At 41.3% G+C, this 115,343-nt stretch carries 116 protein-coding genes, 4 rRNA genes, 1 riboswitch and 1 other annotated feature (2 of these 122 running past the window's edge); of the genes, 1 reads left to right on the plus strand and 119 read right to left on the minus strand.

Annotated features, from left to right (window positions below):
* The 8 genes from glgP to ACZ47N_RS03570 all read right to left on the minus strand — a co-directional run.
* Positions 1-555, minus strand: the 5' end (the start) of a protein-coding gene (gene glgP, locus ACZ47N_RS03535; RefSeq protein ID WP_464887758.1) for an alpha-glucan family phosphorylase. The gene continues 1,086 nt to the left of window position 1, outside the view; only the first 555 of its 1,641 coding nucleotides appear in the window; its start codon is at positions 553-555; its stop codon lies beyond the left edge, outside the window.
* Between the two features lie 23 nt (positions 556-578).
* On the minus strand, positions 579-1,790 hold the full coding sequence (locus tag ACZ47N_RS03540; RefSeq protein WP_464887759.1) for a DUF401 family protein: 1,212 nt from the start codon (positions 1,788-1,790) through the stop codon (positions 579-581).
* Positions 1,791-2,284: 494 nt separating this feature from the next.
* Positions 2,285-3,214, minus strand: coding sequence for a dihydroorotate dehydrogenase (locus ACZ47N_RS03545; protein ID WP_464887760.1), 930 nt, complete (start codon positions 3,212-3,214; stop codon positions 2,285-2,287).
* Positions 3,207-3,980 carry a dihydroorotate dehydrogenase electron transfer subunit gene (locus ACZ47N_RS03550; protein WP_464887761.1) on the minus strand — a complete coding sequence of 258 codons (774 nt, stop codon included), beginning with the start codon at positions 3,978-3,980 and terminating at the stop codon, positions 3,207-3,209. The genes ACZ47N_RS03545 and ACZ47N_RS03550 overlap by 8 nt, the downstream gene beginning before the upstream one ends.
* Complete coding sequence (gene carB, locus ACZ47N_RS03555; RefSeq protein WP_464887762.1) at positions 3,977-7,189, minus strand: carbamoyl-phosphate synthase large subunit; 3,213 nt, start codon at positions 7,187-7,189, stop codon at positions 3,977-3,979. The genes ACZ47N_RS03550 and carB overlap by 4 nt, the downstream gene beginning before the upstream one ends.
* Positions 7,182-8,249, minus strand: coding sequence for a glutamine-hydrolyzing carbamoyl-phosphate synthase small subunit (gene carA, locus ACZ47N_RS03560; protein WP_464887763.1), 1,068 nt, complete (start codon positions 8,247-8,249; stop codon positions 7,182-7,184). The genes carB and carA overlap by 8 nt, the downstream gene beginning before the upstream one ends.
* A 256-nt stretch (positions 8,250-8,505) precedes the next feature.
* Entirely contained in the window at positions 8,506-9,342 is an 837-nt protein-coding gene (uppP, locus tag ACZ47N_RS03565; protein WP_464887764.1) for an undecaprenyl-diphosphatase UppP, read from the minus strand.
* 152 nt (positions 9,343-9,494) lie between these two features.
* Positions 9,495-10,136: a class I SAM-dependent methyltransferase gene (locus tag ACZ47N_RS03570; protein ID WP_464887765.1), complete on the minus strand. Its 642-nt coding sequence runs from the start codon at positions 10,134-10,136 to the stop codon at positions 9,495-9,497.
* Positions 10,137-10,255: 119 nt separating this feature from the next.
* On the opposite strand from ACZ47N_RS03570, the gene cobO reads away from it, so the two are divergent.
* Positions 10,256-10,774, plus strand: coding sequence for a cob(I)yrinic acid a,c-diamide adenosyltransferase (gene cobO, locus ACZ47N_RS03575; RefSeq protein WP_464887766.1), 519 nt, complete (start codon positions 10,256-10,258; stop codon positions 10,772-10,774).
* Positions 10,775-10,862: 88 nt separating this feature from the next.
* Here cobO and rpsI read toward each other — a convergent pair whose 3' ends face one another.
* The 111 genes from rpsI to ACZ47N_RS04130 form a co-directional block, all read right to left on the minus strand.
* A complete protein-coding gene (gene rpsI, locus ACZ47N_RS03580) occupies positions 10,863-11,255 on the minus strand; it encodes a 30S ribosomal protein S9 (RefSeq protein WP_464887767.1) in 393 nt (130 codons plus the stop codon).
* Positions 11,256-11,284: 29 nt separating this feature from the next.
* Complete coding sequence (gene rplM, locus ACZ47N_RS03585) at positions 11,285-11,713, minus strand: 50S ribosomal protein L13 (RefSeq protein ID WP_464887768.1); 429 nt, start codon at positions 11,711-11,713, stop codon at positions 11,285-11,287.
* 116 nt (positions 11,714-11,829) lie between these two features.
* A complete protein-coding gene (gene truA / locus ACZ47N_RS03590; protein WP_464887769.1) occupies positions 11,830-12,615 on the minus strand; it encodes a tRNA pseudouridine(38-40) synthase TruA in 786 nt (261 codons plus the stop codon).
* Positions 12,616-12,627: 12 nt separating this feature from the next.
* Positions 12,628-13,428, minus strand: coding sequence for an energy-coupling factor transporter transmembrane component T family protein (locus ACZ47N_RS03595; RefSeq protein ID WP_464887770.1), 801 nt, complete (start codon positions 13,426-13,428; stop codon positions 12,628-12,630).
* Positions 13,421-14,284 carry an energy-coupling factor transporter ATPase gene (locus ACZ47N_RS03600; RefSeq protein ID WP_464887771.1) on the minus strand — a complete coding sequence of 288 codons (864 nt, stop codon included), beginning with the start codon at positions 14,282-14,284 and terminating at the stop codon, positions 13,421-13,423. The genes ACZ47N_RS03595 and ACZ47N_RS03600 overlap by 8 nt, the downstream gene beginning before the upstream one ends.
* Positions 14,260-15,096, minus strand: coding sequence for an energy-coupling factor transporter ATPase (locus tag ACZ47N_RS03605; RefSeq protein ID WP_464887772.1), 837 nt, complete (start codon positions 15,094-15,096; stop codon positions 14,260-14,262). Before ACZ47N_RS03605 ends, ACZ47N_RS03600 begins: the two co-directional genes overlap by 25 nt.
* A 102-nt stretch (positions 15,097-15,198) precedes the next feature.
* Entirely contained in the window at positions 15,199-15,540 is a 342-nt protein-coding gene (gene rplQ / locus ACZ47N_RS03610) for a 50S ribosomal protein L17 (RefSeq protein ID WP_464887773.1), read from the minus strand.
* Between the two features lie 45 nt (positions 15,541-15,585).
* Positions 15,586-16,536 carry a DNA-directed RNA polymerase subunit alpha gene (locus ACZ47N_RS03615; protein WP_464887774.1) on the minus strand — a complete coding sequence of 317 codons (951 nt, stop codon included), beginning with the start codon at positions 16,534-16,536 and terminating at the stop codon, positions 15,586-15,588.
* A gap of 73 nt (positions 16,537-16,609) precedes the next feature.
* Positions 16,610-17,233, minus strand: coding sequence for a 30S ribosomal protein S4 (gene rpsD, locus ACZ47N_RS03620; protein WP_464887775.1), 624 nt, complete (start codon positions 17,231-17,233; stop codon positions 16,610-16,612).
* Positions 17,234-17,262: 29 nt separating this feature from the next.
* Positions 17,263-17,661 (minus strand): 30S ribosomal protein S11, encoded by a 399-nt coding sequence (gene rpsK, locus ACZ47N_RS03625; RefSeq protein ID WP_464887776.1) that lies wholly within the window; start codon positions 17,659-17,661, stop codon positions 17,263-17,265.
* Between the two features lie 21 nt (positions 17,662-17,682).
* Positions 17,683-18,054: a 30S ribosomal protein S13 gene (gene rpsM, locus ACZ47N_RS03630; protein WP_464887777.1), complete on the minus strand. Its 372-nt coding sequence runs from the start codon at positions 18,052-18,054 to the stop codon at positions 17,683-17,685.
* 125 nt (positions 18,055-18,179) lie between these two features.
* Positions 18,180-18,293, minus strand: coding sequence for a 50S ribosomal protein L36 (rpmJ, locus tag ACZ47N_RS03635; RefSeq protein ID WP_464887778.1), 114 nt, complete (start codon positions 18,291-18,293; stop codon positions 18,180-18,182).
* Positions 18,294-18,337: 44 nt separating this feature from the next.
* Positions 18,338-18,556, minus strand: a complete 219-nt coding sequence (gene infA / locus ACZ47N_RS03640; protein WP_093315284.1) for a translation initiation factor IF-1 — start codon at positions 18,554-18,556, stop codon at positions 18,338-18,340.
* A 21-nt stretch (positions 18,557-18,577) separates the two neighbouring features.
* Complete coding sequence (locus tag ACZ47N_RS03645) at positions 18,578-18,862, minus strand: RNA-binding protein (RefSeq protein ID WP_464887779.1); 285 nt, start codon at positions 18,860-18,862, stop codon at positions 18,578-18,580.
* Positions 18,863-18,885: 23 nt separating this feature from the next.
* Positions 18,886-19,632 carry a type I methionyl aminopeptidase gene (gene map / locus ACZ47N_RS03650; RefSeq protein ID WP_464887780.1) on the minus strand — a complete coding sequence of 249 codons (747 nt, stop codon included), beginning with the start codon at positions 19,630-19,632 and terminating at the stop codon, positions 18,886-18,888.
* Positions 19,629-20,282, minus strand: a complete 654-nt coding sequence (locus ACZ47N_RS03655) for an adenylate kinase (RefSeq protein ID WP_464887781.1) — start codon at positions 20,280-20,282, stop codon at positions 19,629-19,631. The genes map and ACZ47N_RS03655 overlap by 4 nt, the downstream gene beginning before the upstream one ends.
* Positions 20,283-20,345: 63 nt before the next feature.
* Positions 20,346-21,620, minus strand: a complete 1,275-nt coding sequence (gene secY, locus ACZ47N_RS03660; protein WP_464887782.1) for a preprotein translocase subunit SecY — start codon at positions 21,618-21,620, stop codon at positions 20,346-20,348.
* Entirely contained in the window at positions 21,621-22,064 is a 444-nt protein-coding gene (rplO, locus tag ACZ47N_RS03665) for a 50S ribosomal protein L15 (RefSeq protein ID WP_464887783.1), read from the minus strand. It lies immediately after the preceding gene.
* 17 nt (positions 22,065-22,081) lie between these two features.
* Complete coding sequence (gene rpmD / locus ACZ47N_RS03670; protein WP_464887784.1) at positions 22,082-22,261, minus strand: 50S ribosomal protein L30; 180 nt, start codon at positions 22,259-22,261, stop codon at positions 22,082-22,084.
* A gap of 12 nt (positions 22,262-22,273) precedes the next feature.
* Complete coding sequence (rpsE, locus tag ACZ47N_RS03675; RefSeq protein ID WP_464887785.1) at positions 22,274-22,780, minus strand: 30S ribosomal protein S5; 507 nt, start codon at positions 22,778-22,780, stop codon at positions 22,274-22,276.
* Between the two features lie 36 nt (positions 22,781-22,816).
* Positions 22,817-23,185: a 50S ribosomal protein L18 gene (rplR, locus tag ACZ47N_RS03680; protein ID WP_464887786.1), complete on the minus strand. Its 369-nt coding sequence runs from the start codon at positions 23,183-23,185 to the stop codon at positions 22,817-22,819.
* A 22-nt stretch (positions 23,186-23,207) separates the two neighbouring features.
* On the minus strand, positions 23,208-23,747 hold the full coding sequence (gene rplF, locus ACZ47N_RS03685; protein WP_464887787.1) for a 50S ribosomal protein L6: 540 nt from the start codon (positions 23,745-23,747) through the stop codon (positions 23,208-23,210).
* 29 nt (positions 23,748-23,776) lie between these two features.
* A complete protein-coding gene (gene rpsH, locus ACZ47N_RS03690) occupies positions 23,777-24,175 on the minus strand; it encodes a 30S ribosomal protein S8 (protein ID WP_464887788.1) in 399 nt (132 codons plus the stop codon).
* Positions 24,176-24,196: 21 nt separating this feature from the next.
* Positions 24,197-24,382 carry a type Z 30S ribosomal protein S14 gene (locus tag ACZ47N_RS03695; RefSeq protein WP_464887789.1) on the minus strand — a complete coding sequence of 62 codons (186 nt, stop codon included), beginning with the start codon at positions 24,380-24,382 and terminating at the stop codon, positions 24,197-24,199.
* Between the two features lie 22 nt (positions 24,383-24,404).
* Entirely contained in the window at positions 24,405-24,944 is a 540-nt protein-coding gene (rplE, locus tag ACZ47N_RS03700; protein WP_464887790.1) for a 50S ribosomal protein L5, read from the minus strand.
* A gap of 29 nt (positions 24,945-24,973) precedes the next feature.
* Entirely contained in the window at positions 24,974-25,285 is a 312-nt protein-coding gene (gene rplX / locus ACZ47N_RS03705; RefSeq protein ID WP_464887791.1) for a 50S ribosomal protein L24, read from the minus strand.
* Between the two features lie 16 nt (positions 25,286-25,301).
* Positions 25,302-25,670 carry a 50S ribosomal protein L14 gene (gene rplN, locus ACZ47N_RS03710; protein ID WP_464887792.1) on the minus strand — a complete coding sequence of 123 codons (369 nt, stop codon included), beginning with the start codon at positions 25,668-25,670 and terminating at the stop codon, positions 25,302-25,304.
* A gap of 27 nt (positions 25,671-25,697) precedes the next feature.
* The gene (gene rpsQ, locus ACZ47N_RS03715; protein ID WP_464887793.1) at positions 25,698-25,952 is read right to left on the minus strand and encodes a 30S ribosomal protein S17; all 255 of its coding nucleotides are present in this window, start codon (positions 25,950-25,952) and stop codon (positions 25,698-25,700) included.
* Between the two features lie 49 nt (positions 25,953-26,001).
* Positions 26,002-26,199 carry a 50S ribosomal protein L29 gene (gene rpmC, locus ACZ47N_RS03720; RefSeq protein ID WP_464887794.1) on the minus strand — a complete coding sequence of 66 codons (198 nt, stop codon included), beginning with the start codon at positions 26,197-26,199 and terminating at the stop codon, positions 26,002-26,004.
* On the minus strand, positions 26,189-26,632 hold the full coding sequence (gene rplP / locus ACZ47N_RS03725; protein WP_464887795.1) for a 50S ribosomal protein L16: 444 nt from the start codon (positions 26,630-26,632) through the stop codon (positions 26,189-26,191). Before rplP ends, rpmC begins: the two co-directional genes overlap by 11 nt.
* Before the next feature lie 59 nt (positions 26,633-26,691).
* Positions 26,692-27,378, minus strand: coding sequence for a 30S ribosomal protein S3 (gene rpsC, locus ACZ47N_RS03730; protein WP_464887796.1), 687 nt, complete (start codon positions 27,376-27,378; stop codon positions 26,692-26,694).
* 1 nt (position 27,379) lies between these two features.
* Positions 27,380-27,727, minus strand: a complete 348-nt coding sequence (gene rplV, locus ACZ47N_RS03735; RefSeq protein WP_464887797.1) for a 50S ribosomal protein L22 — start codon at positions 27,725-27,727, stop codon at positions 27,380-27,382.
* A 34-nt stretch (positions 27,728-27,761) separates the two neighbouring features.
* Positions 27,762-28,043 carry a 30S ribosomal protein S19 gene (gene rpsS, locus ACZ47N_RS03740; RefSeq protein ID WP_464887798.1) on the minus strand — a complete coding sequence of 94 codons (282 nt, stop codon included), beginning with the start codon at positions 28,041-28,043 and terminating at the stop codon, positions 27,762-27,764.
* A 41-nt stretch (positions 28,044-28,084) separates the two neighbouring features.
* A complete protein-coding gene (rplB, locus tag ACZ47N_RS03745) occupies positions 28,085-28,918 on the minus strand; it encodes a 50S ribosomal protein L2 (protein ID WP_464887799.1) in 834 nt (277 codons plus the stop codon).
* 27 nt (positions 28,919-28,945) lie between these two features.
* A complete protein-coding gene (rplW, locus tag ACZ47N_RS03750) occupies positions 28,946-29,236 on the minus strand; it encodes a 50S ribosomal protein L23 (protein ID WP_464887800.1) in 291 nt (96 codons plus the stop codon).
* A complete protein-coding gene (gene rplD / locus ACZ47N_RS03755) occupies positions 29,236-29,859 on the minus strand; it encodes a 50S ribosomal protein L4 (protein ID WP_464887801.1) in 624 nt (207 codons plus the stop codon). The genes rplW and rplD overlap by 1 nt, the downstream gene beginning before the upstream one ends.
* A 20-nt stretch (positions 29,860-29,879) precedes the next feature.
* Positions 29,880-30,515, minus strand: coding sequence for a 50S ribosomal protein L3 (gene rplC / locus ACZ47N_RS03760; protein ID WP_464887802.1), 636 nt, complete (start codon positions 30,513-30,515; stop codon positions 29,880-29,882).
* A 93-nt stretch (positions 30,516-30,608) separates the two neighbouring features.
* Positions 30,609-30,923 carry a 30S ribosomal protein S10 gene (rpsJ, locus tag ACZ47N_RS03765; RefSeq protein ID WP_464887803.1) on the minus strand — a complete coding sequence of 105 codons (315 nt, stop codon included), beginning with the start codon at positions 30,921-30,923 and terminating at the stop codon, positions 30,609-30,611.
* A 340-nt stretch (positions 30,924-31,263) separates the two neighbouring features.
* Positions 31,264-32,457, minus strand: a complete 1,194-nt coding sequence (gene tuf / locus ACZ47N_RS03770; protein ID WP_464887804.1) for an elongation factor Tu — start codon at positions 32,455-32,457, stop codon at positions 31,264-31,266.
* A 53-nt stretch (positions 32,458-32,510) separates the two neighbouring features.
* Positions 32,511-34,580 carry an elongation factor G gene (gene fusA / locus ACZ47N_RS03775; RefSeq protein WP_464887805.1) on the minus strand — a complete coding sequence of 690 codons (2,070 nt, stop codon included), beginning with the start codon at positions 34,578-34,580 and terminating at the stop codon, positions 32,511-32,513.
* Between the two features lie 39 nt (positions 34,581-34,619).
* Positions 34,620-35,090, minus strand: a complete 471-nt coding sequence (gene rpsG, locus ACZ47N_RS03780) for a 30S ribosomal protein S7 (protein WP_464887806.1) — start codon at positions 35,088-35,090, stop codon at positions 34,620-34,622.
* A 117-nt stretch (positions 35,091-35,207) separates the two neighbouring features.
* On the minus strand, positions 35,208-35,624 hold the full coding sequence (rpsL, locus tag ACZ47N_RS03785) for a 30S ribosomal protein S12 (protein WP_464887807.1): 417 nt from the start codon (positions 35,622-35,624) through the stop codon (positions 35,208-35,210).
* A 29-nt stretch (positions 35,625-35,653) separates the two neighbouring features.
* Positions 35,654-35,899: a ribosomal L7Ae/L30e/S12e/Gadd45 family protein gene (locus tag ACZ47N_RS03790; protein WP_464887808.1), complete on the minus strand. Its 246-nt coding sequence runs from the start codon at positions 35,897-35,899 to the stop codon at positions 35,654-35,656.
* 136 nt (positions 35,900-36,035) lie between these two features.
* Positions 36,036-39,599 carry a DNA-directed RNA polymerase subunit beta' gene (gene rpoC / locus ACZ47N_RS03795; RefSeq protein WP_464887809.1) on the minus strand — a complete coding sequence of 1,188 codons (3,564 nt, stop codon included), beginning with the start codon at positions 39,597-39,599 and terminating at the stop codon, positions 36,036-36,038.
* A 55-nt stretch (positions 39,600-39,654) separates the two neighbouring features.
* The gene (gene rpoB, locus ACZ47N_RS03800; protein ID WP_464887810.1) at positions 39,655-43,401 is read right to left on the minus strand and encodes a DNA-directed RNA polymerase subunit beta; all 3,747 of its coding nucleotides are present in this window, start codon (positions 43,399-43,401) and stop codon (positions 39,655-39,657) included.
* A 280-nt stretch (positions 43,402-43,681) separates the two neighbouring features.
* Positions 43,682-44,047 (minus strand): 50S ribosomal protein L7/L12, encoded by a 366-nt coding sequence (gene rplL, locus ACZ47N_RS03805; protein ID WP_464887811.1) that lies wholly within the window; start codon positions 44,045-44,047, stop codon positions 43,682-43,684.
* Positions 44,048-44,114: 67 nt separating this feature from the next.
* Positions 44,115-44,612: a 50S ribosomal protein L10 gene (gene rplJ / locus ACZ47N_RS03810; protein WP_464887812.1), complete on the minus strand. Its 498-nt coding sequence runs from the start codon at positions 44,610-44,612 to the stop codon at positions 44,115-44,117.
* A 32-nt stretch (positions 44,613-44,644) separates the two neighbouring features.
* Positions 44,645-44,771, minus strand: a sequence feature (ribosomal protein L10 leader region).
* A gap of 9 nt (positions 44,772-44,780) precedes the next feature.
* A complete protein-coding gene (gene rplA / locus ACZ47N_RS03815; RefSeq protein WP_464887813.1) occupies positions 44,781-45,476 on the minus strand; it encodes a 50S ribosomal protein L1 in 696 nt (231 codons plus the stop codon).
* Between the two features lie 52 nt (positions 45,477-45,528).
* Positions 45,529-45,954, minus strand: coding sequence for a 50S ribosomal protein L11 (gene rplK / locus ACZ47N_RS03820; RefSeq protein ID WP_464887814.1), 426 nt, complete (start codon positions 45,952-45,954; stop codon positions 45,529-45,531).
* A 47-nt stretch (positions 45,955-46,001) separates the two neighbouring features.
* Positions 46,002-46,520, minus strand: a complete 519-nt coding sequence (gene nusG / locus ACZ47N_RS03825) for a transcription termination/antitermination protein NusG (RefSeq protein WP_464887815.1) — start codon at positions 46,518-46,520, stop codon at positions 46,002-46,004.
* A 76-nt stretch (positions 46,521-46,596) separates the two neighbouring features.
* Entirely contained in the window at positions 46,597-46,809 is a 213-nt protein-coding gene (gene secE / locus ACZ47N_RS03830) for a preprotein translocase subunit SecE (protein ID WP_464887816.1), read from the minus strand.
* 41 nt (positions 46,810-46,850) lie between these two features.
* Positions 46,851-47,000 (minus strand): 50S ribosomal protein L33, encoded by a 150-nt coding sequence (gene rpmG, locus ACZ47N_RS03835; RefSeq protein WP_093315629.1) that lies wholly within the window; start codon positions 46,998-47,000, stop codon positions 46,851-46,853.
* A 213-nt stretch (positions 47,001-47,213) separates the two neighbouring features.
* A complete protein-coding gene (tuf, locus tag ACZ47N_RS03840) occupies positions 47,214-48,407 on the minus strand; it encodes an elongation factor Tu (protein WP_464887804.1) in 1,194 nt (397 codons plus the stop codon).
* 43 nt (positions 48,408-48,450) lie between these two features.
* Positions 48,451-49,122: an RNA polymerase sporulation sigma factor SigH gene (gene sigH, locus ACZ47N_RS03845; RefSeq protein ID WP_464887817.1), complete on the minus strand. Its 672-nt coding sequence runs from the start codon at positions 49,120-49,122 to the stop codon at positions 48,451-48,453.
* Positions 49,123-49,182: 60 nt separating this feature from the next.
* On the minus strand, positions 49,183-49,701 hold the full coding sequence (locus tag ACZ47N_RS03850) for an NYN domain-containing protein (protein WP_464887818.1): 519 nt from the start codon (positions 49,699-49,701) through the stop codon (positions 49,183-49,185).
* Positions 49,698-50,450: a 23S rRNA (guanosine(2251)-2'-O)-methyltransferase RlmB gene (rlmB, locus tag ACZ47N_RS03855; RefSeq protein WP_464887819.1), complete on the minus strand. Its 753-nt coding sequence runs from the start codon at positions 50,448-50,450 to the stop codon at positions 49,698-49,700. Before rlmB ends, ACZ47N_RS03850 begins: the two co-directional genes overlap by 4 nt.
* A 17-nt stretch (positions 50,451-50,467) precedes the next feature.
* Positions 50,468-51,238 carry an FAD-dependent thymidylate synthase gene (thyX, locus tag ACZ47N_RS03860; RefSeq protein ID WP_464887820.1) on the minus strand — a complete coding sequence of 257 codons (771 nt, stop codon included), beginning with the start codon at positions 51,236-51,238 and terminating at the stop codon, positions 50,468-50,470.
* Positions 51,216-51,608, minus strand: a complete 393-nt coding sequence (locus ACZ47N_RS03865) for a hypothetical protein (RefSeq protein WP_464887821.1) — start codon at positions 51,606-51,608, stop codon at positions 51,216-51,218. Before ACZ47N_RS03865 ends, thyX begins: the two co-directional genes overlap by 23 nt.
* The gene (locus tag ACZ47N_RS03870) at positions 51,595-52,050 is read right to left on the minus strand and encodes a Mini-ribonuclease 3 (RefSeq protein WP_464887822.1); all 456 of its coding nucleotides are present in this window, start codon (positions 52,048-52,050) and stop codon (positions 51,595-51,597) included. Before ACZ47N_RS03870 ends, ACZ47N_RS03865 begins: the two co-directional genes overlap by 14 nt.
* A 76-nt stretch (positions 52,051-52,126) precedes the next feature.
* Positions 52,127-53,524: a cysteine--tRNA ligase gene (gene cysS / locus ACZ47N_RS03875; RefSeq protein WP_464887823.1), complete on the minus strand. Its 1,398-nt coding sequence runs from the start codon at positions 53,522-53,524 to the stop codon at positions 52,127-52,129.
* Positions 53,525-53,789: 265 nt separating this feature from the next.
* Positions 53,790-55,259 carry a glutamate--tRNA ligase gene (gene gltX, locus ACZ47N_RS03880; RefSeq protein WP_464887824.1) on the minus strand — a complete coding sequence of 490 codons (1,470 nt, stop codon included), beginning with the start codon at positions 55,257-55,259 and terminating at the stop codon, positions 53,790-53,792.
* Positions 55,260-55,298: 39 nt separating this feature from the next.
* Positions 55,299-56,741, minus strand: coding sequence for a proline--tRNA ligase (gene proS / locus ACZ47N_RS03885; RefSeq protein ID WP_464887825.1), 1,443 nt, complete (start codon positions 56,739-56,741; stop codon positions 55,299-55,301).
* A 269-nt stretch (positions 56,742-57,010) separates the two neighbouring features.
* On the minus strand, positions 57,011-57,484 hold the full coding sequence (ispF, locus tag ACZ47N_RS03890; protein WP_464887826.1) for a 2-C-methyl-D-erythritol 2,4-cyclodiphosphate synthase: 474 nt from the start codon (positions 57,482-57,484) through the stop codon (positions 57,011-57,013).
* On the minus strand, positions 57,462-58,187 hold the full coding sequence (ispD, locus tag ACZ47N_RS03895) for a 2-C-methyl-D-erythritol 4-phosphate cytidylyltransferase (protein ID WP_464887827.1): 726 nt from the start codon (positions 58,185-58,187) through the stop codon (positions 57,462-57,464). The genes ispF and ispD overlap by 23 nt, the downstream gene beginning before the upstream one ends.
* 21 nt (positions 58,188-58,208) lie before the next feature.
* The gene (locus tag ACZ47N_RS03900; RefSeq protein ID WP_464887828.1) at positions 58,209-59,306 is read right to left on the minus strand and encodes a PIN/TRAM domain-containing protein; all 1,098 of its coding nucleotides are present in this window, start codon (positions 59,304-59,306) and stop codon (positions 58,209-58,211) included.
* A gap of 152 nt (positions 59,307-59,458) precedes the next feature.
* Entirely contained in the window at positions 59,459-59,935 is a 477-nt protein-coding gene (locus tag ACZ47N_RS03905; protein WP_464887829.1) for a CarD family transcriptional regulator, read from the minus strand.
* Between the two features lie 139 nt (positions 59,936-60,074).
* Complete coding sequence (gene radA / locus ACZ47N_RS03910; RefSeq protein WP_464887830.1) at positions 60,075-61,463, minus strand: DNA repair protein RadA; 1,389 nt, start codon at positions 61,461-61,463, stop codon at positions 60,075-60,077.
* Between the two features lie 12 nt (positions 61,464-61,475).
* The gene (locus ACZ47N_RS03915; RefSeq protein ID WP_464887831.1) at positions 61,476-63,929 is read right to left on the minus strand and encodes an ATP-dependent Clp protease ATP-binding subunit; all 2,454 of its coding nucleotides are present in this window, start codon (positions 63,927-63,929) and stop codon (positions 61,476-61,478) included.
* Positions 63,916-64,968, minus strand: a complete 1,053-nt coding sequence (locus ACZ47N_RS03920; RefSeq protein WP_464887832.1) for a protein arginine kinase — start codon at positions 64,966-64,968, stop codon at positions 63,916-63,918. Before ACZ47N_RS03920 ends, ACZ47N_RS03915 begins: the two co-directional genes overlap by 14 nt.
* Complete coding sequence (locus tag ACZ47N_RS03925) at positions 64,965-65,489, minus strand: UvrB/UvrC motif-containing protein (protein WP_464887833.1); 525 nt, start codon at positions 65,487-65,489, stop codon at positions 64,965-64,967. Before ACZ47N_RS03925 ends, ACZ47N_RS03920 begins: the two co-directional genes overlap by 4 nt.
* Before the next feature lie 18 nt (positions 65,490-65,507).
* Positions 65,508-65,969, minus strand: coding sequence for a CtsR family transcriptional regulator (locus ACZ47N_RS03930; RefSeq protein WP_464887834.1), 462 nt, complete (start codon positions 65,967-65,969; stop codon positions 65,508-65,510).
* A gap of 188 nt (positions 65,970-66,157) precedes the next feature.
* Positions 66,158-68,239, minus strand: a complete 2,082-nt coding sequence (gene fusA / locus ACZ47N_RS03935; RefSeq protein WP_464887835.1) for an elongation factor G — start codon at positions 68,237-68,239, stop codon at positions 66,158-66,160.
* Between the two features lie 182 nt (positions 68,240-68,421).
* Complete coding sequence (gene nrdJ / locus ACZ47N_RS03940) at positions 68,422-70,773, minus strand: ribonucleoside-triphosphate reductase, adenosylcobalamin-dependent (protein WP_464887836.1); 2,352 nt, start codon at positions 70,771-70,773, stop codon at positions 68,422-68,424.
* A gap of 108 nt (positions 70,774-70,881) precedes the next feature.
* Positions 70,882-72,138: a putative glycoside hydrolase gene (locus tag ACZ47N_RS03945; protein WP_464887837.1), complete on the minus strand. Its 1,257-nt coding sequence runs from the start codon at positions 72,136-72,138 to the stop codon at positions 70,882-70,884.
* 156 nt (positions 72,139-72,294) lie between these two features.
* Positions 72,295-72,411: ribosomal RNA gene (rrf, locus tag ACZ47N_RS03950) — 5S ribosomal RNA — on the minus strand.
* A 71-nt stretch (positions 72,412-72,482) separates the two neighbouring features.
* Positions 72,483-72,599: ribosomal RNA gene (rrf, locus tag ACZ47N_RS03955) — 5S ribosomal RNA — on the minus strand.
* A 42-nt stretch (positions 72,600-72,641) separates the two neighbouring features.
* Positions 72,642-75,581 (minus strand): 23S ribosomal RNA (locus tag ACZ47N_RS03960).
* A gap of 132 nt (positions 75,582-75,713) precedes the next feature.
* Positions 75,714-77,243, minus strand: a 16S ribosomal RNA gene (locus ACZ47N_RS03965).
* Together the 16S, 23S and 5S rRNA genes form the textbook arrangement of a ribosomal RNA operon.
* A 662-nt stretch (positions 77,244-77,905) precedes the next feature.
* Positions 77,906-79,402, minus strand: a complete 1,497-nt coding sequence (gene lysS / locus ACZ47N_RS03970) for a lysine--tRNA ligase (protein WP_464887838.1) — start codon at positions 79,400-79,402, stop codon at positions 77,906-77,908.
* 38 nt (positions 79,403-79,440) lie between these two features.
* On the minus strand, positions 79,441-79,929 hold the full coding sequence (greA, locus tag ACZ47N_RS03975) for a transcription elongation factor GreA (RefSeq protein ID WP_464887839.1): 489 nt from the start codon (positions 79,927-79,929) through the stop codon (positions 79,441-79,443).
* Between the two features lie 187 nt (positions 79,930-80,116).
* Positions 80,117-81,025: a tRNA dihydrouridine synthase DusB gene (gene dusB, locus ACZ47N_RS03980; RefSeq protein WP_464888408.1), complete on the minus strand. Its 909-nt coding sequence runs from the start codon at positions 81,023-81,025 to the stop codon at positions 80,117-80,119.
* Between the two features lie 91 nt (positions 81,026-81,116).
* Positions 81,117-81,959 (minus strand): methyl-accepting chemotaxis protein, encoded by an 843-nt coding sequence (locus tag ACZ47N_RS03985; protein WP_464887840.1) that lies wholly within the window; start codon positions 81,957-81,959, stop codon positions 81,117-81,119.
* A 164-nt stretch (positions 81,960-82,123) separates the two neighbouring features.
* Entirely contained in the window at positions 82,124-82,864 is a 741-nt protein-coding gene (gene fabG, locus ACZ47N_RS03990) for a 3-oxoacyl-[acyl-carrier-protein] reductase (protein ID WP_464887841.1), read from the minus strand.
* A 68-nt stretch (positions 82,865-82,932) separates the two neighbouring features.
* Positions 82,933-83,784 carry a 3-hydroxybutyryl-CoA dehydrogenase gene (locus ACZ47N_RS03995; RefSeq protein WP_464887842.1) on the minus strand — a complete coding sequence of 284 codons (852 nt, stop codon included), beginning with the start codon at positions 83,782-83,784 and terminating at the stop codon, positions 82,933-82,935.
* A gap of 54 nt (positions 83,785-83,838) precedes the next feature.
* On the minus strand, positions 83,839-85,140 hold the full coding sequence (locus ACZ47N_RS04000) for a GntP family permease (RefSeq protein WP_464887843.1): 1,302 nt from the start codon (positions 85,138-85,140) through the stop codon (positions 83,839-83,841).
* 47 nt (positions 85,141-85,187) lie between these two features.
* Positions 85,188-86,750: an acyl CoA:acetate/3-ketoacid CoA transferase gene (locus tag ACZ47N_RS04005; protein ID WP_464887844.1), complete on the minus strand. Its 1,563-nt coding sequence runs from the start codon at positions 86,748-86,750 to the stop codon at positions 85,188-85,190.
* 406 nt (positions 86,751-87,156) lie between these two features.
* Positions 87,157-88,563: a sigma-54 interaction domain-containing protein gene (locus ACZ47N_RS04010; protein WP_464887845.1), complete on the minus strand. Its 1,407-nt coding sequence runs from the start codon at positions 88,561-88,563 to the stop codon at positions 87,157-87,159.
* A 117-nt stretch (positions 88,564-88,680) separates the two neighbouring features.
* Positions 88,681-89,859, minus strand: a complete 1,179-nt coding sequence (locus ACZ47N_RS04015) for an acetyl-CoA C-acetyltransferase (protein ID WP_464887846.1) — start codon at positions 89,857-89,859, stop codon at positions 88,681-88,683.
* Positions 89,860-89,924: 65 nt separating this feature from the next.
* Complete coding sequence (locus ACZ47N_RS04020) at positions 89,925-90,767, minus strand: type III pantothenate kinase (RefSeq protein ID WP_464887847.1); 843 nt, start codon at positions 90,765-90,767, stop codon at positions 89,925-89,927.
* 111 nt (positions 90,768-90,878) lie between these two features.
* Positions 90,879-91,853 (minus strand): biotin--[acetyl-CoA-carboxylase] ligase, encoded by a 975-nt coding sequence (locus ACZ47N_RS04025; protein WP_464887848.1) that lies wholly within the window; start codon positions 91,851-91,853, stop codon positions 90,879-90,881.
* 72 nt (positions 91,854-91,925) lie between these two features.
* Positions 91,926-93,161 (minus strand): sodium ion-translocating decarboxylase subunit beta, encoded by a 1,236-nt coding sequence (locus ACZ47N_RS04030; RefSeq protein ID WP_464887849.1) that lies wholly within the window; start codon positions 93,159-93,161, stop codon positions 91,926-91,928.
* A 41-nt stretch (positions 93,162-93,202) separates the two neighbouring features.
* Positions 93,203-93,601, minus strand: a complete 399-nt coding sequence (locus ACZ47N_RS04035) for a biotin/lipoyl-containing protein (RefSeq protein WP_464887850.1) — start codon at positions 93,599-93,601, stop codon at positions 93,203-93,205.
* 36 nt (positions 93,602-93,637) lie between these two features.
* Complete coding sequence (locus tag ACZ47N_RS04040; protein ID WP_464887851.1) at positions 93,638-94,066, minus strand: OadG family protein; 429 nt, start codon at positions 94,064-94,066, stop codon at positions 93,638-93,640.
* A gap of 44 nt (positions 94,067-94,110) precedes the next feature.
* Positions 94,111-95,658 (minus strand): acyl-CoA carboxylase subunit beta, encoded by a 1,548-nt coding sequence (locus tag ACZ47N_RS04045; protein WP_464887852.1) that lies wholly within the window; start codon positions 95,656-95,658, stop codon positions 94,111-94,113.
* Between the two features lie 48 nt (positions 95,659-95,706).
* Positions 95,707-96,117 carry a methylmalonyl-CoA epimerase gene (mce, locus tag ACZ47N_RS04050; protein WP_464887853.1) on the minus strand — a complete coding sequence of 137 codons (411 nt, stop codon included), beginning with the start codon at positions 96,115-96,117 and terminating at the stop codon, positions 95,707-95,709.
* Positions 96,114-97,070 (minus strand): methylmalonyl Co-A mutase-associated GTPase MeaB, encoded by a 957-nt coding sequence (gene meaB / locus ACZ47N_RS04055; RefSeq protein ID WP_464887854.1) that lies wholly within the window; start codon positions 97,068-97,070, stop codon positions 96,114-96,116. The genes mce and meaB overlap by 4 nt, the downstream gene beginning before the upstream one ends.
* 72 nt (positions 97,071-97,142) lie before the next feature.
* On the minus strand, positions 97,143-97,547 hold the full coding sequence (locus tag ACZ47N_RS04060) for a cobalamin B12-binding domain-containing protein (RefSeq protein WP_464887855.1): 405 nt from the start codon (positions 97,545-97,547) through the stop codon (positions 97,143-97,145).
* Positions 97,548-97,577: 30 nt separating this feature from the next.
* Positions 97,578-99,254 (minus strand): acyl-CoA mutase large subunit family protein, encoded by a 1,677-nt coding sequence (locus ACZ47N_RS04065; RefSeq protein WP_464887856.1) that lies wholly within the window; start codon positions 99,252-99,254, stop codon positions 97,578-97,580.
* Positions 99,255-99,615: 361 nt separating this feature from the next.
* A complete protein-coding gene (ftsH, locus tag ACZ47N_RS04070) occupies positions 99,616-101,670 on the minus strand; it encodes an ATP-dependent zinc metalloprotease FtsH (RefSeq protein WP_464887857.1) in 2,055 nt (684 codons plus the stop codon).
* A gap of 82 nt (positions 101,671-101,752) precedes the next feature.
* Positions 101,753-103,183, minus strand: a complete 1,431-nt coding sequence (gene tilS, locus ACZ47N_RS04075) for a tRNA lysidine(34) synthetase TilS (RefSeq protein ID WP_464887858.1) — start codon at positions 103,181-103,183, stop codon at positions 101,753-101,755.
* A 124-nt stretch (positions 103,184-103,307) separates the two neighbouring features.
* The gene (gene kamE, locus ACZ47N_RS04080) at positions 103,308-104,063 is read right to left on the minus strand and encodes a lysine 5,6-aminomutase subunit beta (RefSeq protein WP_464887859.1); all 756 of its coding nucleotides are present in this window, start codon (positions 104,061-104,063) and stop codon (positions 103,308-103,310) included.
* A complete protein-coding gene (gene kamD, locus ACZ47N_RS04085) occupies positions 104,053-105,618 on the minus strand; it encodes a lysine 5,6-aminomutase subunit alpha (protein ID WP_464887860.1) in 1,566 nt (521 codons plus the stop codon). Before kamD ends, kamE begins: the two co-directional genes overlap by 11 nt.
* 2 nt (positions 105,619-105,620) lie before the next feature.
* Complete coding sequence (gene kamC / locus ACZ47N_RS04090; protein ID WP_464887861.1) at positions 105,621-107,261, minus strand: lysine 5,6-aminomutase reactivase ATPase KamC; 1,641 nt, start codon at positions 107,259-107,261, stop codon at positions 105,621-105,623.
* Positions 107,258-108,295 (minus strand): lysine 5,6-aminomutase reactivase subunit KamB, encoded by a 1,038-nt coding sequence (gene kamB, locus ACZ47N_RS04095; protein ID WP_464887862.1) that lies wholly within the window; start codon positions 108,293-108,295, stop codon positions 107,258-107,260. Before kamB ends, kamC begins: the two co-directional genes overlap by 4 nt.
* Positions 108,295-109,545 (minus strand): lysine 2,3-aminomutase, encoded by a 1,251-nt coding sequence (gene kamA / locus ACZ47N_RS04100; protein ID WP_464887863.1) that lies wholly within the window; start codon positions 109,543-109,545, stop codon positions 108,295-108,297. Before kamA ends, kamB begins: the two co-directional genes overlap by 1 nt.
* Positions 109,546-109,632: 87 nt before the next feature.
* Positions 109,633-110,673 carry an L-erythro-3,5-diaminohexanoate dehydrogenase gene (kdd, locus tag ACZ47N_RS04105; RefSeq protein ID WP_464887864.1) on the minus strand — a complete coding sequence of 347 codons (1,041 nt, stop codon included), beginning with the start codon at positions 110,671-110,673 and terminating at the stop codon, positions 109,633-109,635.
* 255 nt (positions 110,674-110,928) lie between these two features.
* Positions 110,929-112,407: a sigma-54 interaction domain-containing protein gene (locus ACZ47N_RS04110; protein ID WP_464887865.1), complete on the minus strand. Its 1,479-nt coding sequence runs from the start codon at positions 112,405-112,407 to the stop codon at positions 110,929-110,931.
* Between the two features lie 14 nt (positions 112,408-112,421).
* A complete protein-coding gene (locus ACZ47N_RS04115; RefSeq protein ID WP_464887866.1) occupies positions 112,422-113,600 on the minus strand; it encodes a THUMP domain-containing class I SAM-dependent RNA methyltransferase in 1,179 nt (392 codons plus the stop codon).
* A 1-nt stretch (position 113,601) separates the two neighbouring features.
* On the minus strand, positions 113,602-113,949 hold the full coding sequence (locus ACZ47N_RS04120; protein WP_464887867.1) for a cupin domain-containing protein: 348 nt from the start codon (positions 113,947-113,949) through the stop codon (positions 113,602-113,604).
* 109 nt (positions 113,950-114,058) lie between these two features.
* A complete protein-coding gene (locus tag ACZ47N_RS04125) occupies positions 114,059-114,238 on the minus strand; it encodes a hypothetical protein (protein WP_464887868.1) in 180 nt (59 codons plus the stop codon).
* 100 nt (positions 114,239-114,338) lie between these two features.
* A riboswitch (cyclic di-GMP riboswitch) is annotated at positions 114,339-114,428 on the minus strand.
* A 48-nt stretch (positions 114,429-114,476) separates the two neighbouring features.
* Positions 114,477-115,343, minus strand: the 3' portion of a protein-coding gene (locus tag ACZ47N_RS04130; protein WP_464887869.1) for a dihydroorotase. Its footprint extends 414 nt past the window's final position; 867 of the gene's 1,281 nt are visible here — the last part of the coding sequence; its start codon lies beyond the right edge, outside the window; the stop codon is at positions 114,477-114,479.

Consider the following 115,343-nt stretch of genomic DNA (forward strand, 5'->3'; position numbering starts at 1 on the left):
CATTTTTTCTGAGATTAACTCTAATCCAGCTAGGGCTGCATGGCCTTCGTTAAAATGATACGTCTCCACTTCAATCCCCAATGCTTTTAGTGCTTTTACACCCCCTGAACCCAAAACAATTTCCTGCGCCACACGTTCCTCATCGTTGCCTCCATAAAGTTGTTTCGTAATGCCATGATAAGGAGACCCTGGCACATCTGTATCCAACAAATACAAAGGTGCGTTTTGATACGCTTCTGTTTTCCACACTTTGATAGGTACGGACATTTCTCGAATCCTTACTTCCACTGTGGTTCCAGTATCTTCTAGTTTAGATGTGTCAATATCCCGATAACAATCATATACATTCCCCTTATCATCCAGTCGCTGCTCTACATAGCCCTGTTTCCACTTTATACCAATGGCTACCAAGGGTATTTCCTTATCTTTACATGCCTTCAAATGATCTCCTGCTAAAATCCCTAAACCTCCTGAATAAATATTAAACTCAGATGCTAGTCCATATTCCATGCAAAAATAAGCTACTTTTTTCTGTTCTGACTTTTTCTTTGTCACTTTATCACCCTTTCTTCTTTGCCTTAGACTAAAAACAATCCAACACCTATCATAAAGAACAAAGGAGGGATCATCATTGCCATCATCTTACCCATTTTCGCACTAAAAAAATCAGCTGTTAGTACTAAACATAGATGCATTGGTGATAACATAATTCCTGCAAAACCACTGACATGAGCTAGTGCCATTAACGTTAAATCTATCTCTGTCATCATTCCTAAAAGAATTGGAAATGCAATAGCCACAAAAGCATGAGAGAGACCAGTGAAAAAACCAATGGAAAAAGGAAGCAACATACATAACAGCACCAGGGGTATTCCCCATTCCATCATCTGTTCTACCAAAATTGTCACGGCACCAGAAGCCTCCAACATTTCTTTAAAAATCATGACCCCTGCTAAAATCAAAATGATCTTTGCTGAAACGGATTCCTTGAGAAATGCGGGTATTTTTGCTAAAGGTATTCTTAAGGAAAGAAACATTGGTGTGATGACCAACAAAAGAGAGATCCATAAAGGCAAACCAGCTATAAAAAAGAGCAAAAGAATTGCCAAAATAGGTGATATTCCCTTTAACAACTCTCCAACGCGCTTTATTTTTTGAGATTCTGATGCTATTTCAACTTCCTTGGGAAGGGATCTAAAGTCTTTTTTCATATGATAAAACAAGTAGGGACATCCTAAGAGGATTGCCATCACCGTAAATGGGTATGTATTTCGAATAAATTGATTCATTGGCACTCCCATAATTTCAGATGCAATGATTAAAGATGGATACAATGGCAATACGCATTCCCAAACGTGTCGGTACCAAAAATTAATGACGCCTTTTCGTTCTGCACTCATAGAATGATCCCCACAAGCATTGGCTACCATAGATGCTGAAAACAACGCCCCTCCCGCCGATGGTAATAGCCCCATAAATACAGCTGGAACAGGCATGACCAAACGATAATCTCGAATTAGATAATTCAGTGAATCCACTATTGTTTCCAACATTTTCCGTTGTCTCATGAGGTACTCCAAGATCATGATAAAAATAAGTGCTGCTGATGTTTGTAAAGTAGATGTGTTGGTAAGGGCCACCATTATGGTTTCAATGGTTTCTAAAAACGTCATATGGTAAAAAAAAGCCATCAATACAGACCCTATTGTCATGGCAATTCCAAGGTTTATTTTGCGTTGGATCATCAACAATATGAGCACAAAGATAGCTACTAATTTAACTAACTCCAAGGATTTCACCCTCTTCCCATTTTTTATTGATGAAGATTTTTTCCTTCACGCCTTTCTGTGATTGTATCATGAATTTCTATGGGAAGAAATGATTTGCAAGCTCATCTATCTCTATTTTTTCAAAAAGGAACAGGATTCTTCGGTAATGGTGTCCATTCTCGAAAAATCCTGTCAACTGCAGAGACCTCTTAGGTTGCCTGGATATTCAGTTTTATTGTTTATCGAATATTGGATTCCGCATACCCCCTGACATTTTGCATTAGAACTTGATGAACAATTTTCATGCAAACAGCCTTTCTTTCATACAAGGTAACGGTTCTTTTCATAGGAATACAAGGATTTCACTCTGTCTCCTATTGTTATTATGCGAAGTCCACTCCGCATCTTAGGACGTCTCTGCATTTAAAGAGTTGTTTTGCCAGGCTACAAAACCTCTTTCCTTGAATATATTATACCACTTTCTGATAATTCAATCAATCTTTTTTTCTGCTTTTTTAGAAGATCATCGCTTGTTTTATTTCTTCGATAGAAGAAAATCCTTGTTCTATCATGTAGGCCTCCAATCCCTCTAAAACCTTTATGGTGGCACAAGGATCAGAAAAATTCGCTGTTCCAACTGCTACACCAGTAGCCCCAGCCAAAATGAATTCTGCTGCATCTTCTCCGTTGGTAATGCCTCCCATGCCAATCACAGGAATCTGTACCGCCTTACCAACCTGATATACCATCCTTAGGGCTACTGGCTTGATAGCTGGACCTGAGAGTCCTCCCATTATGTTTCCTAATAGCGGCTTTTTCTGATGTATATCGATGGCCATGCCCATCAATGTATTGATCAAAGAGACCGCATCGGCTCCTTCACTTTCAACGGCCTTTGCAATTTCAGTAATATCGGTTACGTTAGGACTTAGTTTTACTATCAGTGGTTGTTTAGCTACTTTCTTCACTTGTTTAACAACCAACGCAGCCATCTGTGGATCAGTTCCAAAGGCGATGCCACCTTCTTTTATATTGGGGCAGGAGATATTTAATTCCAACATATCAACCTCTGTTTCTGCCAATTTTTCAACCACACTAGAATATTCTTCCATGCTTTTGCCCGAAACATTAACAATAATCCGAGTATCGTACTGTTTCAGGAAAGGAATGTCCTTTTCGATAAAGGAATCTACCCCTGGATTTTGTAATCCTACTGCATTAAGCATTCCCCCATAGGTCTCTGCCACTCTTGGTGTTGGATTGCCTTTCCAAGGTGTCAAACTAACGCCTTTTACAACCACTGCCCCAAGCCGATTTAAGTCTACATACTCACCATATTCTCTTCCAGAGCCAAAGGTTCCAGAAGCAGACATCACAGGATTTTTTAAGGAAACTCCTGCAATTTTCACAGAAAGGTCTGGTTTTTTACCCATTGATTTAGTCATCCCATACCACCTCCTGACTCCAAAATACAGGCCCGTCTGCACACACTCTTTGGTAATCCCCTTCCTTCTGGTTTTCTTGTGCTATTTTGCAGGTGCATGTTAAACAGGCACCGATGCCACAGGCCATCCGTTCTTCAAGAGAAACTTGGGCAGGTATCTCTTTTTCTTTGGCCCAAGCCGAAAGTGCTTTTAACATAGGTCGGGGCCCACAGCTATAAATCCTATCACCACTTGCTTGTCTCTGATTCATGTTATCGATAACCGTTCCACAGTGTCCTACACACCCATTATCTGTTGATATATGAACATTCGCATCTAAGGCTTGAAATTCTTCTACCAGAAATGGGGTGGTACTATATCCCAGATAGATTTCTTTCGTTCCTTGGATACGTCTAGCCAATTCCAAAAGTGGCGGAATCCCCATCCCTCCTCCAACAAGGATGCTTTTCCTCACTGTGGCATCCACTTTAAACCCCTTTCCAAGGGGGCTCATTACAGACAAGGTCTCACCTACCTTCATGCAGGAAAGATCTTTTGTTCCATTTCCAACAACTGCATATACAAGTCGTAGAGCATTTTTTTCACGATCCGCTTCACAAATACTTAACGGACGGGGCAATAGCTTTTCTCCTTGGTTCAATTTTACATGAACAAATTGGCCTGGTTCTACTTCATCCGCAATGCCTGGAGCTTTCAACCAAAGGCTCCAAGAATTTTCTCCTATTTTTGTCTGATCTATGATGGTTGTTGTAATCATTTTTTTCATGCCTTCCCTCCTATTTCTACCACTTCTAATGCCTCTATTTCTAGACCACTTTCCATAATACGAATCATCGCTTCCAAAGTATCTAAAGATGTCACCAAGGGAACGCCAGCTTCAACTGCATTTCTCCGAATACGAAATCCATCTCTTAGGCTATCGTTTCCTTTTGTCGGTGTATTCACAATCATATCTATGGTTCCACTTCTAATAAGATCCAGTAAATTAGGGACTCCTTCTTTGATTTTTTTAACCTGTTCAACGGGTATTTCATATTGTTCCAGATGCTTAGCCGTTCCTACTGTAGCCTTCAAGTGAAATCCCAGGGCATGAAGTCGTTTTGCTAACTGAGCAAAGTTTTCATGTTCATGTAGGTTGACCGTGGCCAATATGGTACCTTGCTTAGTTGGCATCTTGATGCCCGCAGCCATCAGTCCTTTATACATGGCTTCTGTGTAACTCTTGCCTATTCCTAAAACTTCTCCAGTGGATCTCATCTCTGGTCCAAGGCTTACTTCCACCATCGGAAGCTTTTCTGTTGAAAACACAGGGACTTTAACGGTATAAAATGCTGGCTCTTTATAAAGCCCTATGCCCCAGCCCATATCCTTCAGCTTTTCTCCCAGCATAGCTCTGGTTGCAAGTTCAATCACTGGTACTCCCGTAACTTTACTAATATAGGGCACTGTTCGACTAGAACGTGGGTTGACTTCAATCAGGTACAATTTGTCTTCAAATTCAATAAACTGGATACTGACCATGCCTAAGGTTTGTAATCCTTTGGCTACTTTGTGTGTCACCTCTAAAAGTTCTGCCTTTCTTTCCTTTGACAAATGTTCAGATGGATAAAGCGATGTGCTGTCCCCAGAATGTACCCCTGCCCGATCCAAATGCTCCATGATTCCTGGAATCAAAAGATCTTCACCATCGTAAATGGCATCCACTTCAATTTCACGGCCCATCAGGTAACAATCGATCAACACAGGGTTTTTATGGTCTGCTTTAAAGGCTTCTGTCAAGTATTTCTCCAGTTCCATTGCATCTCTTGTGATCTCCATACCTCTTCCACCAAGAACATAGGATGGACGCACCAGAACTGGATATCCTAGCTCTTGGGCGACTTTTAACCCTTCTCCTAATGACCAAACTGCTTTTCCTTTCGGTCGTCTAATCTTTAGATCTTCCATTAATGCTTCAAATTTTTCCCGGTCTTCTGCTGCATCAATTTGTTCAGGCTGTGTCCCAAGAATAGGAATATCCATTTCTCGGAAAAAATCTGCCAGTTTGATGGCAGTCTGGCCTCCAAACTGGAGGATTACACCCTCGGGTCTTTCTTTCTCCACAATGTTTAAAACATCTTCTTCTGTTAGAGGTTCAAAATATAGTTCATCAGAAATATTGAAATCCGTACTCACGGTTTCCGGATTGTTGTTGACCATGATGGTTTCCATCCCTGCTTTTTTCAGTGCTAGAATGCTGTGTACAGAACAATAGTCAAACTCTATTCCCTGGCCAATACGAATTGGCCCAGACCCGATCACCATGATTTTTCGTCGATCTGTCACCTCCACTTCATCCACCTGATCGTAGGTGGAGTAATAATAAGGGGATTGGGCTTCAAATTCGCCACCACAGGTATCCACCATTTTATAAACTGGATGAATGTTCCACTTGTTACGCAGGGCATAAAGGTCCTGAGGGCTGCATCCTATCAAATCAGCCATCCCTTTGTCTGAAAACCCTTTTTGCTTATAGTTTCTAAGGATTTCCGCTGTTAATGTATCCAGAGTTTCTTCTCTAAGAGCCTCTTCCATAGCAACAATCCCTTGAATTTTATTAATAAAAAAAGGATCCATCCCAGTAATCTGAGACACTTTGTCTACTCGATAATTTCGACGAAGCATTTCTGCCAAATCAAAGATACGCTCGTCATCTGGGATTTGAATTTGTGCCTTTAGTTCTTCAAGGCTTTTTTTCTCAGAATCCCAATGACAAAGACTGTATTGACCAATTTCAAGAGATCTAATCCCTTTTAAAAATGCTGCCTCAAAATTATTTCCAAGGGCCATCACTTCCCCTGTAGCCATCATTTTAGTCCCTAATGAGCGTTTTGCGTTGCGAAATTTATCAAAGGGCCATTTTGGAATTTTAAGAACCACATAGTCCAAGGTCGGTTCAAAGCAAGCAAAAGTCTTTCCTGTCACTTCATTTTTTATTTCATCTAACCCATACCCCAGCGCTATCTTAGCACCTACCTTGGCAATGGGATAACCTGTTGCCTTGGAAGCAAGAGCAGAAGATCGACTGACCCGAGGATTTATCTCAATGACTGCATATTCAAAACTCCTAGGATGCATAGCAAACTGTACATTGCATCCGCCTTCAATCCCTACCGCATTTATAATATCAATAGCGGCTGTCCGCAGCATTTGATGCTCTTTATCGCTTAAGGTTTGAACCGGAGCAATCACTATACTATCGCCGGTATGAACACCAACTGGATCTATGTTTTCCATGTTGCATACGGTAATGCATGTGCCGTTAGCATCGCGCATCACTTCGTATTCGATCTCCTTCCACCCTAAAACAGATTTCTCTAACAATACTTGACCAACTCTGCTAAGATGAAGGCCTCTAGCCAGAATTTCTTCCAACTCCTGGTCATCGTAAGCCATGCCTCCACCAGTTCCTCCTAAGGTATAGGCTGGCCGTACTATCACTGGATAACCTACTTCCACCGCAAAAGCCAGCCCTTCTTCCAGATTCGTAACCGTAGCACTTTCAATGACGGGTTGTTCAATGCGTTCCATCATAGCTTTGAACCGTTCTCGGTCTTCTCCTTCTTTTATGGATTCGATGGATGTCCCAATAACTTGTACTCCATATTTTTCCAAAATTCCGCTATCATTTAACTCAACCGCCAAATTTAGAGCTGTTTGGCCTCCCATTCCTGCCATCAAGCTATCTGGCTTCTCTTTTTTAATGACTTTTTCAACGAATTCAACGGTTAAAGGTTCCAGATATATTTTATCTGCAAAGGCTTTATCTGTCATAATAGTCGCCGGATTGCTGTTTATTAAAACCACTTCTATACCTTCTTCTTTTAAAGCTTGGCAAGCCTGAGTTCCAGAATAATCAAATTCAGCTGCCTGTCCAATAATAATAGGACCGGAACCAATTACCAACACTTTTTTTATGCTTGTATTTTTAGGCATCTTCGTTTCCTCCCTTCATCGAGCTGATAAATTCATCAAATAAGTATTTAGTTTCTCTTGGTCCTGGACTAGCTTCTGGATGAAACTGCACACTAAAAACTGGTAAGCTTTTATGCCGAAGGCCTTCTATTGATTGATCATTTAGGTTAATATGGGTAATCTCTAAGGCTTCTGGTACTTGAGTAACCATATATCCATGATTTTGAGAGGTAATATACACTTTTCCCTGTTGTAGATCTTTCACAGGATGGTTGCATCCACGATGTCCGAACTTCATTTTTTCACTTCGCCCCCCTAAAGCTAAGTTTATTAATTGATGTCCAAGACAAATCCCAAATATTGGTTTTTTTCCTACAAGCATTTTAATATTAGCGGCTACTTCCAACATGTCTTCAGGATCACCTGGTCCATTGGACAAAAGAATTCCATCTGGATTAACGGCCAAAATCTCTTCAGCCGTCGACTTAGCAGGAAATACCGTGATCCGACAGTCTCTCCATTGAAGGGAACGAAGGATGTTTTCCTTTATACCACAATCCAACACTGCCACATGAGCTCCGGTTCCACTTATTTCATAACTTTCCGAAACAGTCACCTGCTCCACTGCATTTTGATTGTTAAAGTGGAGGAATTTATGTTTTATTTGGCTTTCTGAAACATCCTGAAGAGATATTATCCCTTTCATAGATCCTTCCTCACGTATGATTTTAGTAAGTGCTCTTGTGTCGATTCCTTCCAGCCCTATTATTTTATGATGTTTCAAATATCCATCCAGATCCATTTCACACCGCCAGTTACTAGGAAAATTAGATTTTTCTCGAAGGATAATCCCTCTAGGATGAGGTTTAGATGACTCAATGTCCTCCAAATTAATTCCATAGTTTCCAATGAGCGGATATGTGAAGGTAACTATTTGGCCGTGATAAGATGGATCTGTCAACACTTCTTGATACCCAGTCATTCCAGTGGTGAAAACAACTTCTCCTACGCTTTCTTTTTGATACCCAAAGGCTATTCCATCAAAGGTTATTCCATTTTCTAGTATTAATCTTGCACTCATCTTATAATCCTCCTGTTCAAAGTAGGTTGTCTTCCTTTGAAAAACAAAAAAAGCAATGAAAAAGCAGCGTATCCTGCTTTTTTCATTGCCCTATAATCTTTCCTACATAATAATACCATTGACAGGTCATTCGATACCTAAGGTTCACATTAACACTCCCTTTCTGACCTCACAGGATCAATTTAAAGGTGTTTTCTTTTATCTAGTTTATATCTTCAAAACAGCTTATCATGATATCCTATCTCTGTCAATAATTTTATAAAAAAGAAAGGATCAGAGATCCACTTCCCAGCGCCCATGTATAGTAAGAGAAATAATAAAGTCTTCCTTGTGCAATCATACGTATTAATGCTCTAATGGCAAAAACACCTGCTAAAAAAGAGGTTATAATCCCAACCATTAACATACTTAATGTCACATCCACCGTTCCAACTTCCAGAGCCTCCACCACTTCTAGCATTGTGGCTAAGGCGATGATCGGGAAAGATAGTAAGAAAGAATATCGAGTCGCTGTATGTTTGTTGATGCCCTGGAATAAAGCACCAGAAATAGTTGCTCCCGACCTAGACATACCAGGTGTAATAGCAAATCCTTGAAAAACACCAACAGCTACTGCATTTTTCCATGTCATTTCTGATAATTCTTTTTTATTGTTCTGGAACTGCTGAGATCGCTCTGATGTCCACAGTAGCGTTCCCGTTAGAATAAGCGCGATACCAATCACCCTTTGTGATGTATAGATATTGGCGAAAAGATCCCTAAGTAATAGGCCCATAATCCCCGTCGGAATGGTTCCCACAATGATAAGAAAAGCCAACTTTCGGTATTCATTTTCCAATCCTAAGCCTTTCCCTCTAAGGGCATCCATACACATTTTAAAAAATGCTATCAAAATATTAACCAGATCCGACCAATATACCACCAGTACCGAAAACAAGGTGCCTATATGGAGCATTACGGTCAAAAAAAACACTCGATCCTCTGGCACTCCCAACAAAAACTGAGTTAGGGCTAAATGACCAGAACTACTCACAGGCAAAAACTCCGTTATTCCCTGTACAATTCCCAGGACAATCGCTTGAAACAACGTCATATAAATATCCTCCCGTCACTGTTGTTTTCTTACTCACAATGGTTTATTATATTCGATTCTCTTGCCTACTGTCAAAGGCTATCTAGCACTTTTCTTATATCTTTCCACTTCTTATGTGATATGCTCTCACTATTCTTTTTCATTTTAAAAAATCATTTATCAGAGAACTTGTTTTTACCAACTCGATGCCTGCATACGGCCACCATAAGGTAATATTTTGTTTCCAAATTAGGTTTTTCTATCCTTACATCCACCTGATGATACATTTCCACATCAAAATGCACTTCTAATATTTCCATAAATTCCTTTTCTAAATATTGATGTACATGAAATGGCGAGGCGCATGGCTTTCCTTTTCCTTTTCCAAAAGGCGTCGAAATCAGCAAAACACCATCTTTTTTCAGCATTTTCGCTATGTTTTCCATCACTAGATGATCTTCATGCAAATGTTCAATCACTTCGTAGCACGTAATGGTATCAAAGATTCCCACTTGATCTACAATATTTTCATCTCGGATATCTCCTTGAAAAAAGGATGCTTTCTGATACCCATACATTTCACGTGCATAAGCAATGCTTTCTTGGTCCCAATCAATTCCCACTATCTGCTCGATTTCTCGTTCTTCATCTAAGTCCAGCAAGATTTCTATCCCATATCCAACACCACAGCCAAGGTCAAGTACCTTTCCTTTGCAATATGTCGAAGCAAATTCATACCGAGCTATATGCTCTTTCAGCATTCCATTTTTAGGATTCATCAATTCCGGAACCACTCGTTCACCAGTATATTCCATTATTATTCCACTCTCTCTTTCTTTTTTTGACAAGTAATGAATTTGATCATACTTTGCTTTTCTTTATTCATTCTACTATAATGATAGGAGAATAACCATTACCCAAAGGAGTGATTATCATGTCTGTTCAAGGATATGTTCATGTTTACACTGGCAACGGAAAGGGCAAAACCACTGCAGCACTTGGTCTTAGCCTAAGAGCCATTTGTAGCGGCAAAAAAGTATATATGGGACAATTTGTTAAAGGTATGGCTTATAGCGAAATGGAAGCGCCTTCCTTGCTACATGGAATTACCATAGAACAATATGGTCGTGATTGTTTTATTAAGAATAACCCCACAGAAGAAGATAAGCGAATCGCTCTGGAAGGACTCCAAAAAGCTAAAGAAATCATCCAAAGTCAAGCTTACGACCTTGTTATTCTTGATGAACTAAACATTGCTCTCTATTATCAATTAATTCCCATTGCAGATGTCCTTGACCTCATTGCTACAAAGCCTGCTCAAATGGAGTTGGTCATTACCGGAAGATATGCGCCAGAAGAAGTAATAGCTGCAGCAGATTTGGTAACGGAAATGAAAGAAATAAAACATTATTACCAACAGGGAGTCCAGGCACGTAGGGGCATCGAAAACTGATCCTTCCTCATCTAACTCACATTATTGTATATTTCTTAGCCATCAAAAAAACAGCTCACGTATGTGAGCTGTTTTTTGAAAGCAATGATTATCTTTTCGAAAACTGTGGTGCTCTACGGGCTTTTTTAAGACCGTACTTCTTACGTTCAACCATTCGAGCATCTCTCGTTAAGAATCCTGCTTTTTTCAACGTGTCTTTTAATTCTCCGTCTGCTTTCACTAATGCTCGGGAAATCCCGTGTCTTAATGCTCCAGACTGGCCTGTAAATCCTCCACCATGTACCCTTGCTAAAACATCATACTGACTCAATGTATTTGTTTTTTCAAGTGGGCTTCTTACAAGCTCTCTTAAGGTTTCATAATTAAGGTATTCATTAATGTCTTTATCATTAATAATAATTTTACCATCGCCTGGTACTAATCGAACTCTGGCAACAGATGTCTTACGACGTCCGGTTCCCCAATAGACTACATTACTCATCTTTCAAAACTCCTTCCTGAAAAAAGTCATTACACGTCCAGAACTTCTGGCTTTTGTGCCTGGTGTGCATGTTCACTGCCAGCATAAACTTTAAGTTTTTTATACATTTGACGACCTAATCGGTTTTTAGGAAGCATTCCTCTAACCGAGTGCTCAACTACTCGTTCTGGATGTGTATTCAACACATTTCTCAACGAAACTTTTCTTTGTCCGCCTGGATATCCAGTATGACGAACATGGAATGATTGATCTAGTTTTTTGCCGGTCAATTCTACCTTTTCAGCATTAACAACGATGACATAATCGCCTGTGTCAATATGACTGGTGTATTCTGGTTTATGTTTCCCCATCAGGATCATAGCAATTTGTGTTGAAAGACGACCTAAGGTTTTTCCTTCTGCGTCTACAACATACCACTTGCGGTCAATATCGCTTGGTTTAGCCATATATGATTTCATGTTTTTACCTCCTTGTTGCAAAAAAAACTTGCAATTCGTAATTCATTCTCCATTATTCTAAAAGAACTATTCTGCCTAGGACCCGGGGCGGGATCCCTTAGACACACTCCATAATATTAAACCATTGTGCCTGGTGTGTCAAGCCTTAAATAAATTTCGTCATAATAAACTTTGTTTAAAAACAATCCTTGGGCTGGTGCGGTCCATTTATGATAACATCTCTTCTGGAGATGTAGGCGTTTCTCTAATTGATTTATATCCGATTTGTTCATTCCTATTTCTACAACAGCAGCGACTATCATCCGCACCATTTTATACAAAAATCCGTTGCCTTCCACTATAATGGATATTTCTTCGGGTGTTTTCCCTTGTACTAATTCCATATGCGTGATGGTTCTGACCGTATCTTTTACATCACTGCCCTTGGCCATAAACTGACAAAAGTCATGGGTGCCCTTAAAAACTTCCAACGCCTCTTTCATCCCTTCTCTACAAAGAGACCTAGCTAAGTGCCATGCATAATGGCGATGAATAGCACTTCGATATTGTTGATTGATAATTCGATACTCATACTGCTTGCCTTTGGCGCTGTACCGTGCATGAAATTCTGGTGACACTTCTAAGGCACTGGTAACCACAATATCCTCTGGCAAGCAACTGTTCATAGCATCTGGAAACTTTTCTGTAGGGATGCTACACTGGATTTCAAAACTTGCACATTGACCATATGCGTGAACTTTAGCATCCGTTCTTCCAGCGCCATGAATGGTTATGGTCTGACCAGTCAGTCCTTCTAGTGCTTTCATCAACTCTTCCTGAATGCTTTTCCCATTTGGCTGAATTTGCCAACCACTGTAGTTACTGCCATCGTATTGAATATTAATCTTCAGATTTCTCTTCATTTTACACCTCAATCAAACAGTTATCCGCAACAAAATCATCAGTCCAAGATAACTAGAAATCACAAGAAGGGCTATTCTATCCTGAGTTTTCCACTGTAGCGCTTTTAGCCGAGTACGTTTTTCTCCGCCTCGATAGCATCTTGCTTCCATGGCCATAGCTAAATCGTCGGCCCTACGAAAGGAACTAATAAATAGAGGGACGAGTAAGGGTACCAAGCTTTTTGCTCGTTTCATAAGATTGCCACTCTCAAAATCAGCTCCTCGTGCGATCTGGGCTTTCATGATTTTATCCGTCTCTTCTAAGAGTGTTGGGATAAAACGGAGTGCTATGGTCATCATCATGGCTAATTCATGGGCTGGTACTCCAATTTTTCGAAGCGGATTCAATAATTGTTCTATTCCATCTGTCAGTGTAATGGGAGAAGTGGTCAATGTTAATAGTGAAGTTCCCACGATGAGAAAAATCAACCTCATTCCCATAAAAACACCTTGGTGAAACCCTTCTCTTGTTATGTTTAAAGGCCCAAGACTTACAAGAATTTCTCCTCTTGTCATCAATAGGTTGATAAAAAATGTCACTAGAATTAAAACTTTTAAAGGTTTTAAACCTTTAATAACATATTTTATCGGAATTCTCGACGTAAGAATAACAGATCCTAACAGGGCAATAACAGCGATATAGGCTCCAAAAGATTGGATTAGAAACAATCCCGCCATAAATGCAAAGGTTCCCACTATTTTTGTTCTGGGATCCAGTCTGTGGATCACCGAACCCGTGGGATAATGTTGTCCTATTGTGATGTCTTTAAGCATGATGATTACCCCTTAGCCATTCTAGGATAGCTTCTTTTGCATCCTGTAGTGCAAACAAGTTTTCTGGCAACTGATATCCTTCCTTGTTTAAGCGCTTTATCAAAGTTGTAATTTGAGGAACTCCAAGACCCATTTTTTCTAATGCTTCGGATTTGGAGAATACGTCTCCCGGACTACCTGTCAGTGCAATTTTTCCACCATCCATGACTATAATTCGATTCACGAGACGTCCTATATCTTCCATACTATGGGAAACCAGAATGACTGTCAGTCCAAATTCTTGATGAAATCGCTTAATTTGCTCCAATATTTCATCACGACCTCTTGGATCTAAGCTTGCGGTGGGTTCATCCAAAATTAAAATTTCTGGTTTCATAGCTAAAACCCCTGCAATTGCCACTCGCCTTCTTTGTCCTCCACTTAAATCAAAAGGAGACCTATCTTTTAATTCTTCGTATGACAAATTCACCAGATTCATGGCTTCTTTTACTCGATCAAGAATTTCCTCCTCTGACAAACCAAGATTTGAAGGCCCGAATGCAATATCGCTGCATACGGATTCTTCAAAAAGCTGATGCTCTGGATACTGAAAAACCAAACCAACTCGTTTGCGAATCTGTTTCATGTTGATGCCAGACTTGGTTAACTCCTGACCTTGAATCCATATTCTTCCCGAGGTGGGTTTTAATAATCCATTTAAATGCTGTACTAAGGTAGATTTCCCTGATCCTGTATGTCCAATGAGTCCAATAAACTCACCAGCTTTTATTTCTAGATTAATATTCTCTAATGCACTGGTTTGAAACGGGCTTCCTGGATTATATATATGATTTAATTCTTCGATTTTAATTGACATAAGGCACTCACCATCTCTTCAACTGTCAAAATATTAGAAGTAATTTCAATACCTGCCTCTTTTAACTCCTCTGACAACTCGGTCATTTGGGGTACATCTAATCCTAATTTTTTCAATTCAGAAACTCTAGAAAATATTTCTCTAGGCTTACCTTCCATCACGATTTCGCCGTCTTCCATCACGACAATACGGCCTGCCTCAACGGCTTCTTCCATAAAATGTGTAATATGAATAATGGTAATTCCTTCTTCTCTATTGAGTTTCTGCATGGTATGAATCACTTCTTTTCTCCCTGATGGATCCAACATGGCTGTAGGTTCATCAAAAATGATACAGTCTGGCTTCATGGCAATTACTCCAGCAATAGCTATTCTTTGCTTTTGTCCGCCAGATAATAAATGAGGTGCTTTTTGTGCATACTCCGTCATATCCACAGCTTTCAAAGATTGATCTACTCTATCTCTTATTTCCTTTGGGTCAATACCTAGATTTTCTGGTCCAAAAGCAACATCTTCCTCAACAATCGTTGCAACGATTTGGTTGTCTGGATTTTGAAATACCATGCCAGCTGCTTGCCTAATTTTCCAAAGGTTTTCATCATCACGAGTATCCATTCCTTTAACAAGGACTTGTCCTTTAGTCGGTAGCAAAAGAGCATTCATTTGTTTGGCCAGTGTCGATTTTCCAGAACCATTATGACCAATAATGACAACATGTTCACCTTCATGAATTTCCAGATCAACACCATCTAGAGCCTGAAAGTCAGATTCGTGGCCTTTGTATATGAAAGTTAGACCTTTTACATTCATCATCAGTAAATTCTCCTTAGAGTAGTAGCCTCATAAAATGCCTGTTTATCCATAAAAAAATAAAAAATAGGGACTAAGCATTACAACTTAATCCCGAGTTGGTCCCTAAACCAGTTCAATCATTACCATTTCTGTTCCGTCGCCTTTTCTCGTACCAAGTTTTAAGATACGGGTATAGCCACCATTTCGTTCTTGGTATTTTGGAGCAATGTCTTCAAAAAGTGTCTTAACGACAGTTTCTTCCGTAATATAGGCCAATGCTTGTCTTCGGGCATGAAGATCTCCTTTTTTCCCATGGGTGATCATCTTCTCTGCCAGACGCTTTGTTTCTTTCGCTCTAGTGACACTGGTTTGTATTTTACCATGTTTAAGCAAACTAGTCACCAAGTTTCTAAGCATTAAGTCACGGTGTGCGCTATCACGACCTAGCTTTCTATATGTTGCCATCAAATTTCCCTCCTTCGCTACTGACAGTTGTCCCAATAAAGACCATTAAACTTCTTCTTTATCTTTTAGTGAAAGGCCTAACGCTATCAGCTTCTTCTGAACTTCTTCTAGAGATTTTTTTCCTAAGTTTCTAACTTTCATCATCTCGTCATCGTTTTTCTTTGCTAATTCCTCGACGGTATTGATCCCAGCTCTTTTCAAACAATTATAGGATCGTACGGACAAATCCAGCTCTTCAATAGTCATTTCCAGCACTTTCTCTTTTTCATCATCCTCTTTTTGTACCATGATTTCAACATCGTTAACATGATCCGTTAGATTGATAAAGAGATTCAAGTGCTCGGTCATCACTTTTGCAGACAAAGATAGCGTCTCTTCAGGCGTAATGCTACCATTTGTATGCACTTCGATAACCAGTTTGTCGTAGTCTGTCATTTGACCTACACGGGTATTGCTAACCGTGTAGCTTACTTTTTTTACAGGCGTAAATATGGAATCCACCGGTATAACACCAATTGCCATGCCAGGTGTTTTATTAGCCTCTGCTGTTACGTAGCCACGACCTTGAGAAACGGACATTTCCATATTTAACCGAGCCCCTTCTGCTAAAGTTGCTATATGCATATCTGGGTTTAATATTTCCACGTCCGCATCCGCAATGATATCTCCGGCACTAACAACACCTTCACCCTCCGCTTCGATACGAAGGGTTTTTTCTTCGTTTCCATATACTTTAATAGAGAGATCTTTTATATTGAGAATAATTTCTGTCACATCTTCTTTGACGCCATCAATGTTATCAAATTCATGAAGGATTCCTTCAATATGAACCGATGTCACCGCCGCGCCGGGTAGTGATGAAAGCATAATTCGACGCATGGAATTTCCAAGGGTTGTTCCATACCCTCTTTCTAAGGGTTCAATGACAAATTTCCCACTCTTTTGATTCTCGCCTATTTCAAGTATTTCAATTCTCGGTTTTTCCATTTCGATCATTCGAATAAGACCCTCCTTTGGATTCCCCGGGCTTCCTTTTTACCGTTGAGGGCAATCAATTCCAGCAATTTAATTATTTTGAGTAAAGCTCAACAATTAGATTTTCTGAAATTGGCAGGTCAATATCTTCTCGAGTTGGCATTGAAACCACTTTTCCGCGAAGATTTTCGATATCAACGGATAGCCACTCTGGTGCATTTCCTTTTGATTCTTCTATTTGCGCCTTGAACTTAGGACGGCCTTTAGATCTTTCTGAAACGACAATTTCATCCTCTACCTTCACTAGAAAAGAAGGGATGTCTACTTTCTTACCATTCACAAGGAAATGTCCATGAACAACAAGTTGTCTTGCCTGTGCTCTGGAAGCTGCCAATCCCATTCGGTAAACTACATTATCAAGTCTTGATTCAAGAATTCTGAGTAGGTTCTCACCAGTGATTCCTTTTTGATGGTCCGCCATCTCAAAATAGTTTCTAAATTGCGTTTCCAAAACGCCATAAAATCTTTTCGCTTTTTGCTTTTCTCGCAACTGAACACCATAGTTGGATAACTTTTTCCGACTGGTCCCATGTTGTCCTGGAGCCATATTTCTTTTATTGATCGCACATTTATCTGTATAGCATCGATCGCCTTTTAAATATAACTTCATACCTTCTCTACGGCATAATCTACATACCGCTGCTGTATATCTAGCCATTTATTGAATACACCTCCTTAAGTTTAAAACTATACTCGTCTTCTTTTGGGTGGACGGCATCCATTGTGAGGAATGGGTGTCTCATCCTTAATCATACTAACTTCCAAGCCTGCAGCCTGCAATGAACGAATTGCGGCTTCTCTTCCAGATCCTGGTCCACGCACAAAGCATTCTACAACTTTCAGTCCATGTTCCATAGCCCCTTTTGCTGCTGCTTCTGCTGCCATTTGTGCGGCATAAGGAGTTGATTTTCTAGAACCTTTAAACCCAAGTTGTCCAGAACTTGCCCAAGCAATGGTGTTTCCTTTAGTATCAGTCAATGTAATAATAGAGTTGTTAAATGTGGACTGAATATGAGCTTGACCACGTTCGATATTTTTCTTTTCTTTTTTTCTTCTGGAAACTTTCTTTCTAACTGCTTTCGCCATTCAATCTTCCCTCCTTACTCGTTATTTTTTCTTTTTACGCCCGACGGTTCGCTTTGGTCCCTTGCTAGTTCGCGCATTTGTTTTGGTTTTCTGCCCATGCAGTGGAAGACCTTTAATATGACGAATTCCTCGATAACAACGAATTTCTTTTAGTCGTTTAATGTTTAAGGCTACTTCTCTTCGAAGATCTCCTTCTACATTGTAGTCTGCATCAATGGTTTTTCGTAGGGAGTTGATCTCTTCTTCTGTTAAATCTTTAATGCGTGTATCCGGGTTAATGCCGGTAGTTGCCATTATTTCATTGGATTTTGTTCTACCAATACCAAAAATATAAGTTAAAGCTATCTCAACACGCTTGTCTCTGGGTAAGTCCACACCAGCAATTCTTGCCATTAATCAATACACCTCCTGCTTTCTATACTCCTATCCATTAATCTTGTATCAAATGAGTTTATTGCCCATTTATATTACAGGGAATCAGGATATATCTGATTCAGCCGCTACCCTGGTAACCCTAATTATCCTTGCTTTTGTTTATGTTTTGTGTTTAGACAGATGACCATGACTTTTCCACGTCTTCGGATCACCTGACATTTTTCGCAAATTGGTTTTACGGAAGCTCGTACTTTCAAAATAATCCCTCCTTAACATTCTTTACATACACATGGCAGGATATTTATTTTTTTCGCCAGGTGATTCTTCCACGTTTTAAGTCGTAGGGAGACAGTTCAACCGTCACTTGATCCCCAGGCAGGATTCTGATAAAGTGCATTCTCAGTTTACCTGAAATATGAGCCAGGATTTCATGTCCATTTTCTAATTGTACCACGAACATGGCATTGGGAAGTGCTTCTTTTACCGTACCTTCGACTTCTATGACATCTTTTTTTGACATGCAGCCATTCACCCTCCATTCCTACTGCGTCTCATCTCCAGTTAGCCTTTCAATTTCTCTTCTAATAAAGGCATTATTCAGTTTACTATCAGACTCAATTCTTTTTTTAATTTCTTCTGAGATCTGGTTGCTGACTTTAAAGTGTTTAAGCTTCTTCTTTTTGGGCTTATCTAGTCTTCTAAGGCTTCCATCCACAAGCAGCGCATACTGGTCATCTAGTATATCGACGACAATAAAGTGCTTTCCTTGATCCCTGCCTTGCTGCGACTTAACGACTTGCCCAACTTTCAGTTGCTGTTGTTTCACTGTTTCACCTCTCTGCCCTTTAATCAACAGACCGTTAATATTTCCGGTATATCTTCTGTGACAGCCACTGTATGTTCATAGTGAGCTGATAAAGATCCGTCATCTGTCACGACCGTCCAACCATCACTCAGCACTTGTACATCGTAATGGCCTTCGTTGATCATTGGCTCGATTGCCAAAACCATCCCACTTTTTAACCGAGGTCCTTTCCCTGGGGTTCCAAAGTTAGGAATTTGTGGTTCTTCATGCATAGCTGTACCTATACCATGACCAACATAATTTCTTACTACTGAAAATCCATGACTTTCAGCATATGTTTGTATTGCATGGGAGATATCTGACAATCGGCAACCTTCCCGAACAAATTTCAGTCCTTCGTAAAAACTTTGTTTCGTTACATCAATGAGATTTTGCGCTTTGGAGCTGATTTTGCCAACTGGATAAGTTTTGGCTGCATCTGAGAAATACCCTTCTAACTGAGCTCCTGTATCGATGCTAATGATATCACCTTCTACCAACCGAACTTTTGCAGGGATCCCATGTACAACCTGATGATTAATAGAACTACAGATGGATGCCGGGAAGCCCCCATACCCTTTAAAGGCTGGTACGGCTCCACTTTTTCGAATATGTGCCTCTGCAATTTCATCCAGTTCCATGGTAGTAACACCAGGTTTTATATGTTCTTTCATCAGTTCGTGGACTTCGGCTACAATAACTCCGGCTCTTTTCATGCGCAATAGTTCTTTTTGTGATCTTGTAAAAATCATTGACTATTTTCCTTTACAACTTTCATAATGTCCTCTGTTACCATGTTTATCTTCTGTTCTCCATTGATAGTCGCTAGGACATTTTGGGACTGGTAATAATCAATTAAAGGCTGTGTTTCATCCATATACACCTGAATGCGTTTTTCAGCCGTTTCTTTTTTATCATCTTCTCGCTGAACAACAAGTCCGTTGCAGATATCACAGATTCCATCTTTTTTAACTGGATTAAATTCAATATGATAAGTAGCTCCACAACTCTTGCAAACTCGTCTGCCAATGGCTCTTTTAATCAGTGTTTCTCTTACAACGTGAATGTTTAGCACTAAATCTAGTTTCAGGCAGTTCTTCTCTAAATAATCGTCCAAAGCTTTTGCTTGAACTACGGTCCTTGGAAATCCATCCAAAAGAAAACCCTCGCTGCAATCTCCTTGGTCTAAACGATCATTGACGATATCCACCACTAATTCATCAGGAACCAACAATCCATCATCAAGATATTTTTTTGCTTTAACTCCTAATGGTGTTTTCTCTTTTATATTCTTGCGAAAGATATCTCCCGTGGAAATTTGAGGAATGCTAAACTCCTCAATCATTGCCTTGGCTTGTGTACCTTTCCCCGCATTGGGCGGGCCTAGCAAAATAAGTCTCATCATCTCATCTCCTGTCAAAGATCCTGTCGTGGATTTCCAGTTTCCATTCTGTCAGAGATGCTTCTACTTCAGAAATCCTTGATAATGTCTCATCATCATTTGAGATTCAATTTGTTTAACAGTTTCAAGGGCAACCCCTACTACAATCAGTAATGCTGTTCCACCAAAGGCAACTGGCATCCCAGTCAAATTCAATATTATCATTGGCATCATAGCAATAAAGGCTAGAAAAACTGCTCCTGCTAATGTGATGCGATTTAGAACTTTTCCCAGATAATCAGACGTTGGTTTTCCTGGTCGTATCCCTGGTATAAACCCACCATTCTTCTTCATATTTGAAGCTATTTCTACAGGATTAAAGGTCACAGCCGTGTAGAAATAAGTAAAGAAGATAATCAGTGTGGCCGTTAGGATCGCATAAATATATACCCCTGGGCTTCCTGCCGGCGATAACCATCTTTCAACAAAACGTGCAAATCCACTGGTCTCACCTACAAAGAATGCTATGGTTTGAGGAAATGCAAGAATTGACATAGCAAAGATGACGGGAATAACACCTGCTTGATTTACTTTTAATGGAATATGGGTACTTTGTCCACCATACATTTTTCGTCCTACTACTCTTTTTGCATACTGAACGGGAATTCTTCGCTGACCTTCTTGGATTGCAACAACGCCGGCTACAATGAAAAGAGCCACGATTGCAAATATAACTAAAGAAATTACATGAATCTCTCCTTGACTTGTTAACATAAAGGTTCTATATACACCATCTGGGATTCCAGAAACGATCCCTGCAAAAATCAGCAGAGAAATGCCATTTCCAATACCATATTCAGTGATTTGCTCGCCAAGCCACATTAAGAAAGCTGTACCAGCTGTCAACGTAAGGATTACTACGATAATGCTAAACGTATCTCTTTGAATCAGTGCTCCTCTGAACAGCCCTACACTGATACCTGTAGCCTGAATAAAAGCCAGTATAACAGTTCCATACCGTATATATTGAGCAATCTTCTTTTTGCCTTCTTCCCCTTCTTTGGATAGTTCCTCCAGGGCAGGAATCGCAATTGTGAGCAACTGCATAATAATAGATGCCGTAATGTAAGGCGTAATGCTCAGGGCAAATATTGTCATGTTCCCAAAAGCACCACCGGAGAACATGTCAAACATCGAAAGAAGTCCTGCATTTTCTACAATGTTTCTCACATAGTCAATATTAACACCCGGCACCGGAATAACGGCCCCGAGTCGGAAAATCATTAACATCAGCATTGTAAAGGTCATTTTTTTACGCAGGTCTGGGATTTTCCAAGCATTTCTCAGGGTTTCGAGCAATTAAATCACCTCTGCCTTTCCGCCGGCACCTTCAATTTTTTCAGCTGCTGTTTTCGTAAATTTGGCAGCTTTAACATTCAATTTCTTAGAAATTTCTCCTTCTCCTAAAACTTTCAGGCCATACTTCTCGATTTTTTTAACAAGACCCAATTCTTTTAGCAGCTCTACTGTTACATCTGTATTCTCATCAAATCGATTTAATTCTTCTACATTAATGAGATTGTATTGCTTTTTAAAGATATTTGTAAAGCCTCGCTTAGGAATGCGTCGAGCCAAAGGCATTTGACCGCCTTCAAATCCGACTCTCACACGGCCGCCACTTCTTGAACGCTGTCCATCTCCGCCGCGACCAGCACTTTTGCCAAGGCCTGATCCGGTGCCTCTGCCTTTACGCTTCGGCTTTGTTACAGCACCTGCAGCTGGTTTCAGTTCATGCAGTTTCATGTTCCCACCTCCTATTATTAAGCTTCTTCTACTTCCACCATGTGTTTAACGGTATCGATCATTCCCATGATAGAAGGATTATTCTCTTTTTCAACAACCTGGCCGATCTTCCTGAGTCCCAGGGCAAATGCAGTCTTGCGCTGTTTAGGAAGTCTTCCGATCAGGCTTTTGGTCAATTTAATTTTGATTGTAGCCATGACACTTCACTCCTAACCCAAAATTTCTTCCACGGATTTGCCCCGTAGTCGAGCTACTTCGTCTGCTCTTTTTAAATCTTTTAACCCAGCCATGGTTGCGTTCACCATGTTCCGAGAATTATTGGAACCCAGAGATTTAGCACGAACATCTTTAAGGCCTGCTAATTCAAGCACTGCTCGTACAGGGCCACCGGCAATGATACCAGCACCTTCTACTGCCGGCATGATTAACACTTTTCCAGCTCCAAAATGACCTCTTACTTCATGTGGGATAGTCGTTCCTTTAATCGGAACTAGAATCATATTTTTCTTCGCAGCATCGATGCCTTTACGGATTGCATCCGGAATTTCCATGGCTTTTCCAGACCCAATTCCTACGTGACCATTTTCATCGCCAACAACAACAATGGCTGCAAATCGAAAGTTACGTCCACCTTTAACAACTTTGGTGACTCGTCGAATATCTACAACTTGCTCTTTCACGTCAAGTTGAGATGCGTCGATTTGGTCCTTATGCATGAATTACCCTCCTTCTTTAGTAACGCCGGATTGTTATTAAAACTTGAGTCCAGCTTCTCTGGCACCATCTGCCAGTGATTTAACCCGACCATGGTAAAGATACCCGCCACGATCAAAAGTAACTTCTGTTATTCCCTTTTCAACGGCTCTTTCAGCAACTGCTTTCCCCACTAAAACCGCAGCATCTTTAGTGCCACAGGATTCAACAGCTTCTTTGATGCTCTTTTCAAGTGATGATGCAGCTACCAGTGTTTTGCCATTGATATCGTCAATTACTTGCGCATATATATTGCTCAAGCTTCGGTACACATTAAGTCTTGGACGTTGTGGCGTTCCAGTAACTTTATTTCGAAGCCTTTGATGTCTTTTTGTTCTTAAACTATTTTTACTGGGCTTTTTGAGCAACTTTTGACACCCCTTTCATTCACTATTTACCTGTTTTACCTTCTTTGCGGCGGATATATTCGCCGGCATAGCGAACACCCTTGCCTTTATATGGCTCAGGCTTACGATAAGCTCTGATTTTTGCAGCATAGTTCCCAACTCTTTGCTTGTCAATGCCTTTAACAATTACTTCTGTTTGCGTAGGCACTTCTAATGTAAGGCCTTCTGGGGCCGTAAGCTCAATTGGGTGTGAGTAACCTAGACTAAGGACAATCTGGTTACCTTGCTTTGCAGCACGATAACCTACCCCTACTATTTCAAGTTTTTTCTCATACCCTTTTTCAACTCCATGTACCATATTAGCAATTAATGAGCGGCTCAACCCATGAAGTGATTTATGTTTTTTAGCGTCACTCGGTCTTTTCACAGTGATTTCGCTGTTTTCTTGATCAATAATCATTTCCTTGCTTAACTGCTCGCTAAGAGTTCCCAGCGGGCCTTTAACTGTTACAAGATTGTTATCATCTACCTTCACTTCAACGCCTTGAGGTAGCTGAATAACTTTTTTTCCAATCCTGGACATGGTTCCACCTCCTCGTATCTAAGAATTTACTACCATACGTAGGCAATTACTTCTCCGCCAACGCCGGCTTTTCTTGCCTGCTTGTCTGTTACCAGTCCCTTAGACGTTGAAATAATGGCAACACCCAGGCCACCTAAGACTCTAGGCACATCATCTTTATTTGCATACACCCGTAGACCCGGCTTAGAAATACGTTTAATGCCGGTGATTACTTTCTCTTCGTTTTTACCATATTTTAACTGAATTCTAATTAGTCCTTGTTTTCCGTCCTCAATCACATCAAAGCTTTTTATAAAGCCTTCTTCCAACATCAATTTTGCGATTTCTTTTTTAACATTAGATGCTGGAACATCGACGGATTCATGCTTTACAGCACTTGCGTTTCTGATACGCGTTAGCATATCTGCCAATGGATCAGTCATTGTCATGGCGCTTCCCTCCTTCCAAATCTACCAGCTGGCTTTTTTAACCCCTGGTATTTGTCCTTTGTATGCCAGTTCTCTAAAACAAATTCGGCAGATACCAAATTTTCTTAAATATGCATGAGGTCTTCCGCAACGCTTACAACGTGAATACGCTTGTGTGGAAAACTTCGGCTTTCGCTGTTGCTTTACAATCAGTGATTTTTTTGCCACTGGCCTGCTCCTCCTTTACTACTTACTTTTCAAATGGCATTCCCATCAATCGAAGTAATTCACGACTTTCTTCATCTGTGTTGGCAGTTGTTACGAAGATAATGTCCATCCCTCTACTTCGGTCTACTTTATCGTATTCAATTTCAGGAAAAATCAAGTGTTCTTTCACACCTAGTGTATAATTTCCCCGTCCATCAAAAGCTTTCCCGCTAACTCCTCTAAAGTCTCGAACTCTCGGCAGTGCAATGTTTAAAAGTCTATCGGCGAATTCATACATTTTAGCGCCTCTAAGTGTAACTTTTGCTCCAACCGGCATCCCTTCACGAACTTTAAAGTTTGAAACGGATTTTTTCGCTTTTGTAATTACAGGTTTTTGGCCAACGATTAAAGTCAATTCACTAACGGCTGACTCCAGCGATTTAGCGTTGTCTTTCGCATCACCAACACCCATATTCACTACGATTTTTTCAATTTTCGGTACTTCCATTACGGATTTATAGCTAAATGCTTCCATCATCGCTTTTGTCACATCGTTTAAATATGCATCTTTCAATCTTGCCATTACCGGTGGCACCTCCTTTCATCGGATTATTAGTCTATAACCTCTCCGGTTCTTTTACTGACACGTACTTTTTCGTTGCTATCAAGTACTTTATATCCAATTCTAGTTCCCTTGCCAGCTTTTTTGTCATAATACATCACATTGGAAACATGAACAGGTGCTTCTTGATTAACAATTCCACCCTGCTGAACTTTCTGTGTTGGCTTCTTATGCTTTTTAACCATATTAATACCTTCCACAATTACTCTTTCTTCTTTAGGAAATACTTCCAGAATTTTCCCGGTTTTACCTTTGTCTTTTCCGGAAATCAAGATAACTGTGTCTCCTTTTTTGACTCGCATGCAGCACACCTCCTCGTTATAATACTTCCGGTGCCAGGGAAACTATTTTCATGAATTCTTTGTCTCTCAACTCTCGGGCAACAGGTCCGAAGATTCGAGTTCCTGTTGGTTGCTTATCTTCTTTTATAACAACGGCAGCATTCTCATCAAACCTGATATGCGTTCCATCGTTTCTGCGGGAGTCAGATTTTGTTCTAACAATAACCGCTCTTACAACCTGTCCTTTTTTAACAACTCCACCGGGTGTTGCACTTTTTACAGAACATACGATGATATCGCCGATTTTTGCATATCGCTTTCTTGTACCGCCAAGCACGCGGATACATTGTAATTCTTTAGCACCTGAATTGTCCGCTGCTTTCAACCTAGACTCTTGCTGAATCATTGCGGCCCCTCCTTTCAGTATTCAAACTTATTTAGCTTTTTCTATAATCTCAACCAATCTCCATCTTTTATCTTTTGATAAAGGCTTAGTTTCCATGATTCTAACTCGATCGCCAACCTGACACTGGTTCTCTTCATCATGCGCCTTATATTTTTTCACACGTTTCATGGATTTTCCATAAAGAGGGTGAAGTTCGATGTTGTTGACTGACACAACTATGCTCTTTTGCATTTTATCACTTGTTACATAGCCGATTCTTGTTTTCCGATTATTTCTTTCCAAGACAAGGGCCTCCTTTCCTTGATAGATGCACAGATATCTATCCCACTGACTAACCTTGATCTAATTCGCGTTGTCTTAATATTGTTTTTACTCTTGCGATGTCTTTTTTGACGTGGCGGATCCTTAAAGGGTTATCCAGCTGACCTGTGGCTAACTGAAAGCGCAGGTTGAACAGTTCGCTTTTTGCGTCGATCATCTTTTGGTTCAATTCTGCACTCGACATATCACGAAACACTTTAGCTTTCATCAGCTTCACCACCCATTCCTTCTAGTTCTCTTCTCGTAACAATTTTGCATTTTACCGGAAGTTTATGCATTGCAAGCCTCATGGCTTCTCTTGCTTTTTCTTCAGATACACCTGCAATTTCAAACATTATTCTTCCTGGTTTTACAACGGCTACCCAAGCTTCTGGAGAGCCTTTACCAGCACCCATTCTTGTTTCAGCTGGTTTTTTTGTAACCGGCTTGTGTGGGAATATTTTAATCCAGACTTTACCACCTCTTTTGATGGATCTAGTCATGGCAATACGTGCTGCTTCAATTTGATTCGAGGTAATCCAAGAGGCTTCTGTAGACATAAGACCGTAATCACCATATGAAATAGTATTACCTTTATTGGCACGTCCGCTCATCTTTCCTCTGAAAACGCGTCGCCGCTTTACTCTTTTTGGCATTAACATGCACGATTCCTCCTTCCTATACCATGATGCTCAGACGTTTCGTCTGTATCTTCATGTGACTAGTTGCTTCTCTTTTTATGATTATCTGCAGATTTTTCTTCAGTTACTTTAGCTGTAGAAAGTACTTCCCCTTTATAAATCCATACTTTCACGCCTAATTTTCCATAAGTAGTGCTCGCCTCGTGGAAACCATAATCAATGTCAGCTCTAAGTGTATGCAAAGGGACATTACCTTCGTTGTATCCTTCTGTTCGAGACATCTCTGCTCCACCCAGACGGCCAGCTGTCGCAACCTTTACCCCTTTAGCGCCAGCACGGAAAGCTCTTTGCATGGCTTGTTTCATTGCTCTTCTAAAGGCAACTCGACGCTCTAATGAAAAAGCAATATTCTCTGCTACCAGCTGTGCATCAAGTTCTGGTCTTTTTACTTCCACTACGTTGATTAATGCCGTTTTACTAGTCATTTTTTCAACGCTCTTCCGCAAATCATCAACACCTTGACCACCTTTTCCAATTACCATTCCAGGTTTGGCAGTATGAATGTTCAATTTTACGCGGTTGTTAGCAGCTCTTTCAATTTCTATCTTTGAAATTCCAGATGTAAACAGTTTTTTCTTCACAAACTCTCGTATTTTACAGTCTTCCATCAGGATGTCGCCGAAGTCTTTTTTGTTGGCATACCATTTTGTATCCCAATCTTTGATGACTCCGACTCTCAACCCATGGGGATTCACTTTTTGACCCATTCTATCCCTCCTTACCTGGTTTTTCGCGTAATACGATTCCAATATGACTGGTTCGTTTCAGGATTTGTGTGGCTCTACCCTGTGCTCTCGGACGAAACCGTTTCATCGTTGGTCCCTGATTCGCATATATTTCGGCAACAAAAAGTTCTTCTTTATCCATATCATGATTATTCTCAGCGTTGGCAATGGCTGAGCGAAGTAATTTTTCTATAATTGGCGAAGCGCCTCTTGGTGTGAATTTAAGGATTGCTAGTGCATCATTCACTTTTTTTCCTCTTACCAGATCCGCTACAAGCTTCGCTTTTCTTGGTGCTATACGAATATGTCTGGCTATTGCTTTAGCTTCCATAGCCGTAACCTCCTTTCGCTTGACTAACTAACAATTATTTTCTTTTAGCTGTTTTTTCCGAATCGTCATGACCCCTATAAGTTCTTGTGAGTGCGAACTCGCCTAGCTTATGCCCTACCATATCCTCCGTCACATATACTGGTACATGTTTGCGTCCGTCATGAACTGCAATAGTATGCCCAATCATTTGGGGGAAAATGGTTGATGCTCTGGACCAAGTCTTAATTACTTTCTTGCTGCCGTTATCATTCATTTCTTCAATCTTTTTTAACAGTCTTTCATGTACAAAAGGTCCTTTTTTAGCTGATCTAGCCAATGGGTTTCCTCCTTTCAACAGCGTTGCAAGCCGTCCAACAATTATTTTTTCTTTGGCTTACTGACAATCATTTTGTCAGAGTATTTGGTCTTCTTCCTGGTTTTATAACCAAGTGTAGGTTTACCCCAAGGTGTTGATGGTCCTGGGCGTCCAATAGGTGCTTTTCCTTCTCCACCACCATGAGGGTGATCAACAGGGTTCATAACGGATCCACGTACAGTGGGTCTTATTCCCATATGACGCTTTCTTCCAGCACTACCAATCGTAATGTTCTCATGGTCAAGATTTCCAACTTGCCCAATAGTAGCTCGGCATTCATTCAAAATGTATCGGATTTCACCTGAAGGGAGTCTTAAAAGTGCATACTTACCTTCTTTGGCCATTAACTGAGCGGAGTTACCAGCAGAACGAGCAATTTGTCCGCCTTTCCCTGGCTTCATCTCAATATTATGCACTACGGTTCCAACTGGAATGCTTTTAAGTGGCTTTGCATTGCCCACTTTAATATCAGCTTCTTCTCCGGATTCTACTTTATCTCCAACTTTAAGTTTGTTTGGCGCCAGAATATATCTTTTTTCTCCGTCTACATAGTGCAAAAGAGCAATATTAGCACTTCTATTCGGATCGTATTCTATTGTAGCAACCTTGGCAGGAATGCCATCTTTAGTTCGTTTGAAGTCAATGATTCTATATTTGTGCATCGCACCGCCACCGCGATGTCTAATGGTAATTTTCCCCTGGTTGTTACGACCACCAGTTTTTTTATTCTTAGCCAACAAGGACTTTTCTGGTTCTACTTTTGAAATCTCTTCAAAAGTAGAAACTGTCATATGTCGTCTGGCTGGGGAAGTCGGTTTAAACTTTTTAATCGGCATTTCTATACCTCCTCCATGAAGCCGTCATTATACGCCTTCAAAAAATTCTATTTCTTTGCTTGCTTCCGTCAGCTGAATAATCGCTTTTTTCCATGAGGGTCTTTTTCCTACAAAACGACCCATTCGCTTTGTCTTGCCTTGCATGTTCATGGTGTTTACTTTTTTTACTTTTACAGCAAAAATCTTTTCAACAGCGTTTTTAATCTCTGTTTTGTTAGCGCCTTTTTTCACAACAAACACGTATTTCTTCTCACCCATGTCACTCATGCTCTGCTCAGTCACGAGAGGTCTTATAATCACGCTATATGGATCAAACATTACGCGTACACCTCCTCCACTTTTTCAACAGCACTCTTGGTAATCACAAACTTATCATACTTGAGGATGTCATAGACATTCAGTGTGTTTACGAGGGTTGTTTCAATTCCAGGGATGTTTCTGGCTGATCTAATTACCATCTCGTCTTTTTGATCCATGACTATCAAGGTTTTTTTATCTGCTTTAAGGTTTTTAAGAATATTCGCCATTTCTTTTGTCTTTGGTTCTTGTAGCGACAAATTTTCCACTACGATTAACTCTTCTTGATTCACCTTAGAAGATAAAGCAGATTTCATTGCAATTCTTCGTAATTTCTTAGGGAGTTTATACCGATAATCTCTTGGTTTTGGAGCAAATGTTACTCCACCGCCTACCCAAATCGGAGAAGTTGACGACCCATGCCGCGCACGGCCTGTCCCCTTCTGTCTCCAAGGCTTTCGACCTCCACCTTTTACTTCTGATCTCAGTTTTGCAGATTGAGTTCCTTGTCTTTTGTTAGCAAGTTGGTTTTTCACTACCGCATACAATGCATTTTCGTTGACTTCTATTCCAAAGATTCCATCAGCCAGATCTATTTCGCTGACTTTTTCGCCTGAAAGGTTATATACTGGTACTTTAGGCATTCTGGTTCCTCCTTTCTACTCTATTTTTCTAACGTTTTTCTTGCTTCTCGAATCATAACTAGTCCTTTTTTAGGGCCTGGCACAGCACCTTTTACCATAATAGCATTTTTTTCTGTATCCACTTGAACGATTTCCAAGTTTTGTGTCGTAACGCGCTCCGCTCCCATTTGACCGGGTAACTTTTTGCCTTTAAACACGCGACTTGGCGATGAAGAAGCACCCATGGATCCGGGTAGCCTTTGAAAATGAGAACCGTGTGTCATCGGGCCAGTACTATAATTATGTCTTTTTATAACCCCTTGAAAGCCTTTCCCTTTTGACTTTCCAGTTATATCCACTTTGTCACCGGCTTTAAATACTTCTGCATTGAACTCTTGGCCAATTTCAAAACCACTCACATCTTTTGCTCGAAGCTCTTTCAAATGCTTTTTTACTGTAACGCCAGCTTTTTGATAATGGCCTTTCAAGGGCTTTATCACACGTTGCTCTTTAGCATCTTCCGTTGCAATCTGAACCGCATTGTATCCATCTTTTTCTTTTGTTTTCACTTGTGTGATCACATTTGTTTGAACTGAAATCACTGTAACCGGTATGACATTGCCCAGTTCATCAAAAATCTGAGTCATGCCTACTTTTCTTCCCATAATTCCTTTCATTACTGACACCTCCTGATAATCTTACAGCGGATTGCAAAGGCAATCATACTAAGAATGATCTATGTCCAGATCTATCAAAATCGCTGCTTCTATTTATAATTTGATTTCAATGTCGACGCCTGCCGGCAGATCCAATTTCATTAAGGAATCTACGGTCTTTGGGGTCGGACTTAAAATGTCGATCAGACGCTTATGGGTACGCATTTCAAACTGCTCTCTAGCATCTTTGTGCTTATGCACCGATCTCAGTATCGTAACCACTTGTTTTTCTGTTGGTAACGGAATTGGACCAGAAACATTAGCCCCGCTCCTCTTTGCTGTTTCAACAATTTTTTCCGCAGACTGATCTAGCACAGTATGGTCATACGCTTTCAGTCTAATTCTGATTTTTTGCTTGCCTTTTGCCATTGCTTAACCTCCTCCATTCGCACTGTTTTGTGCGACGGTACCATGGCCACTGTTCCGGGTGTGTTGTAATGCTTTAAATCCGAAAAGCCATCGCCTGTCGCCTGATTCATAGATCCGACATACTCCACAGAAATTTCCCAATCAAGGCTACCTTCTGTTTCATCGCATAATTTAGGACACTTATTTAGTTTATAATATTCTTCGCAATAATGCAAGCTTTTTTCCAGGTTTTATTAAATTAATATCAACCCAGTCTCTTTTCACATTTGACCAAAAGAAAAGGCAGAAGATCTTACACTTCTGCCTTTTTTCTCTTAGGTCCTATTGGTGCTGTTTAAATCTACTCAATAATATCTGCAACTACTCCGGCTCCTACTGTTCTTCCACCTTCTCGAATCGCAAATCGGAGGCCTTCTTCAACGGCTATTGGGGAGATTAGTTCTATGTCCATTGTTATGTTATCTCCTGGCATTACCATCTCTACTCCGTCTGGTAATTTAATGCTGCCTGTTACGTCTGTTGTTCTAAAGTAGAACTGAGGACGGTAGCCATCAAAGAATGGTGTATGGCGTCCACCTTCTTCTTTTTTCAATACGTACACTTCGGCTTTGAATTTTGTATGTGGATTGATGCTTCCTGGCTTGGCTATTACTTGTCCACGTTCTATTTCGTCTCGCTGGATTCCTCTCAGCAATAAGCCTATGTTGTCTCCTGCTTGAGCGTAATCTAGGAGTTTTCTAAACATTTCTACGCCGGTTACTACTAGTTTTCGTGGCTCTTCGGAAAGGCCTACTAATTGTACTTCTTCCTGTACTTTTACGGTTCCTCGTTCTACTCTTCCTGTAGCTACGGTTCCTCGTCCAGTAATGGAGAATACGTCTTCCACTGGCATTAGAAATGGCTTGTCTACATCTCTTTCTGGCTCTGGGATGTATTCGTCTACGGATTTGAACATCTCTACGATGTGCTCTGCCCATTCACCATCTGGATCTTCTAAGGCTTTTAATGCGCTGCCTTTGAAGATTGGGGTGTCATCACCTGGGAAGTCGTATGCGTTCAGCAGGTCTCTTATTTCTAACTCTACTAATTCTAGTAGTTCTTCGTCGTCTACCATATCGCATTTGTTCATGAATACTACAATATAAGGTACGCCTACTTGTCGAGATAACAGAATGTGTTCTCTCGTTTGTGGCATTGGACCGTCTGCTGCGGATACTACTAGGATTGCTCCGTCCATCTGCGCCGCGCCTGTAATCATGTTTTTAACATAGTCGGCATGGCCTGGGCAGTCTACGTGGGCATAGTGACGATTGTCTGTTTCATATTCTACGTGGGCTGTAGAGATGGTAATACCTCTCTCTTTTTCTTCTGGTGCTTTGTCGATCATGTCAAAGGCCACTGCCGCACCTGTTCCAAATCGTTTGTTTAATACAATGGTAATCGCTGCTGTTAAAGTGGTTTTACCATGATCTACGTGGCCAATGGTTCCTATGTTTACGTGGGTTTTACTTCTTTCATATTTTGCTTTTGCCATTTTCTTTCCTCCTAATCTTATATTAATAAGTGTGCTCTGCAACTATAGCATTCTTATGGTTTCATGATTTTTTCAGCTATGCTAGCGGGTACTTGTTCAAAATGATCAAAATGCATGGAATAATTTGCTCTTCCCTGGGATTTGGATCTTAAGTCTGTAGCATAACCAAACATTTCCGAAAGAGGAACAAATGCACGAATCACCTGAGCGCCTCCAGGACGTGGGTCCATGCCTTCTATTCTCCCTCGTCGAGAATTTATGTCTCCCATGACGTCTCCCATGTACTCTTCTGGCGTCACTACTTCTACACGCATATAGGGTTCTAGAAGCGCTGGTTTCGCTTTTTTCATCGCATCTTTGAAGGCCATTGAGCCGGCGATTTTAAAGGCCATTTCCGATGAATCCACTTCGTGATAAGAACCGTCGTATAGGACAATTTTAAAGTCAACAACTTCATATCCTGCCATCACACCGTTGCGTTTGCTATCTTGAATGCCTTGATCTACTGCTGGGATATACTCTTTTGGGATAGATCCTCCAACAATTTTGTTTTCAAACTCATATCCATCGCCTGGTTTTTGTGGAATCATTCGGATTTTAACATGTCCATATTGGCCTTTTCCACCAGACTGTCGAGCATACTTTGTTTCCACAGCCACTTCTTCTGTAATTGTTTCTTTATAGGATACTTGTGGTTTCCCAACGTTAGCTTCTACTTTAAACTCACGAAGCATCCGGTCAACTATGATTTCTAAGTGTAGCTCTCCCATTCCCTCAATGATCGTTTGACCAGTTTCAGTATCCGTGAATGTTCGGAATGTAGGATCTTCTTCAGCTAATTTTTGCAATGCAATTCCCATTTTATCTTGACCAGCTTTGGTTTTAGGCTCAATTGCTACGGATATAACTGGTTCTGGGAATTCCATAGACTCTAAGATCACCTGATCATCCATATCACAGAGTGTATCGCCGGTACCCGTATCTTTCAATCCAACTGCCGCTGCAATATCACCTGCATACACTTCATCGATTTCTTCACGGGAATTGGCATGCATTTGAAGAATACGCCCAACTCTTTCTCTTTTTCCTTTGATAGGATTATACACATAAGACCCTGATTTCAACACACCTGAGTAAACTCGGAAGAATGCGAGTTTGCCAACATAAGGATCTGACATAATTTTAAAAGCAAGGGCTGCAAATGGCTCTTCATCATCTGCGTGTTTCTTGATTTCCGACTCACCATCTACAGACATGCCTTGAATTGATTCCACATCAAGGGGAGATGGCATCAATGCTACAATGAAGTCCAGGAGAATTTGAACCCCTTTATTCTTATAGGATGATCCGCATAGCACTGGTGTGATTTTTGTCTCAACCGTCGCTGCCCGAAGCCCCTTCATGATTTCTTCTTCTGTCATGCTTTCACCTTCGAGATACTTCATCATCAGTTCCTCGTCTGTTTCAGCAATGGCTTCTAGCATCTGTTCTCTATATTGTTCAGCTTTTTCCTTCATTTCAGAAGGAATTTCTTCTATACGGATGTTCTGCCCAAGATCGTCTTCGTATATCCTGGCTTTCATGGAAACTAGATCAACAATGCCTAGAAAATCCGCTTCTTTCCCAATGGGTAATTGGATCGGGATCGCATTGGCACTAAGTCTGTCTTTCATCATATCAACCGCATTATCAAAGTCGGCTCCCATGATGTCCATTTTGTTAATAAATGCCATTCGCGGAACTTTATATTTGTCCGCTTGACGCCATACAGTTTCTGACTGAGGCTCAACTCCGCCTTTTGCGCAAAAAACTGCCACAGCACCATCTAGGACCCGTAATGATCTTTCTACTTCCACTGTAAAGTCAACGTGTCCTGGTGTATCAATTATGTTGACCCTATGTCCTTGCCATTCGCAAGTAGTTGCTGCTGATGTAATGGTGATTCCTCTTTCTTTTTCTTGGTCCATCCAGTCCATTTGGGATGCACCATCATGAGTCTCACCTATTTTATGAATACGCCCCGCATAATAAAGGATACGTTCTGTCGTTGTGGTTTTACCAGCATCAATATGAGCCATAATACCTATGTTTCTTGTTTTTTCCAATGAAAACTGCCTTGGCACTGTGATCCTCCTTCCAAGGTACTACCGAACCTCTATATTTTACCAGCGGTAGTGGGCAAATGCTTTGTTTGCTTCTGCCATTTTATGTGTATCTTCTTTTTTCTTAACGGAACCACCCATGTTATTAGCAGCATCCATGATTTCTTTTGCTAATCTTTCTTTCATTGTTTTCTCACTTCTAGCTTTGGTATACTTAACCAACCATCGAATTCCAAGAGTTTGTCTTCTTTCTGGTCTTACTTCGATAGGCACTTGATAGTTGGCTCCACCTACACGTCGAGCCTTCACTTCAAGAACTGGCATGATATTGTTCATAGCCTTCTCGAATACCTCTGTTGCATCTTCACCTGTTGTTTCTTTAATTGTTTCAAAGGCTCCGTATACAATCTTCTGGGCCGTCCCTTTTTTGCCATCTAGCATAATGCTGTTTATTAATTTGGTAACAACTTTACTCCCATAAATCGGGTCTGGTAATGAGACTCGCTTGGGCACGCTTCCTTTTCTCGGCACTTTACTTCCCTCCTTATCCAATAAAAAGATTCATCGGTACTCGACACCGTTCCCGATGCCGCTGTGCGTTCGAGCAAATTATATTGTATTATATTATATGCTTAAACGCTTCGCGTATTATTTTTTCTTAGGTCGTTTCGCTCCATACTTAGATCGACTTTGCATTCTGTCTGCAACACCTGCAGTATCAAGAGATCCTCTAACAACATGGTATCGAACTCCCGGAAGGTCTTTCACTCTACCTCCACGAATCAAGACAACACTATGTTCCTGTAAATTGTGTCCAGATCCAGGAATGTAAGCAGATACTTCGATTTGATTCGTCAGACGCACTCTGGCCACTTTCCTAAGCGCTGAGTTCGGCTTTTTAGGCGTTACTGTTTTTACCGATACGCATACTCCTCTTTTTTGCGGAGCACTAATGTCAGTTGTTTTTCTCTTAAGCGAGTTAAAACCTTTTAACAGCGCAGGAGAGTCAGAGTTTTCCTGTTCTACTTTTCGGCCTTTGCGGACTAGCTGATTAATCGTTGGCATTCATTTTCACCTCCTTTAAATGATTTCATTTATTTTATAACAGCTACAACAGTAGCTCCCACATCAATGGCACACATTTTCCCTAATTTTTTGCGACTTTCTATCTTCACAATATCCAGATCATGTTCTTTTGCCATATGGATTATTTTTTCAATCAGTCCTTGATCTGCATCTTGAGCAATGTATATCCTGCTAATTTCTTTTCCTTCACGTATACTGCGTGAAACCTGCTTCATTCCAACAACCGTATGTTCACGCTGCAGTTCTTCCAACACAACCATCCTCCCTTTCAGTGTAAGAGGTTTCTTCGCTGGAAATAAATCTTCCAGCGAAGTCAAAGATTTCAATGGTTAACTGCTGTTTTTTAGCACACTTATATAGTTTACCACCTGTAAAATATCGTGTCAAGATTTATTCGTCAATTAACACGGCATCTGCATACGGTGCTTTTTCCATCACAGTCATAGTTTCTTTATCAATTGCATCTTCCGAATCTACATTTAATGCAATTTTCTTATACTTATCCATGCCTGTTCCTGCTGGAATTAGCTTGCCAATAATAACATTCTCTTTCAAACCAATCAAAAAGTCTTCCTTGCCTTTAATAGCAGCTTCTGTAAGGACACGAGTTGTTTCTTGGAAGGAAGCTGCTGATAGGAAGGACTCCGTTGCCAAAGAAGCTTTGGTAATTCCCAATAAAACTCGTTTTCCCTTAACCAATTCTTCTCCAGATGCTACTCTCGTTGTATTAAGATCTTCCATGGAGTAAATACTCTCCAAGGCTCCTGGTAACATAGTTGCTTGTAAGTCTTCTTCAATCTTCACTTTTGAAAGCATTTGTCGTACAATTACCTCGATATGCTTATCGTTAATATCAACACCTTGAAGACGATAGACACGCTGTACTTCTTTAATAATATAATTTTGGACTCCTACGACCCCTTTTATTCCAAGAATATCGTGAGGATTCACGGATCCTTCCGTTATTTCGTCTGCCGCTTCGATGGTTTGACCATCACGAACTTTGATCCTTGACCCATATGGTATTTCATACACTTTTTCTTCATTTGCATTTCGTACATAAACTTCCCGCTTCTTTTTACTTTCTACTACGGTAACATCGCCATCGATTTCACTGATAATCGCCAGGCCTTTAGGTTTCCGCGCCTCAAAAAGCTCTTCTACCCTGGGAAGACCCTGGGTAATATCCGCACCAGCTACTCCGCCAGTGTGGAAGGTTCTCATGGTCAGCTGGGTTCCTGGTTCACCTATGGATTGAGCTGCAATAATTCCTACTGCTTCTCCTACTTGAACCTGTTTGCCCGTCGCAAGGTTTCTACCATAGCATACTTTACAAATGCCATACTTTGTTTTGCAGTTTAAGATGGATCTAATTTTAAGTTTTTCAATCCCAGCGGCAACAATGGCTTCTGCATCTTCTTCTAATACCATTGTCCCTTTTTCTAGAACTAACTCTCCTGTTTCTGGATGGATTGCGTCCTCCAGGAGATATCGTCCTACCAATCGATCGTAAAGTTCTTCTATGATTTCTTTCCCATCTTTGAAGGCCTCAACCACAATGCCTTCAGTAGTTCCACAGTCTTCATCCCGAATAATGACATCCTGGCTGACATCTACTAGTCTTCTGGTCAGGTATCCAGAATCCGCAGTTCTAAGGGCCGTATCTGCCAAGCCCTTTCGTGCCCCATGGGTTGATATAAAGTATTCTAAAACTGTTAACCCTTCACGGAAGTTGGATTTAATGGGTACCTCCACTGTATGTCCACTTGCATTTGACATTAATCCGCGCATACCACCCAATTGTCTGATCTGATTTTTACTACCACGAGCTCCTGACTGAGCCATAATGAAAACATTATTCATTGAATCTAATCCATCCATCAATGCATCCGTCACTTTTCCTGTGGTTTCTTCCCAAACACTCATTACTTTTTCGTATCGTTCATCATCCGAAATAAGTCCCCGACGATATACTTTTTCATACTGGTCTACACGACCTTCTGCTTCTGCTATGAGAGCTGCTTTTTCTTTAGGAACTTCCATGTCAGATATGGCTATGGTAATGGCGCCTTTTGTAGAATATTTAAAGCCCATAAATTTAATATAGTCTAACATTTTTGCTGTTGTTTGATTTCCATGTTTTCTAAAACATTTAGAAATGATTTGACCTAGTGCTTTTTTATCGCATACAAAATCTATTTCTAAACCATGAGGGTTTTGATGGCGGTCCACAAACCCAAGATCTTGTGGTATTTTTTCGTTAAAGATAAATCTCCCTACTGTACTTGTCACCATATGAGCTTCTTTATCTTCTTCACGCTGCATCCTCACAGTAACTCGTGCATGAAGGCTAACCTTTTCAGTAAAGTAGGCCATGAGCATTTCTTCATAGTCTTTAAAACGCATGCCCTCCCCAAGACTATCTGGGGTTTCTATTGTCAGATAATACGTACCCAATACCATATCCTGTGTAGGGGTGGTGATAGGTTGTCCATCCTTAGGTGCTAAGATATTATTAGGTGATAGCATTAAATTCCTAGCTTCTTCTTGTGCCGCATCAGAGAGAGGTACATGAACCGCCATTTGATCCCCATCAAAATCTGCATTATAAGCAGTACACACCAACGGGTGAAGTTTAATGGCTTTCCCCTCTACTAAAGTTGGTTCGAAGGCTTGTATTCCAAGGCGATGAAGTGTTGGAGCTCTATTGAGGAGAACAGGATGGTTCTTAATCACTTCTTCTAGTACATCCCATACTTCTGGCCGTACCTTTTCCACCATTCTTTTAGCACTTTTTATATTGTGTGCATGGCCTTCACCCACAAGTTTTTTCATCACAAAAGGCTTGAATAGTTCTAAAGCCATTTTTTTAGGGAGTCCGCATTGGTGGAACTCAAGTTCAGGCCCTACTACAATAACAGATCTACCAGAGTAATCCACTCGCTTCCCAAGCAAGTTTTGTCTAAATCGTCCTTGTTTCCCCTTCAACATATCTGATAGTGATTTCAATGGCCTGTTTCCTGGTCCTGTCACAGGCTTGCCACGACGCCCATTATCAATCAATGCATCTACAGATTCCTGCAACATTCTCTTTTCGTTTCGGACGATAATATCCGGTGCTCCCAAATCCAAGAGTCGTTTGAGTCGGTTATTTCGATTGATAACCCTTCGGTATAGGTCATTCAAATCTGAGGTTGCAAACCGACCACCATCTAACTGCACCATGGGTCTTAAATCTGGTGGAATTACAGGCACCACGTCCATAATCATCCATTCAGGATCGTTTCCAGATTTTCGAAAAGCATCTACTACCTCAAGTCGTCTAATGGTTCGAACTCTTTTTTGACCAGAGCTATCGATTAATCTTTGCCTTAGTTCTTCGTTCAATTCATCTAATTCTATTTGTTGCAGCAGAAGCTTAATGGCTTCCGCCCCCATGGATGCCTTGAAATAATTCCCAGTTTTACGAGCATGTTCCATGGCTTCTGCAAACTCTTTTTCCGTGAGAATTTGTTTATGTGTTAAATGACTTTCGCCTGCATCTGTAACCACATACGCTGCAAAATAAAGGACTTTTTCCAGAGATCGCGGAGACATATCTAACAAAAGTCCCATTCTACTGGGGATTCCTTTGAAATACCAGATATGCGATACTGGTGCTGCTAATTCAATATGGCCCATTCTATCTCTTCGCACTTTCGATTTGGTTACTTCCACACCACAACGATCACAAATAACACCTTTGTACCGAACTCTTTTATATTTGCCGCAGTGGCATTCCCAGTCTTTGGTAGGCCCAAATATTTTTTCGCAGAACAAGCCTTCTTTCTCAGGTTTCAACGTACGATAGTTAATGGTTTCTGGTTTTTTCACTTCACCCTTGGACCATTGTCTGATTTTTTCCGGTGCCGCAAGTGAAATCCGGATAGACTTAAAGTTGTTCAATTCTAACAAGGAGCTTCTCCCCTTTCTGATTTTAAACAGGTCAGTTCTCTGATCATCTCAACCTTCAGTGTTCCTCTGATCCTGTACCATCGTCTCCAGCATCATCCTCGTTCAAGGGTGGTTCCTCCTCAGGTGCTATGGAAAGCATGGATGACTCCAATTCTTCATGATCATATGCACATGCAACTCCAGGCTGAACATCAACTTTATCTCCAGATTCGATAGAAGCTTTTTCTTTTTTCAGGTCAGGACTTAATTCTGCTCCTTCAGCATGAATCTCGTTGATTTCTTCTTCGCCTACTTCTTTCAACTCAATTTCTGCATTGTCATCGGTTAACACCTGTATGTTCAACGCTAGACTTTGAAGTTCTTTAATTAACACTTTGAAAGATTCAGGCACGCCTGGTTCAGGAATTACTTCACCTTTTACAATACACTCGTAGGTCTTTACCCTACCAATAACATCGTCTGATTTAACGGTTAATATCTCTTGTAAGGTGTGCGCCGCTCCGTAGGCTTCTAGTGCCCAAACTTCCATCTCTCCAAATCGCTGCCCTCCGAATTGAGCTTTACCACCCAATGGCTGTTGCGTTACTAGGGAGTATGGTCCTGTACTTCTAGCATGTATTTTATCATCCACAAGATGGTGAAGTTTCAACATATACATATAGCCCACTGTTACTGGATTGTCAAAAGACTCTCCTGTCCTTCCATCTACCAACTGTATTTTACCAGATTTGGGATATCCAGCTTCTACCAATGCATCCATTACATCATGTTCATCTGCTCCATCGAAAACAGGTGTTGCTACTTCCCAACCAAGGGCTTTGGCAGCCATACCCAAATGAACTTCTAACACTTGGCCTATATTCATTCGTGATGGTACACCAAGGGGATTCAATACGACATCCAGCGGTGTTCCATCCGCTAGAAATGGCATATCTTCTTCTGGAAGTATTCTGGAGATAACCCCTTTGTTTCCGTGGCGGCCAGCTACTTTATCTCCTACGTTTATTTTTCTTTTTTTTGCAATATATACTCGAACCAATTCATTGACACCTGGGGAAAGCTCGTCACCATTTTCTCTGGTGAAGACTTTTACATCCACTACGATGCCAGACTCACCATGAGGCACTTTCAAGGATGTATCACGAACTTCTCTGGCTTTTTCACCAAAGATCGCCCTAAGCAGTCTTTCTTCTGCTGTTAATTCTGTCTCTCCCTTTGGAGTTACTTTTCCAACCAAAATATCACCAGACAAAACCTCTGCTCCGATTCGAATAATACCACGTTCATCCAAATCTTTTAACGAATCTTCTCCTACATTGGGGATATCTCTTGTAATTTCTTCAGGGCCAAGTTTTGTATCTCTAGCGTCTGATTCGTATTCTTCAATGTGAATTGATGTCAATACATCTTCTTTGACAAGCCTCTCATTGATCAAAATAGCATCTTCGTAGTTGTACCCTTCCCATGCCATAAAGCCAATTAAGCAGTTTTTCCCAAGTGCGATTTCTCCGTCTTCTGTTGAAGGTCCATCTGCAATTACTTCACCAGCTTCTACGCGCTGGCCTTTATGGACAATGGGTTTTTGGTTGACACAAGTTCCTTGGTTGGATCGTTTGAATTTCAGTAGTTTATACCGATCTTTCTGATCCTCATTATCTCTACGAATCACAATTTCAGTTCCAGTCACACGCTCGATAACACCAGCATGCTTAGAAAGCACCACTACACCTGAATCGATAGCGGCTTTGTATTCCATTCCAGTTCCAATAATGGGTGCTTCGGACTTTAATAGAGGTACAGCTTGTCGCTGCATATTAGACCCCATCAACGCACGGTTAGCATCGTCATTTTCCAAAAATGGTATCATTGCTGTGGCAACAGAAACAATTTGCTTAGGAGAAACGTCCATATAATCCGCTTCTTCTTTAGGAACAACATCGATGGCTCCATCTAGTGTTCTGGATGTAACTCTATTATTGATAAAACGACCGTCTTCGTCTAAAGGTTCATTGGCCTGAGCAATCGTAACCATATCCTCTTCATCCGCAGTAAGATATTCTACTTCCTTAGTCACCTTGCCTTCTTCCTGAATAATTTTCCGATAAGGCACTTCAATAAATCCATACTCATTTACACGGGCATAGGTGCTTAGGGAGTTAATCAAACCAATGTTCGGTCCTTCTGGTGTCTCAATAGGACACATTCTACCGTAATGGGAATGATGTACGTCTCTCACTTCAAAACCAGCTCTCTCACGAGATAAACCTCCTGGTCCCAGTGCCGATAGTCTTCTTTTGTGCGTTAGTTCTCCTAAGGGGTTTGTCTGATCCATAAACTGCGATAATTGAGAACTTCCAAAAAACTCTTTTATAGATGCTACCACAGGTCTAATATTAATAAGAGCTTGTGGCGTTACTAAATCCACGTCTTGTATGGTCATTCTTTCTTTTACCACGCGTTCCATCCTGGATAATCCAATACGAAACTGGTTTTGCAGTAGCTCCCCCACAGATCTCAGCCTACGATTACCAAGATGATCAATATCATCCACATGACCAATATCATGAGCCATGTTGAAAATATAGCTAATGGATGCAATGATATCCGATACTAAAACATGTTTTGGCATTAGTTCTCGATAACGAGCATTGATAGCTTCGCAAATGGCTTCCTCGGTATCACAGGTTTCCAATATTTCTTTGAGAACCGGATAGTAGGCCATTTTCTTCACTTTTAGTTTAGATGGATCTGTTTTAATATGGGCTTTAATATCGACAAATTGATTGCCAATTACCTTGATAATTTGATTTTCCTCAGAGTAAACCTGGACTTCATTGATTCCTGAGTTTTGAATAGTTTCTGATATTCGCCGCGTAATCTTTTGCCCCGTTTCAATCAACACTTCGCCAGTATTGGGATCTATAACGTTTTCTGCCGCTTTTCGATAGATAATTCTACTGGAAAGCGCTAGTTTTTTGTTAAACTTATAACGTCCCACTTTGGCCAAGTCATATCGCTTAGGATCAAAAAATAGGGAATGCAAAAGAGAGGTGGCACTCTCAACAGTTGGCGGTTCACCTGGACGTAGTTTTTTATATATTTCAAGGAGTGCTTCTTCTTTATTAGTCGTATTATCTTTCTCCAAAGATGCTAGCAAACGATCATCTTCGCCCAGCAAATCGATGATTTGTTGATCCTTTGAATACCCTAAAGCTCTCAGAATAATCGTAATTGGTTGTTTTCGGGTTCGGTCAATTCGGATAGAAACAACGCCATTTGAATCTGTCTCGTATTCCAACCAAGCTCCCCTATTGGGGATGAGAACGGAAGAAAACAATCTATTTCCTGACTTATCATATTCTGAATTGTAATAGACACCAGGAGACCTAACTAATTGACTGACAATCACTCGCTCAGCACCGTTAATAATAAACGTACCCGTTTCTGTCATGATTGGAAAGTCGCCCATAAACACTTCTTGTTCTTTGACTTCACCGGTTTCTTTATTAATTAACCGGACCTTTACCTTTATGGGTGCAGAATAAGTCATATCCCTTTCTTTTGATTCTGCAACACTGTACTTTGGTTCTTCACCCAATTTATAATCTACAAATTCTAAAATCAAATTTCCTGTATAATCTTCAATGGGTGAAATATCTCCAAAAACTTCACCAAGGCCTTCTTCTAAAAACCAATCATAGGATTCTTTCTGGATTTCAATCAAACTGGGAATTTCAAGAATTTCTTCAATCCTCGAATAGCTCATACGCTCTTTGTTGCCAATTTTGACAGGATGAGGCATGCTGGGATTCACTCCTTATCGATTCAAGATGGGGTTTGTATTTGAAATGAAAAATCCCGTTTTCACAGATGAGACGCCATGTCTAAAGGCTGCATACGGAATTGTCATTAAAGCGGATACCGGATCACTCCAGTGAAAAGAAATATTGTTTTATGCAATGTGTAATTTTATCACAATGATCCATGTTTAGTCAACATAAAGTTGTATTTAAGAAAGCCCCTCTGATCCATAATAAATAGAGGGGCTTTCGAGTAGATGCAACAAGAATGCATTTCTATGATTATTTAATCTCTACAGTAGCTCCAGCTTCTTCTAATTTCGCTTTGATGCTATCTGCTTCTTCTTTTTCCGCAGCTTCTTTAACTGGCTTCGGCGCTTCGTCTACCAATGCTTTGGCTTCTTTTAAGCCAAGACCAGTAATCTCACGAACCACTTTGATAACACCAATTTTAGAAGAACCAGCGCTTTCAAGGATAACATCAAATTCTGTTTGCTCCGCTTCAGCTGCTCCACCTGCCGCAGCTCCACCAACCATTACTGGAGCACTTGCAGATACTCCAAATTTTTCTTCTGCCGCCTTCACCAACTCATTTAATTCAGTCACTTTCATATTTTCAATTGCTTCGATAATTTGTTCAATTGTCATTTACGACACCTCCATTAGATTTCTTGTTTTTTTATATAAGCTTGTACACCCATCATTTTCCACCATTTTAACTAGCTTCTTCCTGTTTATCTGCAATCGCTTGTACCAGATAAGCAAAGTTTGCCACCGGAGCCTTAATGCTTCCAAGAAGTTTTCCAATAAGAACTTCTTTGGAAGGAATTGACGCCAGTTCTTTCACCTTTTCTTCATTAAAGTATTCGCCTTCTACAATACCCGCCTTGATTTCAAGAGCGCTATGTTCTTTAGCAAATTCACTGCCGATTTTCGCCGCAGTTATTGGATCGTCATATCCAAATGCAATTGCATTGGGGCCTGTTAGAACCTCTTTGATTTCTTCCATCCCTGCCACATCAGCAGCTCGCCTTACAAGTGTATTTTTATATACTTTGTAGTCAATTCCAGCTTCTCGGAATTTAGATCTTAATTCGGTGGCTTCCTCAACGGTAAGTCCTCTATAATCAAATAGTATTGCTGATGCTGATTCATTCAGCTTTTTAGCAATTTCTTCAACCACCGCTTTTTTTCTTTCAATGGCTTTCGTCATACATGTGCACCTCCCCTTTAATTGATCCTTGCTTTTACGAAACAAAACCTTCATCTACCATGCAGACAAAGGCCTTTTTCTCTATTTCGAAAAAGCCTCGGCAGGTTCTTTAAACAGTTTTACTGTCCCTGCGGTCTACGGCAGAATATACAATTTTATTGTTGCTGATTACATTACTTTACTAGGGTTGATTCGAATTCCAGGACCCATCGTGCTTGTTAATGTAATGCTTTTAAAATATTGTCCTTTTGAAGCCGAAGGCTTTGCTTTAATAACCGCATCCAACAAAGCATTTAAATTTTCTTTCAACTTATCTTCATCAAAAGATTTTTTTCCTACGGGTACATGTAGAATATTCGTTTTGTCTAGTCGATATTCCACTTTCCCAGCTTTAATTTCTTCTACAGCTTTCTCTAATTCGAAAGTCACTGTCCCAGATTTAGGGTTAGGCATTAATCCTTTAGGACCAAGCACTCGACCTAATCGACCTACAACACCCATCATGTCAGGTGTCGCTACCACTACGTCAAATTCAAACCAATTGTCTTTTTGAATTTTTTCTACCATGTCTTCAGCACCAACGAAATCAGCACCTGCTTTTTCAGCTTCTGTTGCTTTTTCACCTTTTGCGAAAACTAATACCCTTTTGGTCTTACCTGTACCATGTGGCAAGACAACGGCTCCACGCACTTGCTGATCTGCGTGACGCGAGTCTACTCCCAGCTTCGCATGCAATTCAACGGTTTCATCAAACTTAGCCGATGGTAATTGCTTTAGAAACTCTACGGCTTCATTCACGTCGTACATCTTTTCTTTGTCGTATACTTTTATAGCATCTTGATATTTTTTACCTCGTTTTGGCATTTTCTTACCCTCCTTGTGGTTCTATCGACTCCTAGAGCCTCCCACCGTCTCATTACTCTTCTACTTCGATTCCCATACTTCTTGCTGTGCCAGCAATCATGTTCATTGCGCTTTCCACTGTTGCCGCATTCAAGTCTGGCATTTTCAGCTCAGCAATTTCTTGAAGCTGTGCTTTCTTAATTTTTCCAACTTTGTTTTTGTTGGGCTCACCTGAAGCTTTGTCTAAGCCTACTGCTTTTTTGATTAAAACTGCAGCTGGTGGCGTTTTTGTAATAAATGTAAAGGATCTGTCTGCATAAACCGTTATAATAACCGGAATAATAAGGCCGGCTTGTTCTGCTGTCTTTGCATTAAACTCTTTACAGAATCCCATGATATTGACACCATGTTGTCCCAAAGCTGGACCAACAGGTGGTGCTGGTGTTGCCTTTCCCGCAGGGATTTGCAATTTGATTTGACCAACTACTTTTTTCGCCATCTTTCCACCTCCTTCATCCTAATAATCGCATCCACAAGGGCCGCGTTTTATAAGGTTTCCACTTGGTGAAACTCAAGTTCCACCGGGGTTTCCCTTCCAAACATGTTGATTAACACTTTAAAGGTTTGTTTGTCCATGTTGATTTTGACAATACTTCCAATAAAGCTTTCAAAGGGACCACTTACCACACGAACAGAATCGCCTTCTTTAAAGTCAATTTCTTGTCGTGGTATTTCAACACCCATATTCCTTACTTCATATTCCGTCAGTGGGACTGGCTTGGAACTTGGGCCTACAAACCCAGTAACCCCTCTGGTGTTACGCACTAAGTACCAGGATTCATCCGTCATAACCATTTTGACAATGACATATCCTGGATATAATTTTGTTTCCTTAATTTTTTTCTTACCATTTTTAATTTCCACTTTTTCTTCCGTGGGTACATTCACTTCTTCAATCACATCTTCCATCCCACGATTTTCAACCATTTTCTCAATGTTTACTTTCACTTTGTTCTCATGGCCAGAATATGTGTGTACTACATACCATTTCGCTTCTTCAGTCATATGTTAGCAGGTATCGCCATTGACGACAACCCGATCCCCCCTTTTATATCCATAAACGCCAAATATTCATTGGTTATCAGATGATCATATTTAGTCCGAAACCAAAAACCGTATCCAGCAGCCATAGGATTACAGTGGCAATTGCACATACGACTACAACGACGGCTGTATGATTCTTAAGCTCTGCCCTAGTTGGCCAATGAACTTTTTTAAGTTCAGCTTTTGAACTCTTGAAGTACTTTCCCGTCGACTGGGATTTGTTTTGTGGTGCAGTTGTTTGAGTAGCCATCACGCATCACATCCTTTATTTGTATTTCTTTTGTGGCTAGGTTACTTGGTTTCACGGTGTAAGGTGTGGCACCTGTCAAATTTGCAGTACTTTTTTAGCTCCATGCGATCTGGATCATTTTTTTTATTTTTCATTGTATGATAATTTCTTCTTTTGCATTCAGTGCAAGCCAACGTCACTTTAACTCTCATTCATTCACACCTCCCTGCTCACAATACTTAACTTTATCTCCGTCTATTAGAGTGCGGATCCTAACTTTCGACTCTTTAACTGGTAAAATATATCATATTTATTCTCACCTGTCAACACAACCTGTTTTTTTCATGGCTTTTCACTAGGCCTAAATAAAGGATCAAGCAGTGCCTGACCCTTTATTTCTTCTCTCCTACCAAGTTCTACACTACCTACTCAATAATATCTGCAACTACCCCGGCTCCTACTGTTCTTCCACCTTCTCGAATCGCAAATCGGAGGCCTTCTTCAACGGCTATTGGGGAGATTAGTTCTATGTCCATTGTTATGTTATCTCCTGGCATTACCATCTCTACTCCGTCTGGTAATTTAATGCTGCCTGTTACGTCTGTTGTTCTAAAGTAGAACTGAGGACGGTAGCCATCAAAGAATGGTGTATGGCGTCCACCTTCTTCTTTTTTCAATACGTACACTTCGGCTTTGAATTTTGTATGTGGATTGATGCTTCCTGGCTTGGCTATTACTTGTCCACGTTCTATTTCGTCTCGCTGGATTCCTCTCAGCAATAAGCCTATGTTGTCTCCTGCTTGAGCGTAATCTAGGAGTTTTCTAAACATTTCTACGCCGGTTACTACTAGTTTTCGTGGCTCTTCGGAAAGGCCTACTAATTGTACTTCTTCCTGTACTTTTACGGTTCCTCGTTCTACTCTTCCTGTAGCTACGGTTCCTCGTCCGGTAATGGAGAATACGTCTTCCACTGGCATTAGAAATGGCTTGTCTACATCTCTTTCTGGCTCTGGGATGTATTCGTCTACGGATTTGAACATCTCTACGATGTGCTCTGCCCATTCACCATCTGGATCTTCTAAGGCTTTTAATGCGCTGCCTTTGAAGATTGGGGTGTCATCACCTGGGAAGTCGTATGCGTTCAGCAGGTCTCTTATTTCTAACTCTACTAATTCTAGTAGTTCTTCGTCGTCTACCATATCGCATTTGTTCATGAATACTACAATATAAGGTACGCCTACTTGTCGAGATAACAGAATGTGTTCTCTCGTTTGTGGCATTGGACCGTCTGCTGCGGATACTACTAGGATTGCTCCGTCCATCTGCGCCGCGCCTGTAATCATGTTTTTAACATAGTCGGCATGGCCTGGGCAGTCTACGTGGGCATAGTGACGATTGTCTGTTTCATATTCTACGTGGGCTGTAGAGATGGTAATACCTCTCTCTTTTTCTTCTGGTGCTTTGTCGATCATGTCAAAGGCCACTGCCGCACCTGTTCCAAATCGTTTGTTTAATACAATGGTAATCGCTGCTGTTAAAGTGGTTTTACCATGATCTACGTGGCCAATGGTTCCTATGTTTACGTGGGTTTTACTTCTTTCATATTTTGCTTTTGCCATTTTCTTTCCTCCTTAAAATATATCCATAAAATAATTCTTTGAATCAACTCTGTTCATAGTGGTTTCTTTCTTCCAAATAGCGTTCCAACTTCCTTTTTACTCGCTGCAATGCATTATCGATGGATTTTTCTGATCTCCCTATCTCTTTAGCTATTTCCTGATAGGATCTTCCGTTTATGTACAGCATCAGGACTTTCATTTCCAAATCACTCAACACTTCTCCTATAACGTCCTCAATAGAACACAATTCTTCCTGGGAAATCATCAGTTCTTCTGGATTTGTAATCCTATGCCCAGATACCATCTCCATCAACGTCCTGTCAGAATCATTGGCGCAAACTGGCTTATTAAGAGATATATAGGAATTCAACGGTATATGTTTTTGGCGGGTTGCCGTTTTGATAGCTGTAATCATTTGTCTGGTGATACACAGTTCTGCAAAGACTTTGAAGGATGAAGGCTTTTCATTACGATAATCTCGAACTGCTTTAAATAAACCAATCATGCCTTCTTGAACGATATCTTCCCGATCAGCACCAATTAAAAAGTAAGATCTGGCTTTTGCCTTCACAAAATTTTTATACCGATCCATGAGTATTTCCAAGGCTTCTAAGTTTCCATTTCTTGCTAATTCTAGAACCAACTCGTCTGACAGTTGCTGTACTTCAGTTGCATTAGTATGGTGAGGTAAATGCTTTGTCACACCCATAGACATCGCTCCCGACTTATAACTAGACGAACCTATAGGTATTATATCCCAACCTTTAGGCTTACGTCAACCTGAGCCTCTATTCCTCCTAAGTTTCTCTAGCTTTTCCAAAGTAGTTGGGTCTATTCTAGTTGCAAGATCTTCTTTTGGCTTTTCTAGCTTCTTAGCCGCTTCTCGTATTCCTTTGCCAGCATCCCCCAAGTCCAACTGTAATTCTCTTACGCTAATCCTTGTGGCACCCCCACCTAATATCATTAGTTGCTCTGTCCAGTCATTTGTAACTACCATGACGTTGTATCGGTTCACAAATTCTTGTATTTTTTTTTCTATAAAACGATCTGCTGTCATTTTTTCTTTTGTAAACACCACTTGTATTCCTTTTATGTTTTCTACGGTTTCTCTGGATCTCGGTGTTTTATAGGCGTCAAATACAATAATGACATCCATCCCTCTGTAGGCACGGTATTCTGCCATTATTTCCACCAGCTGATCCCTGGCTCCCTGAAAATCATGTTGCTGTATTTCCTGAAGCTCTGGAATCGAATTAATGACATTGTACCCGTCCAGAATCAGCACATCTTTCACCGTGTCGTCTCCTTTATTCTGTGGTTCTGAGAGAACACTTCATACAACAATATCCCGGCTGCAACAGAGGCGTTAAGGGAACCGGTTTTACCAGCCATAGGAATACGAATAAGATAGTCACAGTTCTCTTTAACCAACCTAGAAACCCCTTTTCCTTCGCTTCCAATCACTAGTCCCATAGGCCCTTTTAAATTTTGACCATACGCCTCTTGGGACCCTTCTCCATCTCCACCAGCAATCCAAAAGTTCTTGTTTTTCATGGATTTGATTGCCTCTGTCATATTGACCACCTGGATAACCGGAACATGTTCCAGTGCTCCACTGGCAATCCGTGCCACGGCTGGCGTTACCCCCACGGCTCTTTTTTTAGGAATCACTACTGCTGACGCACCAAAAACTTCTGCACTACGTATAATTGACCCCAGATTATGAGGATCCTCAATGCCATCCAGTAAAATTATTAACGGATTTTCCTTTGTACGAATGGCTTCATCAATGATGTCATCAAAATCTCCGTATTGATAGGGCTCAACTTTCGCAACTACGCCTTGATGATTTCGACTTTGAGCCATTCGATTTAATGTCTCTTTGTCCGATTCTTTGATTGGGATTCTTTTCTTTCTTGCTAAGGCTACAATTTCTTGTACCGCTTTTCCTTTCATGCCACCGGCCAACCATATTTCCAATATGGTTTTATTGGATTTAATCGCTTCTAATACTGGATTTCTTCCTTCTAATTGATCCGCCATATTTAAACAGTCCCTCATTAAAGATTTTTAAAATACGATGATACTTCCTGGGATTTCCCGCAACTCATAGGTCCTTCACCACAAATCCCATAGACGCAATCTGGTCCAGCTGCTGCAAAAATCGAAGGTGCCACTTTTTTAACCTGCCTCAGCATTTCTGTGGCGAGTATACGGATTTCCCACTGGGCACGATTACAACAACGAATCCTAAAAAAATGCAGAAGGGTTCGTGCATTCATGGTAATCACTATTTTTGTTTCACAGGCATTGGGCAAAACGTACCTAGCGTCTTCGATCCCACGCTTTTCAGCTTCAGAACCTGCTTTTGCTTCTGAAAGTCCCTTCTCAATTAGTTCACGTCTGTACTTTTCCGTCAATCGATCCGCTATTTCATCGTAGGTTTTTTGCTGTTCTTTCATCATTCTAACAAATAATTCTCTACTCTTTTCATCCATATCTATGGCAGGAGGAATCACATATTCAAATCCACCTTCCCGAACATATCTCTGGCTTTTTTGGGAATAGCTTGCAATTCGGTGCCTCACCAATTGATGCGTCAAGCTTCTGGATACCCCTTCAACAGAAAAAGTAAAGCTAATATGCTCGATCGGTGATTCATGCCCCATTTTTGCCAGCAACTGAACAAAATGGTCAACAGCATTAGACTCCAGTCCCTCCATGAGTTCTGTAGCACCATGTGATGAATAACAAAGTTTCGCTGCGGCAGCCACCATTTTTTCTGGTTCAGGGGTGTGGGTCATCAATTTAACCATCAGCTTCGTTTTCATAGGCTGGAAACCCTCCTTCTATTTGAACATCTCTTAATGGGATTATCCATAGAAGATATGCTCTTACTCTTGCTTCGTACTCTCCTGCTAGTTGAATCTCAACCATTTCATCTGTATCATCATCTAAGCTAACGATAGTTGTTTCACCGTCACTTTCCACCTTGTTGACGTTAATTGTTCGATAGGTCAGTATTTTCATTCGATCCATCATCGTTTGCTGCTGAAACGGTGCCATCAATCTGGCAAATTCTGCATAATCAGCCATCCTTTCAGACTCTGCCCTGTAAGGATCCATGAAAAGGGATTTAACCGACAGGCCGATCAGTAGCACAATCAACGCTATGAACATCTTCTTTTCAGTGGCTTTCATCGCTTAATTCCCCTTTATGCCATTCTTCTAAAATCTCCATACCTTTTTCCATGATTTGCATCATACGGTCTGTCTTTTGCTGGTAATATAAGAATCCAATCAAGGCTTCAAATCCAGTGGCATACCGATAGTCCTGCATGTCAGCATTTTTCGGTGCATTGGTCTTTTGATTTCTACCACGTCGAATAAACCATTGCTCCTCTTCCGTCAATTGCTCCTTCAATCGATGTACCATTTTCGCTTGAGAAGCTGCTTTTACATAAAAGATGGCTTTATGATGCAATCGGTTAACAGAAATATCATTTCGGGTCACAAGGCAATCCCTTACATACAATTCAAAGATGGCATCCCCCAAGTACGCCATGGCCAAAGGAGAAGCTTTTTTTATATCGACGTTCTTTTTTTCAGCGTTTTGTTCTCTCATTATTTCAAAAACTTTCATAAGATAGCAGACTCACTCCTTTTCTTTCTTCACATTCCCATTGGATTATATGACAACGAGCATCCGTTTTCAATGTTTAGATCTTTTTCCACTTGATGCCTTCCGGCGTATCTTCTAGCAAAACCCCTTTTTCCCTTAGGCGATCTCTAATCTGATCTGCCAATACAAAGTCTTTCGCTCTTCTTGCAGCTTGTCTTTCTTCAATAAGATCCTCTATTTCTTCCTCCAAAATTGCTTCCGCTGGATTCCTCTTGGTTAAAAGCCCAAGCACAGCGCATTGTTCATTTAAGACTTGGACAGCTTGCCGGATCGTTTCTTTACTTAAACCACTGCTTAAGTGGCCATTAATGGTTTTTACCAGTTCAAAAATAACCGCTATCCCATCCGCTGTATTAAAGTCGTCATCCATTTCTTGGATAAATCGATTTTCAAATTCATGGATTTGATTGAAAACTTCCACATCCTTCTCTGATGATGCTGGTAGTTTTTCTATATAATAGTTCCAATTATCCCTGGCGGTATAAAGCCTCTCCAATCCCTGTTTTGCCGATTCCATTGCTTCTTGGCTAAAATTAATGGGATTACGATAATGCGCTGATAGAATGAAGAATCGAGCCACTTCCAAATCAAATGTTTCCTTGATTTCGCGAGGTGTAAAGAAATTATTAAGGGATTTTGACATTTTTCTATTATCCACATTTAAATACCCTACATGAATCCAATAATTAGCAAAAGGTTTCCCATGTAAAGCTTCGCTCTGGGCCACTTCATTTTCATGGTGAGGAAAGGTTAAGTCCCCGCCACCTCCATGAATATCAATGGTATCCCCCAAGTATTTACGTGCCATAGCTGAACATTCTATATGCCAGCCTGGTCGCCCATGGCCCCAGGGACTTATCCAATATGGTTCACCTGGTTTTGTTTTTTTCCACAAGGCAAAGTCTAGGGGATTCTTTTTCTTTTCATTGACTTCAATCCGTGCTCCAGCTCTTAATTCCTCCAGGCTTTGCTTCGAGAGACGACCATAGGCTGGATAAGCCACCACATCAAAGTAAACATCCCCTTCCAATTCATAGGCATATCCTTTTTCAATTAATGCTTTTACAAATTCAATAATTTCTTGAATGTTCTCCGTGACTCGAGGATGAATATCTGCTTTTCGAATGCCAAGACTTTCTGCGTCTTCAAAATACGCTTCAATATATTTTCGACTAACAGCTTCCGGTGTTAGGCTTTCTTTTTCTGCCTGCTGAATAATTTTATCGTCCACATCTGTAAAGTTCTGTACAAAAGTAACCTGGTAGCCTCGATATTCCAAGTAATTTCTCATGGCATCAAAGGTGATAAACGTTCTTGCATTTCCAATATGAAAATAATTATATACCGTCGGCCCGCAAGCGTACATTTTGATTTTACCCTCTTCCAAGGGTATAAAGTCTTCTTTTTGTCGTGTTAAAGTATTATAAAATTTCATCTTTTTTTGCTCCTTTCTCTCTAAGCATTTTTCATACAAAAAACCGCCTTTGAACAAACGTTCAGAGACGGCCTTAACCGCGGTTCCACTCTGCTTACAAAGTCATTGCTTTGTCTGCTTTTTCAGCTTTATCGGTGCCTGACCGACTGACCTTTTGAGGTTTCTTCAGTTGCAATTCAGCAAAAGTACGCAGTGCCTTTCACCCAGCGGCACCTCTCTGGAGCGTCAGCTTTTGCCTCCATCCTGAATAGATCAGTTTTAATCCTTATGATGAAATCGATTTTAATCTTTTAAGCACTCTTTCTTTCCCTAGGACTTGAATCACCAGCATCAAATCTGGTCCATGGACATTGCCTGTCAATGCAACTCGTAAGGGTTTGAAAAAATTAGGTCCTTTTAATCCAGTGTCTTTCTGGACTGGCTTCAGGCTCTTTTTAATAACCGAGACTTGCCAATCCTCCAGGCTTTCAAAAGTTTGTATTAAGGAGTCTTTTAGGACTTTGAGCTCATTTGAAGAATACCACTCCTGAGCTTCTCCCTCTTCTACTTCCACCTGATCTTGGAAAAACACCAAGGCTTTTGCAGGCAATTCCGAAAGGCAATCAACACTTTCCCGGAGCACTGCTACCAAATTTTGAATCCATTCTTTTTCCGTCTCCGAATGACTCCCCTGAATCAAACCAGCTTCTTCTAAGTGTGGAATCGCAAGATCTGTCAACCAAGGGAGCTCCGCTTCACGAAGGTAGTGAGAATTCATCCAGTTTAATTTTTTCACATCGAAAACACCACCGCTTTTCGATACTCTTTCTAAGCTAAACTGTTGCTCTAATGCTTCCAGTGTAAATATTTCCTGATTTTCTTTTGGACTCCACCCCAATAAAGCAATATAATTTATCAATGCTTCCGGTAGGTATCCTTTTCGCCGAAAATCTTCTGCGGCCACATCGCCATGACGTTTGCTCAGTTTTTTTCGGTCATGATTTAAAATATTTGGCAAATGTACGTGAATTGGAGCTTCCCATCCCATGACCTGATATAGATACACATGTTTAGGCGTTGAGGATAGCCACTCTTCTCCTCTGATCACATGAGAGATATCCATCAGATGGTCATCTACCACTACGGCAAAGTGATAGGTGGGGTATCCGTCTGATTTCATCAACACTTGATCGTCCATATCTTCCGTATTCATCTTTACAGTTCCCCGTATCAAGTCTTGAAACTGAATATCCATTTTTTCAGGAAGCTTCAACCGCACAACACTAGACTCACCATCCCGAATTCTTTGTTTTGCTTGTTCTAAGCTGACGCTTCGACAGTGCCCATCATATCCAGGAGTCCCTTTTTTCTGACGCTCCTGTTCTCTCGCAGCTTCTAGTCTCTCTTTGCTACAAAAACAATAATAGGCATGTCCAGATTCCAGCAAGGTTTTAATATGTTCTTGATAAATAGGTAATCTCTGGGATTGAATATAAGGACCCTTGTCTCCTTCTTCTGTAACTTGTCCATCCTTCAACACAACACCTTCATTGTGAGGAATACCTGCCCACACAAGGGAATCCAACATATTCTCAAGGGCACCTTCAACATACCGTTCTTGATCGGTATCTTCAACTCGTAATAAATACGTACCCTTATGGGCTTTTGCAAATAAATAGTTGTATAATGCGGTTCTCAGTCCACCTACGTGAACGAAACCCGTAGGACTCGGAGCAAATCTAACTCGTACGCTCACCGATTCCCCTCCTTTCATCTAAATCTACCTCATTATTTTTTAATACGCTTTTGCATAATAAACCATTTTTTCTGCCTTTTTGTCGCAGAATGGACATGTCTCCCCTAATTGTTCCTGCTCAAAGGGGATGCATCGAATCGTCGCACCTGTCTCTTCTTTCACCTTAAGCTCACAAGACTCTTCGCCACACCACATCGCTTTTATAAATCCAGGTTTTTCTTTCATAATGGTTTTAAAGGTTTCTGCGTCTGTTGCTATGTGAGTTTTTCGATCCCGCATTTCTTTTGCTTTTAGAAATAGATTGCTTTGGATTTCTTTCATCATTGTAGCCACTGTATCTTTTAATTGATCCAAGGGGCAAACTTGTTTTTCCAAAGTATCTCTTCTAAAAAGCACCACCTGATTATTCTCCAAATCTCTAGGGCCTATTTCAATCCGTATTGGAACCCCTTTCATTTCCCATTCATTAAATTTCCATCCCGGAGAGTATTGATCTCTATCGTCTAATTCCATTCTAAATTCATGGCGTAAATCTTCGTATATTTTTTCTGCCGCCTCTGCAACGCCTGCCTTATGAGATGCAATCGGAACCACTACAGCTTGTACAGGTGCAATCCCTGGCGGGAGAGACAGTCCTCGATTGTCTCCATGTACCATAATAATCCCACCTATCAATCGGGTTGATACTCCCCAAGAAGTGTGGTACGGATTTTTTAACACGCCGTCACGATCTAGGTATGTGATTTCAAAAGCCTTCGTGAAATGTTGACCTAAATTATGAGATGTTCCAGCTTGCAGGGCTTTTCCATCATGCATCAAAGCTTCCATGGTGTAGGTAGAGTAAGCTCCCGCAAATTTTTCGCGGTCAGACTTTTGACCAGTGATTACTGGCATCGCTAGCAATTCTTCTGCTGTTTCCTTGTATATTCCTAGCATTTGAAGCGTTTCTTCTTGGGCTTGATCATAGGTTTCATGCAATGTATGGCCTTCTTGCCACAAAAATTCAGATGTGCGCAGAAAAGGTCTGGTGCTTTTTTCCCATCGCACTACATTACACCATTGATTATATAGGAAGGGCAGGTCTCGATAAGAGCTTAACCACTTGGAATACATGGAGCAAATAATAGTTTCGGAGGTAGGCCTTACACACAATCGTTCTGCCAGTTCCTCATCTCCTCCATGAGTAACCCATGCTACTTCCGGCGCAAAACCTTCCACATGCTCTGCTTCTTTTTGTAAGAGGCTTTCCGGAATCAAAAGAGGAAAATAACAGTTTTTATGACCTGTATCCTTAAACCTTCCGTCCATAAATCGCTGAATGTTTTCCCAAATTGCGTATCCATAGGGTTTTATGACCATAAAACCTTTCACAGGTGAGTAGTCCACCATATCGGTTTTTTTAATCACATCTGTGTACCACTGAGCAAAATCTACTTCCATTGGGGTTATTTCTTCCACAAATTGCTTTTCCTTTTTTCCCATGATTCTCGTCTCCTCTCGATTTCTGATCCTTTTCTGTCGCTGCTTTTATGGCTTTCACTTCTACAAAGGAGAGATTAAATACCTCTCTTGAATCATCCACCCATGTCAACCTGTCCCTAATTATACGCTATGGAACCTCTATTAATCAATCTGTTCTTTAAGGAGATTTTCGCCTATAGGCCTTTGACCACTCCGTATTGGCAAAATGTTAACAATCTCCATTGAAAATCTTAAGGCACTCCTAGCTTTTTATGCTTCTTCGGCGAAGATTACTTTTTTTGTAACAAAACCACTACTTGTGCCGCTATTCCTTCTTCACGACCGACAAATCCAATTTTTTCTGTTGTAGTCGCTTTTATATTTAATTGATGGCAATGGATGGAAAGTGCTTCACAAAGCTTCCCTTGGATTTCCCCCAAGTAAGAGGCAAGTTTTGGTTTTTCAGCCATAATGACTGCATCCATATTGACAATCTGCATTTCTTTTTTTTCAACTAAACCCATTACTTCTTCGAGTAATTTTAGACTATCTGCATCTTTATAGGCATCATCCGTGTCTGGAAAATGATGCCCTATATCTCCTGCTGCGACGGCTCCTAAAAGCGCATCCATTACTGCATGAACCAGCACATCAGCATCAGAGTGGCCATCCAGCCCTTTGTAATGCGGAATGACGACCCCCCCTAAAACAAGCCTCCGGTTGGATACCAACCGATGCACATCAAATCCGATTCCGATTCTCATCTTCTCTTCTCCTTTGCTTCAGAATCAATTCCGCAATAGCAAAATCCTCTGGTGTTGTGATCTTGATATTTGAAGCATCTCCGAATACAGTGTCCACTTGATAACCAGCATGGGCTAATACGTCGGCATCATCTGTCACCTTTTTATCTGCTGGCAAAACAGCATAGGCTTTCTTCATCCATTCGGCACAGAAAACTTGGGGGGTCTGGGCCAGTCTCAGATTATCTCGACAGATGGTTCTTCCCACCCTCTCGGATTCGTCAACTTCCTTCACTGTATCCGTTACTCGCTGCACCAGCATGGCCGCGCCAGTAGCCATAGCTTTATGAAATACCTGTTCTATTTTTTCCATTTCAATTAAGGGGCGGGCTCCATCATGAACAGCTATAAAGTCTTCATTGGCATTCAGTGCTTCCAATCCTGCCTTCACAGAGTCAACGCGTTCTCTGCCGCCGGCCACAACCTTTGTTACTTTATTCAACTTATAAGGCTGAAGGATTTGGTTCCAGCATCTTTTCAGCTCATTGGCAGGCGCTACCAACACAATTTCACTCACCATTTCCGAACGTTGAAAAGGTAACAGCGAGTGGACTAGAACTGGTTTTCCCAACAAGGGCATAAATTGTTTTGGTTCTGAGGCCTTCATTCGTTTCCCACTACCGCCAGCTACCACGATAACCGCAATTTTTGTTGTGGTTTTCAATACGCTTTCCCTCGCTATCTTTTAAGATTCATGATTTTTGGGTTTTGCAAAAATCATTCTTCCTGCTGCTGTCTGAAGAACACTGGTAACAAGCACATCAATCTCCTGACCAATTAGCTTTCTGCCACCTTCCACCACTATCATGGTTCCATCGTCTAAATAAGCAAGACCTTGGCCTGCTTCTTTTCCATCTTTAATGACTTCTACATGCATTTCTTCACCAGGTAAAACCACTGGCTTCACAGCATTAGCCAATTCGTTAATATTCAAGACTTTCACGCCTTGAAGTCCAGCAACTTTGTTTAGGTTATAGTCGTTTGTAACAACGGTTCCATCAATCACCTGAGCTAATTTTAGCAGTTTTACATCTACTTCCTGCACCTCTGGAAAGTCCTTATCCACAATCCGAACCTCTACATCCAGTTCTTTTTGAATGATGTTCAGTACATCCAGTCCCCGTCTCCCTCTATTTCGTTTTAAGGAAGCCGAAGAATCAGCTATATGTCGTAATTCTTCCAATATAAATTCTGGAATAATTAAGGGCCCCTCAACAAAACCAGTGCGGCAAATATCAGCAATTCGCCCATCAATGATTACGCTGGTATCCAGTATTTTAGGAACTCCCGTAACAATAGGTACCTCTGGAACCGAATCCGCTTGGTCTTTCAGGATATTTTTTTTGAGAATATTTCCCAGGCTTACGTATTCACCAGCTTTCACCGCTAAATTAACCCCCAAATATCCCATAAAAATATACACCACAATGGAAATAATGGTTCCCACTAAGGGTACGGGTATTCCTGAAATAATGTGGCTGATCAGATATGCTACAATCAATCCCGCAATCAATCCTCCAGATCCCATCACCAATTTGTCCACAGGAACCCCAGAAAGCTCATTCACAATAAAATTGGCTAAATTGCGCCCCATATTAATAAGCCAAGGAGAAATCACATAAAAAAGAAGGCCACTTAATAAGGTGGCGGTTATAAGTCCGAAAAAAAAGAGTGGCCAGCTATCAATATTGAGTAGTGGTCCTGTTTTTGCAATATAGGTAAACACTGCCAAGCCAGAGAATCCGCCTAAAAACGCTATTACCCACTTCAGTACACGGTTCAATCAATCCCCCTCCTTTCGACGATCAGATTTTCATAGGCACAAAAAAAACTTCTGCGAATGATATCAATTAGTATATCAGATATCCAGAAGCTTGAGGAGCCTTTTTAAAACAAAATTGCTAAATGATCCCGTAGAATCACTTAGCAATTCTATTATTTAATTACCTGCTCAATCATATCCACGGCTTTTGCTTCATCCATATCACCGGCTAAAATAATTTCGCTGATAAGAATTTGCCTTGCATTGTTAAGGATTTTTCGTTCGCCAGTTGAAAGTGATTTTTCCCGATCTCTCAACACAAGGTTCCTCACTACTCCTGCTACTTCAAAAATATCACCGCTTTTAATTCGATCCATATTGGCACGATACCGATGATTCCAATTTTGAGGCATTTTAGTGACATCCGCTGAAAGAATGGCAAAGACATGCCCTATCTCTTCGATACTAATAATAGGCCTTACCCCTATCTGTTCAAGGTTTTCCATGGGAATCATTACCTGCATGTCATTCAACGGCATTCGCATGACATAATACCGTTTTAACTCACCAAGAATTTTTTTTTCTTCAATGGCTTCAATGATTCCTGCACCATGAACTGGATAAGCAATTTTATCCCCGATACTGTACATAAACAGCCCTCCAAGTCCTCATAAAACAACAGTTTATCTTCTAAGTATACCTTAAGAAAAGGAGGGTGTCAACAAAGCATAACGGATTACAATATCACAGAGGCCTTTCCTTGTCAATATTATCTTCATCCTAAAACTGTTATTCTGATTTTACAGAAAACACATGCCTCACTACGGCTATCAAAGCCTTTTTTTCAATAACTTCAATGCTGTCAAACTCCATGGATTTTGCCAGACTTCCAGGTGCAATATAAACTTTTTTAAACCCCATTCGATCTAGTTCTCTTATGCGAGACTCTATCGATGGTATTCTTTTTAATTCACCTGTTAATCCTACATCTGCAATAAAGGCTGTGTCATTCCGAATCCCCTGATCTAAGATAGAAGAAACAGTACTCATGATCACTGCCAGATTCACGGCTGCTTCTCTAAGTTTAAAACCTCCAGTTGTCTTAATCACCACATTTTTATCATGCAAAGCCATGGAGGCTCTCTGTTCCAAGATGGAAAGCAATGTATTAAGTTGTTCTTTTCTCAAGCATTCTCCAATTCGTGAAGGATATGGCATAAAGGTCTGAGAAACCAAGCTTTCAATTTCAACAATCACCGGGCGTGTTCCTTCCTTCACAACAGTCAACGCACTTCCAGAAACCCGTTCTTCTGAAGAACGCATGGTCATAAAATATTCTGAAGGATTATCAATAGAGACCATTCCCTTTTCTGTCATGGCAAAAAAACCCATCTCTCCAGTGCTACCAAAACGATTTTTAGAGCAATAAACCCCTCTCAATTCTTCTCCTTTATCACTATCAATAATCAACACGGTATCCACTAAATGTTCTAATGCACGAAGTCCAGCCAATTCATCTTCTTTTGTCATTTGTCCAATCAAAATGATGGCTCTATTTCGTTGGCTGTTCTTAGCCATCTTTTGCAATACCGACGCGCATTCCATCGTTTGAGTAGGCGATCCAGGTCTAGAGTCTAGCTCCTCAAAAGCAAAGGTTTGGATGCTATCCACAATGACAAGGTCTGCATCGATGGCTTCTATTTGTTGGATGACATTTTCCATGCTGTTATCCGATAAAATCCATAGATTCGGATCAATTTCTTCTAGGATTCGGTTGGCTCGACTCTTAATCTGACTCTCACTCTCTTCTCCAGAAGCATATAAAATTCGATATCCTTGTTGGGCTGCATCATTGGCTATTTCCAGACTTAAAGTTGATTTCCCACCACCAGGAGGGGATGTAATAATCAAAAGAGAATCTTTAACCATGCCGCCTCCCATGACTCTATTAAACTCTGAAATCCCAGTTACAATCCGATCAGACCTGCTATTTGTAACTTCTTGCAATGGCTTAGCTTCTCGTAATTTATGCTGAATCTGGATTTTTTTTCCACCTTTTCCTTTTATCATTTCTCTTTCTTCCATTGTATTCCAGCTTGCACATTCAGAACACTGACCATTCCATCGGGGAGTCTGATGGCCACATTCTATGCATTCATATACGGTTTTCTTTTTCATAGCATCTCCTTTTTACGAAGTAGATAAGACTTCCGTTGTAATACTAAGGCTATCCTCCGTAAAGTCTACTCGTATTTTCTGTCCTTTCTTTACTTTTCCAGCTAGTATTTCTTCTGTAATCCGATCTTCCAACATTTTCTGGATCGTACGTTTTAGCGGCCTAGCTCCATATTCTGGATCAAATCCTTCCTGACCGATGTATCGCTTAGCCTCTTGAGTTAACTCCATGGATATCTCTAGTTCTTTCAATCTATCAGACAATTCCGCTACCATGAGTTCTACAATATGTGCAACATCTTTTTCGTCAAGGCTATGGAAAACAATGATGTCATCAATTCGATTTAAAAACTCTGGTCTGAAGGTGTTTTTTAAGTCTTCCATAATGTTTTCTTTCATTTTCTCATAATCATTTTTCTTACCTTGCTCTATACCAGATGTAAATCCTAGGGTTTTTTGCTTTTTGATATTATGAGCTCCCACATTGGAGGTCATGATAATAATAGTATTTTTAAAGTTCACCAGTCGGCCTCTTCCATCCGTTAATCTTCCATCTTCCAAAATCTGCAACAACGTATTGAACACATCAGGATGTGCTTTTTCGATTTCATCGAAAAGAATAACCGAGTAAGGTTTTCTTCTGACTTTCTCTGTCAGTTGTCCTCCTTCCTCATAGCCTACGTACCCTGGTGGGGATCCTATTAATTTAGATACCGTATGTTTCTCCATATATTCGGACATATCTATCCGAATCATTGCAGTTTCTTCTCCAAAAATAGTCTCTGCCAAAGCTCTGGAAAGTTCTGTTTTACCAACACCAGTAGGGCCTAAAAAAACAAAGGAACCAATGGGCTTTTTAGGATCTTTCAGCCCTACCCGGGCTCTTCTAATGGCTTTCGAAACAGATTCTATGGCTTCTTGTTGTCCTATGACTCTCTCGTGCAAAAGAGACTCCATGTTCAGCAATCGTTGTGATTCATCTTCCTGGAGTTTTCGCACAGGTATCCCTGTCCAATCAGACACGATATCTGCAATGTCCTCTTCGCTGACAATCGGTTTTTTCCCTTCTTTTAACTGATACCACTCTTTCTTTTCTTGATCCAGAATTTGCTGTACTTCTTTTTCTTTATCTCGGAGCACTGCTGCCCGCTCAAAGTTCTGAACACTAATGGCTTCCTCTTTTTCTTTAAGCAAGTTTTGCATTTCTTCCTCCATTTCTTTCAAATCTGGAGGTTCTGTTATTGTTTGAAGCCTTACTTTGGAAGCTGCTTCGTCTATAAGGTCAATGGCTTTATCTGGCAAGAACCGATCGGAGATATATCGATGAGAAAGTTTAACAGAGGCATCAAGGGCTTCATCTGTTATTTTCACCCTATGATGAGCTTCATATCGGTCTCGTAGTCCTTCTAAAATTTTTATTGCATCTAAAATAGTTGGTTCTTCAATGATAATCGGCATAAACCGGCGTTCCAAAGCCGCATCTTTCTCTATATGTTTTTTATACTCATCTATAGTCGTGGCTCCAATGGCCTGCATTTCACCCCTAGCCAGTGCTGGTTTTAGGATGTTTGAAGCATCAATGGCGCCTTCAGCCGCTCCAGCACCAATAATGGTGTGTATTTCGTCAATAAACAGTATGATTTTATTATTCCCTCTAAGCTCTTCCATTACCTTTTTTAATCTTTCTTCAAATTCTCCTCTATATTTTGCTCCTGCCACCATCCCCGCTAAATCTAATGTGACAATTTGTTTTTCTTTTAAATTTCGCGGCACATCCCCAGCAATAATTTTCTGGGCCAAGCCTTCTGCTATTGCGGTTTTTCCGACACCAGTTTCTCCGATGACACAAGGGTTATTCTTCGTTCTACGACTCAGAATTTGTATCACCCGCTGAATTTCTTTTTCTCTCCCGATGACTGGATCCATTTTTTCTTCTCTTGCCATCCGATTAAGATTACGACTATATTGTTCCAACATACTCTTTTCCTTTTTTTTCGTAGCCATTGCTTCTTTTGGAGAATCGGTTCCATGGCTGGTATTTAAAAGTTTCAATACTTCTTCTCTGGTTTTTTCTGGTGTGCTTCCCATTTCAGAAAGGATCTTTGCGCCTACGCCTTCCCCTTCTCGAATCAACCCTAGCAAAAGATGCTCTGTGCCAATATAACTATGTCCTAATCCCCTGGCTTCAGCAAAACTGAGTTCGAATATGCGTTTTGTTCTAGGCGTAAACCCCAGTAGTTGGGCTTTTTGTTGGCCTGCTCCCGCCACCCGCATCACTCGTTCTTTTAGAGCAGGTAGATCCATGCCTAGTTTTTTCATAGCCTCTGCTGCAATCCCCTCTCCTTCATGCAGTAAGCCCAATAGTAAATGTTCTGTCCCAACATAATTATGACCAAACTGCTGTGCATATTCTTGAGAAATCAGAATTACTTTTTGTGCCCTTTCCGTAAATCGTTCATTCATAGACATGACTATTTCCTCCTTGTCTCAATACCAACCCGATCTTTTCTGCCCTCTTTCCATCACTTTCTGCTTCTGTTAACCGTTTTCCTGCCTCTTTCTGTAGTCTAGCAGGTTGAATTTGTTCTATTAAACCATGTAAGAGGGTTAAGGAATAGTCGGAATGGATGCCTAGTGAAGCTCCTAAAATAAGATTTGAAAGGAGATCCATGGCTTCTTTTATCCCCATTAAACGTGCATGTTTTAATGTTCCCAGTGAGCGAAACACTCGATCTTCCAGTTGGATTGTGCGTTGATCCATCAGGTATTTTCGTGCATTTTGTTCTTTTAAGATTACTTGTTTCGTCATATCTTCTAAATTGCCAATGATCTCTTCCTCTTTGACACCAAGGGTTATTTGATTGGAAATTTGGCATAAATTCCCTAGATAAGCTGTTCCTTCCCCAAACACCCCTCGAATCACAAAGCCCAGTTGCCCAGCCGCTTTCACCAAACCATCTAACTGTCCCAGGATAGTTAACGCAGGTAAGTGAAGCATGACAGAGACACGCATACCAGTACCAACATTGGTTGGGCACGCTGTTAAAAAACCTAAATTTTCGTCATAGGCAAAGGATAGGTTTTTCCCCATCCATTTCTCTAAGGCATGTGTTTGCTTAAAGGCAGAGTCTGGATATAATCCCTTCCGAAAGCATTGTATCCGAAGGTGATCTTCCTCATGAATCATGATACTACAGCCACTTTTTTTATCCATCATGACTTCACCCTTGTTTACATTAGCGGCCAAAGACGGACTTATACCATGTTCTTCAACAAGTACCTGACGATGAATCTCATCTATCTCTTTCATCCGAACAGAATGAAATCTATTTTTATAGTAAGAGTTTTCTTTTTCAAGGGCATTTCTAACTTGCTCTGATACCTGACGGGCCTCTTGCTCGCTGATGATATGTGGGAAAACAAAAGAATCCAGATTTCTAGCTATACGCACTCTGCTGCTCATGACAATATCGCCATGGTCTATTCCAGCTAAGGTAGACTGGCTCACTTTTTTCCCTCCTTCAAGGACATTAACTTTTGTTCAAAACCTTTAATTTGATCCCTTATTTCAGCTGCTTTTTCATATTCTTCTGTATCAATGGCCTCTTTCAGCATAGATCGAAGATGTTTAGTTTGTTTTTTAAATCGTTGGATACGTTCTTCTTTTTTAGGAAGCTTACCAATATGCTGACTACTTCCCTGAATCCTTCGGATGAGAGGTATCATCATGGGTCGAAATTCCATGTAACATTTCCCGCAACCCATTAAACCAGTTTTTTTATATTGCAAATAGGTTTGCCCACAATGAGAACAGGCTTTTTCTCCAAGCTTTGTTCCATGAGCATCTACCCATACATCTTGATCTAGGTAACTGGATACTAAGTCATGTACAGTAAAGGAAAACAAAGCACTAGCACTTTTTTTTTCTTCTGCGCAGTCCTCACAAAAATAACGCTCACTAAGATGGCCGTTGAAATTTTCTTTTATGTGGACCGTTGCTTTACGCTGTTTACAATGATCACACAGCATGGCGATCCTCCTTTTTTGTCAATGATGAAATAAAGCTAAAATCATTCCTTTTAGAATTTGTGCTCTAAGCTGTTCTCTATTATTTAAGGGTGATAGTAGTGCATTTTCATCCAGAGCTGCTTTCATAATAGAGGCTTCTCGGCTAGAAATATACTGTTGCTCCTGTAGGGCATTTACGATGCGATTTCCCTGTGTTTTTGTAATTTCTTCGCCAATTTCTTTTAGAAGTACACGGTGAGCTGGTAGACTGTTATCGGCTTGAAGCATGGTGATTTTAATAAACCCACCGCCACCTCTCTGGCTTTCTATATAATACCCATGTTGCACATTAAATCTCGTCATCAGTACATAATTGATTTGAGAAGGCGAACAATCAAAATGCTTTGCTACTTCATTTCTCTGTATCTGAATGGTTCTCCCTTGGTTTTCTTCTAATAATTCTTTGAAAAATTTTTCAATTACATCACTGATACTGGCCATCATATCCCCCCATACCCTTCGGTTAATCGACTTTCTTTGACTTTAATTATAATAGGTCCTCTCTATCAAGTCAAGTATGCCTAGCTCCGTTTCCCAACCAAGGGCTTGCAGGATTGTGCCCTGAAGACCAGCATTAGTTTTTTCTTTTTTATTTAAAAGACCTCCTTTTTCAGGAGGTCTCTGGTGGTTTATGAATTTTTTTGTTCTTTAGCCGCTTTCGCTAATTCAATGACTTTATCACTTATAGCCTGAGGCACTTCTTCATATCGCTCAAAGGCCATTGTGAAATCTCCTCTTGCCTGGGTCATTGATCTTAGGTCTATGGCATATTTAAACATTTCAGACTGTGGCGCTTCAGCTGTTACCTTTTGATACCCATCATCCTGCGGGTCCATCCCAAGTATGCGTCCTCTTCGTTTGTTTAAATCTCCCATAATGTCTCCCATATTCTCTTCTGGCACCCTTACTTCTACTTTTGCTATGGGTTCCAATAAGACTGGATTCGCTTCTTCCAATCCTTTTTTAAAGGCCTGTGAGGCAGCAATCTTAAAGGCCATTTCCGATGAATCCACATCATGATAGGAACCATCATACAATGTTGCTTTAATATTAACTACTGGATATCCTGCTAAAATGCCTACTTCTTTAGCCTCAAGTAATCCTTTTTCAACTGCTGGAATATATGCTTTTGGAACCGATCCGCCAAAAATAACTTCTTCAAACTCAAAGGTTTCAGAACTTGGTTCAAATCGCATTTTAACATCCCCGTACTGACCTCTGCCTCCGGATTGTTTCTTGTGCTTCCCTTGAACATCTGATTTGCCTTTAATGGTTTCTCGATATGGGACAATGGGGTCCTTTAGTTCTACTTCCACTCCATATTTTGCTTTTAGTTTGCTGGTGATCACTTTTATGTGCAGCTCTCCCTGTCCACGTATTAAAGTTTGTTTTGTTTCTGCATTTCTTGAAAACGTAAAGGATGGATCTTCTTCCGAAAGCTTTGTTAAACCGGAGCTAATTTTTTCTTCATCGCCACGACTTTTAGGCTCAATAGCCTGGTACAATTGTGGCTCCATAAATTCGATTTCACTGTAGCGAACTGGATCTGAATTACTGCAAAGGGTATCCCCAGTTTTAGTGTGTTGTAGTTTAGCCACAGCTGCAATATCTCCCGCCATGACTTCCTTTGTTTCTTCTTGATGCTTGCCTCTCAGAAAAAACAAAGACCCAATTTTCTCTTTTTCACCCTTATTGCTATTCAACACTTCTGCATCTGCTTTCAGTGAACCTGATATCACTTTCATAATAGATATTTTTCCAATAAATGGATCTGCAATGGTTTTAAAAATTTGTGCAGAAAAAGGTTCCTTCGGATCTAGTGTACGCTCAACCTCCGCATTATCTTGGGGATTAATGCCGGTTTTAGGCGGCATATCTTGCGGTGAAGGTGAAAAATCGCAAAGCATATCCATCAATGTATGAACCCCAACATTTTTAGCAAAAGATGCGCATACCACAGGTATTACCTCTCCAGAAAGTACTCCTTTTCTGAGTCCTGCTTGAATTTCTTCTTCTGTAAATGCTACCCCTTCAAAATATTTCTCCAGCAGTGCTTCATCACTTTCAGCTACTGATTCCATTAACAACTCTCGCATTTCAGCTGCCTGATCCTTATACTCTTCAGGAATGGGTACTTCTTTGCACGTTGCTCCATCATATTCTCGGGCCATCATTTTGACAACGTTTACATTCCCAATAAAGTTTTCTTCGGCTCCTACTGGAATCTGAAATGGTGCAATGCGTTTGCCGTATTTTTCTCGCAAATCTGCAATTATTTTATCATAGTCTACATTTTCCCGATCCATTTTATTGACAGCGATAAAGGTGGGAATTCGTTTTGCAGCTGCAAAATTCCAGGCTTTTTCCGTCCCTACAACAATGCCACTGGTCGCATCAATAAGAATAACCACGCCTCCAGCTGCTTTCATAGCTCCTTGGACTTCACCAATAAAATCAAAATATCCTGGAGTATCAATAAAATTCACTTTATAGCCATTCCATTCTACTGGAAGAACCGAAGTATTAATAGACGTTTTTCGATTTATTTCTTCTTTATCAAAGTCAGAATAGGTATTTCCATCCTCCACTTTCCCTATTCTTTTTGAAACACCTGCGGAATACAACGCTGCTTCTGTCAGGGTAGTTTTACCACTTCCACCATGCCCCAACAATGCTATGTTTCTGATTTTTTCAGCTTCATAAACTTTCATCGTCATTTCCTCCCGTCTAGTAGCATTATTTCTAACAGTAACATATTCGATGCGAATATTCAAACTCCTTCTTTTTGTTTAAATATTTTTCCGATTCCTAGATATTTCTCTTTTGAACCTAAGCTTTCCTTATCTAAAAGAAAAAACAAAGCCCAATAAAAGGGCTTTGTTTTTTACATCTCTTATCGAATAGGACAAACACCATTTTCACAACTCTCATCCCCAATATCCTGCATAAAACCAGGGTTTTCATACTTATTGAGCAGGGATGCGATAAACGGTTTCATTTGAGAAGCTTTTTCTTCGTATTGCTGTTTATTAATACTCTCATATGGCATCAGTTGATAAAAACTCTCGCTTAAAGAAAGAAAACTTACTGCTACCACTTCATCCCAATTATTCCACATCCACTCTTCTACTTCCTCCCATTCATGGTCTTTCACATGAACGGTAATGGAACAATTGTGATCTACGTAATAATTCATAAACATTTTATAATTTTCCAGTTGTTCTATGGCACTGACATCATATTTTGTTTTCCCTTCTGGCGCCTTCACTGGGAATTCCACTACTTTCGTTGTGCAGTTTTCATCTGTTTGGCCAACTTCCGGATGTACTACATAGCCTAACTCTTCGCAAACCTTTACTAGTGGATCTTCAGCACTAACTCGAATCCTCCTAATATAATAAGGGGAATGAGAATAGTGGACGCCAGAAGATACGGTTGGTAATTGGCTCAATGTTCCTTCTGGTTTTACTGTAGTAACTAGCAACGGCCTGTTTTCCCCAATTTCATCTGCATATTCGTCGGCAGCTTTTCTTGCTACTCTCTTTAACTCTTTAAGAAGTTCTATTTGATCTTTCTTCTCTAGGTCTAAGGCATTCACCATGTCTTGCCAGCCAGTTAAGGAGCAACCCACTAATTTATCTCTACGCTGTACAGCGTCCCAACCTGGCAACTCTAGCTCCACGCAGGTCATACGATAACCCGCTCTGACAGATAACCGCTGTGCCTCCATTAGCCCCTCTCGATCTAAAGTGCCATCTTCTTTTACATAGGCAAACACATTAATAGTTGTGAGGTTACACACGCCTCTTGAATCAAGGAGGATTTCACCGCAAGGATTGACACCATTTAAGTTTTCTCGCCTTTTGGACGCTGCCTCCGCATTAATAAAACCAGGCTCACCTGAGTATCGCATTTTTTTCATTAGCCAGTTTAGTGTTTTTCTATCTGGTTTTTCTTGATAATAAATAGAATTATTACTCATTTGTCTATGGATAAGGTCTTTATCCACAATCCATTGACCGTCAATTTTTCGATATAGGGATTCTTTGGCAGTGATACTATCGAGATCTTCCGGATCTAACATAACCATTTCTGCCGTTCTTCGAACGCCCCCTACTACCACATTTTCTCCAATAATATTAATAATGTCTAGCATATCTAGAGGATGAAGATTCACTCGATTTTCGCTTTCTGTCCATCCTCTTTTTCTCACAACGTAATCTATTTTAGCAAACATATTTTTTAAACTGGTATGACCACTAGCAGTTCCTCCAAAGGTTCGTAACTTTTCCCCTTTGGGGCGTACATGATCATAATCAACAATAATGGTCTTAATATTCTTATACTCGCTATTAGAAAGCAATTGGAAGAAGTGATCTAAAGACTGTGTCCAACCTTCCTTACTATCTCCTACTGTGATTTTCACCGTATTATTGTGCATAAATTGCAAACTGGTATTGTCTTCTCTAAGGGATGGAGGGACAGACATATAGTCTTTATGAATTAGCTCATAGTCGCATCTTACTTTCGGTATTGATTCTACATCCGAATAAAGAATCCTAGCACCCACTCCACTACCTAACATCAAGAGATAAAATAATTCTTTTAAAGAATTTAAGGAATCTACAATAATAAAGGCACAGTTATAATTCGACATGGGATAATTTTTTGCCACATCTGTATTCCCTACCCAAAAGGTCCTTCCTGACAGAAATTGCTTAAGATTGAAAACATTATCATACAGTTTTTCAGCTTCCTCTCGAGTCGTTTGGACTAAAGAGGTGTTGTAATCCACTGCTCTTCGTACAGTTTCCCACCAAAATTCTCTACGATTTTCTTCTTGCAACCATCTTGAATAGGTACGATAATACACAAAAGAACCTAGTTGCTCCATGGGGTTTGTCATATGTTTATAGCGACTAACAAAAGAGTCCCCTATCATTTGATAGTCGGATTCTAATCGAAGGGCACGTGATTTGCTCCGTTCGTTCCTGTAAAGAATATAGGTTTTTGCCGCATCTTTTCTCGTACTATCCATCAAGTAGAATTCTACCCAATCTTGTATGGTTTCAACATGTATTGGCTCTTTCTCAGATTTCAAGGATTCTTCTACACGTATTGCAACTTCCTGACTCAAATTCAAATCTACTCCAGCCTTTGTTTCAGCCATGGCTTTTTGAATGGCATTGCTGATTTTATCGCGCTGAAAGATGGTTGACCTACCGTCTCTTTTTTGTATTTTCAATCTTATTCCTCCTATTTTTTCAATAAAAAAACAATATATGGTATTTAAAAAGATTATCGCAATCTTAATTATACCATATATTGTTTGTCTTAAACAAAATTTCTTCAATTACTGGATAAATTCAGGGGCATTCTCCGGATGTTGCCGCAAGGCTTCCCATGTGTAATTATTGCTAGCATTCCAAAGCAACCATTCATAAGCACCAGCATCGTAGGTGGCTTTAATTTGCTCTTCAATTTGTTTTTCTTCATATCGCTGATAATTACCAGCTCCTAAATATACTGCTGTAAAATCTTGTAACCATGGTCTTAGTGTTGCTTTTGGTTTGTCTGTTTCCAAGGCTTCAATTCGTTCAACGGCTTTAATCATGGTTTCATAAATAATGGTATATGGGTCTAGATCTGGTAGTCTCACCCCAAAGGTTCCCATAGCGTAATGAGATGGATATACCATAGGACAAAGAATGTCTGTGGCAGGAGTCAAAGTTTCCAGATGTTGACCAAGACGCATATCATCCTCTACAATGGGGACCAATCCAAAAATATCTGCAGATACATAGACACCATATGGCCGCAGTTCCTCTCTTGCATAGTCTAAAAACCCTGCAATAGCCTCAGCCTTTGTTTCTTGTTCTCCGGCTTCACCATAATCTATCTGCTCTCGTGGCCCATCCGTGGGAAAACGCACATAATCGAATTGGATCTCTTTGAAGCCTTTTGTAGCTGCTTCTTTTGCTATATCCACCAGATAATCCCAGGTTCTACGGTCATAGGGATTTAGCCAAGCATCATTCTTGTTGTCTCGCCATATTTCTCCATCATGGGTCATAATAGCCCAATCCGGACCAGAAGTTGCTGCAATAACATCTTTAAAGGCTACCACCCTAGCAATTGGATAAATATCATGCTGAGCCAACCGATTCATGGCTTGCTGAAAGTCTCCTACTTTAACCCGCCGATCTTGTTGAAAGTCATTAACGTACTGGATATCGGATTTATATGTAAATGTTCCATGATCATCCTTTACATCCACTACCCAAGCGTTGATCACAGAATTGTCTGTTTCTTCCAAGAACTGTTGGAATCGCCACCCTAACCCTAAAGAGTTGCCGGTAACGTAAATTCCTCTTGCCTGACGATACTCTTTGTAGGGTTCCCAACTTACTGTGTTATTTAGGAAATAGTCCTCTCTGTGCATTGGTATTTCATCCATGTTAAGATCCCTAACAGTCTCTGAAAGGATCCCAGATTCTTGAGATAAAATCTTATCTGTCACGCTGCAAGCAGATAGAAGTAATACGGATGAAGCCAGCATAGCAAGTATTCTTTTATTGTTTTTACGTAGACCTTGGACTATATTAAACATATAAACCTCCTGATGAAATCCGTCTGTGCGGAGTATTTTACCCGATCCTTATTGTATCACAACCAAGGGTCAAGAATCTAATGTTTTTCTTCTATTTCAGTAGAGGAAATATATCTATTTTTAGTAATATTTCTCAAAAAATCAAAAAATAGAAAAGAGACGCAACGACCTACTCTCCCGGGAAGTTTCCTTCCAGGTACCATCAGCGCTGAAGGGCTTAACGGCTGTGTTCGAGATGGAAACAGGTGTTTCCCCTTCGCTATAATCACGTCTCTTATTCCTATTATGTTTTGGTGAATCTATGTAATCTAAAATCAGATAATCATTTGTTTATATAAGGTAAGAAGACGCAGCGACCTACTCTCCCGGGAAGTCTCCTTCCAGGTACCATCAGCGCTGAAGGGCTTAACGGCTGTGTTCGAGATGGAAACAGGTGTTTCCCCTTCGCTATGGCCACGCCTTCTATTGTTCCCTCAAAACTACATGAAACGTTCTGCACAGGTTAGGTCAAGTCCTCGTACCATTAGTACCGGTCAGCTGCATGCATTGCTGCACTTCTACCTCCGGCCTATCAACCAGATCGTCTTTCTGGGGTCTTACCTCCTTACGGAGTGGGAAATCTCATCTTGAGGCGGGCTTCGTGCTTAGATGCCTTCAGCACTTATCCCTGCCATACGTAGCTACCCAGCGATGCTCTTGGCAGAACAACTGGTTCACCAGCGGTATGTCCATCCCGGTCCTCTCGTACTAAGGACAGATCCTCTCAAATTTCCAACGCCTGCGACGGATAGGGACCGAACTGTCTCACGACGTTCTGAACCCAGCTCGCGTACCACTTTAATGGGCGAACAGCCCAACCCTTGGGACCTACTTCAGCCCCAGGATGTGATGAGCCGACATCGAGGTGCCAAACCTCCCCGTCGATGTGGACTCTTGGGGGAGATAAGCCTGTTATCCCCGGGGTAGCTTTTATCCGTTGAGCGATGGCCCTTCCACGCGGTACCACCGGATCACTAAGTCCGACTTTCGTCCTTGCTCGACTTGTAGGTCTCGCATTCAAGCTCCCTTGTGCCTTTACACTCTACGCACGATTTCCGACCGTGCTGAGGGAACCTTTGAGCGCCTCCGTTACTCTTTAGGAGGCGACCGCCCCAGTCAAACTGCCCGCCTGACAGTGTCCCAGAACCGGGTTACGGTTCGTGGTTAGAATTCCAGTACGAAAAGAGTGGTATCCCAAAGGCGACTCCTCCGAAACTGGCGTTCCGGGTTCTTAGTCTCCCACCTATTCTGTACGTTCCGTACCAAAATCCAATGTCAGGCTGCAGTAAAGCTCCACGGGGTCTTTCCGTCCTGTCGCAGGTAACCAGCATCTTCACTGGTATTACAATTTCACCGGGTCTATTGTTGAGACAGTGCCCAAATCGTTACGCCTTTCGTGCGGGTCGGAACTTACCCGACAAGGAATTTCGCTACCTTAGGACCGTTATAGTTACGGCCGCCGTTTACTGGGGCTTCGGCTCCGAGCTTCGGTTACCCTAACTCTTCCCCTTAACCTTCCAGCACCGGGCAGGCGTCAGCCCCTATACTTCGTCTTTCGACTTTGCAGAGACCTGTGTTTTTGCTAAACAGTCGCTTGGGCCTATTCACTGCGGCCGGGGGAGGCTCCTAAAGTTTTTTATTCACCTCTCCCGGCACCCCTTCTCCCGAAGTTACGGGGTCATTTTGCCGAGTTCCTTAACAATAGTTCTCCCGTTCGTCTTAGGATTCTCTCCTCACCCACCTGTGTCGGTTTGCGGTACGGGCACCTTGATTCTCGATAGTGGCTTTTCTTGACAGTGTGGATTCAACCGCTTCGCTACTTATATTTCGCTCCCCATCACTTCTCAGGATTGAACCAGCGGATTTGCCTACCGGTTCTCCCTACCTGCTTGGACGCGCTCAACCAACGGCGCGCTCGGTCTATCCTCCTGTGTCCCCACTTCTCTCAATCGAATCTCGGTGGTACAGGAATCTCCACCTGTTATCCATCGCCTACGCCTTTCGGCCTCGGCTTAGGTCCCGACTTACCCTGAGCGGACGAGCCTTCCTCAGGAAACCTTGGGTTTTCGACGGGCAGGTTTCTCACCTGCCTCTCGTTACTCATGCCAACATTCTCTCTTGTGTGCGGTCCACCAGATTTCACAATCCAACTTCGCTCCGCACGCATTGCTCGCCTACCATGTACCTTAGTACATCCAAAACTTCGGTGGTATGTTTTAGCCCCGGTTATTTTCGGCGCAAGATCCCTGGACCAGTGAGCTATTACGCACTCTTTAAATGTATGGCTGCTTCTAAGCCAACATCCTGGTTGTCTATGCAATCTCACATCCTTTTCCACTTAACATACACTTGGGGACCTTAGTTGTTGGTCTGGGCTGTTTCCCTCTCGACTACGGATCTTATCACTCGCAGTCTGACTCCTGGATTTCTCGATAGGCATTCGGAGTTTGATAGGTGTTGGTAACCGGTGAAGGTCCCGCGACCATTCAGTGCTCTACCTCCTATCGAGGTTTGTTCCAAGGCTAGCCCTAAAGCTATTTCGGCGAGAACCAGCTATTTCCGTGCTCGATTGGAATTTCTCCCCTACCCACAGCTCATCCAATGACTTTTCAACGTCACCTGGTTCGGTCCTCCACGAGATTTTACTCTCGCTTCAACCTGGCCATGGGTAGATCGCACGGTTTCGGGTCTGCAACCGGTAACTATTCGCCCTATTAAGACTCGCTTTCGCTACGGCTCCGCTCCTGAAGAGCTTAACCTTGCTACCAATCGCAACTCGTTGGCCCGTTCTACAAAAAGTACGCGGTCACATTCGTTAAAAATGCTCCCACAGCTTGTAAGCAAAGGGTTTCAGGTTCTATTTCACTCCCCTCCCGGGGTTCTTTTCACCTTTCCCTCACGGTACTATTCGCTATCGGTCACTGGGTCGTATTTAGCCTTGGGGGGTGGTCCCCCCGCGTTCCCACCGGGTTTCTCGTGTCCGGTGGTACTCTGGAGCATTCTCGTTGTGGTTCGCAATTTCGTCTACGGGATTGTTACCCTCTTTGACTCGCCTTCCCAGACGATTCGACTATCGCTACTTCTCAACTTAATGAAAATGTCCGAACCCCAAATGGCCGTAACCATTTGGTTTGGGCTCTTCCCGTTTCGCTCGCCGCTACTCGGGGAATCGATGTTTCTTTCTCTTCCTCGGGGTACTTAGATGTTTCAGTTCCCCCGGTCTCCCTTCCAACCACTATGTATTCATGGTTGGATACGCCAGGTTCTCCTGACGTGGGTTTCCCCATTCGGATATCTACGGATCAATGCTTGCTTGCAGCTCCCCGTAGCGTTTCGCCGCTTACCGCGTCCTTCTTCGGCGCCCAGTGCCAAGGCATTCGCCCTTTGCTCTTTCTTTCTTGACCTGTTTTACTGCTTTTCTGTGCTTTCTTCGTTTCATGTAGTTTTCAAGGAACAAATGTTATAAATAAATGCAAGAGAAAAAAGCTCTCTCAAAACTGAACAGCAGATGTTCGAAACCTTTTTTTACTCCTTAGAAAGGAGGTGATCCAGCCGCACCTTCCGATACGGCTACCTTGTTACGACTTCACCCCAGTTATCGGCTTCACCTTCGACAGTTCCGTCCGTTAGGTTCGGTAACTGGCTTCGGGTGCTTCCGACTTCCGTGGTGTGACGGGCGGTGTGTACAAGACCCGGGAACGCATTCACCGCGACATGCTGATTCGCGATTACTAGCAACTCCAACTTCATGGGGGCGAGTTGCAGCCCTCAATCCGAACTGGGACCGACTTTATGGGGTTCGCTCCAGATTGCTCTTTCGCTGCCCTTTGTATCGGCCATTGTAGCACGTGTGTAGCCCTGAACATAAGGGGCATGATGATTTGACGTCATCCCCACCTTCCTCCGGTTTATCACCGGCAGTCTCATTAGAGTGCCCAACTTAACTTGCTGGCAACTAATAACAGGGGTTGCGCTCGTTGCGGGACTTAACCCAACATCTCACGACACGAGCTGACGACAACCATGCACCACCTGTCTCCTCTGTCCCGAAGGAAAGGCAATCTTACTTGCCGGTCAGAGGGATGTCAAGCTCAGGTAAGGTTCTTCGCGTTGCTTCGAATTAAACCACATGCTCCGCTGCTTGTGCGGGTCCCCGTCAATTCCTTTGAGTTTCACTCTTGCGAGCGTACTCCCCAGGCGGAGTGCTTATTGCGTTAGCTCCGGCACTGAGGTTTGACCCCCAACACCTAGCACTCATCGTTTACGGCGTGGACTACCAGGGTATCTAATCCTGTTCGCTCCCCACGCTTTCGTGCCTCAGCGTCAGTTACAGTCCAGTAAGTCGCCTTCGCCACTGGTGTTCCTCCTAATATCTACGCATTTCACCGCTACACTAGGAATTCCACTTACCTCTCCTGTACTCAAGCTAAGCAGTTTCAAAGGCTTACATTGGTTGAGCCAATGCCTTTCACCCCTGACTTACTTAGCCGCCTACGCACCCTTTACGCCCAGTGATTCCGGATAACGCTTGCCCCCTACGTATTACCGCGGCTGCTGGCACGTAGTTAGCCGGGGCTTCCTCCTATGGTACCGTCACTTCTTCTTCCCATAGGACAGAGCTTTACGACCCGAAGGCCTTCTTCGCTCACGCGGCGTTGCTGCATCAGGGTTTCCCCCATTGTGCAATATTCCCCACTGCTGCCTCCCGTAGGAGTCTGGACCGTGTCTCAGTTCCAGTGTGGCCGGTCACCCTCTCAGGTCGGCTACTGATCATCGCCTTGGTGAGCCGTTACCTCTCCAACTAGCTAATCAGACGCGGGCCCGTCTTGATCCGATAAATCTTTCTCTATTAAAAGATGCCTTTCAATAGAGCTATGCGGTATTAGCACTGGTTTCCCAATGTTGTCCCCCTGATCAAGGTTGGTTGCCCACGCGTTACTCACCCGTCCGCCGCTAAGTAACTTCTTCTTCCATCCGAAGATTTCCGAAAAAGCACTCCGCTCGACTTGCATGTGTTAGGCACGCCGCCAGCGTTCATCCTGAGCCAGGATCAAACTCTTATATAAAGTCTTCCCTAACCCAAGCCTAAGCTTGCGTTTCTTGCTATCACGTCTTTGACGTGTGGTTTCGTTCTTTTCTGCTGTTCAGTTTTCAAGGAGCTTTTCCGTTGTCGCTCTTTCGAGGCGACTAGATCATCTTATCATTTTTTTCTTTGTCTGTCAACATCTTTTTTAAAGTTTTTTATGTCTTCAAAACTACTTTTAAGGGATGTTGAATTTCGCTGCCGCCGTAATTTGACGACTTGATTATCTTACCATTTTTACTTTTGTTTGTCAACATCTTTTTAAATGTTTTTGTTGTCTATTTTAAAGGATGTCGAATTTTTTCTTGCCGCAATTTGGCGACTTGATAATAATACCACCCATAAAGAACGATGTCAACACTTATTATCATAAGAAATTATTGTCGGATTAATCTAGGATTTCCTAATCTTTGTCCTAGTCTATAAATTACCCAAGTTCCATAGGATTAAACATTTTATTTTCATCTATATCCAATAAAGAGACTCTTTAGAATCCATAAAAAAGACGCTTCGCGTCTTGTTAGTTGGAAAGTTGGTTAGTTGGAAAGGAAAAGCAAAGTCAAAGTCACAAAATAATCCACAAGTTAAATGCGCATGCTATTTCCTTAGACATAAAAAAACAGCGACTCAAAGTCGCTGTTTGTCCTATTCTTTCTTTCCTGGATCTTGTGGCTTCATAGTCGGAAACAGGATGACGTCTCTTATAGAAGGAGAGTTTGTCATCAACATGACTAGCCGATCAATCCCTAATCCCATGCCCCCAGTTGGCGGCAAACCTATTTCTAGTGCGTTTAAAAAGTCTTCGTCTAAAGGATGTGCTTCTTCGTTTCCTGTTTCTTTTTCTTTTACTTGTTCCATGAAGCGCTCTCTTTGATCCACTGGATCATTTAACTCCGAAAAGGCATTGGCGATTTCCCATGTATTAACGAATGCTTCGAATCGATTGGTCATAGTGGGCTCTTCAGGGTTTCTCTTGGCTAGTGGTGAAACTTCTACTGGATGATTTGTAATGAACACTGGTTGAATTAAGTGTTTTTCGACATAGGCTTCAAAAACTTCACTGATTACATGGCCTTTGGTCATGTTTTTCGTTATTTCCAACCCTAGTTTTTTCCCTAAATTTCTCGCGTCTTCGTCTGTATGGATACTGGAAAAATCAATTTGTGCGTACTCTTTGCATGATTCTTCCATGGTCATTCGTATCCATGGTGGTTGGAAATCTATCTCAACCCCTTGATACGTTACCTTAGTGGTTCCAATAGCCTTTTCCATTGCGTAGGCTACTAGGTTTTCCGTCAGTTCCATTATGTCCTTATAATCTGCGTAGGCTTGGTAGAGCTCTATAGAAGTAAATTCAGGATTATGTTTGATAGACATGCCTTCATTCCTGAAAATACGGCCAATTTCATATACCCGATCAAAGCCACCTACAATTAAACGCTTAAGATGTAATTCTGTGGCGATCCGAAGGTACATATCAATCCCAAGGGCATTATGGTGGGTAATAAAGGGTTTCGCATTTGCTCCGCCAGCCAGTGTATCCAGAATAGGGGTTTCCACTTCTAGGTAATCCCGTTGATCCAAATACTCTCGTATGGCTTTAATGGTATTGCTCCTGGTTTTAAAAACGGATTTAACTTCTGGATTTACGATTAAATCCACATATCTTTGTCTATATCGAATATCCGTATCTTTAAGGCCATGCCATTTTTCAGGCAAAATTTGTAATGATTTTGTCAATAGCTTGACTGCATCGGCCTTAATAGATATTTCTCCTCGTTTCGTTTGAAAGACAATTCCGTTCACTTCTATGATATCCCCGATATCATAGTGTTGAAAGTCTTCATAGGATTCATGGCCAATACGGTCTTGACGAACATATACCTGAACCTGTCCTTCTTTATCTTGAAGGTTAATAAAGGTTGCTTTCCCATGTTCTCGCCTTGTCATAATTCTACCTGCTATTATTACTGTCTCATTTTCCAGTTCTTCGAAGTTATCCTTCACCTCATGGCTGTAATGGCTTACTTCTACTCGTTCCACCACAAAAGGGTTTTTCCCGTTTTCTTTTAAATTCTTAAGTTTCTCGTGACGAATTTTTCTTAATTCGTTTATATTTTGTTCTTCTCCTGTATTGTTCATTCCAACACCGTCCTCCTTTATGGTCGCTTTAGCCGTCTCTATGCATCAGATTTCTCAATTTTGATGACCTCATAATGGGTCACTCCGTCTGGAATTTGAATTTCTGCTTTTTCTCCCACTTTTTTGCCAAGCAGTGCTCGTCCCACTGGAGACTCATTGGAAATCTTGGCCTCGTAAGGGTCGGCTTCGGCAGATCCTACAATTGTATATTCCATCACTTCGTCATGACCTTCTTCTTTTACATGGACTTTTGACCCTACACTCACCAAATCGGTCTTGATATCATCCTCATCGATAATAACTGATTTTTTCAATATGTTTTCCAGTTTGATAATTCTTTCTTCCACTTGTGCTTGCTCATTTTTCGCCTCATCATATTCCGAGTTCTCACTAAGATCACCAAATGCAATAGCTTGTTTGATACGGGCTGCAATTTCTTTTCGTCGAACTGTTTTTAATTGTTCTATTTCGTTTTCAATTTTTTCTTTCCCTTTGGGTGTTAATACCATTTCTTTATTATTCATCATCTATTATTCGCCTCTCTTTCAAATATCCTTAGATCATTCTGTTTAATATCGTAACACATTTTGAATTCTCTATATAACAAGAAACACTGACCATGATCAGTGTTTCTTTCCATACTTTATCCAAGTAATTATAATTCAGCCCCTGCAGATTGTCAAGTCCTTGTCAACGCAGTACAAAAGTGTTGTTTTAGCGTAGGCATCTCTCCATCAAAGAAATCATTTCTTCTGCCGATTCTGCATGATTCATTTGTGACCGCAATTTGGCTGAACCCGTAAACCCTTTTGTATACCAAGCCGCATGTTTCCTCATTTCTTTTGTTGCAATAAATTCACCTTTATGGTCTATCGCCAGTTTCAAATGTTTTTGGAATATCCGCTTTATTTCATGGGTATTTATCTTCTCCGTAGGATGGGTTCCCTCTAGCAAATGATTGATCCCTCTGAAAATCCAAGGCTTTCCACGAACCCCTCGAGCAACCATCACGCCATCGCAACCTGTTTTTTCCATCATCTCTACAGCATCTAGAGGGCTAAAGATATCCCCATTCCCTACAACTGGAATACGAACCGCTTGTTTTACTTGACGGATAATAGACCAATCTGCTTTTCCAGCATAAAACTGTTCTCTTGTACGACCATGAACGGTTATGGCCTTGACTCCGTTTTCTTCGGCTATTTTTGCTATTTCAACAGCATTGATCCAAGATTCATCCCATCCTTTTCTTATTTTAACGGTTACTGGTTTCTGGGAAGCCTCCACCACGGCTCTGATGATGCGACCTGCCAGTTCAGGGTTTTTCATCAAAGCAGATCCATCTCCATTTTTTACTATTTTAGGAGTCGGGCATCCCATATTAATATCTAGTACATCATGAGGTTGATGATTCAGATGTTTCGCTGCCCACGCCATAATTTCTGGGTCAGAACCAAAAATCTGGATCCCTACTGGTTTTTCTGTCGGGTCAATTTTAAGTAATTCAGCTGTTTTTTTATCGCCATAAAACAATCCTTTCCCACTAATCATTTCCGTCATAGTCATGCCACAGCCCATCGACTTACACACCGTGCGAAAAGCTAGATCTGTTATGCCTGCCATAGGGGCCAGGATTACTGGTTCTGGGAGTATTACCTTCCCTATTTTTAATGTTTTCAATGTTCATTTCCTCACTTTACTATCCTCACTAGGATTACCATTGTTTCGCTTCATACTTTAATTGCTCGATAATATCTGTCAATGAACCCACAGCCTCATCCACTTGATGATTTGACTGAGCTTGTTCTAGTGCTATTTTTTTTACATCGCTAATGCCCCTTGCGATTTTTTCGTTGATCTCTTTAATATCTTTAAGGATTTTCTCAATGTTGACGATGGACTCATTGGAAGAGACGGCCAGTTTTCGTATTTCTTCTGCAACTACAGCAAAGCCTTTCCCAATTTGTCCTGACCGAGCTGCTTCTATTGATGCATTCAGTCCTAATAAATTGGATTGACTGGAGATTCTTTTAATGACTGACGTAATTTCTTCCGTTGTATCTGCATAACTCAACGCCTCTTTGGACATGATTTCCAGTGCTTCTCCAGTTCCTGATAACCGTTCTGCTTCCTTCACTACATTTTCCGAAGAAGCTTTAAGTTTTCCAATCCCTCGACTTATGGTTTCTGCCATTTCTAGCAGTCTCTCTTCATGCTCAGTAGATTGCAGAAAAACAATGCCACCCACTATTTTTGACTCGTGGAACAAAGGAGTTGCTATCCCGATATAGGGGAATCCGAATAATTCTTTACCCATTCTTTCTGAAACAGGCTGTCCCTTTTCCATACATCGATATACAGCCGTTTCCTTTTTTAACTTATCACCTGATTTTACAGGAAAAGAAATGGCTTTACCAGGATAAAAAGCAATGTATTTTTCTCGGTCACAAATGGCAATCGCCACATCATTGACAGTTAAACTGCTCATGTATGGTGCTACCTCTATAAAGGATTGAAGAATTTTCTGGTTTTCCCCTAAGCTTGTTTCATAGCCCATATCCATCACCTTTCTTATGTAAAAAATTTTAGAGAATCACTTTTTAGCCGAGAGTAATATTGTACTTCAACATCCCTAATCAAGCAAGATGGCCAGATAAAAAGAGCTGGTGTCACCAGTTTTCAATGTCACCAGCTTTTCACTATTCCTTTTATAGCGATTCTTTAAAGAACAACGCCACCGTCCACACTTAGTACAGCACCAGTTACAAAACCAGCTTCGTCTGATGCTAGGAATGCATAGGCATTGGCAATATCTTCTGATGTTCCCAGTCTATTCATAGGGGATTTGTCCTTCATCATATCCAAAACGTTTTCCGGCATTTTTTCCACCATGGGTGTTAGAATAAACCCTGGAGCTACTGCATTAACTCTTATACCTTTTTTCCCTAACTCCTTAGCCCACGTTTTGGTCATCCCAATGACACCCCACTTCGTTGCTGCATAATTGGTTTGGCCAAAATTTCCATATACACCAACTACAGAAGATGCATTTAAAATGACTCCTCCTCCTTGGTCAGACATGATTTTAGCAGCAGCCTGTCCACAATTGAAAACACCTTTTAGGTTTACATCAATCACTTTATCAAAATCTGCTTCTTCCATTTTTACCAGTCTGCTATCCGCTGTGATACCCGCATTATTCACTACAACATCCAGAGATCCTTTTTCTGCTTTAATGTCTTTCATCATTTTTTCAACAGCTTCACGATCCGTAACGTCCACTTCAAAAGCCATAGCATCCACGTTTATTTCTTTGAGCTCTTTTATTACCTCCCCCATACTTTCCATTGAAATATCACAAACAGCCACCATTGCTCCTTCTTCCCCAAATTTCAACGCCGTTGCTTTTCCAATTCCTCTTGCCGCACCTGTAATGACTGCTATTTTACCTTTTAATCTCATCCTTAATTCCTCCTTTGTCTAATTGTGTTATCACAGTACCCACGCCTATCCTTTACCATTGCTTCTGACTATTCATACTCAAAGAATCCTTTTCTTGTTTTACGTCCTAGCAAATTTCCCCTCACCATTTTTCGCAACAATGGATGTGGTCGATACTTGGAGTCTCCATACTCTTCATATAAAACTTCCATTATATGCAAGCATATATCATTCCCGATGAGATCCGCCAATGCCAAAGGCCCTATCGGATGATTGGCTCCTAATTTCATTGCTGTATCAATATCTTCAGCCGACGCTACTCCATCTCCTAAAACACCAACAGCTTCATTAACCATCGTTACCAATATCCTATTTACCAAAAACCCAGGAGATTCTTTGACTTCTACGGCTGTTTTATTTAGTACTTCCGTCATTTCCATCACAAGATCCCTTGTGGCATCGTCTGTTTTAATTCCTTTAATGACTTCTACCAACTTCATTACTCTAACTGGATTAAAAAAATGCATTCCTACGACTTTTTCTGGCCTATTGGTGCTACTTCCCAGCTCTGTAATGGAGAGAGAAGATGTATTGCTAGCCAAAATTGTGTCTGGATGACAAACTTCGTCCAACTCTTGAAATATTTTTTTCTTGATAGACATTTTTTCTGAAGCTGCTTCAATCACAAGCTGGCAATCTATCAGCATTTGATTTTCACTGGTTCCTTGAATTCTATTCATAATAGAATCTTTTTCTTCTGACGTCAACCATCCTTTGATCACTGATTTTTCTAAACTTTTACTTATATTTTCCACACCCTTGATGGCCAAAGATGCTTCCATGTCTTTCATAATGACATAATACCCTGCTTTAGCAATTATTTCAGCAATTCCTGCCCCCATGACTCCAGCACCAACAATAGCTACTTTTTGAATTTTCATAGACTACCACCTTTCTTCAAAGAATCTATAGACCTGCCTAGCCTCAAGGATGAATTATACTAGACCGATGCTTGCAAGCAGGATGGCAACAATAACCGCCAAAACTGGTATAGCAGTTCCTACCATAAAAATATCCTTATAAGAGTCTTTATGAGTCATGGCACATACCGCTAACAATGTTAATACGGCACCATTGTGAGGCAGCGTATCTAATCCACCACTTGATAGGGAGGCTACTCTGTGAAAGGCTGCTGGATCAATGCCTGTAGTCAATGCTAATTCCATGTACCGATCCCCTAGTGCTGCCAAAGCGATTCCCATACCACCAGAAGCCGAACCAGTGGCACCCGCCAATATGTTTACGGATACCGCTTGTGAAATCAATGGATTGCCTGGAATTCCCAATACTAAGTCTGTCAATGTTTCAAAGCCTGGAACCGCTCGAACTACCGCTCCAAACCCAACAGCTGCACTGGTATTAATGATGGCCAATACAGATCCAGATGCACCAGCATTCACCGTTGCTACTTTTTCTGGTAAGCGGTTAAAGTTTAAGGCTATCCCCACAAGAATCCCTGCTAATAATGCCACGATAATATCAATGTCTCTATTAAATAAGATCGGAAATACATTGAGAATAACAACTACTGTTAACAAAGGTACTAAAGAAAGAATAGGACCGGGTAAGTCTTCTCCATTGCTATCCTGAAGCTTTTCTTTCGGTTCGGTAAATAAGTCTCCAGCTTCCCTTAGTTTTTTCTCGCTTCTAATAAGCCAAAGCATTCCTACTCCCAGCATAACTGCCGCTCCTGCCATCCCCATAATCGGTGCAGCCATAGGGGTTGTTCCATAGTATTCCATTGGAATAAGATTTTGAATTTGTGGCGTTCCTGGCAAGGCTGTCATGGTAAAGGTAAAAGAACCTAGTGCAATGGTTCCAGGAATCATTTTACGTGAAATGTTAGCTTCTCTAAACAATGCTAATGCCAATGGGTACATCGCAAACACGACCACAAACAAAGAGACGCCACCATAGGTTAACACAGCGCAACCCATGACCACAGCAAATATGGCTTTATTGGTCCCTATTTTAGATGTAATCCACTGAGCAACCGAGCGGGCTGCACCAGAATCATCCATGACCTTTCCAAAAATGGCACCAAGCATGAATACAGGGAACCATGACTTTGCAAATCCAACAAACCCACCCATGTATGCTTCTCGATAGGCTTCTACCAAGTCCAAGCCTCCTGTAAGCGCCACTAGGCCTGCGCAAACCGGTGCCACCCAGATAATAGACATTCCTTTGTATGCTAAAAACATTAGTAATGCCAATCCAATAATAATTCCAATCATTTCGCTACCTCCTTTTCATCTTTCCCTTCAATAAGAATTCTTTCCAACTATGACTCATCAAAGGTGAAGTTCATTTTTTCATGGTTAAAAATTCGCTTATCCATGGTTTTAAGATTTGTATCGATTTTTGGCTGGAAATCCATTTGGTCCAATATGTCCTTTTGCAAATCCATTCCAGGAGCTATTTCTGTTAAGACTAACTCTCCTTGTTTCAACTCAAACACAGCACGTTCTGTCACATAAAGCACAGACTGATTGGTTTCAGTCGCATATATCCCACTAAACGTAATTTGCTCTACATCAGGAAGAAATTTTTTGAATTTTCCTTCCTGAACAATCTTAAGATTTCCATCCAGGGTTTCTTCTTTGAGTCCACCAGCCGTAAAAGTACCGCAGAAGACCACTTTCTTAGCATTTTGTGTGATATTAATAAATCCTCCAGGTCCGGTAATTTTAGGGCCAAATTTGCTCACATTGATATTCCCTTTTTCATCGCATTGTGCCAATCCTAAAAATGCAACATCTAATCCACCTCCATCATAAAAATCAAATTGATTCGGTTGATCAATGATAGCCATTGGATTCGTGGCAGCTCCAAAGCTCAATCCACCGGCAGGTACTCCTCCAATTGGACCAGGCTCAACTGTTAGTACCATCTGATCCCCGATCCCCTCTTCATTAGCCACATTTGCAACCCCTTCTGGCATACCTATTCCCAAATTAACAACAGCCTGTGGCACCAGTTCCATCATAGCCCTTCTGGCAATAATTTTTCGTTCATCCAAGTTCATTGGCTTCATCTTGTTCACTGGCACCTGTATGGTCCCTGAGTAACTTGGATTATAAGCCTCTGCAAAGGTTTGCATATGGTTGGCCATATCTTCTACTTCTACTATGGTATCCACATATATGCCTGGTATCTTTACCATCCATGGATTCAGCGTCCCGGCTTTCACCACTTTTTCTACCTGCACGATGACTTTGCCTCCAGAATTTTTGCATGCTTGTGCAATAGAGAGTACTTCCAGGGACCCTGCTTCTTTTTCCATGCTTACATTTCCATTTTCATCTGCATAGGTTCCCCTCAACAATGCAAAATCGATAGGAAATGCTTTATACATCAAATATTCTTTCCCACGAATTTCAATGATCTCTACCAAATCCTCTTGGGTAATGGCATTTAATTTTCCGCCCTCAATGCGTGGATCCACAAAGGTTTTTAGGCCTACATGCGTAATGGTACCCGGTTTACCTGCAGCAATGTCTCTGAAGAGATGAGCCATTACCCCTTGAGGAAAGGTATATCCTTCTATTTTGTTTTCCAATGCTAATTTCTGAACTTTCGGAGCCAAGCCCCAATGTCCACCTACAACCCGTTTAAGAAGTCCTTCATGGCCAAAATGGTTTATGCCTTTGTCTTTTCCATCTCCTTGACCAGCACAGTAAGCCACAGTCAGATTTTCAGGTTCTCCGTATTCCATGAATCGTTCTTCCAAAGCAATCTCCAATTCTTCAGGAACTGCATTGCCTACAAAACCTCCGGTTACTACGGTACTATTTGAGTCAATCAAAGCGACCGCTTCTTTTGCCGACAAAAATCTTGGTGCCATTTTAATTCCCCCTTTATGTTTTTTATTCCTTATCTATTATTGCAACTCACATGCCAACATGAAGCACAAACTCTTTTTCTTTCAATAATTCTTTGAAAAGGACCTTCTCTTTTTATCAGGTATTTTTTATTAATTCTTTCAGAACAAAGATGCTACCCCTCTTATTCCTTGCTTGACAACCGATTCTTCAAAACATAAAAAAGCCTCTAATTGTCTATTTGTTATATGTATAACAAATAGACAATTAGAGGCTTTTTTATGTAGTTGTACATTTTATGAACATTCCTTTGGAATAAATAGACAATTCTTAATTTTTAGTTTCTTGACCCTTCTCTATTCCCTTGGTCCAACTTTCACAATCAATTTGCACGCTCTATGTCTATTTTTTGTACAGTGTTCAAAATCTTTACATCTCAATGCCATAGCGTTGAATTTTTTCATATAAACTGGTTCTACTGATGCCTAAACGCTTAGAAGCTTGATATTTATTTCCCAATGTTTCTTTCAAGTGTTTTTCAATAGCGTTTTTTTCCACCTCTTCAATAATCTGCTTTAACGTATAGGCCTTATTCACAAAGCTATTTTTACCTTTTTGCATCAATGCCGGCGGAAGATGTTTGATTTCAATCTTAGCTTCTTTGTCTAAGAGATTAAAAGCTCTTTCCAACACATTTTCCAATTCTCTGATATTCCCAGGCCAATGATGCTCTTGCAGACACTCCATAGCAGCTGGAGATATTTCTGTAACAAATTTGTCCATTTCCTTGGATAATTTTTTGATGATGACATCGACCAACAGAGGGATATCCGTTTTTCTACTCCGCAAGGGCGGTACCACAATTTTAATCACATTTAACCTGTAATATAAGTCTTCTCTGAAGGTTTTCTTCTGCACCATTTCTTCCAGATCTTGATTGGTGGCTGCAAGGATACGAATATCTATCTTCTTGCTTTTAACACCTCCAATACGTTCTATCTCTTTTTCTTGAATGACTTTCAATAGTTTAACCTGCATATTAAGTGGCATATCACCGATTTCATCCAGAAAAATCGTGCTTTTGTGAGCTAATTCAAATTTCCCTGGTTTTCCACCTTTTTGAGCCCCTGTAAAGGCGCCACTCTCATATCCAAATAGTTCCGATTCCAATAAGTCTGGTGGAATCGCGGCACAATTTACTTTAATCAAGGGATACTCAGCACGTGCACTAGCATTATGAATAGCATTGGCAAACAATCCTTTTCCAGTTCCACTTTCTCCAAGGATTAGAACATTTGATTTTGTATCAGAAACCCTTTTTGCAAGGCTTAGGGACTTTTGAATTTCTTCACTGCTACCAATAATTCTATCAAAAGTATCGTCGGTTCCTAAGGCCTTTTTCAATTCTTTCTTGAAAAAATCAATCTCTTTTTCCATATTATTGACTCTTTTTACATACATGCCCAATTCAGCCAGATCTTTGAAAATAACCGTCCCTACTGCCCCGACGATAGCCTTATCTTGAAAAATCGGAAATCTGTCCGCAATCATTTTATTGCCCATTATTTCTTGCACATCTCCAATTTCCTCTTTTCCAGTTTTAACAACAATATGCATACGTGTATTTTCAATGACTTTTGTAACATGAACGCCTATGGCTTCTTCTTTTTCTATTTTTAGAAAATCACAATACCTTTGATTTATCATCCTTACAAAGCCATGCTGGTCTACCACTACAATCAAATTATAGATAATGTCAAAAATAGTTTGATACATAGAGAGCAGGTTATCCTCTTTGTCAAGGGATCGGATTGTTTCTTCTGAGATACTTGTCATAGGATTTCCTCCTTTCTTAGAATATATTTACTTGTGTTGTAGATATTTAGAAAAAAGCCCGGCTCTAAAAAAAGAGGCCGGGCTTACTCTATGAAATCTATTCTTTATACCTGCCTCTTATCGTTTAACAACCAAAGCAGTACCCATTCCACCACCAATGCACAGAGTTGCAAGGCCATGCTGGGCATTTTGTTTTTCCATTTCATGAAGTAAGGTAACTAAAATTCTTGCTCCACTGGCTCCTACTGGATGACCCAGAGCAATAGCTCCACCGTTTACATTCACTTTTTCTGCGTCCCACTTCAGCTCTTTTCCGACGGATAACGCTTGTGCCGCAAAGGCTTCGTTTGCTTCTATCAAGTCTATATCACCCACAGAAACGCCTGCCTTCTCAAGCGCCTTCTGTGTAGCCGCTACAGGACCGATTCCCATAATCGCTGGATCTACACCTGCATTTCCATATCCCACGATTGTTGCTAAAGGTTTTATACCAAGTTCTTCAGCCTTTTCTTTGGACATGACTACGATAGCTGCCGCTCCATCATTAATTCCAGATGCATTAGCCGCTGTTACAGACCCATCTTTTTTAAAGGCTGGCTTCAACTTCCCTAGTTTTTCTGCTGTGATCCCAGCTTTAGGAAATTCATCTTGATCGAAAACAATTGGATCTCCCTTTCGTTGAGGAATCTCCACTGGTACAATTTCATCTTTAAACTTTCCTTCTGCCATTGCTTTTTCTGCCTTGTTTTGACTGGCCGTTGCAAATTCGTCTTGTTCTTCTCGACTAATATGATATTTTTCAGCTAAGTTCTCAGCTGTAACACCCATGTGGTATTGGTTAAAAGCATCTGTTAAGGCGTCTGAAATCATAGAGTCAATGATTTTATCATGACCCATACGAACACCCCAACGAGCTTTTGGCAGTAAATATGGTGCTTGACTCATATTTTCAGTACCACCAGCTACCACGATATCATTGTCTCCAGCGATAATGGTTTGAGCTGCCATAGATACCGTACGCAGACCAGAACCACACAACATGTTAATGGTTGTAGCTGGCACTTCTACTGGAATTCCTGCATTAATGGATGACTGGCGTGCTACTCCCTGGCCAGCTCCTGCTTGAAGAATGCATCCCATGTATACTTCTTGAACTTGTTCTGGTTGAATACCAGCTCTTTTCACAGCTTCTTTAATGGCTAAAGCTCCCAGTTCCACCGCGGATACGTCCTTTAAGGTTCCACCATAGGACCCAATAGCAGTTCTAACTGCACTTGCAATAACAACTTCTCTCATGATAATCCCCCTTTAATATAGTTATTCCATTTTACACTGATGAATATAATGCAATTTTCATACCATTATACTTCCAACTGAATGTTTTTTTCTGGGAGCATTTCTTCACTTTGAATCGATTCTCGTGTTCTTCCTTCTTTGTTTCTTTCATAAATGATCTTTAACCCATCCAACGTAATAGTTTTATCGATGATATCAATAGCAGTCGTTTCGCTAGCAATCAACGTAGACAAACCTCCTGTGGCAACTACTCTGATGTCTTCATCACCATCTTTGAGTTCATTTTTCATTTTGTCAATAATATATTCTACCAGTCCCACATATCCATATAGGATGCCTGCCTGCATACTCGTTACAGTATTATGACATATCACTCTTCCTGGCTTCACTAAGTCAATCCGTGGTAATTTTGCTGCTTTTTGAAAAAGGGCATCACTGGATATTTTTATCCCGGGAGAAATAGTGCCGCCCAAATATGCTCCCGTTGGTGAGATAGCACAAAAAGTAGTGGCTGTACCAAAATCTACTACAATAAGAGGTCCCCCATATTTTTCAAAAGCCGCTACTGCATTGACAATTCGATCTGCTCCCACTTGTTTCGGGTTGTCATATTGAATCTCCATCCCTGTTTTAGTTCCTGAGTCCATAGAAAGTGGATACAAATGAAAAAGTTTACGAATGGCTAATTCCAGTGTATACGTAATGTCAGGCACCACAGATGATACGATGACGTCACTAACGCTCTCTGGCTTTAGATCATAATAATGAAGCAATTGGTTAATCAAAATCACATATTCATCAGAACTCTTTGCTTGATCCGTTGAAATCCTCCAAGAGTAGGCCAACTTATCTTCCTTAAACATTCCCAACACAATATTAGAGTTCCCCACATCAAATACCAGCAGCATATATTCACCATCCGTTATAATATTATTCTTCTATCCACCATAGTCTATTTTAACAGCTTCCTTTAATTTTGACAACTGATGCATTTCAGAGGTCAATCAAGTTCTCGTTCTCTATTCCAGATTCCTGACAGATATTTCGCCACCAGTAAGGATTTCGCGGCGGCCATTTTCCTGCTCTATTTCTAAATTTCCATTTTCAAGTATTTGTATTCCTGTGGCATTCACTTGATGACTACCGCGAATCACACGAATAGACTTTCCCAATACCGAGGAGTGTTGGCGGATGATCTGCAGGGCTTGCTGAGAAGCATCCTCTTTTTCCATGTCTGTATAAAAGGCTTCAAAACTCTGTAGAAAATCCACTAGTAATTTTGTACGATCCCGTGGAGTTTCTGTTTCCAAATATAGGGATGTAGCCGTTTCTTTCAAATCATCTGGAAAATCAACGGTATTGACATTAAGGCCAATTCCCACCAGCATATACTCAATTTGATTAATTTCTCCTGATAGTTCCGTTAGAATGCCGCATATTTTTTTTCCGTTGATTAAAAGATCATTAGGCCACTTTATTTCAGCCCTTATATCTGTATGCTTATAAACAGCTTGCCACATGGCTGCCGCAGCCAATTGAGTAATAAAAGCGGCTTTTTCCATGGCAAAACTTGGTTTTAAAAAAACCGTCACCCATAGTCCATCTCCTCGCGGGGAAGACCACGGCTTACCCATTCTTCCTTTTCCTTTTGTTTGTTCTTCTGAAAGGATCACATCCCCATGAGAAAGTTGATCCTGCATCTCTTTGGCATGCAAATTGGTAGAAGTGACAGAGGGAAGCACTGTAACATTGCCTCCTATCACCTTTGTCTTCAACTGTTTCTTCACTTCCCCTGCTAGCAGAAAAGACTGTCCTGAAGCAAGTAAATATCCTTTTCTATCAATGCTCTGTATCGGATATCCTTGTTCTTGGAGGCTTTTGATATGCTTCCAAACCGCCGTTCTTGATATCCCTAGTTTTTCACTTATGTTTTGTCCAGAAACACAATTTCCATCATGGTGCATCAGCCATTCAAGAATTTTTTCTTTTATCATGCCTTATGCTCCTTTTTGTTTTATCATTTCAAAACCCCCGCAGTTTAACGTGCGAGGGTTTTAAAAAATCTTTTAAAACAGAGATAAAAGAACACCGGCCGCAACGGCTGATCCTATAACGCCTGCCACATTTGGACCCATGGCATGCATAAGCAAAAAGTTGCTGGGAAGTTCTTTTTGACCAACGGCCTGTGATACCCTGGCAGCCATAGGCACTGCAGATACCCCTGCGGATCCAATCAATGGATTTAGGGCATTGCCTCCCATAGCTTTGTTCATCACTTTTGCCAAAAGCACCCCTGTAGCTGTTCCTACTGCAAAGGCAACTACTCCCAATACAATAATCTGGATGGTTTCAAATCGCAAGAATTGTTCTGCCACAGCAGACGCTCCAACACTAACACCCAGAAGAATGGTAACGATATTAATCAGTTCATTCTGAGCTGTCTTAGACAATCTATCTGTAACGGTAGATTCCTTAAGTAGATTTCCAAACATCAACATTCCCACCAAAGGTGTGGCTGCCGGTAACAATAATGATACGGCTACGGTTACCAAGATTGGAAAAAGAATTTTTTCTTTCTTGCTTACATTTCGAAGCTGTTTCATCTTAATCCTTCGTTCTTCCTTCGTCGTCAGTGCATACATGATAGGTGGCTGAATAATAGGCACCAGTGCCATGTAAGAATAAGCTGCCACTGCAATGGGTCCCAATAAATGGCTGGCCATCATGGCAGTCACCAGAATAGCCGTTGGCCCATCGGCCCCTCCAATAATACCAATCGCCGAAGCTTCCTGAGCTGTAAATCCTAGTAGTAATGCACCTGTAAAGGTAAAGAAGATCCCAAATTGAGCTGCGGCGCCTAAAAAGATACTACGTGGATTCGCAATTAGTGGACCGAAATCCGTCATCGCACCAACACCCATAAAGATAAGTGGCGGAAAGATGCCTAATTGATTCCCTCTATAGAAGTAGTTGATTAGGCCTCCTGGAGTCTTAGTATAATATTCTACGGGTATACCTTCCCGCAGCATATCAGCCGTTGGCTCTGCCAGCATACGGGCTGTATCCCCAGCGGCTTGGGGGCTAATGGCCCTAAGAACGGTTTCTCCAATTTCCATAACTCCGGACATCGGAAGATTTGTTAATAACATCCCAAATGCAATAGGGACTAGTAATAATGGCTCAAAAGATTTCCCAATGGCCAAGTACAACAAAATTCCAGCAACTGTCAGCATAACCATTTCCTGCCAGGTAATATTGGCGAATCCGGTGGTCTGCCAGAAGCTTGTCAATAAGGTTACCATGTGTGCATCTCCTTTCGTATCAATGGTTTCTTCATTCCCGTTTATTTAATACTAACAAGAATGTCTCCGCCATTGACTGCATCGCCTTCTTTTACATGTACAGAAGCGACTGTGCCATCACATGGTGCCGGAATTTCATTTTCCATTTTCATTGCTTCTAGAATAATTAGGGTTTCGCCGTCTTTTACTGCTTGTCCCTCTTTAACTAATACTTTCCATACATTCCCAGGCATTGGAGATTCTACAGTTTCTCCACCTGCTGGAGCTGCCGCCGCTGGAGCGGCTGCTTCTTTTTTAGGAGCTGGAGCAGCGGCTTTTGGGGCAGCGGCGGCTGCAGGTGCGGCAGCCGGTGCAGGTGCTGCAGGGGCTGCTCCTGCTTTTAGTTCCTCTACATCCACTTCATAAGAAACACCATTAACGGTAATATTAAACTTTTTCATGAGTAAGGTTCCTCCTTCATCCTTCGATTAAAATTTTTAATGCAATTGCCGATTTATTTGTTGGATTCTGCCCAGACGATTCCATGCTGGAGCAGTATCACTTGTTCTTACAATGTTTCGAACTACAATGCTGTGGGTTGATGTATGAAGACTCGCCGCAATCGCTGCGGTGATCACCGCCACCAGCTGCTCCTGATCTTCTTCGGAGTCTTTTTCACTTGCTTGGGATTCTTGGGTTTCTGCTACTGTAGGTGCAGGCTTTTCTATTTCTTCTGTTTTTGTTTTCGCTGAACCAGCATCTGATTGAGCTACTACTTTTTCCAAGACTTTTATAATTAAAAACAGCATAAACAGTGCCGCAAAAACAATTCCAATTCCCATAATCGCTACCTGTATGCTTGCATAAAATCGCTCAGCCAACGTCATTTCATGAGACGCAACACTTAATCTTTCCAATAAAGTCATGATGATTTCACCTCGTTTTTTCCTCCTTTATCGGTCCTGATTGATTATACGGGCAGGTTTCCATGTTTTTTAGGAGGTCTGGTTTCCCGTTTGCTTGCTAGCATGTTGAGTGCATCAATTAACCGAGGCCGCGTGGCTGAAGGTTCAATCACATCGTCCACATAACCCCGTTCTGCTGCTTTGTAAGGAGTGGCAAACTCACTCTTGTAATTGTCAATCAACGCCGTTCTGGTTTCTGCCGGATTATCTGACTCGCTAATTTCCTTTCGGAAAATGATATTAGCCGCACCCTCAGGTCCCATAACAGCAATCTCTGCTGAAGGCCACGCTAATACCATATCAGCACCTAGTTCTTTGTTGCACATACCGATATAGGCACCTCCATAGGCTTTTCGGACAATCAGAGTGATTTTGGGTACTGTTGCTTCACTATATGCATAAAGCATTTTAGCTCCATGTCGAATAATACCGCCGTACTCCTGGCTTGTTCCTGGTAAGAATCCAGGTACATCCACTAAGTTAAGAATTGGTACATTATAGCAGTCGCAGGTTCGAATAAATCTTCCAGCTTTATCAGATGCGTTTATATCTAAGCATCCAGCCAGTACTTTAGGTTGATTTGCAATAATGCCAACGGATTGACCGTTGATTCGAACATATCCTGTAATCATATTAGTAGCATAATACTGTCCTACTTCTAAAAAGTCACCTTCATCTGCAATAGCCTTGATAATGTCTTTCATATCATATGGCTTATTAGGATTCTCTGGTACCATGGTATCTAATTCCGGTATGATTCGATTTAGATCATCCGATGTTTGAAACACTGGTGCAGTTTCTTGATTGTTCGATGGCAGAAAGCTTAAAAGGCGACGAATTTCCTGAATGCATGCTTCGTCATTGGCAGATTTAAAATGAGCCACTCCACTGGTTCTATTATGTGTCATTGCACCACCCAGCGCTTCAGCAGTTACTTCTTCTCCTGTTACGGTTTTGATAACCTGTGGTCCTGTGATAAACATTTGACTCGTCTTATCCACCATGAAGACAAAGTCTGTTAAGGCCGGGGAGTATACTGCACCACCTGCGCAAGGACCCATAATGGCGGTAATTTGAGGAATCACGCCAGATGAAATCGTGTTCCGGAAAAAGATGTGACCATACCCAGATAAAGCATCAACACCCTCTTGAATTCTAGCGCCACCAGAGTCGTTGAGTCCAACAATAGGTGCTCCCATTTTCAAGGCCATATCTTGAGCTTTGCATATTTTCTTGGCATGCATTTCCCCCAAGGATCCACCTACCACCGTAAAGTCTTGAGCATATGCGTACACCAATCGGCCGTCTACCTGTCCGTAACCGATCACAACGCCTTCACCAGGAGCTTCCACTTTTTCCATACCGAAATTCACACACCGATGCTTAACAAACGCATCTAATTCGACAAAAGAATTTTCATCAAAAAGAAGATTGAGTCTTTCTCGAGCGGTTAATTTCCCTTTTTCATGTTGACTAGCGATTTTTTTCTCGCCACCGCCCTGTTGGATTTTCGCTTTGCTTTGCTGCATTTCTTCTAGTTTATTTACCGTCATCCTTTACCCTCCTACTTTTCATTCGATGAACTTGAAACAATTAATAGATTAATCGTCCTTACGCTCACTCAATTCTACCAGGACACCGCCCGTGCTCTTGGGATGGCAAAATGCGATTTTTGCTCCGCCTGCGCCGTAACGGGGTTTCTCGTCAATCATGCGTATCCCTTTATCCTTCATGGTTTCGATGGCCTGTTCGATGTTGTCGACACGAAACGCAATGTGTTGAATTCCTTCCCCCTTTTTATCAATATATTTGGCAATGGGCCCTTCCGGATCGGTTGATTCCAGAAGTTCAACCTCTGAATCCCCGACGGGAAGAAAAGCTACCCGAACCTTTTGTTCATCCACTTCTTCTTTGCCGGTACATTCCATGCCCAGCACTTCCTCATAAAACTTCAATGTTTCATCCAAATTTTTAACTGCTATTCCAATATGATCCACTTTTAACGTTTTCATCCTTCTACGCCTCCTTCTTCACCAATAATCATTTCTCTTAGAACGGTTTTACTGATGCTATATGGATCTCTTTCACGAATAGCCACTTTTTTAGCCAATTCTCTGATTCGGTTTCGATTATCATCGTTTCTCATCATTTTTTTCAAAATAGCCGTTTGGGTCAAATCAATTATTTCTAATTCGCTGTTATAAACTCTTTTTTCAATTAATTGGCCACTATCTTCCATATATGTCCAGTGTTTATCGAGATTCTCTGTTACTTCTTGAATTCCAGTGTTTTTTACGGCTACTGCCTGAGATACTGGCGGACGCCAATCACTATGATTAAAGTCTAACATCATTTCAATTTCTGTCTTTGTTCGATCTGCACCATCTCTATCCGATTTATTAATCACAAAAACATCCCCAATTTCCATGATGCCGGCTTTCAGCGCCTGTATATCGTCGCCCAAGCCTGGTACCATTACCATTAAAACCGTATCCGCAGCTTTAACGATGTCTACCTCCGACTGGCCAACACCCACTGTTTCAATGAGTATGTAGTCCATCCCCAGTATGTCTAGGATTTTAACAGCTCCCAGTGTTGACTTAGAAAGACCACCTAAATGCCCTCTCGTACCCATACTTCGAATAAACACCCCTGGATCAAGGTTTAAATCCGACATCCTAATTCGATCTCCTAGGATAGATCCTCCTGAAAATGGGCTGGTTGGATCCACTGCTAATACCCCTACCTTTGCATTCTTTTTTCGAAGCTCCTTGGCCAATTTATCTACCAAGGTGCTTTTTCCAGCTCCAGGTGGGCCTGTAATACCAATCACCCTTGCATTTCCTGTATGTGAATAATAGGCCGAAAGGGTGGCAACTGCTTCTGGATCATCATTTTCAATCATACTTATCAAACGAGCAGCCGCTCGCTTGTCTCCTTCCAACAGTCTTTTGCCAAGTTCCATGGGAACACCTCCTTTCAGCCTATCTTTAAGTATGAAACATCAATTGCCATTATATCGTTTATTTACTCTAAATTAAAGGCTTCTTTTTAGATTGTTTTTAATAAAATCAATTGTTATCCCTGTCGGCGTTCCAGGTGTAAAGATTTCTGCTACTCCCGCTTTCTTTAACTCAGGAATATCGTCTTCTGGAATCACGCCTCCGCCCAATACTAACACCTCGTCATAGATGCCTTCTTCCTTCAATTTATTCACCACTTTGGGCAATAAATGGCCATGTGCTCCTGACAGAATACTCAAAGCCACCACGTCCACGTCTTCCTGCAAAGCGGCCTGAACAATCTGATCTGGCGTCAATCTCAAGCCAGTGTAAATAACTTCCATTCCCGCATCCCTTAAAGCACGGGCTATTACTTTCGCACCCCGATCATGTCCATCTAAACCCGGCTTTGCAACTAATACTCTAATGGGTCGATCCATAATAGTTCCTCCTTAAATGGTTTTCAGATTTTACAGCACAACACTCTGCTGGTATTCACCAAAAACTTCCCTGAGAGCACCGCAGATTTCGCCCAGGGTTGCATAAGCCTTAACGGCATCTAGAATGAGAGGCATCAAGTTTTGATCTGTTTCAGCAGCTTTTTTTAAGGTTGCTAGTTTTTCTTCTACTTGCTGATTATCTCTCTCTTCTTTTAATTTATTGATTTTATTGACTTGGAGTTCTCCAACAGATGGATCTACTCGTAGTAATCCCTGTGGTGGTTCTTCCTTGATTTGGAACTTATTAACTCCCACTACGATCCGCTCATCGCTTTCAATCTGTTTTTGATACTCATAGGCACTGTCCATAATTTCTTTCTGAATATACCCTTTTTCTATGGCTGCTGGAGCTCCACCCATATCAATGATTCTTTCGATATATTCCATGGCCTGTTCTTCTATTTCATTGGTCAAACTTTCTACATAGTATGATCCTGCCAAGGGGTCAACGGTCTCCGCTACGCCACTTTCATGAGCTACGATCTGCTGAGTTCTAAGGGCCACCCGAACAGAGTCTTCTGTTGGTAATGCCATGGCTTCATCTTTAGAGTTAGTGTGTAGAGACTGAGTACCGCCAAGAACAGCTGCTAAAGTTTGAATTGCCACCCGAACGATATTGTTGTCTGGCTGTTGAGCTGTTAACGTAGATCCACCTGTCTGTGTATGGAATTTCAGTTGCATGGATTTAGGGTTTTTTGCCCCAAACTTTTCTTTCATAATTTTAGCCCATATTCTTCTAGCCGCTCTGAATTTAGCTACTTCTTCCAGCAAATCATTGTGCGCATTAAAGAAAAAGGATAACCTTGGAGCGAATTTATCGACTTCTAAGCCTGCTTCAATGGCCGCATCTACATAAGCTATTCCATCAGCCAGTGTAAAGGCCACTTCTTGGATAGCCGAAGATCCAGCTTCTCTGATATGGTAGCCAGAAATACTAATGGTATTCCATTTCGGTGTTTCCTCAGAACAGTATTCAAAAATATTGGTTATTAAACGCATTGAAGGTTCTACTGGAAAAATATAGGTACCACGCGCAATATATTCCTTGAGAATATCATTTTGAATCGTTCCTGTAAGTTTATCAGGAGATACTCCTTGCTTCTCTGCTACTGCAATATACATGGCTAACAAAACTGAAGCTGGAGCATTTATGGTCATAGAGGTGCTGACTTGATCAAGTGGAATTCCATCAAATAGAATCTCCATGTCTTTTAAGGAGTCAATGGCTACTCCCACTTTTCCAACTTCACCTTCTGACAGCGCGTGGTCGGAGTCGTATCCAATTTGTGTTGGTAAATCAAAGGCTACAGACAACCCTGTCTGGCCTTGGTCCAACAAATACTTGTACCGTTGGTTGGATTCTTCTGCTGTTGCAAAACCAGCATACTGACGCATCGTCCAAAATCGCCCTCGATACATGGTAGGTTGTACCCCTCGGGTATATGGATACTCTCCTGGAAAGCCTAAGGATTCCTCATAATCCATACCCTCCAGATTCAAAGGGGTGTATAGCCTCTCCACTTCATGGTTCGAACCTGTCACAAACGAGTCTTTTCTTTCGGGCCTTTTCTGGACTGATTCATCTGTTTTTTCAGTCCATTCTTTCTGGGCATCTTTCAATTGCTCCATTTTTTCTGTTCCAGCCATCTTTTTTCCTCCCTTGTTCATTCGTTTCCCTCATTCAGCTCTGTTATCTCTATAGTTCTCGCTACTTTCTGATGAACAACGAAACCGCTATCCATCGTTTCGGCAGTTTGCTTGCATTTCATTTCACAAGTGAAGAGAAAACTGCCAATCTTATTCTACATCCTTTTTTAGCTTGGTGCAACCGATTTCCTTGGGCTGATTGGAAATCTTTCTTTTTTTCTAATTAATTTGAAGTAATCAAACTTATTATGTATTGGCTTTACGCAGAATTCACTGTCTCTGATTTCATTTTTCTGACTATATTGGCATCCATATGTAAAATAGCCTTGCAGCATATTTAACTGCAAGGCTACCTCCACTTCTAGTTTTCCGACTCTATTTTCTCACTTTGTGCTGGCTGGTATCCTTCTTTTAAGCTTTCTTTCTCTAGGGTTTCAGGATTTTGTTCCAGCTCTTTTTTAATGTTTTGAGCCTCATCTGATTCTGGTTTTTCATCAGCATTGCTTTCTTCTCCTACTTCGGAGTCGATTTCTTTCAACTGGACAGATGAAATTTTATTTTTTACTGTGTCAATATCATCTTCTTTTTCTACAATGATATCTCCCTCAAAAATTCGTTTGTATTCATCTGCATTTAGCGTTTCTAACTTTAATAACGCATTTGAAATAGAGTGTAGTTTTTCCATATTCTCTTTTAACAACATCTCTGTACGATGATACGCTTCATCTACAATACGACGGATTTCATCGTCTATCTGTGCAGCCACTTCCTCGGAGTAGTTTCTTCGTGATGTCATATCTCTGCCAAGGAACACTTCGTCTTCATCGCTTCCAAAGGTCATAGGGCCTAACTTCTCACTCATTCCATATTTTGTAACCATGCCTCTTGCAATCGCCGTGACTCTCTGCAAATCATTTTGAGCCCCAGTACTAATGTCCGACAGCACTAATTTCTCCGCTACTCTTCCACCTAATAAATGAATAATATGTTCTTCCATTTCCGTCTTCGTTGCATAGTATTTATCTTCCTTAGGAAGAATCATGGTAAAGCCACCTGCTCTTCCCCTAGGAATAATACTAATTTGATGTACTGGATCCGTATTCGGAAGCATAGAAGCCACCAATGCATGACCCGCCTCATGAAAGGCCGTTAGGATTCTTTCTTTTTCACTAATCACTCGGCTTTTTTTCTCCATTCCAGCCACCACTTTTGTAATAGCCTCTTCAATGGTATCCATCATGATTTTTTTCTGGCTTTTTCTAGCAGTTAATAAGGCTGCTTCGTTCATGAGGTTCTCAATGTCCGCAGGGGTAAAACCTGGAGTTCTTCTTGCCAATACCTGCAGTTCAACAGATTCGTCAATGGGTTTTCCGCGGGCATGTATTTTCAAGATCGCTTCCCGCCCTCTTAAATCAGGAAGGCCTACGGCTACTTGGCGGTCAAATCGTCCTGGTCTTAGCAAGGCTGGATCCAGAATATCCGCTCTATTGGTAGCAGCCACCACAATAACGCCTTCGTTAATTCCAAAACCATCCATCTCTACCAGCAGTTGATTAAGGGTTTGCTCTCGTTCATCATGCCCGCCACCTAAACCAGCTCCACGACGGCGTCCAACAGCATCAATCTCATCGATAAAAATAATACAGGGTGCGCTTTTCTTGGCCTGATCAAAAAGATCTCTCACCCGAGATGCACCTACTCCTACAAACATTTCCACAAAGTCAGAACCACTAATGCTGTAGAAAGGAACTCCAGCTTCTCCTGCCACGGCTTTTGTCAGGAAGGTCTTCCCTGTCCCTGGCGGCCCCACCATCAAAATCCCTTTTGGTATTCGAGCACCTAGCTCTACAAACTTGCGAGGATTCTTTAGAAAATCTACCAATTCCTCTAATTCCTCTTTTTCTTCATCCAACCCGGCAACATCGTCAAAGTTAATCTTGCTTTTTTCGTCTTCTTTATGGAGTTTGGCTTTGCTTTTCCCAAAAGACATTACTTTGTTTCCGCCACCCTGAGATTGTTGCATAAAGACAAACCAGAGAACCACAAAAATCAGAATCATAAACACCGAAGGCAATAATTGAATAAACCAAGGCGTTGACGGCGGCGGTTCACCCTTAACTTCAGCCCCTATGTCAACCATGTTACTTTCTAAAATCGCCGTTAGTCTCTCGTCACTGAAAACAACCGGTAAAAAAGATTCGAAACTGACAGATTCACCGTTTCGTTTCAAAGTTCCATCTACCGACCTGTCGACAATATTGATCTCTTCCACGTTTCCATTGATCAGTTCTTGGTATAGCTCTGAAAACGGTATCTCAACGGATTCCTGCGGTGGTTGCACAAATTGCTGTACCAGTATCAGCAACACAATAAAAATGATGATATAGAAACTGGCACCGCGGAACATTTTCTTCAACCTGTCTTCCCCCTTCCAATATAGTCATTTTCACATTAAACAATTGTACCACACAACATAATGATAGACAACCTGTAAAAAGCTATTCAAAGCTCTCTTTCTCTTTGTTTGGACGATAATGCATCCTGACCACTTTTCTTGTTTTTTTCGATACTTTCACCTCTTCACTCATTCGATAGCCGATAATCCACAGAATTTCCTGATCATGAGCCAGAAGAAAGATGCGATCTCTTTCTTCCACAGGAATCTTATTGTCTATAAAAAAGTCTTTTAGTTTTTTGCTACCCTCCATGCCCAATGGCCTTATCCAGTCTCCGTCTCGCCGATTTCGCACCACCAGATTGGACGGCAATCGATGACGATCAAAAACTTGACATAATGGGTTATTCGATATCTTTGGTGGCTTTTGAGAATTGATCACTTCACAAAGAATATTCCCATTTTCCCATGGCAAATTAGTAACCCCTGGTATTTTTAAGGGTATCGATTTCCTCTCACCATACTTTTGGAAAGGATCTAGGCGGGAAAGTCCATAGGATTCCTTTGCAAAACATACGGATTCCTTCCCTAAAACAACCGATATTTTCCCAGGCAATTGATAGGTTTTATCGATCTTTCCATCTCTTAATCCTTGCATAATTCTTTTAATCGGATGAAATTCCATGGTATGATTACTTTTTTGAATCGTGTAATAAGCCTTCCGAAGGATTCGAGATAAAATAGCTGGAGAACAGTTTTCCAGCTTTTTTCGTTCCATTTCCACATGATCATCGTCTTGTTGTAACACAAGGGTCTGAAACTCTTGGAAGACCACTTCCTCAAAATAGGCTTTATCCTGTTCCAACAACTCCACTGTCTTTGCCATAGACTCTAGCACTGTAGGCTGAAAGCTTTGGAGTTGAGGAATCAATTGAATTCGCACTTTGTTTCGAAAAAAATCTGTTTCTTTGTTCGTAGCATCTTCTCGATAATTCAAGGCGTGGTCAGCGCAAAAGGTTTCTACTTCTCTTCGACTGCATTTCATAAGTGGACGAATAATTTTGCCCCGAGATGTGGGCATACCTGCTAATCCATCCAATCCAGCCCCTCTTATAAGGTTCATTAGAAGCGTTTCTGCCTGATCATTCAAATGATGGCCTAGGGCAATTTTATCTGCTTTTATTTTATCTGCCACTTCTTCAAAGAAACGATATCGGCATTCCCTTCCAGCTGTTTCCAAGGACATCCCATGTTTTTCTGCATATGTGGTGACATCCACACTTTTTATCACACAGACAATTTGACGTTCCTTTGCAAAGTTCAATGCAAAGGCTGCGTCTTCATTGGAATCCATTCCTCTTAATTGGTGATTCAAATGCGCTGCATAGATTGTCAGGGACAAAGGTTTCGACAATTTATACAAGCCATGAAGCAGGCACACAGAATCTGCTCCCCCTGAAAACCCAACTAAAATGGAATCGCCAGCATTGATTAATTTTGTTTTCTTTATCTTGTCTATAATGGCTTCTTCCATTGCTTACCCTCTTTTCATCTCTGAATCCCTTCTTATTGTACCATACTACTAGCAGAAAAAAAGCCTGTTTTGCATCTTCCTACTTCTCGATGCAAAACAAGCTCTCTTGTCTCTTGTAACGTGTTTAGGCTAGATCTCGTTCCAGCATTTCATGAATAACAAAGGCAGCTACATCCTCTGCATAGGTATTGGTGCCAAAACCTGCATCGTACCCCAATTCTTTTGCCAATTCATGAGATATCCGTGGCCCTCCACAGACTACAATCAATTTATCTCTCAAGTTCTCTGCTTCCAGTAGCTCAATAAGATTGGTCATATTCTGGATATGAACGTCTTTTTGTGTCACCACCTGCGAAACCAACAATGCATCCGCTTTGAGTTCAATGGCTTTTGCGATCAGTTCTTCGTTTTCCACCTGACTTCCCAGGTTAATGGCTTCAATCCCTTTGTATCGTTCCAATCCATAATGGCCATGGTAGCCCTTCATATTCATAATGGCATCAATGCCAACGGTGTGAGCATCCGAACCCGTACAGGCACCAAGAATCACCACGTCTCGTTTAATCTTTTTATCAATGAATTCTTCCACTTCTTCCTTGGACATACGATCTACATCCACCTTAGGCACTTTGATCGCATTGTAATTAATCGTATGACTGCTTTTTGCATATACGATGAAATACGTATAACCAATCCCTAAATCCATGGCATTTACAACACTTGGCTCTTCTAATCCCATTTTCAGCATTAGTCGCCGTGCTGCTTCTTTTGATTCTTCGCCATATGGCACAGGAAGCGTAAAGCTAAGTTGAATCATTCCATCGTTCAATGTGTCTCCATAAGGCTTCACATTGGCCAGATCCACTTTTTCAATGGCCATTATCCACACCTCCCAACATCAAGTCAATAAATGGATTTAGATATGCTTCGGCTTTTTCAAAGACACCATCCAACCCTTTCCCTCCATTTTGCGAACGCTTCACCCCACCAAACTTCCCTTCTTCAATGGTTCTAAAGATGCCATCTTCCTGAATTTGATCGAGTAACTCAGCTGCATTTCCTAAGACTTTTTGGGCTCGTTGTTGGATAATACCATCCTTCTTAAATTCAATTTCATCGCCTATATCTTTACAATTATTAAAAACATATTTGGCATTCTCTATGGATAAAGCACGATCATGAAGATGCGGGGTATGATTGGCTTCCGTAAGCATGCCAAGTAACTGAATGCCTTGTTGGGTCCAGATGGCCGCCAAATTAAACATAGCATCCTGAATATGTCCTTTAAAAATATTTCCGGTCATAAACTTGGTTGGAGGCATGTATTTCAATGGTGCTTTGGGAAAAATTTCTCGTGCCATTTGAGCCTGTGCCAATTCCAATAAAAATCCATTGGTCATTTCTGGATCCATTTCAAAGGCATGGCCTAATGCCATTTGTTCTTCGGGTAACCCAGCTTTCAGTGCAAATTGTTCATTGATAAACTGGGAAGCCACCACGGTATGTGCTTCTTCTACCGCATCAGCCGTTGTCAGGTAGTTGTCTTCTCCTGTATTGATGATAATCCCTGCAAAGCCATTAATCATTCTGGAAAAATACTGATCCACAAAGGTTCTCTTCATGTTGATATCTCTGAATAAAATTCCATACAAAGCATCATTCAGCATTACATCCAATCTTTCAATGGCCCCCATTGCGGCTATTTCAGGCATACACAACCCACTACAATAATTACACAGGCGAATGTATCGACCTACTTTTTCCCCTACTTCGTCAAGCGCCTTACGCATAATACGGAAGTTTTCCTGTGTGGCGTAAGTCCCTCCAAAGCCTTCTGTTGTAGGTCCATACGGCACGTAGTCCAATAAGCTCTGGGCCGTACTTCGGATCACCGCAATGATATCTGCACCCTGGCGTACAGCCGCCTGGGCCTGCACCACATCTTCATAAATATTGCCGGAGGCAACAATCAAGTAAAGGAGGGGTTTTCTTCCTTCCCCTAAGGTGTCGATCATTTCTTCTCTCTGTTTCCGATTGGCTTTAATCCTTTCCACCATTTCCTCGGCTTTGGTTGTAACGGCTTTCACCACATCTTCTCGCTTTTGAGCAGGGATTTCTGTTAGTACGATTTCCTCACGACTCACTGCTTCTGCTATTTCCTGGGGATCCTTACCAGTTTGAACCATGGCATTCCCTATCCAGTAAGCAACGCCTTCATTCAAACCGCCATTCTCTCTTACATGGTTCACAATAATATTAGGAAGTGGTCTGTCCACTTCGTCAATTCCGTCTATGCCTAACAAACGAGCAATGGTTCTTTCTACACTCACTGTGGTGTGGGCATCAATAAAGGGCTGTACTTCTTCTGCCACGGCTTTGGAAGCCCTTCTCGCCTCATCAATGACAGACACATCCAAATTCAACTTGCTTTGCATTTTCAGTCCTCCTTCTCCCGGCTTTCTTCCCCTAAATACCCTCGGGCCTGCTTTAAAATATTTTCTGGAAGTCCCATTAATTCGGCTACCCGAATGGCATCTCTTGGAACCGGATCCTTACGGTCTTTGGGTTTCAATCGATAATCCATGTATTTTTCAAAAACGCCTGCTGGATTCTTTGCCTTTTCCAATTCATTTTTCATTTGTTCTTGAAGCCCATCCCTTAATCCAACAACTTGCAAATGCCTTATCCCATCCAAGTCCCCTATCCCATCATAATGGGTAGTGACCACCGAGATGGCCCTTTGCTGACTAAGATGATGTACAATTGCCTTGGAAATTCCATATCCTTCTTTGGGATTGGTTCCGCTGGCCAATTCGTCTAATAAGATCAGCCCATTTCGTCCCGCCATTTTCAGGGCTTTGTTTAATCCATGGACTTCCGCTCCAAAAGTAGAAAGTCCTAGGTCTTGGGATTGCTGATCTCCTGTGGAAAAATAGAGGAACTCTATAGGTTGAAAGGAAAAGGCTTCCGCTGGCACCCAGAAACCAAGTTGAGCCAAGGATACCATCAATGCCATCATTTTAAGCGACATGGTTTTTCCACCCATATTCGCTCCAGTGATCAGCGTTACACCTCTAGATGCTTGAATATCTACCGGCGTATAATGGAGTCCTTCTTTCCTTAGTTTTTCCTCTAGGCCTGGATGCCTGCCTCCACTTACTCGTAGCCATGGTTTTTCAAGAATTTCCGGCTTACAGCATTGATACTTGATGGCTAGGGACACTTTCCCCAATAGAATATCTAAATAACCTAAGGCTTCTGTGTTTTGGATGAGTTCAAAAGCCTTTTCGCCGATACAGCGACTTAAACGACTTCGAATTTTTTGCTCCAAAACTTCTTCCTCTCCCAATAAGTCGCTATAGCTTTCTTCCATTTCGTGCTTAACAGGCCCATAGATCCAGTGGCTTTTTGTTTCGTTTGCCTTCACATAGGTCCCCATTCTTTGCAATGTTTCCTGCTTTTCCGGCTGCTCTTTAGGAATGTGAATTTCTTTGTTCCATAGCGGCTTTAATGCAAGTCTTTCCACAATTTGTTTCTCTTGTTGTTTTTCTTCCACCAAGATCTGTTCCTTAATTTTTTCTTTTCTACTTCTTAATGCTTTTAGCTTGGGGTCGTAGGCATCGTATATATAGAATGTCTCGATGCCCGTAGCTTCTGGATCCAGAAGCTCTATCAACCACTTTACTGGGTAAAGGGTAATAGAGGGAAAGAGGACCGCCTTATGCCTTTCAAGATACCTATTAAGCCTTTCCATAGCAAATGCCTGTATTTTTATCTCGAAGAGCTCAACATCCGACAGTACTTGTTGATCCATGGCATTTCTCATGGATTTTCGAATATTTTTCTGACCATGAATCAATTTCCGAAGTTCTTTTATGAGCCCAGGATGATGAGTACGTTCCTCCATCATTTTCTCGATTTCTTGGTAGGAACGCTCTAAAATCTCCCTGTTTTCTTGTCCAACAGGTTGGAGCATTTCTTTTTCCATTCGTCCATATTCTGTTTCAATGGGAAGCTTTGTCAAAAAATCATTTAGTCCGATTTGTTCCGGGGTTTCCGGATTCATAAAATAATTCAATCCAGTCCACCTTCCTCCATTGAATCCACCACAGGTATGTCTCCAAGGGCATGTTGCATCTTATGCTTGAAACTCCTCTTGTCAAATTCATAGCCTTCTGGTGCTAAGGGATTGATGGTTACCGCCAACAGCTTCACAGGATGGATAACTTCCAATTCTATCCCCATACGTTTCCATATTTTCCATTCTTTTTCCGTTATAAATACTTTGGTGGCATCCGACATGACGATAGGCGTTTCTTTGTATAAAGAGGTTACCTGCGTAAGTTCTTTTAAGGTTTTATCCGTCAGGCTCCCATTGATCAATAAGTATCGATCTCCTTTTTTCAAGGACTTCCCCAGGTCTCCTCCACTATTAATGGCAGAACTCACTGGAATCATCCGAAGCTCACCACAATGCCCTACCACCCCAACATTACCACGTTTCACCAATTGACTCCATTGACGCTTTACTTCAGGATCCTTTGTTTCTGGGATGGAAAACAATTCAGCCTGGTGCTTTGTCTTTGCCACAACCATTTCTGGATCACGATGCAGCACAGCTCCGGTTGCTAGGATGCATCCATCCGTAACACCTGGCGAAGCGCTGGATTTTCGGTCGATGGCACCATCTACCAACACTTTAGTAGCTCCATGAGCCTCCAAGTCTCTGGCTATCCTAAGCACTCCTTGATTCGTATCAGGGCCAGCGATTTGAATGAATCCTGCCTGCCTGACTCGAACCAACACTACCTGTCCCATAGGAGTGTTCTCTCCAGTGGTTTTCAAAATTTCCACCTTGGCATCCCCTTGTTTCAAACATCCTTCTGTGGTTCCCAGCAGCGTCCCTACCGGCACATGTATTCTGGGCTTTTCTGTCAGGGTCACCAAATCCTGCTCTTCGCCGTCACGTCCTGTAGAGGTAATCCCCATGACTTCTTCAGAATCGGTTATTTCTGAAATCAAGCGATTCAACACCACTGTTTTACCTGCGTTCTTAGCCATCCCCACTACAGCAATGCGCCGACAGTTTTCAGGAATCAGGTCTTTTAACATCATTTTATATTGCGTTGGTGACGTTCTAAATCAGCTGGTTCAATGGCGGTTTTTTCTCCATTGATTAACCCAGCCACTCCTCCAAGCTTCTGGTCTTTTTGATCTTTATCGACTTTACAGACATCTTTTTGCTGATAATCCATGGGTTCGGAATAAGTAGAAATCACTCCTTCGTAATTTCTCAACACCACTTTCCCAGCTCCTTGAGATATCATATACGTTGGCATCACAGGAATTTTTCCCCCACCTCCTGGTGCATCTACCACAAAAGTTGGAACCGCATAACCAGATGTATGCCCACGAAGCCCTTCTATGATTTCAATGCCTTTGGCTACTGTGGTTCGAAAATGTTCGATCCCTACAGACAAATCGCATTGATAAATATAATATGGTCGCACTCTCTCTCTCACCAATTCATGAACTAGTTCTTTCATCACTGGTATGCAGTCGTTGATTCCTTTTAAAAGCACGGTTTGATTCCCAAGAGGAATCCCTGCATTTGCAAGTTTTGACAACGCTTCTCTCGCTTCAGGTGTCAATTCTTTGCTGTGATTAAAGTGGGTGTTCAACCAAATTGGATGATATTTTTTCAGCATATTAACAAGAGAATCCGTAATACGCTGCGGCATCACCACTGGCGCACGGCTTCCTAGCCTGATAATTTCTACATGAGGAATCTCTCTTAATTTCTTGATAATCGTTTCCAGTCGTTCATCCGATACCAACAGACAATCTCCACCAGAAAGAAGAACATCTCTAACTTGAGGCGTTTTTCGAATATACTCTACGGCTGCATCGATACGATCCATGGGTAATCCCGAGTCCTGTTGTCCCGCAAAACGACGTCTTGTACAATGGCGGCAATACATGGAACACATATCCGTAATGAGTAACAGTACGCGATCTGGGTATCGATGGGTCAATCCTTCTACAGGGGAATCCACGTCTTCATGAAGTGGATCATCCATATCTGATTCACCCTGGTGAAGCTCAGAAGACTGGGGAACTGCTTGCATTCTTACAGGGCATGTCTCATCATCCGGGTCCATTAAAGCCGCATAATATGGTGTAATCCCCATTCTCAGTTTTTCCAGGCATTTTTCGATGCCTTCTTCTTCACCTGCTTTAAGATTCACTACTTTTTTCAATTCTTGAACCGTGGCAATCCTATTTTTAACTTGCCACTCCCAACTATTCCATTGATCTTCGGTTACCTCTTTCCAAAGTTCTATATCATGATAATCACGCATGATTGGTTTCTCTCCTTTGTCTTTTATCAGATAAAAACCCCAGGTGAGATGAGTATTGGGTCGCCTGGGGTTTACTTGCGTTACTCCTTATGCATAGAGCTCTTCGAATTTTTTACGAAGAACATCGCTTTCTCTCATGATTTGCATGGATATCTCCGCATGACCCTTGGTATATCCATTTCCAATCAACATGGTGGTATCTCTTCCAATTCCTTCTGCTCCCAATGCTGCTTTGGTAAAGCTGGTAGCCATGCTAAAGAAATAGATCAAACCAGTATCTTTTGCGGCTAAAATGCTTCCCATTTCTGTATTGGCAATGTTTACGCAATTAATTACCACGTCGGCCATTTCCCCATCCGTAACCTCTTTCACTGCTTCCATTAATTCTACAGCATTGGTTGAGTCAGCTACCACGTATTCATCTGCCAAGTTCAAGTCTCTAATACCATCGATTCCTTCTTTGCGACGCCCTACGCAAATGACTTTTCCAGTAACTCCTGCACGTTTTTTGGCTTCATACAAGCATAGCATTCCAGATTTTCCGTATCCGCCAATAATCACAACCGTATCTCCTGGTTTAACAAGCTTCGCCGTTTGCGCTGGTGCTCCAGCAACATCCAACACGGATAAAGCTAAGTTTTCTGGTAAATCCTTTGGCAATACAGCGTAAATACCACTTTCAAACAAAACAGCTTGTCCTTTAATATCCACCTGATCGATATCTTTTCGGATTTCATTTATTTCTTCAATTACTAATGGAGTTAAAGAAAGGGATACAAGGGTTGCTAGCTTGTCGCCCACTTTTAAGTCTGTTTTATCCTTCATGGCAGCGCCAATTTCCTTTACAGTTCCAATCAGCATTCCACCAGAACCTGTCACAGGATTATGGTGTTTTCCTCTTTCCGCCACAATCCCCTTCATAATCTCTTTAATTTTATCTAAGTCTCCTGCTGCCTGCTCTTTTATCTGTGTAAAGCTGGCAGAGTCAACGTTTAAGGTTTGAACATCCAGCAAAATCTCATTGTCGTAAATCTCCATGCTGTTATCAATCTTTTGAGCTGGCTGCGGCAATACCCCTTTAGGCTCAATTACCCTATGCGTACCGTATGGACATCCAATTCTTTTCATTCTCATCATTCCTCCTTAAAAATATTGGTGGTGTCATTCATTATGAATTTACTTATATTCTTAATACTTTGCAAGGTTTATGCCATTTTTTCTGTTGCCTCTAAAAACCAGAGATACATCCTTCATTCTATTCCATACACCCTCTCCATTACAAGGGTTTTCACTGGATGAGTTTTTTTCTCCCGCTTAAAAATCCACCATCACCATAGGCCATCCTAAGTCTCTCTACTAAAATAACCGCCTGTTTTTCGGCGGTTATCCTTGATTTCTATTCTCTTCCCCTGTAATTCCCAATTTGCTTAGTCGGTATTGAAGGGTTTGTCTCGGCATAGAAAGACGTTCAGCAGTTTTAGTAATATTCCTTCCCGTCCTATTATATACTTTTTCGATTACCTGCTTTTCCATATCACCCATTAATTTTTTCAAGGAAAAGCTTGCATCTTCTGGGATTTCTGCCAACAATTCTTTTTTATTTTTCTTTCTTTTTTGTAAGTAATGCGGCAGATCTTCTACACGAATCCACTGGCCATCCATAACATTCATGGTCCCCTCAATGATATTCTCAAGTTCTCTTACATTTCCTGGCCAAGGATGATTTTCTAAAAAACACAGAGCTTCTTCACTCACACCTAAGACTTTTTTATTTAACTTTCTATTAAATTTATCCATAAAATATGCTAACAGCACAAAAAAATCTTTTTTTCTCTCCATCAAATCCGGTAGACGGAGAGATACCACATTAAGTCGATAAAACAAATCCTCCCTCAACTTCTTTTCCTGTACCGCCTGAAAAGGATCTATATTCATTGCTGCAATTATTCGTACGTCGATTTCTATGGTTTTTATATCGCCTACTCGACGAATGGACTTTTCTTCTAGAACTCTTAACAATTTTGCCTGCAGCTCCATGGGCATTGAGTTGATTTCATCTAGAAACAGTGTTCCGTTGTTGGCTAACTCAAACAATCCTGGCCGATGATCCGCACCTGTAAAACTTCCCTTTACCGTCCCAAAAAGGATGCTTTCCAGCAACGTCGTTGGAATCGCAGCACAATTCTGGGCTATAAACGGATTCTCCCTGCGTCCACTGGCATTATGAATCGCCTGAACAATTAACTCTTTCCCTGTACCCGTATTCCCGTATACAATCACCGAAGAATTGGTAGTAGCCGCTTTCATTGCTTTATGTTTCAGACTTTCTATTTCCGGACTCTCACCAATAATATCATCAAAACTATATCGAGCCGTTCCTTTTATAGATTTTTGCGTGTCAACTTTTGGAGCATACATTTTTTCCTGTAGGTCTACTAGGCGCTCGGATAATTCTCGTACTTGGGTGATATTCCGAGATAACTCCAAAGCGCCTACCATAACTCCATTTTTATTGAGAGGAATTGTACTGTTTATGGTAGTGATCTTGCTTCCTTTGTAATTCAAAAAATCTTGTTGATAATGATAAATAGCCCTTCCAGTTTTTAAGGCTTCCAGTAAGGTACTGGTTTCTTTTGTAAGAGAAGGATAGATATCTAAAATATGACTTCCTATTACTTCTTCTTTTTTCAAACTGTCCAGATCTGCCGCTGCCTCGTTGCAATACACGATGATTCCATGGCAGTTTACCACTTGAATCCCTTCATCCAAAATATCTAACACAGCTTCCATATCTTCTTTATTTAATAAACTATCCACAAAACCACCGCCAATTCTTAAGCTTCTCCGCCAGTTTTTCGGCATTCAGGTGTTTTCTTTTATTCTCCAGTTTCTTCTACTTCTTTTTTCTTTGGTGGTCGCGGCCCTTGATATTGATAAAACTGACACATGATTCTTCCATTGTATAGCTTTCTTCTTCGATCTGCTTTTTTTCCAAAATCCGCTTCCAAATCCGGATAGGCCGTTAAAATATATTTGGACCATGTTTCTAATTTTCCTAGAACACTTCCAAGTTCCGAATAGATTTTTTTCACTTCTTCTTCATCGCCCATACGTTCTCCGTAAGGGGGATTCGTAATGATGCATCCATAAGAATAGCGAGACCTAAGCTCATTAATGTCACGGGCTTCAAAATGAATCTCTCCATCTAAAAAGGCTTCCTGGGCATAATGCCTTGCTGCACGTAGGCCACGTTCATCAATATCAAAACCCTGTATTTGAAGAGGTTCCTCATATCGAGCTAAATCATGGGTTTCTTTCCTTGCCTGCTGCCAATCACTGGCTTGAATCCATGGCCATGCTTCTGAAACAAACTCTCGGTTCATTCCAGGTGCCAGGTTTTTTCCAATCATCGCCGCTTCTATAGGAATGGTTCCCGAGCCACAAAATGGATCAATCAATACTCGTTCCGGTTTCCAGAAGCTCAATTGCACCATGGCAGAAGCTAAGGTTTCCTTTAATGGAGCCTGATGGGTGCTTTTTCGATATCCTCGTTTATGAAGCCCTTCTCCACTTGTATCGATGGTTAACGTCGCTTTATCTTTCAACAGGGCCACTTCTATTTTATACTCTCCTTGATTTTCTTCAAACCACTCTTTCCGATATTGTTTCTTCAGGCTCTCCACCACTGCTTTCTTTACAATTGCTTGACAGTCTGGAACACTAGTTAATTGAGATTTTACAGATTTTCCATTCACCGGAAAACGTCCATTCTCGGGAATCCAGCGACTCCAATCTAATGCTTTTGTTTTTTCAAACAGTTCATCAAAGGAGTTGGCCTGAAATTCACCCACCTTTAAAAGAACTCGCTCAGCGGTTCTTAACCAAAGATTACTTCTACAGATGGCTTCTGGTGGTCCTTCAAAGGTTACCCGACCATTTTCAGTTTCTAACACCTGGTAGCCAAGAGCTTTAATCTCCCTAGCTACAATGGCTTCCAAACCAAAAGCCGCCGTCGCCATTAATTGAATATGAGATGCTTTTTCATAGTTTTTCAATTTACTGATGTCCTTCCTCTGGCACGATGCATATAAATTCAAATGGCTCGCTGCCCTCATTTATGAATTGATGTTCCTTACCTGCCGGCACATAGGCATAGGACCCCTCTTTTACGGCATGTTTTTTTCCTTCCAAGAAAAGAGTGCCATGACCATGGACCATAAAATTAATATGAGGCCAAGGATGGATATGCCGTGGGGTATGCCCACCTGGCTTCAACTCCACTACTCTCATAACATGGCCTTCCCATCCTTCCTCTGGGGATATAAGCGCCTTCATAGAAGCTTCCCTGGCTTCTGGATGGTTTATTTTCTTTTTTTCTGCTTCTTGAACATGAGAAACAATCATTTTTCTCCCTCCCGCTTCTTAAGAATATGATCTCTCTTGACATAGTATACATTATAGCAAACATCCGCTTTTTTCGCTATAAAAGCAAAAAAAGACCCCTTATGGGTCTTTAGCAGTTTTCATTCTCTATTGGCACCTGAGTCACTTCTCTTCGTACCAATACCTTTATTTTTTCATTTGTTAAAACGGTTCCCTTTTTCATCAATAATAGTCCAGAATCGTTGTAAAGATCTTCGGATAAAACCATCCCCACGTCGCATTCTTCCAATGGAATTTTTACTTTTACCATTCTGACCAGCTCCTCCCTTTGTTGTCGCCTTGCCCTTAAATTTACCGAGAAAAAAGACCCGCACAATAGCATACGGGTCGCCTAATTCATCCTTGTTTTTAGGGGCAACCCGACCATCTTATCAGCCTATACTGACGTAGATTCGTGGCTTTGCGTCACCGTCTTTCGAACGGTTTTGCCTTTTTTTATTAACTACATCTTATCACATATCGAATTTTTTGACAACGTTTCTTTTTTCTTAGCTTTTCTCCTGATAGCGTATCTCCCCACCCAGGATGGTGGTGGTCACTTTTCCCCGAAGTCCCATCCCATGATAGGGTGTGTTTCGACCTTTGGAGAAAAAATCTTCTGAATCCACCGTCCAGCGTCGATCCAAGTCCACCAGTACCAGATCCGCATCCATTCCTGGCTTTAAAACTCCTTTTCGGTCCAAGCCTAACACTTTGGCTGGAATGGTACTCATCCGTTGAACTAGCTGTTGTATATCTAAAACTCCATTATCGATTAAATACGTGACCCCCACAGAAAACGCTGTCTCCAGCCCAACAATTCCATTGGCAGAAGCAATTAAATCTTGGGTTTTATCGGATTCTGTATGTGGCGCATGATCCGTAGCAATTAGATCGATGGTTCCATCTTTTAGACCTTGCTGTATGGCTTTTACATCCATTTCCGTCCTAAGAGGTGGACTCATTTTAGCCATAGACCCTCTGGTTAGAATCATTTCTTCCGTAAGAGAAAAATGATGTGGTGCCGCTTCGCAGGTAACAGGAACGCCTTTGGCTTTTGCTTCTCGAATTAACCTGACGCTTTCTGCAGCGCTTACATGTTGAATATGAAGCGGACAATTCAAGATTTCCGACAGATAAAGGTCCCGATGAATCATAAGGGTTTCCGCCATAACAGGGACCCCCTCCAAATTCAGTTTTCCAGATATCCTTCCTTGATTGATACTTCGATCAAACATTAAGCTTTCATCTTCGCAGTGCAATCCTACCAGTAAGTTGGATGCTTTCGCTTCTTTCATGGCCTCTATCAAAATTCTTGAAGAAGACACTGGGCGACCGTCGTCTGTTACCCCAACCACTCTTGGATGCGTATACAG

It is taken from the genome of Tindallia texcoconensis (genome assembly GCF_055383815.1).

Coding starts and splice junctions, on each gene's coding strand:
- ACZ47N_RS04110 (WP_464887865.1), bottom strand. CDS start 112,407: ATGCCGAAAAACTGGCGGAGAAGCTTAAGAATTGGCGGTGGTTTTGTG.
- ACZ47N_RS04030 (WP_464887849.1), bottom strand. CDS start 93,161: ATGGTAACCTTATTGACAAGCTTCTGGCAGACCACCGGATTCGCCAAT.
- sigH (WP_464887817.1), bottom strand. CDS start 49,122: ATGTCTATGGGTGTGACAAAGCATTTACCTCACCATACTAATGCAACT.
- rplF (WP_464887787.1), bottom strand. CDS start 23,747: ATGTCCAGGATTGGAAAAAAAGTTATTCAGCTACCTCAAGGCGTTGAA.
- ACZ47N_RS03545 (WP_464887760.1), bottom strand. CDS start 3,214: ATGACTAAATCAATGGGTAAAAAACCAGACCTTTCTGTGAAAATTGCA.
- ACZ47N_RS04125 (WP_464887868.1), bottom strand. CDS start 114,238: ATGGTAAAAGTAAAAATTCCATTGGAAGAATGCGACGTGGGGATGGTT.
- ACZ47N_RS04015 (WP_464887846.1), bottom strand. CDS start 89,859: ATGAGAGAAGTTGTTATTGCAAGTGCAGTTAGAACTGCTATTGGGTCC.
- ACZ47N_RS03930 (WP_464887834.1), bottom strand. CDS start 65,969: ATGGCCAGTATCAGTGATGTAATTGAAAAATTTTTCAAAGAATTATTA.
- rpsM (WP_464887777.1), bottom strand. CDS start 18,054: ATGGCAAGAATTGCTGGTGTGGACTTACCCAGAGACAAGCGTGTTGAG.
- ACZ47N_RS03550 (WP_464887761.1), bottom strand. CDS start 3,980: ATGAAAAAAATGATTACAACAACCATCATAGATCAGACAAAAATAGGA.
- ACZ47N_RS03615 (WP_464887774.1), bottom strand. CDS start 16,536: ATGATCGAAATGGAAAAACCGAGAATTGAAATACTTGAAATAGGCGAG.
- rpmC (WP_464887794.1), bottom strand. CDS start 26,199: ATGAAAGCTAAAGTGTTTCGTGATATGTCGAGTGCAGAATTGAACCAA.
- ACZ47N_RS04020 (WP_464887847.1), bottom strand. CDS start 90,767: ATGCTGCTGGTATTTGATGTGGGGAACTCTAATATTGTGTTGGGAATG.
- lysS (WP_464887838.1), bottom strand. CDS start 79,402: ATGAACAATACAGGAGAAGAACAAAATATAAACGAATTAAGAAAAATT.
- rpsL (WP_464887807.1), bottom strand. CDS start 35,624: ATGCCAACGATTAATCAGCTAGTCCGCAAAGGCCGAAAAGTAGAACAG.
- rpsC (WP_464887796.1), bottom strand. CDS start 27,378: ATGGGTCAAAAAGTGAATCCCCATGGGTTGAGAGTCGGAGTCATCAAA.
- ACZ47N_RS04000 (WP_464887843.1), bottom strand. CDS start 85,140: ATGATTGGAATTATTATTGGATTGGCATTACTAATGTTTTTAGCATAC.
- uppP (WP_464887764.1), bottom strand. CDS start 9,342: ATGACGTTGTTTCAAGCGATTGTCCTGGGAATTGTACAGGGAATAACG.
- ACZ47N_RS04060 (WP_464887855.1), bottom strand. CDS start 97,547: ATGGATCGACCCATTAGAGTATTAGTTGCAAAGCCGGGTTTAGATGGA.
- rplD (WP_464887801.1), bottom strand. CDS start 29,859: ATGCCTAAAGTACCAGTATATAACCTTTCAGGCGAAAAAGTCAGCGAA.
- rplE (WP_464887790.1), bottom strand. CDS start 24,944: ATGGCAAGATTGAAAGATGCATATTTAAACGATGTGACAAAAGCGATG.
- ACZ47N_RS03985 (WP_464887840.1), bottom strand. CDS start 81,959: ATGGGCTATGAAACAAGCTTAGGGGAAAACCAGAAAATTCTTCAATCC.
- ACZ47N_RS04065 (WP_464887856.1), bottom strand. CDS start 99,254: ATGGCTGGAACAGAAAAAATGGAGCAATTGAAAGATGCCCAGAAAGAA.
- kamE (WP_464887859.1), bottom strand. CDS start 104,063: ATGGCCATTGAAAAAGTGGATCTGGCCAATGTGAAGCCTTATGGAGAC.
- rplQ (WP_464887773.1), bottom strand. CDS start 15,540: ATGGCAACATATAGAAAGCTAGGTCGTGATAGCGCACACCGTGACTTA.
- kamA (WP_464887863.1), bottom strand. CDS start 109,545: ATGCGTGATTATCATGATATAGAACTTTGGAAAGAGGTAACCGAAGAT.
- meaB (WP_464887854.1), bottom strand. CDS start 97,070: ATGGAACTTGGCAAAAGACTGTTGGAAGGAGACAAGCGAGCGGCTGCT.
- ispF (WP_464887826.1), bottom strand. CDS start 57,484: ATGAGAATCGGAATCGGATTTGATGTGCATCGGTTGGTATCCAACCGG.
- proS (WP_464887825.1), bottom strand. CDS start 56,741: ATGGGAAAAAAGGAAAAGCAATTTGTGGAAGAAATAACCCCAATGGAA.
- ACZ47N_RS04035 (WP_464887850.1), bottom strand. CDS start 93,601: ATGAAAAAGTTTAATATTACCGTTAATGGTGTTTCTTATGAAGTGGAT.
- ACZ47N_RS03995 (WP_464887842.1), bottom strand. CDS start 83,784: ATGAAAATTCAAAAAGTAGCTATTGTTGGTGCTGGAGTCATGGGGGCA.
- kamB (WP_464887862.1), bottom strand. CDS start 108,295: ATGTTAAAAGACCTGATTCCTGAAAACTGTCGGCGCATTGCTGTAGTG.
- tilS (WP_464887858.1), bottom strand. CDS start 103,183: ATGGAAGAAGCCATTATAGACAAGATAAAGAAAACAAAATTAATCAAT.
- carB (WP_464887762.1), bottom strand. CDS start 7,189: ATGCCTAAAAATACAAGCATAAAAAAAGTGTTGGTAATTGGTTCCGGT.
- rplC (WP_464887802.1), bottom strand. CDS start 30,515: ATGAAAGGAATTATGGGAAGAAAAGTAGGCATGACTCAGATTTTTGAT.
- ACZ47N_RS03945 (WP_464887837.1), bottom strand. CDS start 72,138: ATGTTTAATATAGTCCAAGGTCTACGTAAAAACAATAAAAGAATACTT.
- fabG (WP_464887841.1), bottom strand. CDS start 82,864: ATGAGATTAAAAGGTAAAATAGCAGTCATTACAGGTGCGGCAAGAGGA.
- dusB (WP_464888408.1), bottom strand. CDS start 81,025: ATGGCAGGCATAACAGATCTAGCTTTTCGCACGGTGTGTAAGTCGATG.
- cysS (WP_464887823.1), bottom strand. CDS start 53,524: ATGAAATTTTATAATACTTTAACACGACAAAAAGAAGACTTTATACCC.
- rplA (WP_464887813.1), bottom strand. CDS start 45,476: ATGCCAAAACGAGGTAAAAAATATCAAGATGCTATAAAAGTATACGAC.
- rpmG (WP_093315629.1), bottom strand. CDS start 47,000: ATGAGAGTTAAAGTGACGTTGGCTTGCACTGAATGCAAAAGAAGAAAT.
- ACZ47N_RS03595 (WP_464887770.1), bottom strand. CDS start 13,428: ATGCTTAAAGACATCACAATAGGACAACATTATCCCACGGGTTCGGTG.
- mce (WP_464887853.1), bottom strand. CDS start 96,117: ATGAAAACGTTAAAAGTGGATCATATTGGAATAGCAGTTAAAAATTTG.
- ACZ47N_RS04120 (WP_464887867.1), bottom strand. CDS start 113,949: ATGATTGTTTCTCATGTTCAAGAAGCAGAAAAAAAGAAAATAAACCAT.
- rlmB (WP_464887819.1), bottom strand. CDS start 50,450: ATGGCGGATCAATTAGAAGGAAGAAATCCAGTATTAGAAGCGATTAAA.
- thyX (WP_464887820.1), bottom strand. CDS start 51,238: ATGAAAACGAAGCTGATGGTTAAATTGATGACCCACACCCCTGAACCA.
- ACZ47N_RS03925 (WP_464887833.1), bottom strand. CDS start 65,489: ATGCTGTGTGATCATTGTAAACAGCGTAAAGCAACGGTCCACATAAAA.
- rpsH (WP_464887788.1), bottom strand. CDS start 24,175: ATGACAATGACTGATCCATTGGCAGATATGCTAACGCGTATCAGAAAC.
- tuf (WP_464887804.1), bottom strand. CDS start 32,457: ATGGCAAAAGCAAAATATGAAAGAAGTAAAACCCACGTAAACATAGGA.
- rpsD (WP_464887775.1), bottom strand. CDS start 17,233: ATGGCTAGATATACAGCAGCGGTATGTAGATTATGCCGTAGAGAAGGT.
- ACZ47N_RS04010 (WP_464887845.1), bottom strand. CDS start 88,563: ATGACAAGTATCTCAGAAGAAACAATCCGATCCCTTGACAAAGAGGAT.
- fusA (WP_464887835.1), bottom strand. CDS start 68,239: ATGAAAGTTTATGAAGCTGAAAAAATCAGAAACATAGCATTGTTGGGG.
- ACZ47N_RS04005 (WP_464887844.1), bottom strand. CDS start 86,750: ATGGCACCAAGATTTTTGTCGGCAAAAGAAGCGGTCGCTTTGATTGAC.
- rpsK (WP_464887776.1), bottom strand. CDS start 17,661: ATGGCGAAAGCAGTTAGAAAGAAAGTTTCCAGAAGAAAAAAAGAAAAG.
- ACZ47N_RS03570 (WP_464887765.1), bottom strand. CDS start 10,136: ATGGAATATACTGGTGAACGAGTGGTTCCGGAATTGATGAATCCTAAA.
- rpsJ (WP_464887803.1), bottom strand. CDS start 30,923: ATGGCAAAAGGCAAGCAAAAAATCAGAATTAGACTGAAAGCGTATGAC.
- map (WP_464887780.1), bottom strand. CDS start 19,632: ATGATTTTTACAAGATCACAAAAAGAACTATTGCGCATGAAAAGAGCC.
- kamD (WP_464887860.1), bottom strand. CDS start 105,618: ATGCAAAGCAAGTTGAATTTGGATGTGTCTGTCATTGATGAGGCGAGA.
- ACZ47N_RS03655 (WP_464887781.1), bottom strand. CDS start 20,282: ATGAGACTTATTTTGCTAGGCCCGCCCAATGCGGGGAAAGGTACACAA.
- rplP (WP_464887795.1), bottom strand. CDS start 26,632: ATGTTAATGCCAAAAAGAGTAAAGCGGCGACGCGTTTTCAGAGGAAAG.
- rplX (WP_464887791.1), bottom strand. CDS start 25,285: ATGCGAGTCAAAAAAGGAGACACAGTTATCTTGATTTCCGGAAAAGAC.
- rplK (WP_464887814.1), bottom strand. CDS start 45,954: ATGGCGAAAAAAGTAGTTGGTCAAATCAAATTGCAAATCCCTGCGGGA.
- ACZ47N_RS03865 (WP_464887821.1), bottom strand. CDS start 51,608: ATGAAAGCCACTGAAAAGAAGATGTTCATAGCGTTGATTGTGCTACTG.
- secE (WP_464887816.1), bottom strand. CDS start 46,809: ATGGCTACTCAAACAACTGCACCACAAAACAAATCCCAGTCGACGGGA.
- rpmD (WP_464887784.1), bottom strand. CDS start 22,261: ATGGCTACAATCAAAATTAAATTGACCAAAAGCCTGATCGGAAGACTT.
- rplJ (WP_464887812.1), bottom strand. CDS start 44,612: ATGACGAAAGCCATTGAAAGAAAAAAAGCGGTGGTTGAAGAAATTGCT.
- rpsI (WP_464887767.1), bottom strand. CDS start 11,255: ATGAGTAATGTAGTCTATTGGGGAACCGGACGTCGTAAGACATCTGTT.
- ACZ47N_RS04040 (WP_464887851.1), bottom strand. CDS start 94,066: ATGACTTTATTGGAAAGATTAAGTGTTGCGTCTCATGAAATGACGTTG.
- kdd (WP_464887864.1), bottom strand. CDS start 110,673: ATGAAAAGAATTGGATGTCCATACGGTACGCATAGGGTAATTGAGCCT.
- rplB (WP_464887799.1), bottom strand. CDS start 28,918: ATGCCGATTAAAAAGTTTAAACCGACTTCCCCAGCCAGACGACATATG.
- rpoB (WP_464887810.1), bottom strand. CDS start 43,401: ATGCCTCATCCTGTCAAAATTGGCAACAAAGAGCGTATGAGCTATTCG.
- rplO (WP_464887783.1), bottom strand. CDS start 22,064: ATGAAACTGCATGAACTGAAACCAGCTGCAGGTGCTGTAACAAAGCCG.
- ACZ47N_RS03605 (WP_464887772.1), bottom strand. CDS start 15,096: ATGATGAATGTAAAAGGTCTAACTTTCATATACAAAGGCCACGAATCT.
- infA (WP_093315284.1), bottom strand. CDS start 18,556: ATGTCAAAAAAAGATGTCATAGAAGTCGAAGGTACGGTAAAAGAAGCA.
- ACZ47N_RS03915 (WP_464887831.1), bottom strand. CDS start 63,929: ATGTCTATGAATGAACGATTTACGGAAAGGGCACAAAAAGTAATTCTG.
- ACZ47N_RS03905 (WP_464887829.1), bottom strand. CDS start 59,935: ATGTACAGTATCGGGGATAAAATTGCTTATCCAGTTCATGGTGCAGGA.
- truA (WP_464887769.1), bottom strand. CDS start 12,615: ATGAAGAGAAATCTGAAGATTAATATTCAATACGATGGCAGTAACTAC.
- cobO (WP_464887766.1), top strand. CDS start 10,256: ATGTCTGTTCAAGGATATGTTCATGTTTACACTGGCAACGGAAAGGGC.
- rpsE (WP_464887785.1), bottom strand. CDS start 22,780: ATGCATAAGGACCAAATCGACGCATCTCAACTTGACGTGAAAGAGCAA.
- nusG (WP_464887815.1), bottom strand. CDS start 46,520: ATGACTGAAGAAGCGAAATGGTATGTAGTACACACATATTCTGGCCAT.
- rplW (WP_464887800.1), bottom strand. CDS start 29,236: ATGTTTGATCCATATAGCGTGATTATAAGACCTCTCGTGACTGAGCAG.
- ACZ47N_RS03600 (WP_464887771.1), bottom strand. CDS start 14,284: ATGTCAATTAAAATCGAAGAATTAAATCATATATATAATCCAGGAAGC.
- rplM (WP_464887768.1), bottom strand. CDS start 11,713: ATGAAATCATATATGGCTAAACCAAGCGATATTGACCGCAAGTGGTAT.
- ACZ47N_RS04045 (WP_464887852.1), bottom strand. CDS start 95,658: ATGACGGTAAATAAACTAGAAGAAATGCAGCAAAGCAAAGCGAAAATC.
- greA (WP_464887839.1), bottom strand. CDS start 79,929: ATGATGAATAATAAAGAAATGGTATTAACACCCAAAGGGAAAGAAAAA.
- radA (WP_464887830.1), bottom strand. CDS start 61,463: ATGAAAAAGAAAACCGTATATGAATGCATAGAATGTGGCCATCAGACT.
- ACZ47N_RS03870 (WP_464887822.1), bottom strand. CDS start 52,050: ATGAAAGTTTTTGAAATAATGAGAGAACAAAACGCTGAAAAAAAGAAC.
- carA (WP_464887763.1), bottom strand. CDS start 8,249: ATGAGTGCAAGATTAATACTAGAAAATGGAATAACCTTTGATGGAATA.
- rplL (WP_464887811.1), bottom strand. CDS start 44,047: ATGACAATTGAACAAATTATCGAAGCAATTGAAAATATGAAAGTGACT.
- tuf (WP_464887804.1), bottom strand. CDS start 48,407: ATGGCAAAAGCAAAATATGAAAGAAGTAAAACCCACGTAAACATAGGA.
- rplN (WP_464887792.1), bottom strand. CDS start 25,670: ATGATTCAGCAAGAGTCTAGGTTGAAAGCAGCGGACAATTCAGGTGCT.
- ACZ47N_RS04025 (WP_464887848.1), bottom strand. CDS start 91,853: ATGATAAAAGAAAAAATTCTTGAATGGCTGATGCACCATGATGGAAAT.
- rplV (WP_464887797.1), bottom strand. CDS start 27,727: ATGGAAGCTAAAGCAATAGCCAGACATATTCGTATAGCACCAAGAAAA.